Below are 115,343 nucleotides of genomic sequence, written 5' to 3' on the forward strand. Positions count from 1 at the left end.
CAATACGCCCACTGCGGCCACTGACAACGCCAGCGGGTCGAACGGGCTTATACCGAAGAGAAGCGACTGCAGCAACTTTGAAGCCGCCACTGCACCGGCCAGTCCGATGACGCAGCCGATGACCGCGAGTTTGGCGCCTGAGCTCAGAACCAGCCGCACGATGGATCCGCGCTGCGAGCCAAGAGCCATCCGGATGGCCATCTCCTGCACGCGCGACGCCACGGAAAACGAGATCACGCTGTAGATGCCCAGCACCGCCAGCAAGACTGCCGCAAAAGCAAAGCTCCCGATCAGCACGGTGTTAAAGCGCCGCGGAGCCTCGCTCACCGATACTGCCTGCTCCATGGTCTGTACCTGCGTGAGAGGCAGCAGCGGATCGATCGACCGCACCGCGGAGCGCAGCGAGTTTTCCATCTGCTCCGGCGGCAGAGACGACCTGAGCACGATGAAGCCTCCATTGCCATTGGTGTCAGTCGCGGGATTACCTAGTGATCCGATGTCGTCCTCGATCTGGTCCACGGGCGTGTAGTACTGCATGTTCGCGGGCTGGTCCGGCGACGCCAGCTTCACGTCGGCCACTTCACCCACGACTGTCATCCACGGCGTCTGCATCTCCTGCGTACCGATGCGCAGATGCTTGCCGATGGAGTCCTGCCCGGGCCAGAAATGCTGGGCCAGTCCGTGATTGACAATGAGCACCAGTTGCGCGCCGTGCCGGTCAGAGTCCGTGAAGAACCGCCCACGCAATAGCGGAATTCCCATTGCCGGGAAAAAGTTCCCGATGGTCTGCGTGGTTGTGGCCAGGTTCAGGGCTGCGCCCTTGGGAGGCGTATACCCTTCCACAACAAAAGTCTGATTATTATTGTTGCCTTCGGACGGCAGCAGGCTGGTAAAGCCCGTTGCGGTAACGCCCGGCAGCGCGTTTAAACGCCTTAGTAACTCACGGTTGAATTCATCGATCTGCGACTGCTTCTCGTACTGCTTCTGCGGGAGCGAATACGAAGCTGTGGTGACGTGGTCCGGTTTGTAGCCGAGATCCACTGACCGCATCTTGTCAAAACTACGCAGCAACAGGAATGACGCTGCCAGCAGCACCAGCGCAATGGCAATCTCCGCAACTACCAGCGTGGACCGCAGACGCGCGTGGCCTCCGCCCTCCGAGCCGGCTCTGCCGCCTTCTTTCAGGTTTGCGTTCATATTGGTGCGCATGGCGGCAAACGCCGGAGCCAGCCCGCACACCAGGCCGGTGACTACGCCGACCACCAGCGCGAATCCCACTACATTCCAGTTCAGCCCGATCTCGCTGATGCGTGGCAGGCTTTCAGGAAGCATGCTCTTACCCACTCGCAGCGCCACAGCGGCCAGAGCCAATCCCAACACTCCGCCGCTCACGCTGAGTACAAGACTTTCCAGAATTGCCTGGCGCAGCAATACGGATGTGCTCGCTCCCAGTGCCAGACGCAACGCCACTTCTCTCTGCTGCCGGATGGCCCGCACCAGCATGAGGCCTGCGAGGTTGACGCATGCGATCAGCAGTACCACCGCTACGGCGAGAAACAGCGTTCTCAGCAGCGGGCCGGCCTGCTCTGTGGTGTTCAGTTGCAGCGGCCGCACCACGGCGCTGATGTGCAGGTTCGCCATCATCGGTGGATAGTTACGCATGGTCTCCTGAGCCACGGTTTCCGCGTCGCTCTCGGCCTGCTGGGCACTCACGCCCGGCTTCAGCCGCCCGACCATCTGGTAGCTCCAGTTTGCTCCGGCCGTGGGCGTTAGCTCGTCCACTCGAAAGCTCATTGGCACCCATAGCTCCGAGCGGTTCAACTGGCCGGGGTTCAATGGGAACTCGAAGTTCCGTGGCATTACGCCAATGACGACATATGGCTTGCGGTCGAGCAGGATCTTTGTCCCCAGAATTTGCGCGTCGCGATGAAATCTGCTCACCCACGCCGCGTAGCTCAGCACCACAACCTGCTGGCTGTGCTCGTCTTCGTCTGCCGTGAAAACTCTCCCCATGAGCGGGTTTACTCCAAGCGCAGAAAAGATCCCTGCCGTCAACCGCGACGCATTCACCTGTGCAGGTTCGCCTGTGCCTGAGAGCTCATACCCAGCGCCCTGGTAGCCGCCCAACGCGGAAAAGCCATGCGTCTCCCGCGTGTAGGCGCGGATGTCCGGCACCGTAACGCCCACTCCGCCGTTTCCACCAACATTCACGCCCGCCAGCTGGTCTGATAGCACCATCAACTGCTTGGAATCAGGAAACGGGAGCGGCCGCAGCATCACCGCCTCCACAACGGAGAAGATCGCCGTCGTGGCACCAATGCCGAATGCCAGCATCAGAACCGCTGTAATCGTAAAACCCGGCGACTTGGCCAGTTGACGCAGCACAAAGCGAAGATCAAAAAGCAATTTCTGCATGGGTATTCCTATCGCTGGTTGAATACAGGAGATTCGAGCAATTCTGATCAGGCAATTCTCGCGCCAAAAGATTGCTCGTTAAGTCGTATGAAATGAATAGCCTAAATGCGTATCTCAAACTGGATGCAATTCGTGGGTGTTCAATCTCAAAGAACGTGTTCGCAAATGAACAAGATCGACGGAGATCTGTTCTCCGCATGTACATACGATTTCATAGCTGATTGCGTTCCATTTCTGTGGAAATACTGCTATGCCGCTTCAGCCTTAGCGCATCCTTATTTGCAATAAATCGCCGAGTGACTCACCGAGCCAGAAAGGGATGCGCGTAAGCTATTTTCCGGCTGGAATATTGGCTGCGCGAAGGGCTAAGCCGTAGGCCACGGAAGTAAACTCGTTACCTCCGCGAATGCGGTCCGAGCCAAAGCGGCTGGCGAAGATGCGTCGCACAGCGGGCACGAAGGAACTGCCGCCGGTAAGAAAAACGCAATCCACCTGCTGCGCTGAAACGCCGCTTACGGCCAGCAGCGAGTCGACACAGTGCTCAATTGAGGCCAGGTCCTCTGCGATCCACTTCTCAAACTCGCCGCGCGTGACCGGGATGCGCAGGTCAACGGTGGACGAGTGTGGGCCTGCATCACGGAAGCGGAACTCGGTCTGCTCACTGTTCGAAAGCTCAAATTTCACTTGCTGCACGGCCTGGTGGAGCTGATAACCGAGGTCACCATCGATGACAGTCATGAGCGCGGCAATTTTCTCCGGCTCAAGGGCGCGCGCATAGGCGCTTTTCAGAATCTCGCGCACGTTATTCGTTCGCAAAAAAGAAAGATAGTGCCAGCGTTCGAGGTTGGCATAAATCCACGCGGGTACGGCAGGCAGAATTTTGTTGAGCGAGCGGGCCTCGGAGTTAGATCCAAGCGCGGGCGAAACCAGTTTGTGCACAATGCGAGCGTCGAATGCGTCTCCGGCAAGCCCCACGCCGGTGTTGCCCAGCAGGTCGGACGCGTCACGGCCGCGCCGGTTGATCCCAGGTCCCACACGGAGCAGAGAAAAATCGCTGGTTCCGCCGCCAAAGTCGCCAATGAGGATCAGTTCGTCATGGTCCAAAGTGGACTCGTATGCGTAGGCCGCGCCCAGCGGCTCCATTTCGAACTGCACATCTTCAAATCCTGCGGCAAGAAACGAGTCGCGCAGGCGGCTTACGGCAAAGTCGTCATCTTCCTCGGAGTCCGCGCCCACAAAGCGCACCGGACGACCCACCATCGCGCTGCGAATCTCTTGCCCAAACTGTTCCTCGGCATGTCTGCGCAGGTCAGAGAGGATGCGCGCCACCAACTCCTCCACGCGATGCCGCCGGCCAAAGACCTCCGTGCCGGTAAGCGTGCGGCTGGAAAGGTGCGACTTGAGCGATTGGATGAGGCGGCCTTTTTCCTCGGCGCCTAGATAGTGCTCAATAGCCTGCGGGCCAGTGTAGCCGTGGGCGCGCTTCATGCCGCTGGCGGTCTTCAGTTGCTCCAGGTACAGCACGGAGCGGAAGGATGGAATAGCCTCGCCGAGAAAAGAAAACGAAGCCAGTTGAACCCGCCCGTCGGGCCCGGCCAGCGCCACAGAGCTGTTGGTGGTGCCGAAGTCGATACCGACAGCGCCCTTTCCAATACCGGAGCCTTTGGAAGCATGAGACCGTGGTTGTGCTGCGCGAAAATGCATTTTCTCATTATGCCTTTTCGCGTCGATGGCCTAATGGCGGGTAAGGGATTCAGCTACCGCTAACGCGGTCATTCATTGCAAAGGGCCGCGTGCACTCTTATTCTGTCTGATTCGATGGCAGACCGTTATTTCGGCGATTCACTGGCCAGGAGAGCAGCGAAGTAAGGATTCAACATGCGGCCACCAGGATCCGCAGCCCGCACCGCATCGGAAAACTGCTGCCAGCGCGGCCCATAGGCGGCTGCGGCTTGCGCCGGCGTTACAAAAGGACTCTGATTCAGCAACGGGATGCCGCCGCGCTGCGCCGCGAAACCGTTGAATGCCTGGAGGAAGGCTTGCCACGCGGCAAGGTCAGTGGGCGCGTGAATTGGATCGATGGAGACGATCTCCTGATCCTGCGTATATGAAAGCAGCGAGTTCGCATCCTGGCGAATGTGATAAGAACCTAGCGGCATGTTGCACCGAAAGCCCGTGCTCTGAAAGTACTGGTCGGCGAAATCCAGGTAAGCAAGATAAGTCGTCAACCATTGCGAGCGGGGAAACGCCCAGAATGTAAACGCATATTTAGCGTTGTCCGGTGTCGCGTGGTAATCGATAATCTTGTCCGGAGCCAGAATTGTAATTCCCCCGCCGAGATGCAGCGTGGAGTAGAGGAGTTTTGCGACGTCGAAATCTCCCTGCTGAAGCGCATTGCGCAGCGTGGGATCTTTGACGAATCGATCGATTAGCTGCCCCGCATGGGCTCCCCCATAACTCCAGAGCAGGCGCCGAACGTCCGCCAGCAGCGAGGACAGAATCCCAGGCTCAGCAACACGAAAGCGCTGCTGGAAGATCGCCGTTCTGTTTACCGTCCAGCAGATCAGCCCCTCCGAGGTATCGAGAAGGTTGTCGACTTGCGCCTGGGTGAGCTGGTCTGCCGCGATCGGCAGATAGGTGAGGTGAAGCGCCTCGATAGGTTTTATCTGCAGAGTCACTTCGTACACAATGCCGCAGAGGCCATAACTCGACCGCATCAGGTGCAACAGGTCGGGATTATCTGTTTCTGAGGCTTCGGCAAGGTCGCCTATGGGCGTCACCCACTTCATCTGCGTGACATAGGAGCTAACCTGGCCGAATTGAATACCGTCGAGAGCGTCTTTGCTGTGGCAACAGGCCGCCGAACCGAGCGTCATGTTTCCGATCTCGATGTTGAGCATCATCTGCAGCTTTTGCGAACGCAGAGCTTTTGCTGCGTCAATGATCTGCATTCCCGCCTGCGCGGTAAACGTCAGGTTCGCGGCGTCAATCGCCACGACGCTGGCCATTTTGGTCATGTTGATGATCGTGCCGCCAGACGAAGCGCAGGGAGTCAAAGAATGATAGTTTCCCATGGCACGTACGGGGCTCGGATAAGTAACAGGGTCACGCAAAATCGCCTGAATCTCATCCACCGACTGCGGGTAAATGAGTTGTTGAGGAGAGGCCGTAATGCTGCCGTCGTAGTTCACCACCTGGTTAGCCATCATTCACCTCTTGGCTTATTGGTTCGCAAAGGAATCGTCGGACTCTGCACCCGGTCGCGGTTTCCATGCCAGGCTGTAGTATTGGCCGCGATCCCGCGCCCATGGGTCGAATGCGTTGATCACCGGGCCCAATTCGTTGGTCAGTTCCGGAATGTTTCTCAGCAAGATCCGCTTCATCGGAGAAACCGGCTGTACATGCCCGTTTGGGGCTCCCTTCTCCATCACCGCGTGACCGGGACCGTTGTTGTTTACCCAGTTGACGCCGAGAGTGGTGTAGAACTCCGGACGAAAGCTGGACGTGAAGAAACGGTCGCTGAAGAGACGCCGCGAAGCATTCAGGATGAAGACGACAAACTGAGTCTCGGAAATAGCAAATCCATGCGGGCGCCGATATTCTGCCAGGTATCCCACCGCCGTATCCACATCTTCGATGTTGTCGATGAGTGTCCCGTTGGGATAACCAAGACAGTCGTTGATCGGCGATCTATCCTCATTCACCTGTGCATCGGTAATCACCTTCGATGCGTCGCACACGTGCTGACCATAGAGCTCTCGCAGGGTCCGTACCACGTCCTGCTGTTCAATCTGCGCGGGTGACCCCGGCGCAACACCCGGATCCATGAAGTCGTCGAATCTGGTCATCTGGCGCAGCCCGTATTGCCGTCTGAATTCGTTGAAACGCGGTACCCCGTGTTCACGGTCGCGAATAATATCGAGCGCCACCACATCAATCTGCTGCGTCGGGCTATCGAGCCTGCCCAATTTCAGGTTCTGCAGAAACAGAGGTGAATTGTGCAGTGTCAACAGTCCCAGCCTCTGCCGGCCCAGCGTCAATCCCCAGTTTTCAATCCCCATCGCCTGCATGAATGGCGTTGCTTTGCCCTGAAATGTTTCAACCACGGGAACTCGTTTGGCAATTTTGTTTGGGTCGGCCTTCAAGTCGCGATACTCGAGCAGATCCGGTATGAGCGGATGTAATCGATATACGGAGACGAATTCCTCGGGGAAATTGAAGGGCGATCCGAAATGATTGACGCCTCCATTGGTGTATTTCGGATTCGTAATGTCGTATCCATGGACCTTGCTGCCCAGACCGAAAATTCCCGGTCCGGACGCAAAAACCGAATACCACTCCGTAGCTTTGGCGGCATCCTTTGACTTGCCAAAATTGCGAACCACGATATCGCTCAATGCCTTCGAAAGCAAACCGCCATTCTCGCCGAGTAGTCCGTTCCAGTTGCCATTCATACCCAGGTAGAGCGGCTCGTTATAGAGCAACTGGGGAGTCCATTCCGTCGTATGAATCTTGGCAATCTCCGCCGCCACCACCAACCGGGCAATTTCGAACAACTCGTCGGGAGTTACATCGCGATAATGAATGACCTTTTTAGGCTCTGAGGGATCACGAAGTCCGCAGTCAGCGTTGGGCGTCAGCGCTGCGAGACGCCTGAACTCGGCGACAAACGAGTTGTGTTCGCGAGCGAACAGGTTGTGGAGGAAACTGAGACCAACCGTCCAATTATCTGGAAATCCCGCCGCTTCCTGTCCAGTCCATTCAGGATTGATCGGATCGTTCGGACCGAAAATTGGTAGATAACCGGGACCCGACTGTCCCGCGGCAGGGATAATGAGCAGCTTTGCCATGTCGGCCGGATCGCGCTTCACGCGCTGGCGCGAAGTATCGTCGAAACCATAGAGCTGTGAAGCGTCCCACCATGCCGTGCTGGTGTTGGCCATGGTCTTGGGCGCACGCGCAAGATAAGTATGCCCGCCAGAATCGAAAGTACCCGGAGCAGCATCCTGCGCTACGTAACCCTTGTCTATGAGATCGTCCGGGCGACAGCCAAGTTTCGCAATATCCTCGGGTGCGAGTGGCACCTCGACATTGTTCACCAGCTTGGTCTCGCATCCAACTTTCATATACTGCGTCGCATTGTGCCCTTCTTCAAGATGCGAGAACCAGTCGTGCGTCATGAACTGGATCCAATACGCCGCCAGCACATTGAAGAAGGGCGCCTTCTGGTAATCGCAGTTAGCATCCTTTGAATCGTTGGGAAGGCCATAACCGGCCTGGCACTTGTCCGGACTGGATTGGATTCTGGTAAACAATCGCCGGCTGATGACCTGTGGATCAGGCGCCAGGAGCGAAAGACGATTCCCATGGCGATTGCGCGTGAGTTGATTCAGGCCCAGATCCGGGAATGATGTCTCGAACTCCACGTTGCGCGCAAATAACATGCCCGATGAACCCATGGCTGGATTCAGAATGTCGTTGCAGATTCCGTTGACTGTGCGCCAGCGGATCAGGTCGCCTTTGCAAACCTGAGTTCCATCGCCGCCAACGACTTGGTAGTTTGGGTCGTTCGGCTGCAGCCTCATCGCCGGCCAGACCTTGATCGCGGACCCCGGCACTCCGTTGAGACCCTGAACGTATGCAGAGAAGCTCCCCGAATTATCAAAGAGATTGAATTTGATCAGCTCAACTCTCTGAAGCTCAAGATCTTCCAAAGCCCCAACAACGCCGCGTTGGGCTGGCAGCTTATTTGAAATAAAACCCGTCGGCAAAGAGGTCATATCGCCGGTGCCCCAATAGTTGCTCCAGTCAACCCAGGGTGTTGCGCGAAACTGAAGAGCCTGGGCGCCGCCCCTGCAGAGCGCAATAGCCTCGGACACCTTGCCCTGGAATCGTGGCGCACGTGTATCCGGAATCTTAAGGAGGGCGAACTGGTCAACAATCATCTGGCCGCACGCCAACAGGGCCTTTGCCTCCTCCTGCTTGGGCGAAGTCCCACCGGAAGGACTCTGGCTTGGAGTGGGAACGGTTTGCGCATGGAGCAGAAACGACGCAGCCAGCATGAACAGCGCACAACGGTGAAACTTCATAATTCCTCCCGTTCCCGCAACAGCCAGCATTAGGCACGGCAATTTGCCAATATGGTGCATCGCCGCGACTCCTCGTTTCACAGAGCGCTGACGGTGGGTTGCAGCTCCAACCAGAAGTTCCCACCTCGCCATAACTCCAGGAGACATGGCGCACAAAACAGAAACGCTTCCAATCGCATCGCGATTGGGCGCACCCGCGAGATACCAAATCCGTTCAACTGAATGATTACCGGGCCGATGACGACTCGACAGCCATCGAGCGCATGAAAACAGGAGAGAGGAACGGCCAGGTTCCTGTAATTATGTTGCTACCGAATTACCGGAACCAAACAATAGATGTCAAGTGCTATTTTCCACGCCGGTCTTCACAACATCGAAGTCAGAGAAATCGGATAGCTAGAACGGATATATGGCCCAAAAACTCATCGCCGAGAAAGCGAGGTAGTTGATATTAGGCGGGGATTGCCCGCAGATTCGAATCAAATAGACTCTTTGGAAGATTTAAGACTTTATTGCGGAGAGAAAGAAATTGGAACTTCCCCGCGCGTAATCCGTGCGATATCGCCGACTGGCGTGAGTGAGATCGATGCGGTGCTCGATGGTGGTCTGCCGGTCGGCGCCATCACCGAGATGATCGGCCCGGAATCGAGCGGCCGAACAGCGGTTGCACTCTCCTTTCTGCGCCATCTTACTCATACAGGGAAAGTCTGCGCGTGGATCGATGTATCGGACACGCTTTCTCCTGAATCGGCGGCAGCGGCAGGCATTGATCTCGCGCGTTTGTTGTGGGTGCGGTGTGGCGTTCTCAAAGCGACGACGACGCCTTCTGACGAGTACAAGTTCTCGCTATCGGAGAAGTACCTCATCGCAGCGCCTACAAAGAATGGACTACGTGGCGGAGGCTGTGGCGCACATCCGCGCAACGAGGTTAAAGGACTTCCAAGCGCAATGAGTGGTCTGCTTCGAACAGAGGCCATTGCGCCGCGATGCGCGGAACCGCTGCGCAAAGTGCAAGCACCGCGAGAAACTTTCGTCGCGCCATCTCAGCCCAACCCACCACGCACAGGCTCGCGCATCAATCTCAGCAAACCGTGGTCGCGTATCGAGCAGGCTCTGCGCGTGACAGATCTGCTTCTGCAGGCGGGAGGCTTCAGTGCCGTCGTACTCACGCGCAGCAAGTTTCTGTTGGTCGAAGGGCCGCTCCAGAACCAGGACAATGTCATCCACGTCAAGGCGATCCGTCTGACCGCCTTATCTGATCGCGCTCTCGAGGTGCAGTCGCATGATTTTCATTGAGTGATTTCGCATCCTTGGGCGGACTGAATTTGCGGGAGGGGAGCAGTATCCCTGCCAGGTGCTAGCAAGCCCACAAGATGAAGGAGATGCAAAACAGCTATGTGCCTACCTAGATATACCTTTGCAGTTCGGAACAAAGTATAACCATAAGGATTGGAGGGCTTAAGCATGGCTAAGAAAACGACGTTGGAAAAGGCTGGCGAGGCGGTTGGCTTCGGACTTGCGATGGCAGAAGATGTCGCCGACGCTGTCAAAACTGCAGTCGTGGCAGCCGCGACTACCGTGACAGAGGTTCTGAAAACAGCTCCGGCCAAGAAGGCCACAAAAAAGACAACGAGGAAAATTGTGATTAAGAAATCTGCAAAGAAGGCCACGTCTAAGAAAGCCGTGAAGAAAACCCCTGCAAAGAAAGCTGTTAAAAAGGCACCCGTCAAGAAGGCAGCAAAGAAGACAGCAGCCAAGAAGACATCCGTCAAGAAAGCTGTAAAGAAGGTTGTTAAGAAAGTTCTGGTCAAGAAGGCTGCTAAGAAGGCCGCAAAGGCAGTAAAGAAGGCCATCCGCGGACGGCGATGAGTTAACGAAGTCTTTGGAGTCGCTACAGCTTACATACAACGGGCCGGGCTGTTTCTAAAAGATATAGCGGACGCCAAAGCGTGCCACTCTTTGAGAGCTTCTGGACATGCGGCTTACCCTCGCGAGCTCCTAGACGCCCGCTCAATTTGAAGGACATCGTCGCTGGGATGCAATGCCCATTTGTCGCACGCAAAGTGCAGTCGAATGGGTGAAGAGAGAGCGGGCGACTAACTGCACCGCGCCGACTTGTAATGGCCTCGCCTCAATCGTTTGGTCGTCCGCCACCAGTCGATGGCGACGGAGCTAGCCGTCTTAGAAGCGGCAATGGGCCTCATTATGAGCTAATGTGCGCGCTCCTGAAGAAGATGAGTTGCAGCACGTCATTTTCTCTCACGGCGATTCGTCGCAGAAGGACTGCATCCATTGTGCCTAAAATCGGCACAATGGATGCAGCTGGGCGGCTCTATTCGAAGCTCAAGGAGTTTCAGTATCGGTCGATCGACATAGACCGGATACAGCAGCTATGGGCGGAAGGCCTTAGTCGTCGCTCATCAGAGCTCGGCATTTTCAAATATGTGCAGGCCGGGTAGCGTCCGAATCTCCATCTCGCGCAACCGTCCGTAGCCTCTACCAGGACTGGGCACTTCCTTTTACCGTCACTGAGACGGCAAAAGTGTAGGCCAGGCCGATGGCGGTTGCGACGATCGCGACTGTAATGTCAGTACCGCCTGCGACTCTCTCCAGATCGGCATCCGAGAGTTCCGCGAGGTCGGCCGGTGCGGGCGGGATGGAGAAGTGGACTGTATTCGCGTCCTCCTGGTAGATGAAGATATTCACCTCCGGCGGCAGCTTCTTTCCCAGGTGCTGTTCGAGCGTGCCTTTAGGGTCGCTCACGACCTGATCTCGGAATTGCGGATCCTTCCAGCACTTTTCAATTAGCGCCGTTTCCAGTTCGCGGCGATTTGCGAATTGCTTCTCCATGTTGGCTCTCCTTGCGGTTTCGTTGCCGGTACACCCGGCAGTTTTACCGGCCCCTTACCGGCTCTGCGCGCTACCAGCCTTGCTTCGCTGTGACCACGCCGCTGGCGATGGTTCCAGCGACTGTCCATGCGGCCGTAAGGCAAATAGCGAGCGTGGTAAATACGTCGGTTCCCCCGGCCACAGATTCCAGTTCCGCGTCGGAAAGTTCGGTTAAATCCGCGGGCGCGGGAGGAATCGAGAAGTGGACGGTGTTGGTGTCTTCCTGATGAATGAAAATCTTCACCTGAGGCGGCAGCTTCTGCCCGATGTGTTGCTCAAGCATTCCCTTGGGGTCGCTCACGACTTTCTGCCGGAAATCGGCATCTCTCCAACACTTTGTGATCAGCGCGGCTTCAACCTGTCGCCGTGTTCCCTGTTCATTCTCCAAAGTGACCTCCTGCCGTCCGTTCACCAGATGTCGGCGCCTTTTGTAACGCCACCGATTGTCCCTGCCGCTGAGGCAACGATGCTGACAGTGATAGAAATCATGAATCCAATATCAGTGCCGCCGGCCACCTTTTCCAGGTCGGCGTCTGAGAGCTGGGTGACATTCACAGGCGCGTGTGGAATTGAGAAATGAATATGGCTCGCATCCTCTTCGTGAATGAAAATCTTCACTTGCTCCGGCAGCTTCTGTCCGAGATGCTGCTCGAGCATTGCCTTGGGATTGGCCACTACTTGTTTTTTGAATTCGGGGTCTTTCCAGCATTTCTCGATCAGCTGCGTCTCGATGTCTCGTCTCGAATTGGTCTGCGTCTCTGCCATGTGCTCTTCCCTCCCTGTTTCGCGTTAATCAGCGTTTACCAGATGCTGTCGTTTCCTACCGCTGTGCCAATCAGCGACCCTGCCGCCGCGCCCACGGTCGCGCCCACGGTCGCGCCCATCGCCAGAGTGATCCCGATCTGTGCCGCGACGATCAGCGTTGCGAAGATGTCTGTTCCACCTGCAACTTTTTCGAGGTCTTCGTCCGACAGTTCGTTCAGGTTCGAAGGCGCTGGCGGAATGGAAAAGTACAGTGTGTTCGCATCTTCCTCGTGAATGAAGATTTTCAGCTTTTCAGGTAGCTTCTGTCCGAGGTGTTTCTCGAACATGCCTTTGGGGTCGCTTACTACCTGTCGTTTGAACTCCGGGTCTTTCCAGGACTTTTCAATGAGGTGAGCTTCGAGATCGCGCCGCGTGATCTGAGTTGCTGCTGACATGTGGGTCTCCTTATCCGGTTAGCTAGCGGTTGTTATGTAGGTGCGGAGCCTACCAGCCCTGCACAGGTGCCGTTACCGCACCGGCAGTGCCAATCGCGGTTGCCGCGCTTACGCCGGCCACGGTTGCGGCAAACAAGAGCGTCATGGCGATATCGGTGCCACCGGCCACTTTCTCGAGGTCTTCATCGGAGAGCTCGGCGATATTCGATGGAGCTGGCGGAAGGGTGAAGTGCACCGTATTGGCGTCTTCTTCGTGAATGATGATCTTCAGGCCGTCAGGCAGCTTTTGGCCGAAATGTTTCTCGAACATTCCCTTGGGATCGCTCACAACCTGTTTTCTGAAGTCCGGATCCTTCCAGGCCTTTTCAATGAGGTGTGTTTCTAAATCGAGCCGTGTAAAGGATGCCGATCCTGTTGCCGTCATAGTCTGTTCCTTCCGCCTTGACCCGTATCATGCGTGTGCTGCGCGTACCAGGCAAACGGCACGTTGCGGCATTTGCTCGAGCGACGTACGACATCGTGATTTGTCGTGATATTTCGGACCGCGCGGCGCTGCATATTCGCCATTGCTATCAATTTCTAGTGAATGACTCTCATCAGCTCGAGCGCTGCCGCGCTCGTGATCGCACCAGTCAGGGCCGAGATCAGCGCAACTGGCCAGGGGAAAGAATTCTGAATGCGAACCTCGTCGGCGCCTGCCGCCGCCAAACTCACCGTTTCGCCAGGTTTTGGCGGTGTGAGTTCCTGGTTGTGATCGGGTATAACCTGCACCGCGCGCCTTTGCCGCCATGCGTCCAGTTCTCTCTTGTATGCGAAGACCGAACCCGAGCGGGAATCCTGAAGGCGATAGATGGGGAGCTCGTGTAATTTTTCCCAGCGCTGCACGGTTCGAATATCACGACGCATGTACGCCGCGATATCTTTCCACGCCTCGAGAAGTTGATCCTGAGACCGGTCAGCCTGCTGGACGTCTGGATATGACAGCAGTTGGATGCTCGCGGACGAAGCGGTGTCTCCGTGCATCACGGCCGAAGTTGTTGACTTTCTCTCTCGATCCACTTGCGCTGCAATATTCATGTGCTTTTGACCCTCTCTGCTGAGTTCTAGAATTCGATTCGCTTCACCAGCCGCCGATTCATCAACGCGCGGCACCGAGCGAACCATCGAATCGAGAAAGATCGCCGCATCATAGGCGCGCTTTCCGAAGTGCTGCTACACAAATTTTGGACAAATACCGGGAAGCGGGACTGATACCCGGATACCACTGCTCTCAGATCAGAAACAGCACTAGACGATCACACTCGGGGCGCTCATTTCTCCCAGAAGTGCTACCGATCTGACAGAACAAATCGTAGAGCGGGCATCGAATCATGAACATCGCCACAAATACGCAATCTTGCTGGAGGAACCACGTAATTTTGTACGTGGTTCTGCGTATATGCCGAAGGATGATTACAGGTCGGACTTGTGAGCGAGAGAAAACTTCATCAGGGCGTGGCTGCCGTGAATATCCAGCTTGGTGTTGATGTTGGAGCGATGCGTTTCCACGGTGCGGTAGCTGATGCACAGCTCATCGGCGATCTCTTTGCTGGTCTTGTACTCCGCGATCAGTTTCAGAATCTGCCGCTCCGTCCGGGTGAGATCGCCGATGCTGGGAGTTTGCTCTCTCAATGCCACGGTGCGACGGTGGCTATTAATCAGAGCGCTGGTCATCGCCGGGCTCGTATAGCTTTGTCCGGCAGCCACGGCACAGATGCTCGCGACAATATCCGCGGTGGCGCTGTCTTTCAATACATAGCCCTGCGCATGGAGTTTCAGAGCCTCGTTCAAGAAATCCTCTTCCCGGTGAATCGTCAGGAAGATGATGCTGGGAGCCGTCAGTCCCTGCGCATGCATCAGGCGAGCCACTGCGAGCCCGTCGGTGCCGGGCATATCGATGTCGAGCACCACGACGTCGGGCTTGTAAGTCCTTATGTGCGCCAGAGCCGCCTCGCCATTGTCTGCTTCGCCAACCACCCGCAAACGCGGATGAGCTTCAATCACCTGACGAAGTCCTTGCCGGACGATCGGATGATCGTCGGCGAGAACGATGCGAATTTCGCGGTCCGGTTCCATCATGAAAAAATCTCGGCGGTAATCGGTATCCCGGCTGTTGGCGTCGGGGAGCGGCTACTAAGCAGCATACACGGCGGCGTTTTCCGTCGAAGCCGGGGATCGCGAGGGAAAGGCCTACGCTGTGCCGGCATGGCTATCATCCTTCAGCGCAATCACTAAGGTCACGACGGTTCCTAAGCCAGAAGCCGAATGCAGTGTGTACTTGCCGCCGATGAGGCTGGCCCTCTCTTCCATCCCGATCTGGCCAAATCCATGCCGGCCTACCCCATCACCTTCCCTGGGGACGAAACCCACTCCGTTATCGCCAATCGTGATGCGTACCTGCTGAGGCGTTCTTTTGATGGTGATCATCGCTTCCGTCGCGTGCGAGTGCTTGACGATATTGTTCATGCCTTCCTGGATGATTCGAAATATATTGATCTCGACGTCCGAAGAAAAAATGGAGTCGATTGAATCGATATCGACTTTGAATGTCAGATCGTGACTATCCTTGGTATTCCGGATCATCGATTCGATCGCGCGTGTCAACCCCAGCCGATCAAGCTGGTAGGGGCGAAGGTTGTGTGCGATCTCCTTCATCTCTTCAATGATTTCGGCGGAAGCATTCGAGATTTCGTGCAGCTGGGCGAAGGCTCGCTTGTGATCGCTCGGGGTGCTAAGGCTGATCATCGCTCGATTCCTGATAATCGCCAGACCCTGTCCCAGGCTGTCATGCAGCTCGGCGGCAATGCGCTTGCGCTCCGCCTCCTGAGAGGCGATCAACTGACGCGAAAATGCGCGTTGCGTCGCCTGCTGCTGCTTCAAAGTAGAGATGTGCTGAAACCAGCCAAAGCAGATTGCTCCGAGCACCAGCGCGATAACCGCCGTCCTGAACCACCATGTCTGATCGATGCGAGGAAGAACGGTGACGGCCAGGCTTCTCCCGTTCGTGTTCCACACGCCATCGCTGTTGGCTGCAATCACCCGGAACGTGTAGTTACCAGGCGGCAAATGCGAATAATAGGCAGTTCGACGCCCGCCTGCTTCGACCCAGTCGTGGTCCAGGTTCTCGAGCTTGTACTTGAACTTGATCTGGCTTGAGTTCGTCAGGCTGGGAGCGGTATAGGATATTTCGAGGTTCTCGCGGCCCGGCTGAATTCGGACTGCGTCATTGAGGTTGACCGGCTCGCGGTTGACTGCAGCGGACTCAATCACCACTGTGGGTGGCGTTGTGTTCACGGCAACGTGATCAGGATTGATGATGGCCACTCCATCCAGAGTCGGAAACCAGAGCTCACCCCGCCGGGTTTTGATTCCGGCCGGCGACTCCCCTCCATTGCATTCAGGATTACGCATGCCATCGCTCTTTCCGTAGGCGACAGAGGAAATTGTGCGCGCCGCACCTCGCGCGAACGCGTCAAGATCGGCCTTAGCGACCCGGTAGATGCCGCGATTGCAGGACATCCACAGATACCCGCGGGAATCTTCCAATATCTGAAAGACACCGCTGTCGAAGAGGCCGTCTGATGTTGTAAATCGCGTAAGGTGGCCCTCTGCGAGGCGGGCCAGTCCGCCGTCGTACGTGCCAATCCACAACGTGCTATCGCGATCCTCGTACAAGGAGCGGATGCTATTGCTCGGCAGACCGTCATCCTCAGTCCATCGCTTGAATTTTCCGTGAGACAGGCTGGTAAGTCCACCGTAGCCGGCCATCCAGAGATTCCCCGCACGCCCGTCGATCATCACTCGCACATCATCGCTTGCGAGTCCGTCTTTGGTGGTGAGCACGCTCCATTTCTCGTCCTTGTAGCGAAACAGTCCCCGGCTCGTCCCGAGAAACATGGCGCCATTTTCGTCCTGGTGGATCGCGCGCACATCGTCGGGAAGTTGAAGATTCCCGGTCTTGACGCGCTCGACTTTGCCATCGCGGATCGTCTGCATACCGGGGCTGGTCGAAACCCACAGGGCTCCATCGCGATCTTCGCCGATCGAATTTACCCGATTGGAGCTAAGGCCATCTGCAGTCGTAAAGACCTTGAGTGTTCCGTCACTGAAGCGCACCAGGCCGCCGTTCCAGGTCCCGATCCAGATGGCCCCGGCGTGATCCTGAAATATGGGATAGATGTTCCTGTCCGGCAACCCCTCTTCTTTTGAGAAGGAGGTGATGAGGGCGTGCCGGATGCGGAACAGTCCCTGGCCATCGGTGGGCAACCAGACATTGCCTTCCCGATCTTCAAAGAATGAGTTGAAAACGATGCGTTGTGTTTGTCCGTGCGACGGGAGGCTCAGGTACGAGATGAAGCTGGCTCCGGCTCCGGCATGGATTCCAATCTGAAAAACGTCTCCGCGTGAATCCCGATAAGACGACGTCAGGGCGTTTGTCCCCGTTTGCTTCGCATCCGGGCGAAAAATTGGAGTCCAGTGCCCATTGCGCAGTTTCGCAAATCGGCCATCTGCGGACGCCAGCCACACGATGCCGTTGAGGTCCTGTCCCACACGCACTACGCCATTCAACGGCCATCCATGCGGAAGCGGATAGTCAGTCTCCTTCCCACGAGAGAAGAGATGCACACCCTCCTGATCGACGGAGACAAAACCGAACGAGCCATCGGGCAAAAACGGGGTCTCGCTGTGAGGAGGCACCGGGACGAACTTCGACTGACCTTCGTTCCATTGCAGAATTGCGCCATTCGACAATGCCCAGATTCCGCCGTGCTTGTCGCCGGTCACTTGCTGGACTACGTTCGAGGGCAGGCCCTGTTGACGGGTATAGGTGACGAAGCGGCCCTGGCGGTAACGCGTGACTCCGTTGGTTTCGGTTCCCGCCCAGAATTCGCCCGTATCCGAACAGTAGAGTGAATTGAAACGGTTCCCGAGGATTCCCGGCGTATTACTCCGGTCGAAGACAGTGAAATGCACGCCGTCGAAGCGAACCAGACCACCCATGGTCGCCAGCCACAGGTAGCCATCCGGCATCTGGCACACATCACGGACGACTTGCTGCGGCAGGCCGTTTTCCAGCGTCCAGTTATCAACCTGGTATTGCGCGAAGGCCGCGGGGGCTAAGGCGAAAAGTGCCGCCAGCCACCACAGGAAACGTGCTTTGCGGCAGCGGAGACGGGCGGCCCATCGGGAATTGTAAATCTGCATCGGTTTGAGCACGAATCGGGCATGAGCAGCCCCACGCTGTTTGGCAATTCTAATTGCGAATCAGTCGTACTGATAGATTACTTTTCCGAACCGATCACGGGCGTTGTAGGTCCGGTCGAGAAAGGCGCCCACATCGCGTCCTGAGTAAACGGAATCGACGGCCACTTTCAGCGTTCCTCTGTCATAGTCATCCAGCGCCGCCCGCAGATCGCTGGTCAAGCCGATGCAGTTGCCGATGATGTGGAGGTTCTTGAGCATTACGCTGATCAGCTCACGATTGGTGCGGTAAGAACGAGGCCGTTGCTGGTGAATCATCTCAAGATACTGATCGTAGAGACCGCAGGTGATGTATTTGGCGCCCACGGCCATCACATCGATCGACCGCGACAGATGGAGATCGAAGTAGGGGTCGATCACAAAGTCGAATCCACCGATGCGCGTGACCAGCGGACCGATGACCGGATGAGCTGCAAAGGTTTCGCACTCCGGATCAACCACGATCAACTCCTTGACCCCCATGCGCTCCAACTCGGCCGAAAAACTGTTCGAGGTGCTGATGGCAAAAACATTCACGTTGCGCTGACGCAAGGCCTGGATCGCGAAGAGAGACGTGTTCGATTTGGCAGCCGTCACCAGTACATTCGCTCCATCGAAAATCTCCAGCCGTCTGACCATGCTGTAGGTCGTCTGCGCTCCGATGCTGAATGCGGCGGCCGTCGCGTCCGGTATCGAAGGAGGAATCTTGATAAGTTTTGACTCGTGCAGAATCTGGATTTCCTTCGAAGCATGATTGGTTGGCACACCCGGACTGACTCCCTCGAAATCGGCTTTCGGATAGTTGTTATTGCCAATAACCCTATCGCCCACGGCAAGGCTTGAAACCGCCGGCCCGATGGCAAGCACCTCTGCCACGAACTCCGAACCAACGACGTAGAAGCCAGTATCAACGCCCTTGATAGTCATGGAGAAGATGCGGTTCTTGTCTCGGTAGTTGAGCGAAAAAGCCTTCACCCGGATGAGCACATCGTGTTCGCTGCCGGGTTTCTCTTGGCTAAACGCGGGCTCGGGAGTTTCGACAATCCCGCAGGTGACCGGAACATCGTTCATCACAATCGTGTCGATCATCGCGTCCTGGGGGAGCATCATCTTCGTCTTCGCGCCTAGAATTGCAAAATTTCTCAACTTCGCCTCCGTGATTTCAACCGCACTTGATTTAAACCTCTCTTGCTACCTGAATATCGCCGTCTCCAACCGTCATGCCATCGTCGTTCGAACTAGACCAGTTGCCTCCTTGCCAGTGAAGCGAAGAGGCCATCCTGTTCCAACAGTTCTCCATATGTTCCGCTCTGCACTACTCGGCCCTGATCGATGACGAGAATCCTGCTGGCGTTCACTACGGTGCTCAAGCGATGAGCAATTACGATGCGAGTCGCGCGCAGACCTTCGAGACTGCGACTCACAATCGCCTGCGTCTGGTTGTCGAGCGCGCTTGTGGCTTCGTCGAATAGCAGGATCCTGGGTTTGCTCACGATGGCGCGCGCAATCATGAGGCGTTGGCGCTGGCCGCCAGAAAGGCCGCCTGTTTCGCTGATTACGGTGTGCATGCCCATGGGCATTTGCCGGATGTCCTCATCGAGCCCAGCCAGCCGCGCCGCCTCCCACGCGTCGTCGAGCGTCAGCGGCTTCGAACCGATGATGTTGGCGAAGATGTCTCCGCGAAAAGGAAAGCTGTTCTGCAGCACTACCCCCATCTGGCGGCGCACCGATTGCACATCGAGGCCGCGCAGATCTTTTCCGTCATATGACACCACGCCTGTCTCCGGGCTTTCAAATCCAAGAAGGAGCCGGAAGATTGTCGACTTGCCGCAGCCTGAAGGCCCCACCACGGCGATAAATTCGCCTGCCTCTACGCGAAAGCCAACATCCTGCAAGACCGGCGGCTTGTCGGCCTGGTAGCGAAACGCAGCGTGGCTCACCTCGATCTGCCCGCTTAGCTCTCCCGGTGCTGCCTTGGCGTTGTCAACCTCCGGCATCGTTTCGAGTATCGGTTTTGCGCGCTCAAAATACGGCACCAGGCCCATCACCTGCGGCACCGCGCTCGCCAGCGTCATGCTTGCCAAAAACATCTGGCCGAATGCAGAGTTGAAAGCCAGAAACTCACCCGCGCTGAGCGGAGCGGCCCATTCCTTGACGGCATAGAAAATTGCCATCGGGCCCAGAACCATGTAGGTGGTGTTAAAGATCGCAAACCGGTTTGTGAGTTCGCGGCTGCGCCGGGCAAACATTCGCTGCTTCGAGTACCCTTTAGCCCATTCTCCGAACGCTCTGCTTTCCGCGCCCGAGACACGCAGCTTGGCAACGCCGCTCATCAGTTGGAACACGCTGCCGGAAAGCTTACCCAGGACCTTTGTCAATTCACGCATGACGCGTAGTTGCCGCTTGCCGAGCGCGAGGGTCGCGATCACCGCGATCAACACCAACCCCAGGGCTACGAGGGCGAGCTTCCAACTGTAATAGAACATCAACGCGAGATTGAAGAGCGAGAAGATGCCGGAGACAATCGAGTTGGCGAGCGTGCCGGTCAGCGCCTTGCGTATGCCGTCAATGCCATTTGCCCGGTCTGAAAGATCGCCGGCCGAGTAGTTGCGGAAGAATGAAACCGGCAGGCTCAGGAGCCTGTCCCACACGGCTGCCTGCAACGATGCGCCCATCTTGCCTTCCACGCGAAGCAGAGCGAGGCTGCGTGTGATGTCGAACATTACGGTGCCGATCGCGCCCACCAGCAGCAGACCGGATAGTTCAAGCAGAGTTCTGCGCTGCGCTGCGGGAATGATCGTGTCGAAAATCATCCCTGTGAAGATCGGCGTCAGCAGGCCAAGCAGACCGCCTGCGGTGCCAGTCAGCAGCACGGTAACGATTTCGCCAGTGCAATGCTTGCGGGCAAAGTCGAAGAGATCACGCGCGTCGAGTTCTTTGACAGGGAACGGCCGATAGAAGGTGAAGGCTAACGGCTCCAGTGTCAACGACAACTCTGCGTCGACCGCCTTGCGCGAGTTGTCCCTTGGATCATGCAGCTCGTAGTGGCGTTTAACGAGCACCAGAGCGACGGGTTGCTTGTCCAGTGTGTAGCCCAGCAATGGGCCGTGATCATCGTTCCACCACGGCCCGCGCAGCAGAACGCGGCGCATGCGAACGTTGGAGGCTCGTGCAATCTCGCGCAGCGGATCTTCTCCGACTGTTCCTTTTGAGGATGGCGCCGGACCGCGTATCGCAATCCCGAACGGAGCGGCCGCCATCTGGCAGGCGATAACCAGCAAATCCAGCTCGCGCCCTTCTCCGGCAAAATCGTCTTTCTGTTTTCCCATCAGCGGAGCGGCCAGACGCGAAAGTGCCGCGCGAATCTGGCTGCGGTCAGAGCGGTACTTACCGCTCAGCCGCTTTTGTTCGAGCCGATCGGACTCCGCGAAGTGCACGGCCAGCGCCGAGAGCATGAGGGTATTAAGGAAGTCCAGAGCCTGAAGCTGATGGCCCAGTGCTTGCAGCTCGCGAGTGTCGACGCATTCGAATGTAGAGCCCTTCGGAGCGTCGATCCATGTCTCGGGCGTCAACGGAAAAAAAATATCCTGTGGAATCGCCAGCGACGAATCACTAAGAAGTCGCGAGGAGCCGGTTTGCTGCCTCACCCATACAACGCCGCGTGCGCTCACCTGGTCCCCGTCTGAGACTGTCTTGAACGGCTTGCCCGGCTCCGCGAGGCTCAATGTCCTGGGCATTTTTTCCGGAGCGACAGAACCCGACAGCGACGTAACCCAGCGATTCAACAATGCCGTTGCTGATGCGGCCGGTTCACCATTCGGGTCCGCAGTAAAGACGTCCGTTACGTTCACCTTCACCAATGCGGCGTTCGCCGATCCTACGGCCAGCATCTTTGAATGTGGGTGATCGCCGCCGGCTCCGAATCCGAAAATTGCATCGCCGCTGGTGGCGCGCAGTACGTGACGCCTGGGCCCGGCGTCACCTTCGTTGTGGTCCTGCACGAGAAATACATCGACTGTCCCGGCTTCAATCAACCACGCAGAGTCCCGATCATCCAGAAGAATGGGCCTGTGCGCAGGCATTTCAATTCTCGAAGTTGCACCATTGCCGGATGTGAACCCGTTTTCATTTGACATAGTGGACTCTCGGCTCTCAACCTGCGTGGATCAGCCGGGCATACGGACCCGCCGTGTTCATCATTTCTTCGTGCGTACCCCGCTGCACGACTTTGCCTCGTTCGAGGACAACAATTTCGTCGCAATCGCGGATGGTGCTCAGCCGGTGCGCGATGATGACTGCTGTGCATCCGCGCCTCCGCAGTGAATCGTCAATCAGTTGTTCGGTCTTCACGTCGAGTGCTGCGGTCGCTTCATCCAGCACGAGGATGCGTGGATTGTTGGCGAGGGCGCGGGCGATTTCCATCCGCTGGCGTTGGCCACCGCTGAAATTTCTGCCTGCCTCCTCGAGTACTGAGTCGTAGCCTCCGCTGCGCCGCACCACGTCATCGTGAATCTGTGCATCTCTGGCCGCCTGCATCAGGACTGGCTCGCTCACGCTGCTGTCCCACATGGTCAGGTTGTCGCGGATGGTGCCTTCGAAAAGCAGAATGTCCTGGTCTACGACCGACAGTGAGTTCAACAAGACCGGGCGCGGGATGTCGCGCTTCAGCATGCCATCAAAGAGAATCTCACCGGTCCAGGGCTGATAGAGACCCGTGATCAGCTTCGCTATGGTAGATTTGCCGCTGCCGCTCGCGCCCACAATGGCGACGCGGCTGCCCGGCTTCAACGTGAGATCGAAGTCCTGGATGAGGGCTGGCTCGAGACGGCTGTATCCAAACGAGATTTTGCGCAGTTCTATGGAGCCCCTCAGCCGTTCACCTGCATCCTCGTCAGCGGCCGGCGCATTGATGCTGGCCAGTTGTGGCTCCGTAGGATAGCGAAGCACGTCGTCCAGCCTATACATTTCGCCTTCCGTGGTCTGCAGCTTTCCGCCGAGTTCGGTAAGCTTTTTCACCGGGTCGGTAAAGCTCCGCATCAGAGTTTGAAATGCCACGAGCATACCGATCGTCAACAGGCCATCCATGATGCGATAGCCGCCGATCGCCAGCACCAGTGCGCCGGTAATCCCGGACAGGAGCGGTGGAACTGTGGACAGGATTTGCGACGACACGCCGAGGCGCTGTTGCGCGTTCACGACCTTGGCATGTCCGCCGGACCAGCGAGCGAAGAAATCGGTTTCCGCCCCCGTAGACTTTAACGTCTCGATCATGAGCAGGCCGCCCATCGTTACGCCCCACAGCCTGCCCTGATCCTGCAGAAGGCGGCGATTGTGGTCGAGCCGTTTACGGGAGACATACTGCAGCGCAGCCAGGTTAAGCAACGCGGCTACGACACCGACAATCGTCAAGGGCACGTCGTAATGCACCATCAACAACGCATAGAAGACGATCACGATCATGTTTACTGCGTTGGTTGCGAGGTCGCCCGAGAGCAGCGTAGCCACGCGGTCATTGATCTCAATGCGGGCGACAATCTCTCCTGGCTGACGCTGGGCGAAAAACTGCATCGGTAGACGCAAAATGTGCCAGAAGAACTTTGCCGTCGTACTCACGGCGAGCTTGATCTCCATGCGCAGCAGCGACGATAGCTGGAACTGTGTCAGCACAGCCTGCACGATGGCGGTAAGAAACATCAGCAGCAACAGCGGCTTGAGCCAGTTCTCCATTCCTTTGATCAGGTAGTTATCTACGAAGACCTTGGTAAAGGTCGGAATCACCAGCCCCGGAATCACAAGCGCCAGGCTCGCCAAAAACACGTAGCCAAACTCCAGCTTGCTGCCTGCCAGCCGGCTCGCCAATGCGCGAAGCAAGGACGGATTGTTACCGCCGCGTTTGAATTCCGGACCTTTTTCAAATGTCAGCACAATGCCCGTGAACGACTGATCGAATTCCTCTGCCGTTACCGAGCGCGGGCCAGTCGCAGGATCGCTTAGAAAATAGCGGCCTGGTGTAACGCCCTCGACCACCAGGAAATGGTTGAAGTTCCAGAAGACGATAAAAGGCAGCGCAAGTTCGTTCAGTTTTTCCAGCTCGGCTTTCAGGCCCTTCGCCACCAGGCCGTATTGCCGGGCCGCCTTCAACATGTTGCTTGCTTTTGAACCATCGCGCGAAACTCCGCAGGCTTCGCGAAGTTCCTCGAGTGGAACAATCCGTCCGTGGTACCCAAGAATGATCTTGAGGGCCGCCGCTCCGCATTCCACCGCTTCCATCTGGATCACTGTCGGCGTCTTCACGCGCCGATACGGCCGGCGAAATCGAGAGACGATTCGTGCGAGCAGGCTTTTCCCCGGGTTGTCCGCCATATTCCACATGGTCTAAAGGCCCAGCTTCTTCTTGATGTACGGCATTACAAGCTCGATCGGCCGCTGCTTGCGAGTGACGATCTCCACGGTGGAGACAGACCCGCTGGTGATCTCTTCGGAAGGCCCGTTGCGCGATGACCATGCATATCCGCTCCGCGTTTCTGTGCTTTTGCGTAACGTCACATGCACTTCAGTCACCGGGCCTTGTGCCGTCATGCTTCGCGCCAGCGTCTCATTTTCAAATGCGTGCGTGATTGCTTCCATCGTTGCCGGATACGCCGCAACCGAGTCCACCGTACCGAGCATGTATCCGTACTCTTCCTGCTGAAATCCTGAGGGCGAAACATGTGCTTCCATTCCCGGCTTGATCTGTTTCACGTCGCTGGAAAGCACGTAGGCGTAGACGCCGAGATCCTGACTGTTTTGGGCATCGCCTCTTCGCTTGGCGGCCTCAATGCTCAGAATCGGCTGGCCAGCCGCCACAAGCGCACCCTCGTATGAAGCTACTTCCACCACGCGCCCGGCATAGGGTGTCACCACAGTTGAAGTTCGATGCAGATCCTGTTCCATCATCTGGATCTCATGAACCGTGCCGCTGATCTTGTTGTCGTAATCGAGGGTCACCTGTGCCGTGTCGTTATCCATCGCGACTCTCTGCGACTGTATCTGCGCGATCTGTGTTTCGAGCTTCTGCACGTCTGACTCGAGTGAGGCCACCTTCTGCCTGGTGGTCAGAGCCGCCTGCTTGGTGATTAAGCCCTTCGCGACCAGCTGTTCGTCTTCCGGAATCTGCTCTTTGGCCCACTTGATTTGATCCTGCGTGTCAGCAATCTCCGATTCCGTGCTGGCCGTCTGCTTTTTGAGCGCAATGAGTCTGGCAGCGTCGCTTTCTTCGCGCTCTGCAATGGCGCTGTTTCGCGCCTGCTTCGCTTCTACAAGCTGCTCTTGCGCGTGCTTCAGTTTGTCCTCAAGAGCCGGCTGCTCGATCTGCGCCACCACCTGGCCCGCACGCACCGAATCTCCGACCTGCGCGTGCATGTTCAGAATGTTGCCCGTCCCTTGCGCCACCACCACATTCACGCCGCCGGTGCGGGAGATCACGCCACGACCCGCAACCGTGTCGTCGCTCGATCCCGTCACGCTCCAGACAATCCCCGCTATCAGCGTGCAGCACAGCGCGGTCAACGCGATCCAGGTGCGCGCCGTGGTCACTTCCAGCAGCTGGTCAATCTGCTCGGGAGACGACAGGCGATCTAACGAGACCTTGCGAAACAGTGCGGTATCCATTCCTCGCGCCCAGCCTCTCTATTCGTTGCCCCATTCAAAGGGCGGCTGAAGAAAAATAGTCTTGTCCACGCTTTGTACCGGTACACTCGCATCCACGACGGTTCCCGTTGCAAAGCGCAGGTTGGCGAGCGCGACAGCATAACCCAGGTGTGCTGAAACTTCAGCGAGCAGCGCGGAGTTCAGATAGTCCTCCATGGTCGTCACATTGACCAGCGTGTTTCTTCCCAAGTGAAACTTCTCCACTTCGTTGTTCAAAGCCAAGCGGTAGTACCCCACCGCTTCCCGCGCCTGGCGAAGTGCGCTCACGCTGAAACTGAGGCCAGTTGTCGCTGTCACTACGCTGGAGGCGGCGGTGCGCGCCACTCGGTCACGATTCAACACTGCCGCCTGAAACGCTGCGCGCGCCTGAGTCCATTGACCGGCAGCTGTATCGTTGCGAGGCGGAAAGGAATAGGTAATCGAGCCCGTCACGTTGGCTCCTCGTACGTTGTCGAACAGCGCGCCAAACGGCTTGCCATATGGCGTGCCAGTGGCTATGCCGTTGTACCCGGTGCTCAGGCTCGCGTTTAGCTGCGGTAACAGCTGATTCTGTGCGGCAGGCAGCAATTGCTTCGCCGCCGTCACCTGAAAGTCGGCTGCAATCACATCGGCGCGGAGTTTCAGCGCTGAACTCACAAACCGGTTGGTCAGAGCCGGCGTCACGCGGGGATCGCCTTCGATTGCCCAGTCCGGTAAATTGTCGAGCGTCTCCGGCAGTTCCACCAATTGGCTCGCACTCAACCCCATCGCCAGTGCCAGGTTTTGCCGCGCGGTAGCCAGCTGCTGCTCCGCGGCAATACCAGTTGCCTTGCGATTGGCCAGGTTGGCGACCAGCTGATTAATTTCGCCTCGCGCTACACGATCCTTGTCGATCAACATCTGCACATCCTGCAGGTATTTCTCGCCTCGCGTCTCGGAGTCTTTCGCAATTTCCAGATTCTGCGCTGCCGCCACGGCGTTCCAGTATTGAATTGCCGTCGTGGCCAGCAATAGCGCCACTTCCTGGTTCACATCGCGCACATTGGCCTGTACAGTGCTTCCCGCCGATTTCTCCTGCGCATCGACTGCATCGCGTCCACGCCCGCGCAATAAGGGAATATTGATCTGGAAGGCAACCTGCGATTGATTCAGGCCTTGCCGCGTCGAGATGTTGTCCGTGGTCCTGGTCAATGTGGCCGTTGGGTCAATGGAAACGCCGTTCCGAAAAAGCTTCGGTGTCTCGATCGTGTAGGTGGTGTTGTTCTGCGCCTGCGCATCTACGATGAGTCCCGCCAGAGCGTATTGGGCTGCCTGTGCTGCCGTCAGCGGATTGGTCAGATGGTTTTGCAGGTAAGCTGCATTGATTGACAGGTCAAACGCTCCCGCTGAGGCCCGCAAAACCCCTTTGCTGGATTCCAGTTGCTGCACCTGCAGCTGGAGATCGGGGTTCTGTTCCAGCGTGGTTTTCAACGCGTCCAGGAGGGTGATCCCAGGATGAGGAAGTTCAACCGCTTCCTGGCTCAGACAAGTAACGCAGCGAGCCATGGGAGCCCACAACACGAGCAGACGCAACCACCATGGGCAACTCAATGCGTCCTCCCGTGATCGCGCGGCTCGCTGGTAGCACGGCTGAGCATCTGTTTCAGGTCACCGGGGGCAATCCATTGATGATGCACGGCGAGGTAAGCCTTCGCTGCAGGCGGATGGTCCGGCACATGGACAACCTTCACGTGATGCAGCCAGCGAAAGAATGCGCTTTCAACGCGGCCGCCGAGAAAGGACGACAGCGCCAGCAGTTCCCGCGGCCACATCTGCGGGGTGACTCGTTCGTGCGCCAGACCGGCCCACCGCACCAGCCCATCCGCTTTTGGCTCCACGCAAAGACCGCAGGACATCAGGTAATTCATGAATGCGCGAAGCTTCGTCAGATCCTGCGCCGGGTAGCACTCAAGCCCAATCTTCGGCATCACGCTATCACCGACATCAATGTCAAGATCGATTCGCTCAACGAGCGGCGCCAGCTTGTCGACTGTCGCTTCGACTTCCCCGCGCGCGCCCTCCCAACCAATGGCTTCGAGATATTCCGGGATCTGCACACTCGCGAGGCCACGGACACAGAGCCGAGTTACCGCCGTGGCGCGCGACAGCATCAGGCCCACCTGGAAGATTCGCGCTCCTGCAGGCAGGAGGTTCACGCAGCATGCAACCTGGCGGCAAATGGATCGATCCAGCGGGCGGCCGAGCAGCAGAGGCAGTGCCTGGTCCGTCAGCCACGCACAGTGCTCCGGCATGCGCTTCAATCTGCGCGCCGGTTCACGCCGCGCCAGCAGATTCGATCCAAGGAAAAGGCTCGGCACCGGGATGGAAGCGGGCTTTCCGTCCATATCAAATTCCATCCAGATGTTGTGCACTGCTTCAAAGAGAGGAGACGTGGGATCGTCCCACGCCCTGGAGAACGCAAACACTTGCTGCCACACCGGGTGCTGGTTGAAGTTCGCCGGCAGACTCCGTCCCGGGCTCCGGTCCGTCAGTACCTCGCGACCGCCCTGGCTTGCTCTCGAACAGACCAGAAAATCGGCAGTCGGCGCAAGGACGCCCAATGGACACTCGAAACCGAAGAAATCTGTCACGGCGCCGGGCAGCAAATTCGCGACGTGGCCAATCTCTGCGAGCGAATCTCGCGATATGAGGTCCGGGGAGACGTATGGGGCCGCAGCTGCTTCGATGTAATCGGCAACGGTGCTGTGCTGATCGCCGGGTACCTCGTCTCCGAATATTCGCGATAAGGCGTCTTGGCCGGCCGATTCCCAGCGCGCTGCACTCGGCGCAGTGGCAACGCCTCGCGGGAGACTCTGGATTGGATCGAATGTAGCGCTCATCTCCATCTCCATGCGGTTGGGAATCAGTTCCACAGAAACACCGAAGGAAATCTGTCAGGAGTGGCCGCGCGCAGAAATTCGTAGCCAATGCCCGAAACACCCTCGAATAAGCCGGGGAGAAATGTTTGCGCTGGAAGATGTGGATGGAGGCGGTATCCGCCGTCATTCGCGGCCTGACGCATCATACACGCTGCCTGACGCCGCGCCGTCTCTAGCGACGCAGTGCATTTCGAACGGCGGGCTTCTTCGAGCAGCGCATCGAAACGCTCCACTCGTCCGGGCAGCTCCTGGCCATCGAATTGACTGGGCACATCCTCGGCCACAATCGGAGCTGCCTCTCTTACCGCTTCAGCGCCATGCAGAAATCGCGTTTCTCCAGTAGCCTCGAATAGCCGCTCGAATGCATACGCAACGCCCTGTCTTCCTGAGGCAAATCCGCTACCCATCTTGCGGTGCATCGCGTGCTGCCCGGCGCCTTCACCGGCGCTGCCTGACAAAATCAGATCGCCGCATTGCAGGGCTATCTGTTTGTTGATCTCGGCCTGCAATGACAGAAGACCCAGAATCGCGCCAGCCAGCCCACCGAAAATGTCGATTGGCGTCTCGTGATTCAAGAACTGCGGTCTGATGAGCGAAGCCGCACGGTGCGCCACCTGCAATGGAGTCTCGTCGTCGAGGAGTTTCGCGGCCCGCGCGCAGCCGTAGACAATGGATCCCAGGCCTGTCAGGCCGAGCGGCAAATCGTGAGCAGCGTTCTTCCTGCCGGATCGCAACCTCAACTCGTACGCAGCAATCAAGCGTTCGATGGGCTTGATCGCGGCCAAAGCGGTTTCGCGATATTTATCAATTCCTGTTGCCGCATGAATTGACGCCAGGAACAGCATGATGCCGCTGACACCGTCGAACATTCCCGGCCCGAGCGGGCCAAAGTTGTAGCACCCGGAATTCGGCCGCCGCGAAATGCTGATCCACGTCGCACTGCCATCATCTCCGCGCACCGCTTCAGCCAAAATTCGATCAGCGATGCGGACAGCTTCATCCACCAGTTCGCTTTCTGACGCCGGCTGCATCCTGCAGGGCTGAGTGGCGGCCACGTTTCCGTTCGCGGGAGATGTTTGATGGCTCGCAATCTTCGCCGAAAACGATCCGCGAATAATCTGAATCTGCCGCTCCAGGTCATCGGCTCCAAGCCGCCGGAACCGGTCGAGAACACGCTCATAGCCCGATTGCACAAAACAGTTCTCGATCATGCCGGCAGGGCCCAGATCGAGGTTCCTCCTGCGCGGAGACACCGTAAAAAATGGAATATCGAGATCGCTCAGCGAGCGCTTCTCTGCCTTGAGGAACGGAGAGAATCTGCCGTGCGTTTCAGCGGCACCAAGCACGCGGGTCAATACTTCAAGCCCCACCGAGCGATCGGCGCCATCGCGCAACATCCCAGCATCCATCGAGTTCTTGAGGATAGAGAAGTACGTGGCTGTATCACGAAAGACGAGGCGCATGGGAGCATCAGCAAGTGCTTCGAGTGGTCCTCCCGCACTGAGGAGAGCTTCGCGCTGCGCCGTGAGCAGCGCGTACATTTCGCGAAACCCGGACACGATATCTTCGACAAAGCGTCCGGGATCGGCCTGATCGCCGCTGGCGAATGGAACGTTCCCGTTTCGCGTCGCGCGCACTTTGACTGCCTGCCGCGTCAGGTCGTCAGTCGCGACCCCCTGCCACACCATCGCCTGTACTTCTTCACCGCCAACGCCACCGAGCGCGCTTGGATCATGGAGCTGTCCGCCGTGCGGTCGCCACCAAGGCAGCATACCCACGCGCAGGACTGAAGCATTCATCCATGACAAGGCTCGCGACTCTGCCCACGAGTCGCTTTCCTGCTCGACGCCGCTTTCGAGCGAGGGCACGATCAATGTCTCTGCATCAATCAGCATCGGGTGCTCGCCGGCCGCGATCAGATTTTCAGAATGAACATCGTTGCTCTCGAGCAAGTAGAAGAGGCAAAGCAGCATGCCGCTCCGCTTGTAGAACCGCGCTCGCGCAAGATCATCGGCCGGCGCACCATGCTCCACAAATTCAACCCAGCCGTATCCGGGGCGCACCAACACGTTCAGTCCCCTTAAAGGCAGGGTTGTTCCCGCTGCGTTCAACCACTCAAGCAGCTGGCTATACGCTTCTTCCGTCTCCAGGCTCTTCGGCTTGTAGACAATATTCAGCCCTGAAGTGAATGTGACGATCGTGACCGTGCGGCCGCCGTGATGAGGATCAGAGAGACCAGCCGCGAGACGTTCAACCTTACCTAACGCTCCCTCCGGCTGAAAGCTTGCTCTCAAGGCATCGAGATCGCTGGCGAGCCGTGTCAGAAATTCGGCACCGGCGTCGATCCAGTTGCTCATCAGTTTCGCTACTGCCCGCGCAAGCACGCAGTACTCCTCAAAAAACGGCACCAGGCCGCCCGTCTGCATCTGGGCAATGAACAACTCATGGATCCGATTTGCGGGCTCGGCCGTCGCCTGCGGCAGCCGTCCTCGAAAAAGAGCCGGCTGGTACTTCATCCGGAAGAGCGAAAACTCCAGAATCAACGCAGAACTACACGAGTTCACAAGCCAGGAGAGAAGTTTGCGCTCCATGCCGGCGTGAGCGCCATCACTCAGCAGCTGGTAAGCCGAACCCGTCATTTGCCGCAGCCGGCAACTGGCTGCCTGCACAAACGGCTCCACGATTTGCTCAAACGGCCACGGATCTTCGGCGACACGAAAGCGCGAGCGCTCAGCCGGAGGCGCGGCTGCTGCGGCCAGCCCTTCGTTCAGCAACTCAATCCAGCCGGGAATTGCCACCTCTGGCTGGATCGGCCCCAGCGCCCTGCGCGCCTGCTCTTCGCTAATTCCTTGCAGCGCGAGCAGCTTTGCAAATCGGTCGCCGTCGCCCTGTGCCGCAACCTGTTTCCACCGTTCGATGCGTTGCTCGATCTTTTCCGGGTCCACAGCATCGTGCGGTGCAAACGCACCTGTTGCCAGACGCTCTTCCAGCGTGCTGGCTCGAGCCGCGATGTCTCTTGAAACCTCTGCGCTCAGCCTCATTGGACCAGGCTCCCGCACACTGGCTCGTCCGCATAGGCCGGCAGGGCAAACGCAGCGATGTAGTCTTCCTGTTGCCTGCATTGATAGCGCGGATGGACCTTGGTCGCCGGACTGGCGTCAACGCGTTCCGCATCGGCAGGTGCACTGAGCGCAGAAACGGCGACTGCCGTGGCAATCGTCTGGTACGTATCGCTATACAGCCACAGCTCGTGGCGGCAACCGTTGACGTCCAGCATCTGCGGCGCGTTTGCAGCGTCGTCGTTTTCCGCATTGCTCGCAGCGCGAAAGGTTGAATAGAACGGCGTACACGCCGGCCACGCACCACTGCGCCGCTCGATCATCTCGGCCAGACGCAGCTGGCACATCTTCAGTTCGCGGCCGCTATAACCAAGGTTCGAGAGAGCAAGAATAGCGAAGCTCGTCGAAAGCGCTACATCGAACGGGCCGAATGAATGGTCCGGGTTCATACCGGCAAGAATCTCCTCAAGCAGCCTTTGCCGCAATCCTTTGGCGTAAGGATCGAGCCGAATGGCGCGCGCCAGCGCCCAATCCACGAGGTAGGGATTGGCAAAATACAATCCCGACCGCGTCTCGAATCGCTCTTCGAGATAGTTAAGCGAAGTCACGGCCGGCAGATCCGCTTCCGCGCGCAGCGCTCTCACCAGACACGTCGTCGCAAAATCTGGCTGGCACCAATGCCGGTTCGCATCGACGATCTTCATCCGCCCGGGCTCGGCCGTCTGCGCCCACAGCTGTGGATAGTAGCCGCCTTCTCCGTCAGCAAATTGCTCGAGCGCTTCTATCGCCTCTGCATCCGGAACGGCCTGCAGCATCAGCACTGAATCCGTGGATGTAACCAGCCGCCCGGTATGAAAAGACCACAGCTTGCCCTGCCGGCCGGCCATAACCTTGGCCCGTAGTTTCGCAGTGGCCTCAGCACCCACATCGCCACGCTCATCGCCGGGATTTTGCTCAAGCGCGTGCAAAAGAAACCCCAGCGGCACCAGGTCGCCATAACCAAAGGCGCGCAGCGGGAACGGAGGATGGCACGTCATCGGCAGGCACACCTCGGTGGAACGCAGCGCCAGCTCCGCGGCGGCGGCGAGGCCTCGTTTTTTTGCGTGCTCAATTCTGGACTCTGCCGCCTTGATCAACCCGGCCTCGAGCCCTGCATCGATCTCCCCATGATTCAGAAAAAACTCATTGCAGTTGCCCGTTCGCGAATACCCAGCGAGCGCACCCGCATGAGCGTGAACCGGGATGCGATTTTGGAACAAAGCGACGTAGCAACCGTCCTCTATGTAGCCGCCCTCGTACTTTACGCCCACAGCTTGCAGTAGCTCGTAATGCTCTTCACTTGGCTTGCGATGAAAGATCGCGCGACCCTGCGCGTAGTGTTCCTGCGCCGTCAGGTGCAGCAGAACTGGCGGCAGCCCGGGTTTCTGCCCAAGGCCCAGGCAGTCCGCCTCATCCGGTGGAAGCATCTTCAGGTAACGCGCATAGCCTTCGAAGAGCGAGGTCTCCGGCGGCACAACCGCCCGGAGCGAGCCATCCTTGAACAGGTAGAGCGACGCATCGTTCTCCAGTGCGAAGAAGCGCCCCAACGGGCTCAGGATTACGTGGCTCACTCCACTCAGATCCAGCTGCTCCGGCAGAAAGTACATCGCGCGGAACTGAGCGTCATCGATCCATCGACGAAAGGCCTGCAGCCTAAACCACACCATCCAGTCCATAGAACCGGGCAGCGCTTTCAGGATTTCAATCATGTTCACGGTAACTCTCCTCGCTCCGTCGACGACGGCAGTTCACTCGGCCCGGCTCGCGCCTACGCCTGTATCCGCACCCGGCCCCTTGATTCGCCTACCAGCCAATCTTCTCTGCATTCAGCAGCGTTACTCCGGCTCCCGCAGCGGTTGCCGCCGAAAGAACGACCGATGCTATGAAGAACGCAACTTCCGTTCCGCCAGCAACACGCTCCATCTCGCTCCTCCATTGCTCTAAATTCGTTACAACTTCGTCCGGTTCTGTTGAGCCCGTCTTTACAAGGGGCCGGCCTTCACCAGGGATCGTTACGGGCCTGCATCATCCCCGTGCCAAACGTCAACACGCCGACGGTAATGGCCAGCGTGAAGATCGCGATGAGATCTGATCCGCCCGCCACTTTTTCCAGCTCCTCATCCGACAACTCGTTCAAATTCGTGGGAGGCAGCGGAATGGTGAAGTGCAGCGTGTTCGCATCTTCCTGGTTGACCACGATCTTCAAACCGGCCGGCAGCTTCTGGCCTATGTGCTGCTCGAGCATCCCTTTGGGATCACTCACCACCAGCTTCATGAACTCCGGGTCTTTCCAGCACTTCTCAATCAGCTTCGTTTCCAGGTCGCGGCGATTCGTCGTTGGCGTTTCCATTTTTCTATTTCTCCTCTTCCGCTGTGGGTAAAGTTGTGCAACCGCAGTTCATTCCGTGCCGGCCCGGCTCGCGCCTACGCTTGGATCCGCACCCGGGCCGTTGGTTCACCTACCAGGCGGGATCCGAACCAAAAAGCGCGCCAATACCTGTTCCGCCCGCCACGTTTTCCAACTGCGCGTCTGACAACTCGCTCATTTTCGTTGGAGGCAACGGAATGGTGAAATGCAGCGTGCTCGCATCTTCCTCATGGACCACGATCTTCAGACCGGCCGGCAGTTTCTGGCCCGTATGCTGCTCCAGCATCCCTTTCGGATCACTCAACACCCGCTTCTTGAACCCCGGGTCTTTCCAGCACTTCTCAATCAGCTGCGTCTCTACGGCGCGGCGATTCGTCGTTGGCATTTCCATTCCTCTATCCCTCCTTTTCCGTTGTTAGTAAAGTCGTGCGACTGCAGTTCATTCCGTGCCGCCGGCAACGCGCTCCAACTCCTCATCCGGCAGCTCGTTCAGGTTGGCCGGAGCGGGCAGCATTTACCAAAATTCGGGGCCGGAGTAGGCAAGAGTGGCACCCAATCCGCCCGCGCTCGCCGCCACAGTGACGACGCCGATGAGCAGAGAGATACCCAGGCTGATATCTGTTCCGCCTGCCACTTTTTCCAGTTCCTCATCCGACAACTCGTTTAAATTCGTTGGCGCCTGCGGAATGGTGAAATGCAGCGTGTTCGCATCTTCCTCGTGGACCACGATCGTTAGACCGGCCGGCAGTTTCTGCCCCGTATGCTGCTCCAGCATCCCTTTCGGATCACTCACCACCCGCTTCTTGAACTCCGGGTCTTTCCAGCACTTCTCAATCAGCTTCGTTTCCAGGTCGCGGCGATTAGTCGTTGGCGTTTCCATATCGCTCCTCCATTGCTCTAAATTCGTTACAACTCCGTCCAGTTTCTGTTGAGCCCGTCTTTACCAGACGTCGAGCTTGGTAACCACAGTCGCTATGCTCGCGCCCCCCACTGCAGAGGTAACAGCAATCGACGCGACGAGTAGGGTTATGGCGATATCAGTTCCGCCGGCCACTTTTTCCAGCTCCTCATCCGACAACTCGCTCAAATTCGTCGGAGGCGACGGGATGGTGAAATGCAGCGTGTTCGCATCTTCCTCGTGGATCACGATCCTCACACCGGCCGGCAGTTTCTGCCCCGTATGCTGCTCCAGCATCCCTTTCGGATCACTCACCACCCGCTTCTTGAACTCCGGGTCTTTCCAGCACTTCTCAATCAGCTGCGTCTCAATGGCGCGGCGATTCGTCGTTGGCATTTCCATTCCTCTGTTCCTCCTTTTCCGATGTGGATAAGGTTGTGCAACCGCCGTTCATTCCGTGCCGACTTGGCGCCCGGTGGCCTTCATGGCCTGCGGGGCAATGCAAGCACTGCGTAAATCCAATCTCCCGAATGCTACGGCGGCGCGCAAGCGTTATATTGCGACAAACAAAGGGCCGCCGGTCACGCCGCGACACAATTGCCCGCATGTCGTTTTACGCCGTGCCCTTCCAGGCGGCCGCCGGACATTGGCGCTACCTGGCCTGCGCTCGCCGCGCCGATTGCGCCCGCAGCCACAGGTCAAACAGGCTCTCCGGAGTGAATGACCCGAGCGAATCCTGCAGAATGGCGAGAGCCGCGGCAAAGTCCGCGCGCAGGTCCTCGGGCAATCCGCTCTCGATCGAGGGAGCCCAATAGCCGGGGACCCGGCTCCTCAACTCGATGCGGCCCAACGAGGGACCCAGGGCAAGCTGCAGTAGATCCAGCGGGGTGACACTCTCCATCGCCAGCGTCAGGCCCAGCGAACCGCCCACCGCCTCCGCCTGGTGCCACGTGCCCATGGGCAGGTACAACACATCACCCGGCGTCAGCACCACCTCGCACAGGCTCTCCTGTGCCGGTCGATGCACGGTCGTCCAGGGCAACTGCAAAACATCCAGGTCGCGTGGAAACGACACATTGGTCATAACCTTACGTAAGCCGGGCTCCGGAGAATACCACCACCGCTTGCTGCCCTCGATCTGCAGGATCATCACCGGATGGTGGTCCAGATGCAGCCCGAACCCGGCGCCGTCCGGCGACAGATAAGAATTGAAGAAGAACCGGCCCAGCAGCGCAAACTGCTCTCCCACCCGGTTTACAAACGCTGTGAGCCTGGAGTTCTTGTTGTCTATTGCTGAAGCGCAAACGGTCTTGCCGCTCGCCAGCATCTCCGGCACCTGGCCCGGCTTGATATTGAAATGCGCAGGCCAGCCCCTATCATCCGTATATCCAACTTTTAGATCCGCACAGTGCTCCAGGCCGGCAAAGAACGCCGCCTCGTCAAACAGGCCGGCAAACTTTCCCGCATCGCCCGGCAGATAGAGAGCTTTACGGTTCCAGTACTCGTCGAAGAAGGTATCGAGCTCCATCGGGTGCAGCAGGGAGCTCAGATCGCCGTTTACACCACTCGGAGCCACCAAACTCTGCTCTGCTTCCTCAATCCCAGCTTCCAGCATTGCCATCTCATCCTCCCTGCGGTCCGTTCCGGCTGTGCAAACCCGTCTGCGCCATACGCGAATCCGGGCAGCGTCGGTTCACGCCACCATGAGCGCATCGTGCAGACGGCCCGATCTGTCTCATCATTTGGCATGTATCAAGCCACCGCAAGCGGCGAATCGCGACACATCACGGCCTTGCGGTCGAAGTCGCGCGCCGTAGCTGTCTGCCGTGGCCATGCCGTGCTGCGCCGCGATTTACCGTGACCACAAAATGACCGTTTCAACGCAACCGCAGATTTCGCACTCGGAAAAATGAAACGAGCCCGCGATCGTCTTCCATAACTTCATAACGTGGAGTCCTGCGACGAACGAAATTACTCGCAGCTTCTAGGGTGACAAACCCATTGCCGTCTTCTTGTCACTTGTCGGTGCGCCAACAAACCCAAGGCTGTTGCGCACGGTAGCCTCCGCTATTGGGTCGTCGAACAGCAAATGACGTGAAGAAAGATTCAGTTCTTTCCTGCCTTGAACCTATGGAATATTGCGCTCGGTGAGAGCATTGGCAGTTTCTCACTAGTCAAGAATGGCAGTCGGCGGCAAGAGCTTAATTCGTGTCAGTTAATCAAGTCGCCTCGTGATAACGTCCTTTATCATGCACTACTTGGACTTGCAAGCCCGCGACGGGTTTGGGGTTATTTGCCCGAAATGGTGACTATTTCCTTGAATCGGTTACCGCCGCGAAATGCGTCTAATGGCATTCGTGGACCTTGGCGCATCTGTCGGGCCTCGCGTCCTCAATATGTATCCGTCGGGTCTCCGCCGCTAGACTTGCTTTGCCTCGCCGCTTCCATGCCCTCGATATCGCTTCGATTCCATCTTTCCGGAATCTTAGCGCGCCTGCTCAGGGCAGACCGGCGTGAGGAACTTCAACCCTCGTCATGAGGATAGAGGAGCGGTGATGTGCGGCGGCTTCGGTTTCGTCAAATGTGGGCGCGACGCAGGCGAAGAGCGTGCGTCCGTCGTCGCCACCCAGCATGCAGGCAAATGCGCACAGCCCGCCGGTCTCGAACTCCTGGACGATTGCGCCATCTTCGGTAACTCGGATAACGCGCCGGTTGAGAACGTCGGCGACCCAGACGGCTCCCTCTGCGTCCAGGCAAATGCCGTCGGGTACAACGGCCGCCTCCTCAAGGATCTTGCCTACATCCGTTGTTGCAGGCGGATCGCCGAAGGCAGCCCAGGTGCGGCGCTCGCTCAACGCGCCATTGGAGACGGTGAAAGCGGTCAGGCGGTTGGCCATCGTCTCGGCGATGATGAGCGTGCGGCGGTCCGGCGTAAGTACAGTGCCATTGGGGAAGGCGAGATCACACGCGGCAATGGCGGGCGCGCCATCGGGAGCGACACAGATAAGTACGGTGGGCAGGCTGGCTCGCCGCCGAACAAATCGAATCCAAAGTTGCCCACCCAGGCGCGGCCCTCGTCATCGACGAGCATGTCGTTCAGCTGGCCGGTCGCGAGCGCTGACAGATCAGCGTGCTCAACAATGGTCCCGTCATGCTCGCGGCGCAGTACCCTGCGATCGCACATGGAAGTGATGAGGAGGCGGCCGTCGGGAAGGAAGCCGATACCAGCCGGTAGGCCATCTGTGCGGGCATAAGTTTCGACGGAGCCGTCTATCGAAACCGCAAGGATACGCCGGGTGTAGCGATCAGAGAAGTAGAGACGGCCGTCGCGCCAGCGTGGGCACTCGGTGAACGAAAGGCCGTCGAGGAGAGTAGTAAACATCGACATAGTGAAGCGCATCAGAAAGGAAGCATCGGGCATAGATCCCGCGAATAGTGCACCCGGCACCCCGTCCATCGTTCTACTTCCTCCTGAGTGATACCTTCGGCAATTTCCTTCATCTCGAGTCCTTCACCGGAGACATGAAACCAGCCGAGCTCGGTAACAATGTCATGGACCACGCCTCTTCCTGTGAGCGGCAGGGAGCACTCCTCGACGATTTTGAAGGCTCCATCCTTCGCGTTGTGTTCCATGGCGACGATAACGCGAGCCCCACTGGCGACTAAATCCATCGCGCCTCCCATGCCTTTGACCATCTTTCCGGGAATAGTCCAATTCGCCAGATCGCCTCGGCTGGATACCTGCATCGCCCCCAATATGCTCACGTCCATGTGCCCGCCGCGGATCATGGCAAAAGCCTGGTCGCTGCCGAAAAAACTTGAACCGGGAAGGATTGTCACCGGTTGTTTTCCGGCGTTGATAAGATCGGGATCTTCGTGATCCGAAGAAGGCGGAGGCCCGATCCCCAGCAGGCCATTCTCCGACTGTAGAATCACTTCGATCCCGTCCGGCACGTAGGCAGCGACGGTGGTGGGAAGGCCGATACCAAGATTGACATAGAACCCGTCTCGAAGTTCCCGGGCAACACGTCTTGCGATAAGCTCTTTGCCGTTCACATTCAAAATCCTTCACTCAGGTGTTGTTCCGCCGGCCGAAGTTACACGCGTCTTTACGCTCTATGTCAGAAGTGGAAGCCACCGCTGCAGATGAGTACTTCCCCGGTAACGTAATCCGATAAAGGAGAGCAGAAGAAGAGCACAGCACCGGCCGCCTCTTCAGGGGTTCCGATGCGCCCCAGGGGACATTCCGCTGCGATCGACTCGAGCATCGCGGGCTGGACACCGATGGGAATGTCTTTACCGCCCAGGTTGATTTTTCCATCCGGCGAGAGTGGTTGCGTCATGCGAGTCTGGATGAGGCCAAAGCCCACCGCATTGACATTGACATTGTAGCGGCCCCACTCTTTCGCGAGAGTTTTCGTGAGCCCGATGACTCCGGCCTTGCCTGCAGCGTACCCTGCCTGACCGGGATTCCCATCCGTTCCAGAGATGGAAGTGATGTTCACAACCTTGCGCATAACGCACTGCCCCGCCGCTATCTCCTGTTTAGCGGTCTCACGAAGATAATCCGAGGCCGCCCGCAGCAACCGGAACGGCGCTACCACATGGATGTCTAACATCGCGAGAAACTGTTCGTCCGATGTCTTCTGGATCACGCTATCCCAGGTGAAACATCGCCAGCGTATGCCCGAATCCTGTTTTGCTCACTTGACCCGAAACGCCATCCAGACCGCCGCGACGAGGCTCAGGCACCAGAATCAGAACGCCGATCGCTGCGAATAGACCCACGGAACCGAGCAACACAAATGCATAGCGCCAACTGAAAGCAGAAGCGATGGAAGCGCCGAAGGCGATTCCCAACGCTGAACCAATCGGTGGTCCAATGTTATAGAGGCCCAGTGCTCTACCGCGACGACCGGAGGGAAAATAGTCGGAGATGATCGAGTACGAGGGTGGAACGCCGCCCGCTTCGCCGAAGCCGACCGCCATGTATGCGACGGAAAATTGCAAATAGCTGCCTGCGCCGCCGCACCACATGGTCGCCGCACTCCAGATTGCACATGCGACTGCCAAAACTTTCGACCTGTTCGTCTTATCCGCGAACCACCCCACCGGAATAGAAATGCAGCAGTAAAAGAGCGCGAAATAGAGGCCGCCAATTCGTCCAAGCTGACCATCCGAGATGTGCAGGCTATCCTGGATCGGCTTCGCAAGAATGCCCGGCAACTGGCGGGACAGAAAGTTCAGGACATACACCGCGCACAGCATGCCAAGCGCAATCCAGGCCCACGGTCCGGGTGAAGCAGGTTGCAGTTGTGACGGCTCACTGCCCTGCCCATGCGGTCCGACAGATGACCCAGATGTTTGCGTGGCTATGCTCATTTGCCCTTCATCAAAGAACCTCAAATAGGCCAGCCGCGCCCAGGTCTTCACGTCTTAAACTTAGGTCCCGACCTACAGATACTCAATATTGCCGTCTACGCCGATTGCCTGCCCCGTAATATTTCGACCCGCCGGCGAACACAGAAAGAGACACGTGAGAGCTACATCGTCCGCAGTCACCATGCGGCGCAGAGAAATCCTCTTGAGGTACTCCTCCCGCATAACTGTCTCTTCCACGCCTTCCAATTTGGCGCGAGCACTGATGACGCCATCCATCCTTGGTCCTTCCACAATGCCAGGCAGCACCGCGTTCACCCGGATATTGTCCGGACCGAGTTCGCTGGCAAGCGATTTAGCGATTCCAACGATGGCCCATTTCGTCGCCACATACGGGGTACGCCAAGGAATGCCCGAGCGACCGGCAACGGACGAAATGCAGATGATGTTGGCAGCCTTGGACGCACGCAGCATCGGCACAGCATGATGCAGACAGCGATACTGTCCATTCAGGTTGACTTCAATCGTGCGCTTCCACTCTTGTTCCGTGATCTTATCCACTCCAGCTGTCGGGCCCGCGATGCCCGCGCCATTAATCAAGACATCGAGGCCGTCAAATCTGGCGCGCTGAGTCTCAAATAATGCTGCAACCTGGCCCTCGTCGGCCACATCGGCATGGGTTGCCTGACAACTTGGAAAGGACTTCTGGAATACAGCCAGAGCAGCGTCATCAATATCGCAAACGTGAATCTCGGCACCCGTTTCAGCAAAAGCGGATGCGATGACGGCTCCAATGCCCGATGCGCCCGCAGTCTCCAGCACCCGCAATCCTCGTGGCGGATAGAGTCGATCCTGGAAGGTCATTCCTGATTCACCTCTCATTGAACTTCTTTCCGATGCGGGGATACCAGCGATCAGACGAAATGGACATTCTCCGCGCCTTTCAGGTGCAAGATCTCCCTTACGTCCGAGGGTGTGGCGATTTCAAAGGAGAGTTCTTCAAGAATACGGCGGATCTTCCTGACCTGCTCGGCGTTACTCGTCGCCTTGATGCCAGGGCCCAGATAGAGATTGTCTTCCAACCCCACTCGCACATTTGCGCCCATGATGGCTCCCATAGTTAGAAGGGACATCTGATGGCGTCCTGCGCCCAGTACCGAAAGCTCGTAGGCATCTCGTCCGAATAAGCGGTCGGCCGTTGATCGCATTAGGAAGAGATTTTCCGGGTCTGGGCCGAGCCCACCGAGGATTCCAAAAACAGCCTGAATAAAGATCGGCGACTTGATTATGTTGCGATCGACGAAGTATGCGAGATTGTAAAGGTGCCCGACGTCGTAGCACTCGAGTTCGAATCGAGTGCCGCCTTCTCCGAGATTGCCAACAATGTATTCAATGTCAGCGAATGTATTCCTGAAGACACCGGCTTTCATGCCCTCGATCTTCGGTTTCTCCCAGTCATAACGCCAGTTCGTGATCCGCTCGGCTACCGGATGAATAGAGAAATTCATTGATCCCATATTTAACGAACACATCTCGGGTTTGGCCTGCAGAGGATAAGCGAGTCGTTCCTCGATCGTCATATTGGAACTGCCGCCAGTCGTGATATTGATGATCGCGCTTGTACGTCCTGCCAGAACAGAACAAATCTCCCGGAAGTGTGCCGGATCTCCTGAGGGCCTGCCATCCTCAGGGCTTCTGGCGTGGAGATGGATAATCGCCGCCCCAGCCTCGGCAGCCTCAACAGCACTCTCAACAATCTGGGACGGAGTGATGGGAAGGTACTCTGACATGGTCGGAGTGTGAACAGAACCGGTAATAGCGCAGCTAACGATGATTTTGCGATTGGTTTTGGCCATCTTCAGTCTCGGACAGGATCAATAACCGAATGATAATAAGAAGTGGAAGACAAGACACGACAGGTTCACAGCGGACATTCTCATGTCGTTTTCCGACATCGCGGAAGGGGTATTGTGCGGACGGATAAAAGTCTACGCTCACGGCCGATAACAGACCTGCATGCTGTCCGTCCATCCGCGGAATGCGTGACGAAAGTTCGTAGCTTCGCTGAATCTCACAAGCTCTGCCGTCAGAATTTATGCATGATAAAGGACGTTCACATCAACAACTACAATGCGCATTCCTGAACGCCAGAAAATTAGCGCAATCGCTGCTCCTCGCTGCTGAGCTTACACGAGGATGAAACATAGGAGGCGGCCAGAAGGAGCCGCCTCCTATGGTCCAACAAAATCAGCTCGGTTCCGTCAGTGTTTCTGCGACCTCTACCATCCCTGAACTGCAGCAATCCAAGACAGCAGTGCTCAATACACTCGCTTCTCGGCACTCGCGGCGGAGCTATGAGTACGCCATCGACAGATTCATCGCCTGGTATTGTAGCGAACCACGATTGGAGTTCAACCGCTCCGTCGTTGTGAAATACCGCTCATTCTTGGAGAGCCTCTCCCTGTCCGCAGCTACGATCAACCTGCGTCTATCAGCAATCCGGAGGCTCGCAGATGAATCAGCTGAGAGCGGTTGGCTGAGCCCGGAACTGGCGATTGGAATTCGACGGGTTAAGGGAGTTAGGCGGCTCAGACGGAAGATGGGCAACTGGCTCACCCGCAATGAGGCTCAAGAGCTCGTAAACGCTGCTTAGAAGACCAATCTGCGCGGCTGGAGAGATGGACGGACTGCTGTTGGGGTGCGGGTTACGACGCTCGGAAGTCGTGAGCTTGAACCTCGATCAGCTGCAATCGAGAGAGGGCCACTGGGTCATTGTCAATCTGGTCGGTAAGGGAGCAAGAATACGAACCGTACCAGTGCCATGGTGGGCCAAGGAACTTGTCGATGCTTGGCTCAAACATCGGGTGTGAGCGACGGTAAAGTATTCAGACAGGTCTTGAAGGGAGGGATGCGACAACCCCCTCTGGCGTGACAGCAAATGTGGTCTGGTACGCCGTGAAACGGTGCGCTGAACAGGCCGGAATAAACAATCTGGCACCTCAGGGCCTGCGCCACTCACCTGCTAATTCGTAAAACCGCCTCACCACCGGAATATCGGTGTCCTTAGCTGTGACCATACCAATCTCGGAGGCTGGAATTTTGTCGAGGATGGGACAGGTCACTACGCGAGCGATCCGGTGTTTTGTGGCCGACATCGGTGCCACTGTAACACCCATTCCTGAGTCAACCAGTGACACGATGGTCGACATCTCGCTCGCCGTTTGAGTCACTTCAGGAATGACACCTGCCCGACTCAGAATCCCAATGACAAGATCGTGATATCCAGGGGCAAAGAACCGCTCGTACATCACAAACTTTTCTCCCCGAAGATCTCGAAGGTGAATACCTGCTTTAGACGCCAGAGGATGTCCCAAAGGGAAGATCACAACGAAGGGCTCACGATGAACCGGGGTAATATCGATGCTGTCGGGAACGTCAATCGGCAACCGCAGAAAACCGACATCCAACATCCCGTTCTTAATGAGATCGGGTTGTTCACTTGTGAGAATGTTCCGCAACGAGAACTCGACCTGAGGATATCGTTTACGAAAGCGGCGTATCAGCGATGGAACTATTTCTTGCCCTGCTGTTGAAATGAAACCAAGTCGAATTAACCCGAGTTTTCCAGCTGCGGTCCACTGAGTCTGGCGGCAGGCCACCTCTAAATCTTCTATTATTTTTGAAGCCGCGACCTTGAAGACCAATCCAGCCTGAGTGATCTTGGTTCTTTGCCTATTGCGATCCAACAACTTCACGCCCAACTCCACTTCCAACGCCTTGATCTGAAGGCTGAGAGCGGGCTGGCTCAGGTGAAGAATCTGCGAACTCCTTCCGAAATGAAGGGTTTCGGCGACTGTGAGAAAGGATTTGATTTGTCGTATTTCCATAGCTTTGTTGATTGTCCTAACTAATCACACTGATAAAAACATACAACTATCCTAATCACAAGAACAAGGCTCTAATAGTTATGTGCTGGAAAGGAGAAGTTGAATGAGTGACCAGGCACCGATACGGCAGCGGACTTCATGGACAACCAGACGGGACGAAAAGCGACGCCGTCTGGAGAGTATAAATCCATGGATGAAAGGTCCCGTTTTGACTCAAAACAAGATCGTCGAAACTCTCGAAACTGTGGTCCAGAGCGGCGACCGGATTGTCATGGAGGGCGACAATCAGAAACAGGCGGATTTTCTTTCACGTTCTCTCGCTAAGGTAGATGCGAAGAAGATTCACGATCTCCATCTCATCATTTCAAGCATCAGCCGCCCCGAACATCTAACACTCTTTGAGCTGGGCATCGCGAAAAAGGTGGATTTCGCATTTGCTGGTCCACAGAGCCTGCGGGTCGCGCAACTTCTAGAAGATGGAGTTCTTGAAATCGGCGCCATTCATACATACGTCGAACTGTATGCTCGTTTACTGGTAGACCTTATCCCGAACGTGGTGCTGGTTTGCGCAGAGCAGGCGGATCAGGAAGGCAATCTGTTTACAGGGCCCAACACCGAGGATACCCCGGTAATTGTCGAGGCCGCCGCTTTCCACGACGCAATTGTAATCGTGCAGGTCAACAAGATCGTTGACACATTGCCTAGGGTCGACATCCCCGGTTCCTGGGTCGATATCATTGTCGAGGCCGATAAGCCCTACGCGGTGGAACCCCTTTTCACCCGTGATCCTCGCCATATCACCGATCTTCAGATCCTGACCGGGATGATGGTCATCCGTGGCATCTATGAGAGGCATCAGGTCCAGTCGCTCAATCATGGAATTGGTTTTGACACGGCTGCCATTGAACTTCTTCTCCCGACATATGGAGAGTCCCTCGGGCTTCGTGGAAAGATCTGCAAGCATTTTGCCCTGAATCCGCATCCCACTCTAATTCCTGCTATCGAGAGCGGATGGGTTGAGAGCGTTCATTCGTTCGGAAGCGAAGTCGGAATGGATGAATACATCCGTGCTCGGCCCGACATCTTCTTCACTGGCCGCGATGGCAGCCTGCGGTCTAACCGTGTTCTCTGTCAGCTTGCTGGACAGTATGCCGTGGATGCGTTCATTGGAGCAACGCTTCAGATGGACGGGGACGCCAATTCCTCTACAGTGACGACTGGACGCCTTGCAGGCTTCGGAGGCGCGCCGAATATGGGGCATGACCCGCATGGACGCCGCCATTCGTCACCTGCCTGGCTCGACCTCAAGACTAATGCGGACCCGACGCTCCCGGGCCGCAAGCTCGTGGTTCAGACGCTTGAAACCTTTTCCAAAGGTGGCGAGCCGGCCTTCGTCGAAACTTTGGATGCAGTTGAAGTTGGTAAGAAGGCTGGTATGCCGATCGCCCCCATCATGATCTATGGCCAGGACGTTAGCCATGTTGTGACGGAAGAAGGGATTGCTTATCTGTACAAAACGGAAGGCGTTGAAGAGCGCCGCCGGGCTTTGGCCGCAGTAGCAGGTATCAGCCCTGTCGGCCTTAAGGCAAAGGCTAACGAGACAGCCGATCTTCGTCATCGCGGCATCGTCGCTTTTCCTGAGGATATTGGAGTCCAGCGTCTCCAAGCCAACAGGTCCTTGCTTGCGGCCAGGAGCATGGAAGACCTGGTCGCATGGTCTGATGGCCTTTATCAGCCGCCGGCCAAGTTCAGGAGTTGGTAATGGCACAGCTAAGACCAATCACAATATCGTCTGAGCAACTCGACGCTTTGGCCCGGTCTGCGCGGCTTTCAGAACTCGCTCGGCAAGCGTTAGTTGCTGAGGCAGAACTCACGCCGAAACCGGGTCTGGTTGACGGTCGAGGGTCAGGATCGCATTCGGATCTATCTCTCAACTTGATGAGAAGATCTGCGAACGCGATCGCTCCATACTTTACCCGGATGGCTGTGGCATCCGCTGAAGTTGAGATGGATGCCAGCCTGCGTGCCGTGGCTGCCGGCATTGGTAGAGAAGCCGAAGCGGCTATGCTTCGCGCTACTTCAGGCAGCAATGCACACAAAGGTGCAATCTGGGTTCTGGGACTATTGCTTTGTGCTGCAAGCCTGAGTGAGGATTCCCGTCCGGAACTTGTAGCCGAGTCTGCAGGCTATCTCGCGCGTCTGCCTGATCGTGCAAGACCGCAGGCCGTATCTCACGGCGATGTTGTCCGTGAACGCTATGGCGCTGCCGGCGCTCGCGGCGAAGCCTATGTGAACTTTCCGCACGTCATCAAAATTGGGCTTCCTGCACTGAAGGCAGCTCGTACTAGCGGACGAACAGAGCGGGACAGCCGGCTCACCGCTCTGCTTGCGATCATGTCGCAACTCGATGACACCTGTGTTCTCTATCGGGGCGGATCTGAGGCACAAAGGATCGTGCACGAGGGTGCTGCTCGTGTCATCCAGGTTGGCGGGCCGGGAAGCCCGAAAGGAAATTCAGCATTGATCGCACTTGGGCAAGAGCTTGTTAGTCAGCGCATCTCTCCCGGCGGCTGCGCGGATCTTCTCGCGGCCACACTCTTTCTGGACGCTCTCGAACGCGGTCTCGAACGAGTGGAAAAAGACAACAGTCTAGTGGAGGAAAACGATGGAGAAAATTGAGTTCAACTATCCTGAGGCGAAACGCCTCATCACCAAGAGAGCGCACGTCGGTGTAGTAGGCTCAGGCGACATGGAGGTCCTTCTCGAACCGAATAGTGAGGAGGGAGCCCATGTCTTCATCACGACCAGCGTCAACGGCTTCGGCGATGCGTGGCGGTCCGTCTTCGACCGCTTCTTCTCGAAGTTCGATGGAGCGGTCCGTATCTATATTAACGATGCCGGTGCAACGCCGGGTAGTGTGTTGCTGCGTCTAGAACAGGCAGTGGAGGTGATTGAGCAATGAGCGCGTCAATTCTCATTCCCGATTTCGTTAACCGTAAGAGCTTTATTGAACTGGACGCTCGTGCCCGCGCTCAGAGCCTCTTCGATGAAGGTACCTGGAAGGAGCTCGTCGGTCCCTTCGATCGCATCGAGTCTCCATGGCTTGCCAAGCAAGGCATCGCTCCGCAATTTGATGATGGCTGCGTCGTGATCAAGGGAAAAATCGGCGGATCTCCGGCTGTCACCATTGCGTTCGAAGGAGCCTTCCAGGGTGGCAGCGTCGGCGAGGTATCTGGCGCCAAGATGACCGCTGCCCTGGATCTCGCAACGAAGGATTCCAAGGCAGGAAAACCTACAGCTGCAATTCTTTTGCTCGAAACTGGGGGCGTGCGCCTCCAGGAAGCGAATCTAGGTTTGGCAGCGGTTGCCGAGATCATCTCTTCAGTTCTCGCCCTTCGTCAACATGCCCCCGTGATCACAATCGTTGCCGGCACTGTCGGCTGTTTCGGAGGCATGTCTCTTGTAGCTGGCGTATCCAGCTACACAATCATGACCCGCGAAGCCCGGCTTGGATTGAACGGTCCGGAGGTGATTGAACAGGAGTCCGGTATCGATGAGTTTGATTCCTCCGATCGAGCCCTCATCTGGGCAATTCATGGTGGAGAACAACGCGTCGGCATGGGACTCGCGGATTTACTCGTCGAAGATGATGCCGGCAAGATAGCCGCGGCAGTGCTTAGTTGCGTGCGCAAAGGCGTACCGGAGAAGCATCGGACCGAGCAGGTGGAACTCTATCGCGCTCGTATTGCGGCGCTTGATACATCCAGCCAGATAGATCCGGCAACATTGCGGCAACAGCGGGCTAACACAAAAGGAGGTGTGCGATGAATGAACAAGTTGGATTGCGCGGCAGAGCATGGTTCAAAGCCCTGACCGGAAGCGACGCACCGAATAGCGGTGATCCGCACTCCGTGCTGGCTACAACAGCCGCCGTTGGAAATGAGCAAGCCTTGTTCCTCTGCGTTGTACCTGACAAGGGCAGCCGCTTTCCTTGTGTTCGCGACGGGCAGGTTGGGCTGGAAGAAGCATTCACTCTCGCAGCTCACCTTCGAGCAGTGATTGCCGAAGACCACGATAAATCTCGTGAAGCGAAGCGTTCCATCATCGCAATCGTTGACGTGAAGAGCCAGGCTTATGGGCGCCGTGAGGAGACTGCTGGCATCTTCTTCGCGGCCGCTGCGTCGGCAGATGCATATGCATCTGCAAGGATGGCGGGACATCCTGTTATTTCGCTGGTAGCCGGCCAAGCCTTCAGCGGCGGATTCCTCACTCACGGCTACCAGGCAAATCGCATTCTGGCATTCGATGATGCTGGGATTGTGATCCATGCAATGCATAAAGAAGCGGCGGCCAGAATTACGAGAAGGTCCGTTGCTGAACTCGAGAAGCTGGGACACGATATTGCTCCCATGTCCTATGACGTTCAAGACTATGCCAAGCTCGGTCTCCTGTTCAAACTGTTGCATGTCGACGATCCACAACACCCGACTTCGAATGAGGTTGCCGAAGTAAGGGAAGCAATTACGGAAGCGATTACCGATGCACGTAAAGGCAAGCTCGATCTGAGTAACAGGTGGGAGTCAGACACTGCAAGAACGATGCGGAAAGGCACCCTTGCAGTGCGAGCGGCTCTTGAAGAACAGTGGTTCAACGGTTAAGAGGCCGAAATGACTCTGATACTTCTCAATGCGTTACTCCCGATCTTCGTCGGCCTGCTTTTGGGATATGTAGCAGGCCGGCGCGGAGTCATGGACAACCTGAATGTTCGAAATTTAATCGTGCTCGTAATGGACTTCGCCATCCCATGTGCGCTCTTTTCCACGATCAGCAGCACATCCTGGCCTGTGCTCCGGGAACAATGGGAATCGGCAGTGATGATCGCTGTGGTATTTGTGGCCACGTATGCCGTCAGCTATATCTGGGCAAGAAAAAGTCTCAAAATGTCCATTTCCGATGCTTCTGTACTTGCACTGACAGTGGGCTTCCCAAATTGCGCAGCCGTGGCTTTGCCATTGCTGACCTCCGCATATGGTCCCAGTGCAAGGGTTACAGCAGCCCTCTCCATCGCAGTTGGAGCTATCACGATCTCCCCTTTGACCATTGCTCTGCTCGAGTCCGACAAACTGTCCGATGGAAAGAGCGTCTCTATTCAAGCGGTTGCAATCAAATTTTTTCGAGCATTCACTCGCCCTGTGGTGTGGGCTCCTATGTTGGCTTTGGTGAGTGCTTACTTCGGTTTACATTTACCATCCTATGTTGATAGGTCATTAACGATTCTTGGGAGCGCAGCATCAGGATCAGCTTTGATTCTTACGGGGGTCGTCGTTTCTTCCCAGACATTTCGCTTTGACGGGAAGGTCGCCTGGACAACTGCTGCAATCGTCCTTATTCAGCCCTTGTTTGCTCTCGGCATTACTGAGCTCTTTCATATGAGTCACGATGCAATCCGTGACATCACGCTGATCAGTGCGATACCGGGTGGATTCTTCGGCCTCGTTTTTGGAAAAAGCTTCGATGCAACTCCTGAAACCGCCAGCTCGGGGCTGATTGCTTCCTATGTGGTAGAGGCATTTTCCCTGGCCGGCTGGATGCTCGTACTCACGAAGTATTTTTGAGGGAACCTGATGGTTAGCACGCTGCATGTCCACGACCTCATTCTCCTGAGAACAGAGTCGGCGGTGATCTCAACTCAAAGCGATTCAGCGTGCCCATGCCTCAATCCCAATCAGCGCCCCTGGGTGGTTGTGCGGAGAGGCCGCATCTCAGGTGGATTGATCCCGGTGGGGGTGCGTGGGGCGCAAAGGCATGAACGCTGCGCAGGATTCACAAGATTGAGTGATGTTGCGGAGGCTCTGCGCCCAGATCAGTTGCGGCTGCGGCTCGCGGAGGATTCGCGCCGCTTACTACCGGCGTTCCGAACCTTGTCTTATCTCGAAAGCCGTCTTGTCGGATTGGATATGAGCTGGGGCCCGGGCGGGAGTTTGGGTTATGAACTGGCCTCGGGAATACCGGCTGTCCACGCTGACAGCGATTTAGACCTAATACTTTTCGCGCCCAAACAACTTGACATTACAGAAGCACAAAATTTGTGGCGCATGATCAGCAGTGCTCCGGGAAAGGTTGATGCATTGGCAGAGACACCGTGTTGCGGATTTTCTTTAGAAGAATTTGCGACAACCTCGCATCGTAAGATTCTGCTTCGCACGAGTGAGGGCCGCGTTCTCGGCTCCAATCCCTGGAGTCTGTCGAACGGCGAGGATAACTAACGTGAATACTGCATTCTTATTTCCGGGACAAGGAGCACAAAAGCCTGGAATGCTTCATGAGCTCGTTGATGATCCAGCTATCGACCTGACGCTCGAAGAGATCAGCGACGTGTTGAAATCTGATATCCGTCTGTTGGACTCGCCTGAGGCATTGGGCTCTACAGTGTCGGCTCAACTGGCTCTTCTGGCTTCCGGAGTCGCTACAGCCAGAGCTTTGCAGAGACATGGTGTTACTTGTTGTGCAGTAGCAGGTTTATCTGTCGGCGCATTTGCAGCAGCCGTCGTTGCCGAGACGATCACATTAAAGGATGCCGTAATTCTGGTTCGTTCCCGCGCAGAGAAAATGGCACAGCTATATCCAGTCGGATACGGATTGGCTGCCATCGTCGGTCTGAACGAGCGACAGGTTACGGCTATTGTCAATTCTGTAAATACGGCCGCAACTCCTGTATTCGTAGGAAATATCAACGCACCGCGGCAGATCGTAATTGCAGGCTCCATAGAAGGGATGCAGAAAGCTTTAGAAGAGGCGAGCCGGCAAGGTGCCAGGAAAGCTGAGCTCCTGCACGTTTCAGTGCCGTCCCATTGTCCTCTACTTTCATCCGTTTCTGACTCGCTTCGGCTCCAGCTAAATTCTATGCCGCTAAAGGCTCCGAAATGTCCCTATATCGCGAATGTGAATGCCCGAGCGGTGCGCTCCGCTTCGGCAGTAGCAACGGATCTGGCGGACAATATCGCCTATGGAGTTCGCTGGCATGATGCGACGATAGTCGCGGAGGAATTGGGTTGCAACCTCTTCCTTGAAATGCCGCCAGGCCACACTTTGACAGACCTCGTGGAAGAAAACGTTCCCGGCGTTACTGCTTCTGTCATCACAACGGATCTTTTCAGACACGTGCTGCGACTCGCTGCCGTGTAAAGTCCAATGTGCAGGGCCTTGCTATCGCCCATCCTGGATGATTAGTGCGGGAATGTCGACTTGGAATGCCCAGCCATTTATGTGCCAGTTTCAATGAGAGAAACTGGAGCAAAGAAGCTCGAAATGATACGAAGAAAGAAGCATACCCCTGAGCAGATTGTGAGCTTGCTGAGGCAGACGGAGGTTGCTGTAGCGAACAGTAAGACGACTCCAGTGCATGCCGGGACAGTGGTATCACCGAGATGACGTATTACCGCTGGCGGAAAGAATGATAAGCTTCGGTATTCCTGTACCAGTTGAAATGTTAGTCTTCGACAGGTTTAGGTTGCAGTGAGAGCGCTGCTAGCGCGCTCTCACTGGCGAACTCGCTAGGCGCCCTGTCACCGAGAGATTGGTGACGGGGCTGGTACTGGCGTGCAGGCGACTCGTTTTCTTGCAGAGGCGCAAGCTGGTAAATCAGTGCCGGAGCGCTGTGCCGGTCTGGATCATGCCGATGTCGCGGGTGGTGGATAGCGTCGACCCGGCAAAGATCCCCTTCGATGTCGTCATCATCGACGAGGCAAGCCAATGTGATTTGGGAAGTCTCGTCGCAATCTGGATGACGAAAGAAGTGATCGTGGTGGGCTACCACGATCAGGTCAGTCTTGATGCGGTCGGCCAGCAAGTGGCACGGATTGCCGCGTTGCAGGAGACCTATCTACAGAACATACCCAACAAATATCTTTACGATGGGCAGCTTTCGCTCTACGATCTTGCACGCCAATCCTTCTGCAGCAAGGTCTGTCTTCGTGAGCACTTCCACTGCGCTCCGGAGATCATTCAATTTAGCAATGTTCTCTCCTACGATCGGAAGATCAAGCCGCTGCGGGATACGTTCTGGCTCGAGGGAATGCAATCCTCAGTCGTTGCTTCTTACGAATCCTTCAAGGCCTCGTCGGGGACGGATTTCACGGAAGATCTCAAGAAGATCGAGGTGCCTACGCTGATTATTCATGCCAGCAACCAGACAGGAACTCGTCCGTAGTTCTGTTTGAGTACGTTATCGCTTATACACAGATCAAACCGCCCTGCGCGCGGAACATTATTCTACAGCTATGGTTTTAGTATCTCGGCGACCTGATACAACATGAAACTATCGAGTTCACTCCTCCCGTTTCGAGCGATACGGCTTTAGGGCAGAAACTAATCGGAGTAGGGCGAGCCAAGTGGCGGTACGAAGATGTTGATGTGGAAATATTCAGCTCTCATGCTATGGAATCGGACTGCCGACCCTATCAGAGTGCGCCACGTTAATACCGTTTAAAGCGGTCATTTTGAGATTTGAGCGGGATCAGGTCAATCACTGCTCTCATTCCATTTTGCATCCGCTGTATCCAACGCGACGCGAACAGCACCCATTAGTTGTGCATCTGCCCCGAGGGCGCTGCTGACCACATGAAGACGTCCGTGGCGCTTCCATTGCCCCAGGATCTTTTGAGTTGCATCGCATAATGCCGGGTGCTTACCCACGCCCCCCCCCAACACAAAAAGTGGACAGTCCAGAACCAGAGAGATGTTGTAGATTATCTGCGCCAGCAGGGTTGCCGAATTTTGCAGGATCGTTTCTGCCAATGGATTTCCAAGCAGCGCGAGATCGAATATCTCCGTCGCATTCAGATTTTCTGGGAGTGCCGCGCCTCTAAGCTTTTCCCATTGCAATTTGATGCCTTCTCCACCGATCACATTTTCAAGAGCGCCGGGCTCGCCATCCTGTTTGGGGCCGCAAGTGATGCCGGGAACAAGCAGGTACCCTATTTCGCCAGCGGACCAATGGTGGCCACGATATGGGCGACCGTTGAGCACGATGCCGGCTCCAAGGCCGGTTCCGATGGCGAGAAAAACAAAATCCTGCACGTTTGTTGCAGCGCCCGTCCAACTCTCTCCAATCGCGGCCAGATTAACGTCATTGTCGATAGCGGCGGGTATCTTCAATGCCTCTTCGACGAGGGCACGTAAAGGCACATTCCTCCAACCCATGAGGTAAGAAGTGGCAATCACAGTGCCATCATCGCTATTTGTAACGCCCGGCACACCGATGGCAATGGACTTAAGCGAGTCTGCAGAAGCTGCAATCTGCAGGAGCATCTGTTTAACGCCTTCGTAGATTCGCTGAATCACAAATTCGGGATCGTGCACGCCAACGGTAGTAGAAGACCATTTTGCCAGGATGTTGCCTGACATATCCGTGAGCGCCATGCGCAGGCTGGTGCCGCCGATGTCGACTCCCACCACATACCCGTCAGGCTCCGGCCGCAGTTCTGCCTTTGTTTGCGGCGGAACCGCGGTGCTGCATACCTGTTGCAATGTTTCTGACGTTGTTGCGTTGTTGTTCTTACGCATGATTGAGTGTTCTCGGTTCTTTTGTTCCGGGTGGTGCTGCGTTTGTCTCGGCGCTGATGGTTTCCAATTCACGCCCTTTGGTCTCTGGAACGATGAAGCGCACGAATAACAGAGTGATAATGCAGAACACCCCGTAAAGCAAAAAGGTGAAAGCAGTGCTTGTCGCCTTGATGAGGGAAAGAAAAGTAAGGGAGATCAGAAAATTGGATGCGCCAGATCCGAGTGAAGCTGCCGCTACTCCGCGGCCCCGAACTCGCAGAGGAAAGACCTCCGATACGAGGATCCATGCGATGGGGCCCATGCTGAATGCGAAGCAGGTGATGTACACCATGAGACAGATGGTTGCCAGGACTCCGGGGGCGGTGCCGAAGGCAGCAAGCGTCTGAAATGAATACGCTAGCAGAACGAGGGAGAGGGTCATGCCGGTAAGGCCGGCATAGAGAAGCGGCTTGCGACCGACGCGGTCAACCAGCACAAGCGCGATGACCGTGGCGAGCATGTTGGTGATGGCGACCAGCAATGTGGAGAAAATGGCATTTTTGCTGGAGCTGATGCCAGCGAGCGCAAAAATCTGCGGACCGTAATAGATGATGGTGTTGATGCCGGTGACTTGTTGCAGGACTGTGAAACCCACTGCGATGAGGAGCGATGTGCGGACGGCGGGACTCCACAGTTCACTCCATCGCTGCTCGATTGGCACGGCAAGGGCGGTGCGAATTTCTTCCAGCAGGGATTGAGCGCCGGCTTCATTGGTGTAGCTGCGCAGCACACTGCGCATTTCATCCATGCGGTTCTGTGCGAAGAGCCACCGCGGGCTTTCCGGCAGGGTGAGTATGAGTATCAGGAACAGCGCTGCCGGGGCTGCTCCCAGGCCGATCATCGTTCGCCATGCGTGCTGTCCCACGAGCCAGTATCCGACCAGGTCTGCGAGCACGATGCCGACTGTCAGCGCGAATTGATAGAAGCCGATGAGCAGACCACGCGAGCGCGGCGGTGCGAGTTCCGAGACGTAAACCGGCGCGGTTACGGAGGTGAAGCCGACGGCGATTCCAAGCAGACCGCGGGCTACGATGAGCGTGGCCAGGTTGGGAGACCAGAAGGCAAGCAAGGAACCAACGAGAAAGATGATGCCGCCCCATACCAGCGTGGCTCGCCGGCCGATACGGTCTGCGATGCTGCCGCCAACGAGTGCTCCGGACATGGCGCCGACGAGCACGATACTAACCACAACCTCTTGCATGTGTGTGGAGAGAGCGAAGGATTCACGGACGAGATCAAGCATGGCGGCGATGATTCCCATATCGAAGCCGTAGAGGATGCCGCCCAGGCCTGCGATGAACGAAACGCGCCAGAGAAATCCGCGGCGTACACGTGATTCCGGGGTAAGTGTTGTGCTGGGTTCGAGATTCACTCAGCTCTCCATGTGCCGGTTATTGTTCCATCTTTCCATACTGGAAGCGAGGGGGTAGACGGCATCCGTTTCGTTCAATCCATGCCAATGTCAATGCCTGCGCTACTAACTGTGTAGTGATGCCTTCCCATGGTTCGGGCACTGCTTCGAGATATACCGGCAGGAGATTTTCCGTGCGCTGGCCGTCCTCCGAGGAGACGAGAACGACCTTACCTCCGCGGCGGAGGCATTCATCGGAGAGTTTGAATCCGAGCTCGGCTGCGCGACCTACGGCATAGATGATGGCTACGTGGGTGTTGTCCACGTCGAGGTTGGGGCCGTGTTTGAAGCCCGCGCCGGTGTGGCCTGCGGCTCTGAAGCCGCTCATCTCGCGAATGCAGAGAGCGCTCATTACGGCACTTCCATAGGCTGCGCCGCGACCAATGATCTCGATGTTGGCTGCGCCGCGGCAGAAGGTTTCTAATTCGTTGCGCTGGCTGAAGAGGCGGTCCAAAGTCCCGGCATAGGTTTCGAGCACGCGTTCTGCCTGCTGCTGCCAAGGAAGGCCAAGTATCTCGGATGCGAGAATGATGGACGCGGCTGCGGTGTTGGTATATGTCTTGGTGGCATTTCCATATTCTGGGCCAGCGAGAACGGGCAGGCGGTTATCAGCCAGGGTCCAGCAGGTGCTGCTTGTGTTATTGCAGATTAATCCGAGGGGTTGCTCTTTGCCGATCTTAAAGAGCTCAACTAGTTCCGCGCTCTCTCCGGAGGCGGTGAGAAGTACGGAAAGAGCTGCCTGTTTCCATGTGGACTGCGCGTAGTGCAGCCATTCGCCGGCGTCCACGGAGAACGACATTCTGCCATGAGACTGGAGAAGGACTGAGCCGCCGAACGAGGCGCAGAAAGATGCCCCCATTCCGAGAAACAGGACCGGGCCACTCTTTCGAAGGAGCTGGCGGAGCGCCTGAAGTTGAGAGCGGATTTCGGGATCGCCTTTGTAGGCGTGGATCAGATCATGCAGGAGCCGCGGCTGCTCGCGGCATTCATACTCCAGTACCTCAGTACCGGTCGCGTTCAACAGGATAGAGGGAGGTTCAACGCCTCCTATCCAGCGTGGCTTCTCTTGCTTTTCTTCCTGCATAATCCAGTTTCCGGAGTTTTTATCCAGTTGCATTGTTTGTTACGGCGCTACCAGCCCGATACATTTGCCCATTCACTCAATGCGGCGCATTCCGGGTGTTGAAAAATACCATAAATGTCCGACAATTTGCTCATCATCGGATCGATAGGCATAACTTCGTAACGTTTATTTAGTATCATTCGTGCGGTGTCTAGAAAGCAAGCACTTCTTGTGCAAAATGGTTTGGTAGTGTGATGGCTGCACCGGATGCAGTAAGATGCGGGCTACTACAGCCTGTGGGCAAATATACTGTCAGGGAACGAAGTGAAGAAAAAGCCCATTCCAATTGGCAGGCCCTCAGTTCTCCGTCACACCAATGCGCACAGCATTCTGAAACTGTTGCGTGAGGTAGGTTCGTGTTCGAGGGCGGATCTTGTGCGCGCCTCGGGGCTCAGCGCTCCTACGGTTACGAATGTCGTTAAGGATCTGCTTGCCGCAGATTTGATTGAGCCGCTTGGCGAGGGACGTTCAAGTGGTGGGCGGCCGCCAGACATGATTCGCTTCAAGGCAGAGCGCGGCTGCCTGCTTGCTGTCCAGATTACTGCGAGAGACATCTTCTTTCTATTTACCGACCTGAACGGCAGTGAATTGGACCGGCTGGAGGTTTCGCTTGCAGAGCGCAAAACTACTCCGGAGGAGATTTGCAGTCTGATTGGGAGCGAGCTGAAAGCCTTCCTGCGCAGTCATAAGAAGACGCGAGAGAAGCTGCTGGCGCTGGTGGTTGGCGTGCCAGCGATTACCAATGTAGATGAGGGCAGTGTGCTCTCGATCAGCAATCTTGAGGGGTGGCGTGCGGTGCCTTTGCGCGCTATGCTGAGCAAGATTGCCGGCTGCCTGGTGATTGTCGAGAATGACACGAATCTGGGCGCCCAGGGAGAGCATTATCGCGGTTCAGCGCAGAGTGAGAAGGATTTCGTTTTTATCAACATCGGCACCAATGTCGGCGCTGGCATATTTCTCGATGGCAAGATTCATCATGGGACGGGTTGGTCGGCTGGAGAGATTGCCTATCTTCGTCTGCCTTCTATTTCCCGCAGGCAGCCAACGATTTATGAGTTTGGCGAACTGGAAGCTGTGCTGACCAGCTCCGGAATTCTAAAGAGCTGGCGTGAGGCATGCGGTAAGTCTGCGCACAGTACAGGGAAGGTTGAGCCGGATGCGATGGACATTCTGGATAAGGCCAGGGCCGGGGATCCATGCGCCGTTAAAATTCTTCGCCAACATTCGGAGATTGTTACGGACATCATTGTGAATCTTTCGCTGATTCTGAATCCGGGGCTGATTTTGTTGGGTGGCGAGATTGGCAGCCATCCCGCGCTGATTGATTTTGTGCAGAAGCAGCTGGAGGGCGGTGAGTTCGCTGTGACCAGGATCACCTCCAGCGTGCCGAATCAGCGCGCCGTGCTTTGGGGCTGCATCTCTCTGGCTTTGCAGGCGCTTCCGTCGGTCTTGCTTCCTCAGCCTGAGCTCTGATCCTAATGCGCGGAGGCGCTTACCGCTTGCTGGCTTGTCAGCTTTGTTATAAACGTTTATAAAGTATTTGGCCGCTCGTTTTTGGCTCTCGTTACCTTGAAACTTAAGTGTTTTGAGCTGGCCATCATCCGGATTTCAGCGGAGGAACTCCATGCGGAAACTTTTCATCGCGTTGCTGATGGCTGTGCTGGCTGTGCCTGTTGTCGCGGAGCCGCACCCGATTCTTTCGCTGGGGTCGGCTGCGCCTGATTTCGACTTGCCGGGCGTGGACGGAAAGACGCACAAGCTGAGCGACTATGCAGGGAGCCCTGTGCTGGCAGTGGTTTTTACCTGCAATCACTGCCCGATTGCGCAGATGTATGAGCAGCGGATTGAAAAACTCTATGAGGATTACGGAAACCGCGGAGTAGCAATTGTGGCGATTCAGGGCAACGATCCGAAAGCGCTGACAATTGATGAACTGGATTCGTCGGACATGAGCGATACGCTCGACGAGATGAAGGCCCGTGTCGCGTGGAAGCATCTGAAGTATCCCTATCTCTACGATGGCGAGACGCAGGGGATGACACGCGCTTACGGTCCGCAGGCTACGCCGCATGTTTTCATTTTTGATAAGGAACGGCGGCTACGCTACGAAGGGCGCTTTGATGACAACTACCGCATTGAAAAGGTGACCATGCAGGACGCACGAAATGCGATTGATGCACTGATAGCCGGGAAGGCTGTCGCGGTTGCACATACGGGTGTTTTTGGCTGCTCGACGAAGTGGCAGGAGAAAGAGGCGCTGCGCGCTGCGGCAGAGCAGAAGCTGAATGTACAAACGATCTCTATTGATATGGCAAACACGGATGCGCTAAAGAAGCTACGCGCCAATGCAGGCGACGACTATACACTGGTCAGCTTCTGGGCTACATGGTGCGGTTCGTGCGTGGCGGAGTTTGCCGATATACAAGATTTGTTCCGTATGTACAGCGATCGCGGTTTTAACCTGGTGACGGTCTCTGCGAATGCGCCGGAAGAGAAGGCTGGAGTGCTGAAGTTTCTGCAACGTAAGCATGCGACCAGTCGCAATTTATTATTTGCTTCAGATGATACGGCTGCGATGCAGAAGGCGTTTGATCCTGAGTGGCAATCCGCCGTACCTTACACTGTGCTGCTCGCTCCGGGCGGCAAAGTGCTCTACAGCACGATTGGCTCTGTGGATCAGATTGAGCTGCGCAGGAAGATCCTGGCCTCTGTGCCGGCGGAGTATGAGGGATTTCAGAAGTACTGGCGGGAAGGCAATTAAGAAACAATACAAATAAAGCGGGTCCGCTATCTGATAGCAGATCCGCTTTTCGTTGCACGAAGGATGATGGGTTAATGCAGGGGCTGCTGTTTCGCGGCCCAGAAAATGGAATTGCGGAAGATGGTGGTGAATGCCTGGTTCTCGAAGAGATCGGCATGATGGCCCATGAAGATGTAGATGTTGCGTGCCTTCATGTGATCATTGGTCCAGATAACGGGGTGATCGCTGCCCATCTTGATATCCGTGCTTGGCTTGTAGGTGTTTTCGTCTACGGTGGCCAGGACATGCACGTTAGGACGCGGTGACTTGTCCCACGTATACCACTCTTCATGGAGAACAGGAAACGGACTGGAGACGTCTTTCATGACGGGATGCGTTTTGTCCTCCACTGTTACGGTCCCGTCTACAAACGATGCGATGTAATTCTTCCAGCGAATACCACCCATGAACTGCGAAAACCACGGCCACATCTGGAAACCGTCGAATTCCCCGAGCAGGGACGCGTGGTGGAAGCCGATCCACCCGCCGCGACCTTCCTCGATGTACTTGATGAAGGCGGCCTGCGCTGTGGGCGTCCAGTTGTATGGCGGATAGTTCAGCTGAATGAAAAGCTGATAGTGAGAAAGAAAATCGTCATTGATTTTGTCTGTGTTCTGGATGTAGTCGATGGCGAAGTTCTCATTTGCTGCCTGTTGATTCAGCCATATCATTGCGGCATCGACGAATGGACTATGAATTCCTACTGGCTCAGCGATGGCAACCACACGAAATCGAGGGCCTGCTGACGTGGAAACCGCCCATGCAATTTTTACCGCACTCAACAGCAGCGCGGGGATGCACAAGTAAATCATTGCGTGGTACAGCGCTCTGCGTGTCAAACGCATTCTGTCTCCATTCTTTTGTCAACGCTCTACATGCGGCGATAACAGTGATTATCTCGCCCGTGCAGGCGTCATTTCCAGAGCCCAGATCGCCATGGGTCGCATGTACATTCCGGCGCGGAAACTACCTTCGACATCCCATGCTTCCGGGGTGCGAAACCAATAACCTTTGGTCTCGTAGATGACGTGATAGAGACCGTGGACGGTCTTCCATGATTCGTCTTTCAGGCCTTCACTTTGCAGCAGAGCCGCGTAGCTGAGTGTTGTGCCTACCCAGACTTCGCGAGCCTCAGGGTTGTCGATGATTTTGCCATCCGCGGTCATCCCGTTGGCTGCACCCATTTGGCCGTCTCCGTACTTGAGCACGCAGAAGTTATAAATCTTCTTCAACGTGGAAGTCTGCATTTCATGTGGGACTATGTCGCCGAGTCCTGTCAAGGTTGCATACCACTGGCCGGCAAGCTGGTCGGTCTGGATATCGTCCTTCGATTCGCTGCTTGTGTCGTAGCGGAAGTATTCGCCGTTCCATAGCTGCGAAATGTACGTCTTTTGCCCCTTCAGGAAAAGTGCGTGATATTCTTCCGCAGTTTTGGTATCGCCTACAATGCGCGCGGATTCTTCCGCGGCTCGCAGGGCGGCAAGCCAGAGGCCGCCGGAGTACGCGCTGACGCCGCTTACAACCCAGTCGTCGTAGGTTTGGTCAGGATAGCCGCTGTTTTCTGGCACGCCGCCTCCGTGGTCGAATTGGCGCAGGTACTCAATGGCATCTTTTACGGCCGGCCACGTTTCACGCAGAAATGCTTTATCGGTTTTGCCGGTCAGCACGTAGTCACGATAGACCATCAGCACGAATTTTGAGTTCAGATCCTTCCAATCATTTGTGTCCTGCCAGCCAGGTTCGTTCACAGCGACAAAGGGATCGCCTTCAGGAACACCGAGATCGTGCGGCACAGCACCAATCTTCTTGCGCTTATGCGTCACAGGCTCGCCCGTCAACTGCGACTTCCAAACCCACATTCCCTGCTCCGGCCATTCTTTTGGCACTGTGTCTGCAAACTCGCGCAGCACCTGCTTGTCGATCCTTGGCCAGAACTTGAGGAGTGGCAGCGACCCATAGAAACGAACGTCCAGGGTGCCATAGTATGCGTAATCGAAGCACTCCAGCAGCGCAAATTTCGGTTCTAGCCTCGCATCGCTTCCGGCCTGGCGCCCCCAGAAGGTTCCGCCGTCTGAGAGCACATACAGCTCATTAAAAAGCATTCCGCGATACCAGAGTGGTTTGCTTTCGTCGTTTACGTAAGGGGCCTGCCAGCGATCAATCGCTTCGCTCCACTCGGCGGCGTGCAGCAAGCCGTCCCGGGCTATTTTCCATGCATTTTCACCGGAAGTGCCATAGAAATCCGTGTAGCGGCGATTCCATTTGCGCCCTTCGCCGAACTGAATGACAGGGAAATCCCACGCAAGGGCCATTGGGATAACTTTCTTTTCTCCAGGCTTCAGCGTGAAGCGCAACGCGATTGCGCCGGCGAGTTTCTCCTTGTCGCTGACCCACGATTTTGTGTCGTTGGCGAGGCGGCCATCCTTGGAGAAAGGCGTCCACACTTCCCTGCCGTCGCCCGATGCCTGCCATGTGGTTTGATAGGAGACTTCTACGCCGGGAGAATCGAGCGCGGCAATCGCGAACTGACCATCCCAGTCATTCGTGCCTACATGGTTACGGCCGAGCACGATGCCCTTCATGGTTCCAGAGCTGGGGATTACTTCGCTTTTGTAGTCGTTATGATTGCCCTGATTTGGAGTACCTGCGAAATCATTTGTGAAGGTGCGGAACCAGCCGGATATATTTGTCCACGTCAGCATGACGGAGACGGTTACCGTTTTGTTCGTTGGATTTTCTGCGTGCCAGCGGTAGACCGCTACCGGGTAGCTTGATTCACGATAGTTGTCAGGAAGGATGGGCGAGAACTGCTCAAGTGTTACGTGGACGGGAAACTTGTCGGAGCGGTAGTCGAACCAAGCCTTTGGGTAGAGAGCATAGTAGTCTCCACCACCGACGGGGTAATCCCATTTCCAGGCGGACAGTTCGCCATTTTGCGGGTGACCGTTCATGAGGACCTGCGCTACGCCTTGCGCGTCCCCTTCGGATCTCTGATACATGGCAAATTGATTGGCGTAGACGGGCTCATATTTATGCACAGCGGCTTTGATGTGCCAGCGGGCGAAGTCGCCGCGATAGCTGCGCGAAAATGTTCCTGCACCAAGGCCACCTACGGGCACGCCCTGCCAGTACCCGTCATCAATGAGGCCGCCTTTCATGGCCTTGCCGGGGTTTTCTAGTGGTTCTCCGAGAGGGCGTTTCCAGGCCGCAGCGGGAATTCCCTCTTGATTCTGCGCGGCGCAGATGACCGTTATGAAGAACACCAGCAATATGGCGGAATTCAGTTTGAGGAACCGAATAAATGCGTGCTTCAGGATACCCTCCTGCAACTCAGCCCCTGAATGCGGGCGTGTCATCAAAATTCTACGGACAGCATATGCACCGCGTCGCGTTCGCTGATGAATGACCTTGGCCTCTTGACGGCCCGGAGAAATGATTTTTGAAACTTTAGAAAAAAGTCTTGTCAATCACACTCAAGTGAGAGTACATAGTAACTAATCGTTACGAAGGAAGTCTACGAGTTTCTTTCGCGCGAGGTTCCGGGCTTCTGTGAGGATTGCAATCTTTCAATGAACCGGACAGAAAAAGAGGCCAACTATGGAATTCATTCAGAGAGGACGAGTACGCATGCGCCGTATATTTTGGGCCTGTTCGGCAGTTTGCTGTTTGGCGTTATACATGGGGACGTTGGGGCGTGCGCAAAGCTCGGCAACAGGGGAGATTCGCGGCACCGTCATGGATCCTTCGGGCGCAGTGATTCCGAACGCCAAAATCACGGTTGCTAATGTCGCCACTGGCGAGGAGAAGCATTTCGCCACAAATAAGAGCGGCCTTTATGATACCGTTTCCACACCTCACGGAAACTATACGATCACCATCACAGCGCCGGGCTTCGAAACTCTGGTGCTGGGGCCCATCACTCTCGATGTCGGAGCCATTACTCTCAATGGCAAACTGCACGTTGGCAGCGCGAAGCAAGAAGTTACAGTCACGGCAGATGAGGCTGCGCTGATCCACACAGAGAGCGGCGAGCAGTCCACGACGTTTGACGAGAAGACTATGGAGGAGTTGCCGCAGGTTGGTCAGGACTGGGCGAATTTCACTATTCTGCTGCCGGGCAGCGCGGGAGCGTCTTCAGCCAACGGTGTCACCAATCCGGGCGCCGCTGTTTCCTTGAATGGCGGTCAGCCTTATAGCGGCAACTTCCTTTCGGATGGGGGCTCGGTTACAAACCCACATAGCGCGGATGTGGAAACCGACACCTTTGATACTGTTGCCGAAGTGCAAATTCAGGATTCTAACTTCTCAGCCCAATATGGCATTGGTGGAGCGGTATTCAATCAGATCACCAAGGGCGGGACGAATCAGTTTCATGGCTCGCTCTATGAACACTTTCAAAATGATGCACTCGACGCCAGAAGCTATTTTCAGGACCCTACCCAACCTGTGCCACCGTTAAAGTTCAACCAGTTTGGCGGTTCCGTTGGCGGGCCCATTTTACGCAAACACCTGTTCTTCTACTTCAATTACGACAAGTCTATAGACAATCAGAACTATACCGGTTTCGCATCGATGCCTACCGATCAGCTTAAAGGGGTCAACACATCCAACGGTCAGTTTGATCTCACGCAATTGATGCCGCTCGACCAAAATGGTACCCCCCTGCCCGTGACCGATTCAAATGGCAACAACATTACGAATCCTTGCACCGGCAACGTCGTTTACCAGGGACAGATCTTTGACCCGGCCACTCAAACAACAGTGGATGGACAGATGTGTCGTTTTCCCTTCGCGCAGAATAATGTCATTCCCGCAAACAGGGTTGACTCCGTTGCCAAGAATATTCTGCAGTATTTTCAGACGCCCAACCAGCCCACTATTAATGGGGTCAATGGCGATTATTACTATGTTGTTCCCACTCCCTATCCGTCCACGCGTATTTATGGCCGCATTGACTATGACTTCAACAGCAATAATCGTCTGACCTCGTCCATTGCAGTACGAGACGCCAATTCGCCGGTATATTCGGAGTGGAACTGCCCGGTAGCCTGTTATCACGACGACACCTCGGACTACTCAAGCCAGACCTCCGATGTTTGGTCGTTCAGCTCCACGTTCGTCAATGAATTCCGTTTCAGCTTCAACCGCCAGGGAAGCTTTCTCACTCCGTACTCTCTTGGATTGAACATTCCAGCAAATCTTGGAATGCAGTATGCCAAGGCGAATATCTTCCCAAACATCAACATTACGGGTAATATCTGCTGCGATTCTCCCTATGCGGGCACCAATACAATCTACGCGCAGAACGTATATCAGCCTTCCGATGTAGTTACATTGATCCGTGGCAAACACGTTCTCCACTTTGGCGGCGAGCTGATCATGCTTGAGGACAACTCGACATCATGGGGCAACGTGGATGCGGGTGACTATAGCTTCTCCGGCGTTTACACTCAGGCAAGTCTGGCGGCGAGCGGGTCGGGCGCGGGATGGGCAGACTTCCTGCTCGGCGATGTCCAGAGCTGGGGCGCCAATAACTCTCAGCTCTTTGGAGGCCGTCAGAAGAGCCCGCAGGTCTTCATCCAGGACGACTACAAAGTGACTCCCACGTTAACTGTGAATTTGGGGCTTCGCTATCAGATTCAAGAAGGCTGGAAGGAAGTTCAGAACCGCATGGGCGACTTCGATCCGACCATCTATAACACTCTTTCCGATAGCTATGGCGCGATGTGGTTTGCTCCGGCGAATCATCGTTCGCAAGCTCAAGCGAATGTCTACACCGGCATCCTGCCGCGTTTTGGCTTTGCCTACACGGTGCATCAGAACACAGTTCTTCGTGGCGGAGTGGGCGTTTACACCAGTCCTTGGAGCGTGGACCAGTATGGCAATGCCAAGGGTATTGGATATGGACAATCCGGCAACGCAACGGATGAAACAAACGGCATCACTCCGATCACCACACTCTCAGGTCCAGGAGTCCTTTATGGAACGAGTACACCGCTGCCGTATGTGAATGCTTCGCAGGATCCAACCGCATACAACGGCCAGAACACCCCGAACTACGATCCATACCACACCCCGCTTACCCGGCTCTACTCATGGTCGCTCAGCGTGGAGCATGAGTTCCGATATGGCATCACTTCGGAAGTTGCCTACGTCGGCAAGTATGGAACCAACCTGCAGTTCAAGGGTGACATTAATCAGGTGCCCGTTGGGGAGCTTTCGCCTAATGACAATCCAACCGGCCGTCCATATCCGCAGTATCAATCTATTGGGGGCAGCACGTTCAATGCCCTCTCCAACTATCATTCACTCCAGGCGCAGCTGAAGAAGCGCCTTACCAGCGGCATCGCTTTCTCGGCTGCCTTTACCTGGTCGAAATTCATGAATGATATGGACGTTTCTCCTTTCAACGGGCAGGGAGGGAATGTTAACTTCCAGAATTTCCACGATCCGGGGAGCAGCTACGCACCTTCCAACTTCGATATTAAAGATTCACTGAAGACCAGTGTTGTCTATCAACTTCCTTTTGGTATCGGGAGAAGGTGGGCAAACAAGAATCGCCTGCTTGACGCCGCCATTGGGGGCTGGCAGGTCTCGGCGATTCTGATCGACCAGACAGGTAACGCATTTACTGCCACCTACAACGGGCCAAACAACTCTTATTCGCAAGCAGGCAGTTGGTATCCGAATGTTCTGCGGTCTCCGCAAAGTGGCTTTTCAAAGAGCATGAATGAGTGGTTTGACCCGACCGCTTATGTCATTGCTGCCAATGGAACATTCGGAGACTCGCAGCGGAACTCTCTTCGTGAGCCTGCTGTTAATACACAAAACATGTCGATGGGCAAAGAATTCCATCTGTTCGAAAAGTCTGTCCTGCAGTTACGCGCGGACGCAAATAATGTATTCAACCACACTTCCCTCGGAACACCCGATGGCAACTTCAACGATCCGGTGAATCTGTCCACACCGCTACGTCCGCAGGGGGCCGGTACTATCAACAACACTGTGGTTGGCGGCCGCTCCATGCAGATAAGCGCTCACATTAGCTTCTAACCTCACATCCTCGGGGAGGGCGGCGATCCTTGCTGCCCTTTCTTTTTCCTGCTTCAAGTTACCTTTGGTGCGCGATACGATCTCTACATGATTTGCAAATGCATCTCCGTTGTGTTGCTGGGTCTATTGTCATTTTCCTCTGTGCCTTCTGGTTTCTGCCAATTGGCTCCCGATACGCAGAGCCAGATTCAAACTCACTTAAGTGAAGCACATAAGTTTTTGAACGAGAACAGGCCTGACGCAGCAATCCCGGAATTCCGCGCCATTCTCGCGCTCGACCCATCGAATATCGATGCTCTAGGCAACCTGGGCGTCCTGCTTTTCTTTCACGGAGACTACGCCGGCGCTATACCAAACCTTCATAGTGCACTTCAGCGCAAGCCCGATCTCTGGAAACTTCAGGCTCTATTAGGTATGGCTGAGCGGCGCACTGGGAAGCCTCAGACAGCTCGCACAGATCTGGAAGCTTCCTTTACACAACTGCAGGATCAGAAGATCCGCATCGAAGCCGGCCTCGAATTAGTTGAGTTGTATACAAGCGCAGAAGAAATGGACAAGGCCTCCGCTATTGTCAGCACTCTGCGCGCTCTTGATCCGGAAAACCAGCAGATTATCTATACGGCCTATCGTGTTCATTCTGACATGGCCCGTGAGGATGCGATGAACCTAGCACTCATTGCTCCTCATTCTGCTTTGATGTATCAGTTGATGTCCCACGAAGCGGCCCGTCGCGGCGATACCCCTGCAGCTATTCGCGATGAGCGGGAAGCGTTACGGCTTGATCCGAATATACAGGGTGTTCATTTTGAACTGGCTGAATTGTTGAATGCTTCTATGTCAGAAAATGACGCAGAAATAAAATCGCAGTACGAGCTGGCGCTTAAGCAAAATCCCTTGGACGAAAAGACCCAATTGCGCCTTGGCGCTATTGCTGAGCGCAATCACGACCAGAAAACCGCATTGGCTCTTTACACGCAGGCCGTCGCACTGCAGCCAGATGACCCCGAGGCGTGTTACGACCTTGGCAAGCTTTTATTTTCAGTAAATGAAATTGAGATGTCCGAAAAGCTGCTAACGCACGCGGCACAAATGGACCCAACAAATGCCAACATTCACTTTCGTCTCGCAACCGTCTATAAGCGCCTTGGCCGAGATGATGAAGCGAAGCGTGAGGTTGCGCAATATCAAAAGTATAAAGATCTGAAAGAAAAACTACGTGAGACTTTCCGAGAGCTACATGTCGATCCGAAAAGGCTGGCTCAAGAGGAAGGAGTTGATGGCAGTAAATCGTTTCCATAGCCAACATCCATTTATAATGGTCCACTAATTCAAACTGTAATGTGGGATTAGACGCAATCAATTCCGCCCGCCTAGCCATAACAAAGCATTTTCAAAGAATAGATTCTGCGTTTTATCGCTCAGTATTTTGGCTCCATGGCCCATATTTGCGTAAATCATTTTATATTTATTGTTCGTCCACGCAACCGGGACATCCCCTCCGGCCAGCGTATCCTTAAATCCCAGAGGATAGTTCGACGGCGCAAGTGTCATCAGAATTTTGATGTTCGGATTGTTGCGCGGGCTTGGCTGCCAGCTATACCACTCATTATCAGGAGATATAAAGCTCTTCGGCATCCCTCTCGTTACCGGATGGTTCTGGTCGTCGATCATTAGCGTGGCTGGCATCGGTGGCCAACTGTTGCCAGAGAACATCGTTCCTAAAAAGTCCGCAAACCACGGCCATGTTTCGCGGCTGTCCATCCAGCCTGCTACATGGAAACCCATCCATGCTCCGCCATGTTCCATATAATCCGAAAATGCTTTGCGTTCCCCCTGCGTTGCAGGAAATTCATTGAGCCACACCACCACCTGGTAGTCTTTCAGCGTTGCGGGATTCAAGTCGTTCCAGTTGGACGTCGCCACAAAAGTGAAATGATCGCGCCTCGCCATAGATTCAAAAAAGGGAATCGCCTGCGTGGCAAAATCAACATGATCCTGCTCCACGTTAGTTGAGTAAAAAGCAAGAACACGAAACGTCTTTGTCTGGCCGAAACCCGATGCTATACACAGACCAAAGAAAACAATGCCGCAGAACAATTGCATGCGCCGAATCATGAGGGCCTTTCTCATCCGGCGAGCTGCAGATTCTTCTCGACACCGGACTTTCTAATTGTTAATAATATAGTTCCATTGGGGACAGACGACAATATGATTCCGCGCATTTCACCTTTTTTCCCGAGAGTTCTTTGTGGCACCATTCTTATTGCCGCCTTGTTGTTTGTGACATCGCCGCTTTCCGCATGGTGTGATGAAGAGAGTTCTGCGTGGGGGCGCCTAATTACCAGCGCTGCTGTTGCGTGCAACCCCTCCACGCACAAGATTTACTCAGTGAATGAAGGCACAGGATCTATCACAGTGGTTGACGCCACAACGAATACTGTGCACATCGTAAAAGTTGGTAGCGAACCTATTGCCATCGCAATCAATCACATCACCAATCGAGTTTATGTTGCCAACGACGGCAGCGCTTCAGTCAGTGTCATCGATGGCACAAGCGATGTTGTAATCGCAACTGTTAAAAGCGACCCGCTTCCTTATATGCTGGCCGTAGACGAAGCAAGCAATCGAATCTACGTAACCCACACCTATAGTGGCACAGTAACTGAAATTGACGGCACATCGAATGCGGCACACCTACTTAAGGTAGGCAATGCCGATGGCGTTATTGTCGATCCAGCTACGAGCACGGTCTTTCTAACCACCTACGAAGATCCGAACATACGCATTTTGGATGAAATGGCACGCACCGTCACTAAAGTTGCCGTAGGTCCACACATCTGGGGCATGGTTTTTGACGAGTCATCTTCCACATTGTTTCTAGCGCATACGGCAACGGCCGAATTGGTAGCGCTGGATGAAAAAACGCACGTGGTCAGCAGCATTCCCGTCGGCAAACTCCCTTGCGCACTGGCCATTGATTCAGTCGCGCACAAACTTTACGTGGTCAATTATGGTGATGAGACTCTGAGCATAGTTGATCTGCGGGCAAGGAAGGTGATTGCAACTTTGCCCGTCGGACGACACCCACAGGGCATAGCGGTCGATTCGAAATCCAACCGTATCTATGTGGCGAATGTCCTCGGAAACAGCGTTACCGTCATTGACGGAGCGAGAAATAAAGTGATCGATAATTTGAATGCAGGGCGCCACCCATATGCAGTGGCGATAGACCCGGTTTTCAGCCGTGTTTACGTAGCAAATTACAGTGCGCCCTGGATAACTCCAATTGCGAATTACCAACAATATTGACTTAACGATCTGGGTTGCTCTAGCTGCGTTTCACACAGCTAGCGCAGGAGGCTACGCGGCAGGACTATCTGCACGAGGTCGAGCACATGCGCGTCTTCTCCGCCCAACCTGTAAAACGGGAGGCTTATTCAGGATGAATGGCTTGGCCAGGGAACTATAGATGGTAGATTATGGACAGATTCTCTTTATTTTCTAAGAATTAGCGAAGTCTCTGGACTCTTACAGACCTCACTGGAAAGAAACTGGCGGAGAGAGGGGGATTCGAACCCCCGGTAGAGCTTTTGACCCTACAACGGTTTAGCAAACCGCCGCCTTCAGCCACTCGGCCATCTCTCCGGCTATTCAGCTCATTATAACTGATACGGGATTCTGCCATCGAAATTGACCAATTCCGGCGTATTTTGCTGGTCACGCGGCGCAGGCCACGCGAAATTGGATTTTTTACAAATGAATTCCTCTTGTGATGATAGAGTGATTCCCTACCCAAAAAGCTGCAAACAAAAAGCCCAAAAAGGATATGAGGACTCGCCATGTTCTCCCGGCATGAGTGTCATCGATGCAGTGCCACTGGACGGTCCCCTTGCCTTCGTTGCTCTTCAAACGGCCAGCTTAAGTGCGTGCGGTGCAGCGGGAACGGAGAAGCCTCTGGGAGTCTGTGCGTGTATTGCAATGGCACCGGCCAGATTCGATGCCTTGATTGCCAGGGGCGCGGAGATCATCTCTGCCAGCTGTGCCGAGGGCGGGGTTATCGAGAGATGTTTTAGAGCGCGGAAAATTTTTCCAACAAGCCACTTTACTGCTTTGTGCGTATTGAAATTCTTGTTAGATTCACATTCATGCGCTTCACCTCTCCGCCGACTCGCCGGAAAATGCACCTGCTTCCGCTTGTTGCGGCCACCTTCTTTATGGTGTCAGGAGGGCCTTACGCCATTGAGGACATTCTGGGTGGTGCAGGCTTTTCACGAGCGATTCTGATTCTGCTGCTGCTGCCGATTGTCTGGAGTCTGCCGACTGCGCTGATGATCGGAGAACTGGCGAGTGCGATTCCAGCAGACGGCGGATTTTATATCTGGGTGCGGCGGGCGCTGGGACCGTTCTGGGGCTACCAGGAAGGATGGCTTTCCCTTTCTGCGAGCGTCTTCGACATGGCCATCTATCCGGCATTTGCGGTGGAGTACCTTGGCAAGTTCAATCCGGCGCTGACGGTGGGCTGGCGGGGTTGGGCCTGGTCGCTGACTATCGTGGCGTTGTGCTGCATCTGGAATCTATGGGGTGCGCCGGCCGTGGGCGACGGCTCGATGTGGATGTCCCTCCTGCTGCTCTCACCCTTTGTGATCTTTGTTGCGCTCGGCTTCTGGCACGGCTTTACACTGCAGCCGGCGGTGCAGTGGAGCGGACCGACGTCGAGCACGGCGCTTTCAACGGCTGTGCTGGTGGCGATGTGGAATTACATGGGCTGGGATAATGCCTCTACCGTCGCGCAGGAGGTTCACAATCCACAGCAGGTATACCCGCGGGCGATGATTGTATCCACGGTGTTGGTGACGACGACGTACATCCTGCCGCTTGCGGCGATGGCACTGGCCGGGCTTGCGGTGAGCAACTTCGAGACCGGAGACTGGATTTCAGCGGCAGCGCAGATTGGCGGACCGTGGCTAGGCTGGGCCGTGGCGGCGGGCGGAGTGATCACCGGCGTGGGCATGTTCAACGCGCTGGTCATGAGCTATTCGCGGCTGCCGATGGCAATGGCCGAGGACCGTATGCTGCCACGTATCGTGGCCTGCCGCAATCGCCGCGGCGTGCCGTGGGTGAGCGTGATTCTGTGCGGCCTGGCGTGGGCGCTTGCGCTCAAGCTGCCGTTTGAAAAACTCATCACCATCGACATTGTGCTGTATGGAACGAGTTTGCTATTGGAGTTTGTGGCGCTGGTGGTGCTGCGACTTCGCGAGCCCGGACTGGCACGACCATTCAAAGCCGGCAACCTGACCTGCGCGTGCGTGCTGGGTGTGGGGCCTGCGGCGCTGATGGTTTATGCGCTCTATGCTTCGCGAGCAGATGAGGTGAAGCTAGGCGGCAGCTCGATTTCAGCACTGCTCTTCTCGCTACTGGTGGCGCTGCTGGGGCCGTTGCTATACCGTTTTGCCACGCCGCGAGCCGGGCGGAGCAAGGAGATTCCTGCGGCGGCTACTGCAACGGAATAATTTCATACAAAAGAGAACGCCGTTCTGCGGGACCATGGTCTGGCCCACAGAACGGCTTATATTATTTGAGCCTTACTTTGTAGCCTTAGGCGGCTTGTCGGCCGATGCCCCAGCAGCGTCTTTGCGCGCGGCATTTTCTTCAAAGCGACGTGCGCATTCAATGACCTTGTCACGCGCATGAGCAGCATCCTGCCATCCCTTAATCTCGACGCGCTTGAGTTCCAGATCCTTGTAGATCGAGAAGAAATGCGTGATCTCCTTGAGCATGTGCGGATATATGTCGGTGTAATTCCACACATTGGAATAGCGCGGGTTATTTTTGCCCACCGCCAGCACCTTTTCGTCGGGAACGCCCTGGTCGAGCATTTCCAGCACGCCGATGGGGCGAACCTCCTGCACGCAGCCGGGAAAACTGGGGCCGGGCACCAGCACCACCACATCCAACGGATCGCCGTCCTCGCTCAGCGTGGACGGGATAAAGCCATAATCTCCGGGGTAGTGGACGGGCGAGTGCAGATTGCGATCGAGCTTGAAGACGTGAAGCTCCTTGTCGTACTCGAACTTCTGCGTCCCTTCCTTGGGGATCTCGATAACCGCACGAAATACCTCAGGGAAGCGGTCGCCGATCGGCAACTCGAGGTAATTAACCATATCTTCTTTCTCCTATTCTCTCTTTGAACCCGGTCCGCAGGGGCAGACATATTGAAATGTTGAAAATGGCAGTTCTGTATCCTTTTAGATGCAGATCCATAGCAATTAGAAAATTCCGAGATAAACAGCGTGCTGTTTTTTGCGGACCACCTGTAAATGCAGCTTAACTACTATAATCAGGGATGATGAAGGCGCATGTCTACGTTACGTTGAAGACTTCGGTCCTGGATCCGCAGGGCCAGACCATCCAGAATGCCCTCCGCAAGATCGGCTACGACAAGGTAGAGGGCGTCCGCCAGGGCAAATACTTTGTACTGGATCTAGAAAGCGGCCTGTCTGGCGACCAGGCGCGCGAGCAAGTGGAAAAGATTGCCCGCGACGTGCTGACGAACCCGATTATTGAAGAGTTTACCTATCGGATAGAGGAATAAGCGCGGGCGTTCCCGCGCTCACCTTGATGCGTTCATTTTTGCACTAAAACCGTCCCATACAATCGAGCCATGTGCGGAATCGTCGGCTACGTAGGCCCTCGTAAGGTTGTCCCTGTCATTGTGGAAGGCTTGCGGCGCCTGGAATATCGGGGCTATGACTCGGCAGGAATTGCCGTGGGCAGCCCTGAATCCGCGCTGCTGGAAGTCTGCCGGGCTCCCGGCAAGCTGCAGAACCTAGAGGCTGTTCTCAAAGATCATCCTCTTGATGGGACCTATGGCATTGGCCACACGCGTTGGGCCACGCATGGACGGCCTACCGAAGAGAATGCCCATCCGCATCGCGACTGCACGGGCCGCATTGTGGTTGTTCATAACGGAATTGTTGAAAATTACCTGGAGCTGAAGCGAGAGCTTACCGCGCTTGGCCACAAGTTCGTTACGGAGACGGATACCGAAATCATCGCGCACCTGATTGAGCAGATCCAGAAGGACTCGGAAGACGCGGGCGCTCCGCTGAAGCTGGAGGGCGCAGTGCAGCGCGCAGTCAAGCTACTCACTGGCGCCTTTGCTCTGGGCGTTCTTTCTGCCGCAGAGCCGGACAAGATTGTCGCAGCGCGGTCGGGCCCCCCGGTGGTGGTTGGGGTGGGCGAGGGCGAGTCGTTTATTGCATCCGACGTGCCGGGGATTCTGCATTACACGCGCAATATGGTCTTCCTGGCCGATGGCGACATGGCGATCCTTACGCGGCAAGGTGTTACGTTTACTGACTTCGATGGCAACCCGGTAAAGCGTGAGCTGACGCGCATTCATTGGGATCCAATTCAGGCGGAAAAGGGCGGCTACAAACACTTCATGCTCAAGGAAATCTGGGAGCAGCCGCGTGCCATCCGCGATACGACGCTGGGCCGCATCTCGCTTGATTCCGGCAAGGTGTTTCTCGGCGAGATGGATCTAGGGGACGAGGAGTTGGCCCGCGCTGCCAGCATCAATATTGCAGCCTGCGGGACGAGCTGGCACGCCGCACTGGCCGGCAAATACATGATTGAGCGTTTGGCACGTCTGCCGGTGGATGTGGACTACGCCAGCGAATATCGCTACCGCAATCCCATTCCCGATCCAGCCGCGCTGGGCCTGCTGATTACACAATCCGGCGAGACCGCAGACACGCTTGCAGCGCAACGCGAGATGAAGGCGATGGGATCGAAGACCATCGCTATCTGCAACGTGGTGGGTGCGATGGTGGCGCGTGAGGCTCATGGCGTTATCTACACGCATGCGGGGCCAGAGATCGGCGTCGCGTCTACAAAAGCATTTAGTTCGCAGCTTACCGCGCTCTTTTTACTGGCGCTGAAGCTTGGGCAGTTGCGTGGCCATCTCGACAAGGCGCAATCGGTTGCGCTGATGGAAGAGTTGATCAAAGTTCCCGCAAAAATTGAAGAGATCCTGCGCTCGGCGTCAGACCAATGCGAGAAGCTCGCCGTAAATTTCTCGAATGCGCGTGATTTTCTCTATCTCGGACGCGGTGTCCACTTTCCTATCGCGCTGGAAGGCGCGCTGAAGCTCAAGGAAATCTCCTACATTCACGCTGAAGGCTATCCGGCAGGTGAGATGAAGCATGGGCCGAATGCGCTGATCGATGAGACGCTGCCGGTTGTCGTGCTGGTTACGCGCGATGAGACTGATCCTGCATCGAAGCTGCGCTATGAAAAGACGCTCTCAAACATTCAGGAGGTCACGGCGCGCTCAGGCCGCGTGATTGCGATTGCCACAGAGGGCGATTCGACGATTGGCTCGCTTGTGGAGCAGACGATTTTTATTCCTCCAGCTCCGGAGTTGCTTGCGCCGATCCTCGAAGTGGTTCCGTTGCAGTTGCTGGCGTACTACATTGCTGTGCGCCGCGGCGCGGACGTGGATCAGCCGAGAAATCTGGCAAAGTCCGTCACCGTGGAATAGGCCTTACAACTTTTCGAGATTGGCGAACTTCTCCATCAGCTTCTTCATGCCGTGGCGCGCGAACATCACGGTGAGCTTGGCGTCTTCTCCTTCGCCTTCGCGCATGAGCACAGTGCCCTCGCCGTACTTAACGTGACGCACGCGTTGGCCCTTCTTCAGGCCTGCTGCGCCTGTGGGATCGGGCAGATCCATTGACGGCCGCACATAGCCGCCCGGTTTCGCCCCACCGCCTTTGCCGCCAAAGAATCGAGCGATGTTGTCCAGAGAGCCTGTATCTGGCGGTGCTCCGGCGCTTTTGCTTTTTGGACTGGCGTTGCTGCTGTTGCCATAGCTGTAGGTAAGCTTGGGCCTCTCTTGATTTTCATTCTCGTAATCGAAGTGCTGGTCGCCGAATTCATTTTCGTCATTGCGGCGGCCGGCGCCGAATCCAGATCGATAGCCCGTCGACGCTTGCCGGCGCGGGCTCATGTTCTCCATCAGCGGCGGCGGAATCTCTTCGAGGAATTGGGAAGGAATGCTCTGCTCCGGCGCGTCGTTGCCGTAGCGGCGGCGGTAAACTGCGCGCGTCAGCACCAGCGTGTTCATGGCCCGGGTCATACCTACATAGCAGAGCCGCCGTTCTTCCTCAAGCTCCTCAGGATTATTGAGCGTGCGCGAGTGCGGGAAGAGTCCCATCTCCATACCGGCAAGAAAGACCAGCGGGAACTCCAGGCCCTTGGCCGCGTGCAGCGTCATCAGCGTCACACGCGCTTCGGGATCGAACTGATCCGCGTCCGAGGCCAGCGCGGCGTGGTCCAGAAATTCAGCCAGCGTCTCGCCGCGAACTTCGGCGTCATGTGCCGCGTTTGCGAGTTCCTTCAGGTTTTCAATCCGGCTGATGGCCTCTGGCGATCCTTCCGTCTCAAGAGCCTTGATGTATCCGGAGCGATCGATCACGAAGCGGATCAGCTCGGGCAGTGTAGCCGCATCGCCCGGCGCCCGAAACGGCTCCTGCCGTTTTGCGCTTTGATCCGCTTCTGAGGCGGTCTCAGTCTGCTTTGGAATCTTTAAAAATGCCTTCTTCGGTTCGGCCTTCTTCTCTGACGCCGCAAACGGCGAGAAGCTGGAAAAATCCAGCAGCTGCATCTGCGCGGAGTCTGCATCATCGTTATCGCCAAAGCTGAAGTCGGTGCTCTCATCGCTCGATGTTTCTGCGCCGAATGAAAAATCCGTATTGTCTTCGCCGGTTTCCGCTGCGTCTACATCAGCGGAGAGCTTGCCTGCGAAATCCGGGTCCATCATGGCCTGCGCGTCCACCATCAATTGTTGAAAGCTCTCAAGCGCCATCAACGCGCGGGTGGGGATGAGCTTGTTTTTGATTGCCGCGGAGATTGCTTCCCAGGTGGATGTGTTTGTCTCAAGCGCCAGCCGCTCCAGCGTGGCCAGCGTGGTTGCACCGATGCCGCGCGCCGGGACATTGATGACTCGCTGCAACGCCATGGAGTCATGCGGGTTCGCCACCAGACGTAGGTAGCCCATCATGTCCTTGATTTCCGCGCGATCATAAAAGCTGAAGCCGCCGACCATGGTGTAGCGCACGTTATAGCGCCGCAGTGCCTCTTCTATAAGGCGCGACTGCGAGTTGGTGCGATAGAGGACTGCGCACTTGCCTTGCTCGCCTTCGGCGCTGGTTTCGCGCAGAAACTTCTGGATGCGGTCGGCTATAAAGAGTGCTTCGTTTTCGCCGTCTGGAGCTTCGTAGTATCCGATTAACGAGCCGCCCTGGCGGTCTGTCCAGAGCTTCTTGCCTTTACGGCGGAGGTTGTTGGCTACGACTGCGCCGGCTGCTTCGAGGATCGTTTGCGTGGAGCGATAATTCTGTTCGAGGCGGACTATTTTGGCGTTGGGAAAATCCTTTTCAAACTCCAGGATGTTGCGGATGTCCGCACCGCGCCAGGAGTAGATGCTTTGATCTTCGTCGCCTACGGCGCAAACGTTCTTTGCTTCGCCGGCGAGGAGCTTCATCAGCTCATATTGCGGGCGATTGGTGTCCTGATACTCGTCGACCAGAAGATAGCGATACCTGCGCTGGTAGCGCTCGCGTGTCGCTTCGGAGACTTTGAGCAGCCGTGCGGCTTCGAGCAGGAGATCGTCGAAGTCGAGGGCGTTGTTCTTTTTTAGCTCGTCTTTGTACTGGCGGTAGATGTGGGCGATGCGCTCGGAGTTTGCGTCCTTGGATTCGAGATAAAACTCCTGCGGGTCGACCATGTGGTTCTTGGCCCAGGAGATTTTGCCGAGCACTGCGCGCGGCGTGAGCTGCTTGGTGTCGAGACCCATGCGGCGCATGACCTGCTTGACGATGTTCTGCTGGTCGTTTTCGTCATAGATGGCGAAGGTGCGCGTGAGGCCCTGGCCGTTTACCTGCAGGGCTTCGATGTCGCGGCGGAGGATGCGGACGCAGAGTGAGTGAAAGGTGGAGATGAGTGGTTTGGCCAGGCTTGCGTGGCCCATCAGCCGCTCCACGCGCTCGCCCATTTCGGAGGCGGCCTTGTTGGTGAAGGTTACGGCGAGGATTGAGTCCGGGGTGACGCCTTTTTCTTCGATCAGCCAGGCGATGCGGCTGGTGATGACACGGGTCTTGCCCGAGCCTGCGCCGGCGAGGATCAGGAGTGGACCTTCGGCGGTTTCGACAGCTTCGCGCTGCTGGGGATTCAGGTTGGCAACTAGGGAGGGCAAAGCGGCAGTCCGTTGGAAGAGTCCTTGTAACAGTTTACCTGTTGTATGGATGCCTGTTTTCTGTTGCAGAACGGCGTGCTTATTTTCTTAGTAAGTCATTTATTTTGTTTCACCTAATTGATATTTTGCATGTTTACTACTTGTATATAGTTGACGGTTACTTTTGTGCAATTTGCCTAAAAAAAGAATTTTTTCCTTTTTATTTGTGAACTGTCGCTCTGGGTAGATGCTTCGAAGCATGGCGCGGCCTGTGGAGTGAGATGTTTACTCTTTGTGCAATAGACATAGTTACCTGATCTCCAAAACCAGGGGGGAGGGGGTGCCCTTGGCCTACCGATAGTGACTACGGCCCGAATCCATGGTGGGTTCGGGCCATAGTTTTTTCTCTGCTGATTATGAGTGTGACAGAAATGGGGCTAATTGCACGCAAAGTTTCTGGAGGGGCGGCACGGTACGAAAGGACAATGGACTTTGGTAACTAAGGACGAAGGACGAGTGACGAAGGACGAAAGACAGAAGCAGGTCCTTCCCTCCGGCTGAAAAACGCCTACGGTCAGGATGACGGGCGTTTGTGGGTGTGGAAACGAGTGAAGGAGTGAGCGGGTATCCTGAGGGGGAATGACAGATCCTAAGCTCAGCCAGTTCTCTGCTCGATCCGTTCCACAGCCTGTTCGGGGTCGCGTTGCTGTTTACTGCGCTTCCGCCATGGGCCACAACCCCGCCTTTCGCGCCGAAGCTGCGGCGCTGGGTAAGGCGATTGCCGCTGCTGGTCTGGGGCTCATTTATGGAGGCGCTAACTGCGGCCTCATGGGCACGGTGGCGGATGCCGCGCTGGCCGAGGGAGCCGAGGTAATTGGCGTGCTTCCGGCGGTGCTTTCAGACCGCGAAATTGCTCACGCGGGGCTTACGCGGCTGGAGCCGGTCTCCTCAATGCATGAGCGCAAGGCTCGGATGGTGGAGCTGGCCGATGCATTTCTGATTCTGCCCGGAGGGTACGGCACGCTGGATGAGCTGATGGAAGTGATCACCTGGGCGCAGCTTGAGATTCATGCGAAACCGTGCATCCTGATCAACACGCTGGGTTATTGGGATGGACTGCTGGCTTTCCTCGATACGACCGTGCGCGAGGGCTTCCTGAAGCCGCAGAACCGGGGGTTGATGCGGGTGGCGGGGAGTGCGGAAGAGGCGGTGGGGATGGTGGTCAAGGCAGTGATACGGGAATAAGGACAGGGCTTTATGGATAAAAGCGAAGGGTAAAGCAGCCGCAACCATACACCTGGCAGATGATGCCGATATAGCCGCTGGTCCATCTGCCTGCCGGATTCGCACATCGATCCTGACTTACGTCCTGGCTTACTCCGGACCATCCTTGCTGAGCAAGGTCAGCGTCTGGTCCTGATAATTCCATACTGTCTTGAACTTACTCAGAAACTCGTATCCCAGCGTCATGATGTTGTCATTCGCGTGGCCCATCTTTTCGCTAACAGCGGCCTTCCCTTCGATGAGGTCAGTGTGCGATCTCAGCGAGATGACGTGATTGTCGATCGATACACTGGACAGCTTGCACTCATCCGTTGTGCAGTGCAGTGTGCCCGCCGCCTTCATTGTTTTGATCAGCTCCGGAGTTAGCCAAACCGTGTCGTGGCTTCCGGTATCGAGGTTTGCTATGAACGGCAAGTTGCCGAGTTTCACCGGGAACGCGAGCAGGTTGCGATGGCCGGCGAAGTCAAAGTGGATGACCTGCAGCACCTTTTCTCCCTTCAGTGCGGCCTGCTTGCCTGCGCTGGCCGCATCGTTTCTGTAGAAGGTGACGCTGGGATGCTGGTAGTCCAGCTTTATGACGTAGCCGTCAAAGAAGGCAATGCCGATCCACCCGATGAAGTCCGGCGTAATGTTATCTTCCAGCTGCTGGCCGGAGCTGCCGCGCACATTCGGTATGGCTGTATAGTCCGGCCCATCCGCAAGTTTCAGATCGTCGACGAGTGGGAAACGGGACACCGTAAACGTCTGGCCAGAACCAAAGAACCCATGGCCGATCACCTTACCATCGGGCGGCGTAACCCGATGGGTGTTCAGTGCGAAAGACTCCTCTTCGCCGACATCAAACAGCAGCTTGCCCTTGATGCCGTTGACCTCGCCTTCGAGAAATGGGTATCCCTTGACCAGCACAAGCGGCATGGTTGAACGGTCGCTTGCGAGATGAACCTTTTGATTGACACCTGACTGCTGCGGTACTGGATGTTCAATAACGGCCGGTGATGGAGCTGTCGCCTGTGCGGAAGCGAGAGAAGTACATCCGATTGCGGAAAGAAACGTGATGGCGTAAAGCCTTTGGGCAATAAAACGGGTGGTTCTATGCAGCAAGGGCATGCAAGTCTCCAAAATTGGCAGCTACGTTTCTACAATCTAATGTAGAGCTAGTGCGAAGACACATCGAGCACAATCGAGCCGACTCCGCTCCCTCGCGCATACATGCGGTGCGCTTCCTGAACGTCAGCCAGCGCAAATACCGCCTTGATGGGCACCCGGATACGTTTCTCTGCAAGCCAGTTGAAGAGCAGCGCCAGATCCGGAGCGAAGTGTTTGGAGTCCCTGCTTAAGCCAAAGAATGTCGTCCGCTTACCCGACCAGAAAGCCAGATTGCGGGCCAGCAGCTTAAGGACCATGGGCACCGGCGCAGTCCGGGGCGTGTTCGTCAGAGCAGGCAGGTTCTGGCCATAGCCCACCAGAAGGCCGCCCTTGCGCAGAATGGAGTAGCTCTCATCAAAGCTCTGATATCCGAGCGGATCGAACACAGAATCCACGCCTCCCATACGCTGCATCTCGCGAATCCATTCTTTTTGTTTGTAGTCGAACACGACGGCTCCGCTTGCGCTGAGTTCCGCATGCTTGCTGGCCGAAGCGGTTCCGAACACTACTGCGCCGCGCAACTGCGCGAGCTGGAGAAGCGCCGTGCCCACCGCACCGCTGAGCCCATGAACGAAGATGCGCTGGCCGCGCGTTACTTTGGCGCTGTGCTCCAGCATTTCGTAGGCAGTCACCCAGTCAAGAATCAGCGCTGTAGCTTGCCGAAGGTCCAGACCCTGCGGTACCGGTACGAGAAACTTCTCCGGGAGGTTCATCCGCTCTGCCTGCGCTCCATATTTGGTGAGGCAAGCGACCAGGGTCCCCGGCGCAAATTTCGTGCAGCCCGCACCGTTGTCCAGAACTTTGCCGATCATGCTGTAGCCCGGCGTCAAGGGCGCCTTCTTCTGAAACGGATATGTGCCGCGCCGCATGTTGACATCTGCACCCGCGACGACGGAATGCAGTATCTGCACCTGCACCTCACCCGCCTGCGGACTGGCGATGTTTGCCTGGGTGACCTGTAGAACACTTTCATCTCCGAAATGGGGAACGAGTACTTTTCTGATCGTGGTTTCCACTGGTTGTCTCCTCTATTGCGTATCACTTCGTTGGCATGCTGGATGCTGTCCCTGAGGTTGCGAACAAGCTAATAACTTACACCGTAAGCTTTCATTGTGGAATTGTCAAGCCTTACAATGTAAGTAATGGCTTATCCCAAACTTCTTTCGTCAGAAGAGATCCTGAAAACAGCTGTGCACCTGGTGGAACATGGAGACGCCGACGGGCTCTCGCTAAGAGCCGTTGCGGCGGCGCTGGACGTCAAGGCGCCGAGTTTGTATCGCTACTTCCCGGATAAGGAAGCGCTGGAGTTAGCGGTCGCCGCGGAGATACTGAACGTGATGCTGGTCGAGTTCCAGACTGCGTCCGCAAGCGCTGATCCGGACACCAAGTTTAGAAGAGTGGCGGATGCATATCTGCGCTTTGCGCGGGAGCGATTCCCGCTCTACGCGTTTGTCGTGCAGGACCGTCCCGAAAGATATGGGTCAAGAGCGGGCAAAGCCGTCTGGAACCTTCTGCTGGAGGCCGCAAGCGGCGTCTCCGGGCAGCCGGACGACACCTCTGCTGCTGTTGCTACCTGGGCCTTTCTGCATGGATACGCCACTCTGGAACATTCCGGCGCGTTCGGAGCATCCGGGCCCAAAGGCGGATTGGAGCGAGGTGTAGAGGCGTTCCTGAGCAACTTTCGCAGTCGCGCCAAGTCCGTTCGGAACGAACATTCGGCGCGAGCGGAAGACGTTCGACGGCGGAAGAAAAAGCCATTGAGCTAACGATCAGTCCTGAGTCCTGTTTTCTCTCAATCCAGCCGCACTCCAGTCGCCGTAAATATCCCACCCGTCGCGCAAAGAACCCGCGATGAATGGGGCACCCGGCAGAAGTGATCCTCCTTGCCCGATGAGCGGCTGACAAAATATCACTCATCGAGATTCCGCCATGACTGGAATTGTTTGTCCGTTATGCTGACGGTGTGGGTTCTCGTTCTATCTTTATCGTCCTAGCAAAACTCCAGTGACTGATCTGTGTTTGTACGGGATGCCGGAGTGCGGCGACCGCTACGATCTTCGCACCTGCATCTTTCGGGGAGAATCGAATGCACGGGATAAGCCAGCGTGGATTACTTGCCGTATTTCTGGGAACAATCTTGTTCCTGGCCGGGGTCTGTGCCTGCGCCCAGGAGATGGCCGTAGGGGTGAATGCCGTCAATCCCTTGCGTGCCAGCGTGACCAATCAGAACGCTCTGCTTGACCAGCTCAAGGCAGCCGGCGTTCACGTGATTCGCTGTGGCATCTCGAATGACGACAAGGGGATTGACTTTGCCAAACGGGCCGCGGCTCACGGCATTCGCATCCAGTTGATCATCAGCCCGGAGTACGCTACGGGTGCACCATCCCGACCTTACCAGCCTGAACAGTTTCCGCAGATGTGGGGTGGGCATCCGCTCTCGTATGCCGATCCCGCTCTCTCAAAAGCCGCCTTTCAAAAGCTCTTCGACAGTCTGGACGCCGGCAATCTGCAACTTGCGGGCGTGGAGCTTGGCAATGAGATCAACTGGGCGGCATTCAATCCTGAGTTTCCACTTCCAGGCGAAGGCAAAATCCTGAGCCTGCAGGATATGGATCACGATCCGGAGGGCAAGGAGATTGCCAAAGGTTTTCTTCAGTACATCAAGATCCTCGCCGTGCTCAAGGAGGTGCGCGATCACTCCCGGCTGAACCACACCACACCGATCATCTCCGCCGGTATGGTGGACGCGAAGGATGGCGACAAGCTCTATAACAACAAGAAGGAAGATATGGTTGGACTCGCGGCGACGATGACTTTCCTTCGCGCGCACGGGCTCGACGCCCTTGTTGACGATTATGGAATCCACAGCTATCCGTCGAGCGGGCAGCCAGGGAACCCGGCGGCGGCAGCCCAACGGCTAGCCCGTCTCACCACCATTGATCTGGCCGCGTGCCGCACCAACGGCTCATCGGATGGAAAGCCCTGCTGGATCACGGAGTGGGGCTTTCCCAATACCGATGTCTCTTGTCCGGGGAACGAAGCAGGCCGCACGCTTCTCATCGAAGAAGTGCGTCATGACTTCGACCAGTTTGCAGCCGAACACCGGCTTGCGGGCATCGACTATTTCTCGTGGGACTCTGACCCCTGGTCGAAGACGGTTGACGCCGATAGTGTGTACCGCTGCGGCAAGCTGACGGAGAGCGGTCGCCAAGCGGTTGCCCCCGCGGGCAAGGACGCGGCTCCCGATCCCACAGCGACGCTTCGCATCCGGGTGGGTGTTCCGCTGGTTGCGCGTGGACCTGCACCGGATATCGCTGACGCCGCGTTTACCGCGATCCAGCTTCCTAACGGGATTCGCGCCCATCGAATCTCGCTTTCAGAGTGAAGATATTCACGTGTGCGAGAAGGCGCTAGCGCATAATCTACTTGACTCGGCAAGATCGTATTACAGGTAGCCAACCTATTGTGATGAGGCCGCACGAGAGACGCAGTTGTTAGGTACCAAACATTGGTAGAGGAGGGCCAAAGCTTCTTCGCCACACAGTGATAAGGAGAATGCCCATGAATCGCGTACCTGACACAGAACTAATTCTGATTCCCGGTGGCACATTGATAACAGCGACAGCGAGGCAGGGCGTGCCCTTGCAATCACGTTGGCGCGTCACTCGATTCACAACATTCAGCCGGACCTGGATGTGCTGAAGGCAGGGCGACCGATCTACGCAACAAATCCGGATAGCCTGATGAGAGCAAGCCAAGTCATAGCAATAGAGTTTCAAACAATCGCCGCGGCCAACAACTATTGGCGTCCCTAATACTTTCCGCAGATGATTGCAGTTACGCCGGCGAGAACGTGCACAGCGATGTTTGCTAAGTGCGGTGCGGTGTGGCTGCTGCGGAGCGCTGCGATCAATACCCGGCAACCAGTTCCGGCTGTGGGGTGAGTTGCGGAACGCTTTTGGAGGTGGGCGGGCAGCCTCGGGCGTATTGGCGGGGGGAGCAGCCCATGGTTCTTTTAAAGGCTGTGCTGAAGGCGCTTTCGGATTCGTAGCCCAGGGAGAGCGCGATTTCTGAGATGGAGTTGCGCGTGTTGGCGAGCTTGTCTGCGGCGACGAGCATGCGCCAGCGGGCGAGGTATTCCATGGGTGAGCTGCCTACGGTCTCTTTGAAGCGCTGGGCGAAGCTGGAGCGCGACATGCCTGCTTCTTCGGCCAGGTCCTGGAGGGTCCAGTGGCGGGCTGGGCTTGAGTGCATGGCCTGGATGGCTGCGCCGATCTGCGGGTCGGCGAGAGCGGAAAGCCAGCCAACTCTGTTATCAGGACCGGATTCGGAAGCGGTGTGGGAGGCATCTGCGATGTGAAGGCGCAGGGCCTGCACAAGCATCATGTGGGCGAGATGCTGGACGACGAGGAAACTGCCGGGGCGCGGATCGCTGAGCTCCTGGCGCATGCGTTCGAGCGACCAGCGCATGGCGGATTTGTCCGACTCATGGCGGATGTGCGCGATGGTGGGAAGGACATCGAGGAGGATGCGGGCGTGACCGCCGGTGAAGGCGAAGTGGCCGCCGACGATGCAGCACTCTCCTCCGCCGTTGATGATGGCGAGACGGCCGTCGGTCAGCCTGGGTTTGCAGGCGAGCAAGGTGCGGAAGTCCGTGGGTGGCGTGGAAAGATCTGTGGCAAGGCAAAAAGGCCGGCCATGCGGGAGCAGAAAGCAGTCGCCGGCGGCGAGGCGAACTGGCTCATGGACACCTTCAACGACCAGCCAGCACTGGCCGGAGACGACGGCGTAGCACTTGATGCCGTCATGGCGGGGAAACTGGATGGAGAGTTTTCCGCCGACGTCAAAGCCGCCGGCGACGTAGGTGTGGGGCTTGAGGAGCGAGAGAACGTCGGAGAGTGGGTCGAGTACGTCCGTCAGCGGCTGCATCTATATATGACTCCTAGCGAGAGATGATTCCTATCCGGCCTGGACGATTGCGAAGGTATTACGGATTTCCAAGTATAGATCGTACGCCGTTTGAGGACTATTTTGCTGATAGTGAGGCTGCAGAAGCGGCTTTTACAGGAGATGCAATCATGCGTGTTTTTGTTACAGGTGCTGCGGGATTTATCGGCTCCGTCCTCGTTCCTGAGCTGCTCAGCGCGGGGCATAGTGTGCTTGGCCTCGCACGCAATGACGCCAATGCCAAGAAACTTACTGAGGCCGGCGTTGAGGTGCTCCGCGGAGACCTTACAGACCTGGCCAGTCTGCGGGCCGGGGCGGAAAAGTCCGATGCCGTGGTCCATCTGGCCTTCATTCATGACTTTTCGAAATTTGCGGAAAACTGCGCCATCGACAAGGCAGCTATCGAGGCGATTGGCGAAGTGCTGGCCGGTACGGAAAAGCCGCTGCTGACGACGGGCGGGTTGGCGCTGATGGCCGATGGCCGCTCTGCCACGGAAGACGATCAGCCCTCACCGCGCCTTCCGCGCGAGTCCGAGGCGGCAACGGATGCGCTGGCGCAGCGCGGCATCCGCGCCTCTACGATGCGGCTTCCCCAGGTTCATGATCCAGTGAAGCAGGGGCTTATTACCTACGTCGTTCAGATTGCCCGGGAGAAGGGTGTCTCGGCGTATGTAGGCGAAGGGCTGAATCGCTGGCCCGCGGCGCATGTTCTGGATGTTGCCCATCTCTACCGGCTTGCGCTGGAGAAAATGGAACAAGACAAGGGCGAAACGGGCCGCAAATATCATGCCGTGGCGGAAGAGGGTGTGACCATGCGGGAGATTGCCGAGGTGCTTGGCGAGGGGCTGAAGGTGCCCGTGGTGAGCATTTCGCCGGAAGAGGCACAGGCGCATTTTGGCTGGATGGCGATGTTTGCGGGGCTGGATATGCCGGCTACCAGCGAGCTGACGCGGCAGAGGCTGGGGTGGAATCCGACTGGCCCGGGGATGATTGCGGATCTGAAAGCGATGAAGTACTGAGCGGAAGAGGGTTGCGATCCCAGGTCTCAAAAGCGAGACCTGGGGCACCCATTGGCCGGTGTTGCGCTAGTTGGGCGCGCCGGTGAGTTTGGTGGCGGCTAGTTGGCACTCGCCGCAGTGGCAGTGACGGCGGAGATATTCCCATGAGTAAATGCCAGAGGAGTGGCCGTCCTGCCAGTTGAGCTGGATGGCGTAGCGGCCGACGGCCTGCGCGCTGTTAGGTTTGGCGGGCGGCGTGTACATGGGGAGCAGGTCGCCTTTTGCGGCTTTGGGCTGGCCGGCGATGCGGCCTTCTTTGGCGCGCTCGTCAATGCAGGTGGCGCAGGGGCAGGCATTACGAAGCCATTTGAAATCCCATGCGCTCTTATGGCCGTCGGCCCAGTCGATTTCGAGACCGCGGCCTTCGGTGATGAGCACGCGTACCCTTGCGGGCGTCATGGCGGTGCGGCTCAGCGGCTTCTGTGCCGCTTCGATGCGCGCCTGATCTTCGGCGCTGACGAAGCGGATTCCTTCGTGGCTCATGTACCTATTTTAAGGGACTGGAGCCTGCTATCGACTTTGCGAACGTTTTGGATGAGGTTACATTGCTCACTGTTTGGCTTGATCAGGAGCGGCCTCGTGGTCGTAACTGATGGCTCGTGTCAGCTGCCATGCGCCATCGCGATAACGCCATACAGTGATGAATTTAGCCTGGCCATCGCCTTCCGATGGTTGATTCGGATGGGTGAAGCGATGCATCCCGATTTCGACAGCGCCATAGTGCGCCAGAGGATGGACCTCTAATGTCCCGGGCGTAAGCTCGCGATGCACTTTGCCGCAGATGTTGTTTTGAATTGCCTCAAGAAAGGGGGCTTTGCCAACGGCCAGGCCTGTCTTGTCGTGATAGAACTCAAGGTCGTCGGCTACCAGCTTACTCATGGTGGCAAGATCGCAGGAGTTGTAGGCATCAAATAACTGCTTGTCGAGAGCCGCTACATTGGCAAAAAGCTGATCGGGGGCGTGCGGCACAGGCTCTGGTGTCTTCCATTCTGCGTCGGCGCGGCGCGTATCAACTACGATTTGCGTGCCGGGATCGGTGGGGATTCCTGTAACGCTGCCACTGAGATGGTCGCCTGCAAGCTTGAGGTCAAAGTGCACGGCGCTGCCTGCACTCGCGGCAACATCGAAACTCACATTCGGTCCGTCCACGTGAGCGTTCGTTATAGGCGACATCTGGTTTGGAGCACTGCCGGCGCTGCCTGAGAGCGTTCCATTCTCCAACTTGAGTTCAAGAAAGGCGCGGTCCGGATCGACGGTGCCGTCTGCGTGGACCATGTCGAAGACACCTGACCACTTTCCCGCTGGTGAAGGAATAGAAGTTTGGCTGATGGCCGGCAGTACAGCAGCCGCAAGCAGACAGGAGAAAAAGTATTTCAAAAGCATGGCAGGCGCCTCCGTTGTATGGTGCCTACGATGTCTGTGAACAGAAAGTTCCGTTTATTCGGGGCTATACATCAGCACCAGTCACTTACTTTTACTTTCCGCTGTTTTTCCAGAAGAACCATGCGGCCATGCCGAAGCCGATGATGATAACGGACGCGCGGAGCACCCTGGGTGGAACGAAGCGGGCGAGGCTGGCGGAGGAGTAGCCGCCGATGGCTGCGGCGACCATGGCGAGGAGGCAATAGCGCCACTCGACCTGACGGCCGACGACGAAGATGACGAAGGCGACGCCGTTGGCCATGGTGGTGGAGACGACCTTGAGCGCATTGATCTCATTCATGTCTTCCATGCCGAAGACTGAGAGTAGGGTGATGATGAGGAAGCCTGCGCCTGCGCCGAAGTAGCCGATGTAAAAGCAGACGATGGCGGTGAGGAGGAAAAGAAGAAGGCGCGGCGGATCGGGTTTGGCTCCTAAGGTCTTGCCTTTTCTCTTATCGAGTAAGCGCGTGACCGGGCCGCTGGCGGCGAAGATCGTAGCGGAGATGAGCAGGAGCCATGGGACGAGATGCAGGAAGGTCTGCTGCGGCGTGTTGAGCAGTACGATTGCGCCGATGGTGCCGCCGACGAGGCCGCCGATGCCCATGAGGATTGCCAGCCGCAAATGTTTGCGCACATCGTGCCGGTAAGCGGCGATAGAGGTGAGCTGGCCGGGCCATAGCGCGACAGTGTTGGTGGCGTTGGCCTGCACGGGAGGGATGCCGGTGCCGAGCAGAGCGGGAAAGAGCAGGAAGGAACCGCCGCCGGCGACTGCATTGAGGGCTCCGCCGAGAAATGCCGCGACTGCGAGCCAGATTAGGCCCCAGTTGAGGAATGCGGATGGTGAGAAGACAAAAGCGGCGAGATGGGTCATTCCGATTTGATTTTAGATGGCGGAGAGCAGTGAGCCGCCGCTGCTGAATGATGGGGATACTTCTGCATTTCATGCTTTCGCGTGCGGCAGCGGAAAGGTATGCTTGCTGACATGCTCCGGTTACTGCGCTGTTTTCTCCCTGTAATGGGATTACTCTGCCTTGGTGTGTTTGCGCACTCGGCTCCTGCAGTGCCTACTGCGTCGAGTGTGCCGTCGAGTTCTGTGCTGAGCATTGAGGCTCTGGGCAAAGGTACTGCGCCGATTGGCGGCAAGTGGCAGTTTCATATTGGCGACAACGCGGCATGGGCGCGGCCGGATGCGCCGGATGCAACGGGCGTGGACGGATGGGAGCAGTTGACCGCCGACTCCTCGTGGGGCGCGCAGGGGCATCCTGCTTACGCGGGCTACGGCTGGTACCGCAAGCATCTGCACCTGACGCCTGCTGCAGGCACAGACGGCAATTTCGCTGTGTTGATTCCACAGATCGACGATGTGTACGAGATCTACTGGAACGGGCAGCTGGTGGGCAGGAACGGAGGGTTTCCCCCGCACCCGAAATACGTCTACCTGGGGCCTCAACATACATTCGGAATTGGCGCGGCGCGCGATGGGGTGCTCGCTGTGCGGGTGTGGAAGGCTCCGCTACAGTCGTTTGACGGGGCAGAGATTGGCGGCTTTGAAGCGGTGCCGCTGGTTGGCGGGATTGAGGCGATTGCGGCGGCCAAAACAGTGGACGACTACGCGTGGCTGCGCAGCCAGCAGTTCCGGTTTGGACTCAATCTGCTGTATGGGCTCATTGCATTGCTCGGCATTTGGATGTGGCTGCGCAACCGGCGGCAATGGGTGCTGCTGGCAGTGGCAGCGTATTGCGGCGCCCATGTGGCAACTCTGCTGCTTGAGATGCTCAGGCTGGCAATCCACGAGCCCACGGAGCTGGGCGCTATCCAGCTCGTTCTCGGCGCGCAGGATGTGGGCTTATGGTACATGCTGCTGTTCCTGTTCCGACTGGACCGAGCACCGAAGCTGGCGCGCTTTACCCGCTATCTGGCGATTGTGGATTTAGCCGCGTTTGTGGTGGAGGCAGGCTTAGCGGTTCTGGATTGGAGCCACCCGATGGTGGCGCCATGGGTGCAGGGAGCGGATGGGTTCTTCACGGCCATCGTTACCATTACCGAGATTTACCCGCTCGTACTGATTTTCTTTGCGTTGAAGCGGCGGCTGGATGGGGCGCGGTGGTTCCTCGCCATTGCTGTCACTATTGATGCGCTGCTGAGCGAGCTGCGCATCGCCTTTGAACAGGGCAGCCGGTTTACCAACTGGCATTTCGGCGAGAAGCTAAGTGACCCCTTGTTTACGCTGAATGGCAACAGCTTTACGCCTTCAGTACTGGCCGGCACGTTGCTGCTCGCGGCCATTGTGAATGCCTTGTATCAGGCAGTCCGCGAGACGGCACAGAAACAGAGCGCCTTGGAACGCGAGTTCCAGAGCGCACGCGAGTTGCAGCAGGTGCTGATTCCGGAAACTCTGCCGATGCTGCGCGGCTATGGCGTGACAAGCGCGTATCGCCCGGCGGAAGAGGTGGGCGGCGACTTCTTCCAGATGATTCCGCTGGAGGGCCACTTTGCGGGCTCCATGCTGGTGATGATTGGCGATGTGAGCGGCAAGGGACTGAAGGCCGCGATGACGGTATCGCTGATTGTGGGCGCGGCGCGCGCGCTGGCCAAGACCAGTTACAAGCCCGGCGAGATTCTTGCCGCTCTGAACGCGCAACTGCATGGGCGAATGAACGGCGGCTTTGCGACGTGCGTGATCATGCGGCTTTCCGCAAGCGGACGCTGCACTGTGGCGAGCGCGGGACACATGGCTCCGATGCTGAATGGCAGCGAGATTGAGATGAACGGCTCACTACCGCTCGGGATTCTGGCGGAGACGCAGTATGAAGAAGCGGCAGTCGACCTGCGTGAAGGCGATCACCTGGCGCTCTACACGGACGGATTGCTGGAGGCGCGCACGCACAAGGGTGAGTTGTTCGGCTTTGAGCGATTGAAGGAGATGTTTGCCGTGAAGACGGATGCGGCGCAGGCGACCGAGATGGCTGTGGAATTTGGCCAGGAAGACGATATTACGGTGCTGACGGTGCGGAGGCTTGCCGCAACTGAGGAATCGACTACGAAGATTCATACACGCGTGATGCCAGTGGTGGGCGCGCGCTGAGTTTTCTCTAAAAACAAAAACCTGTATATGGCTGTGCGGCGCGCGCTTCCCGTTGGGATATGATGGCTCGTGTTTTGCGCTGCTTGATTTTTGGCGGCTTAAATGAGCTTGCGAGGAAACCGGGCTATGAGTGATTTGGGGAGTGATCTGCGCAACACGCCGACACGGCGCAGGTTGTTAGGCACGATGGCAGCCGCCGGCGCGATGCTTGGTTTGAATGCCGCACCTGGTATGGCTGAGGGCGCGGCTGAGGGTACGGCTGCGAGCGAGAAGAATGAAGCTGCCGAAGATATGCTCTCGCTTTCAAGGTTGCGGAGTTACAAGACGCGGCGCTCGTCGAGTTGGGATCGCAGCGGCGGCAATGGAGACGCGAGGCGTATAGAGCCGGGGCAGTCGTTGACGCTGCTCGATGTGACGGGCGCGGGCGTGGTCACACACATATGGTTCACGATCGATTCCAAGGATCCGAATCATCTGAAGAACCTGGTTCTGCGCGCGTGGTGGGATGGCGAGACCACGCCGTCCATCGAGGTACCTGTCGGCGATTTCTTCGGATTGGGGCTGGGCGAGTATTTCACCTATCAATCCGAGCTGCTGACCGTGGCTCCGATGAAGGCGCTGAATGCGTACTTCGAGATGCCGTTTGCGAGCGCGGCGAAGATCACAGTGACGAACGAGGGCTCACCCCGTACGGACAACTTCTACTTTGCGATGGACTATGTGACGCTTGCTTCCCTGCCGCACGACGTGGGCCGCTTCCACGCGCAGTACCGGCAGGAAGCGCCATGCAAAGGCTGGACGAACGATTGGGTGAATAACGGAACCCCTTTGGTGAACGACAAGAAAAATCTGAACGGCGAGGGGAACTACGTGTTTCTGGAGGCCACGGGCCGTGGACACTTTGTGGGCGTGACGCATGCCGTTATCCAGAACCAGAATGGATGGTTTGGTGAAGGCGACGACATGATTTTTATTGATGGTGACGCGCTGCCTACGATTAACGGCACCGGCACGGAGGATTACTACAACGGCGCATGGGATTTTTGGGGAAAGGAATTTGCGTATCCTCACAATGGGGCGCCATATATGAAAGACGCGGAGAAGGTTGGCGGCCACTATTGCCTGTATCGCTGGCACACGGAAAGCCCTATCACGTTTGAAAAATCGATTCGGGTGACGATAGAGCATGGGCATGCCAATCATCGCTCAGACAACTTTTACACCGTAGCGTACTGGTACCAGACGGAACCGCACGCGCCGTTTCCAGCGCTGCCTAAGCCCGAAGATCGTGTTCCGCGACTGATTGCGGTAGGCGGCCCCACGACGAACCCGCCTAAGAAGTAGGCGCGACTGCGCTTGCTGAATGCCGATTTCGTCATTGCGATACAGTCATCGCTGATTCCGGTATATGGGATATGGGCCAACTCATTCCAGATAGAAGTCATCAGAGCTTTCAAGGACAGAATGGGTCACTCCTGGATCACGCAACGGGGATTTTCATGTCCTTTGGAAGGTAAGACCAGTGACTCCATCTGCGCCAATGCCCGCAAAGAGCGATCCGCCCAAGAGTGCCGGAAACACGATTGCCACTTATATAAAAGATCTCGGGCCCGGCTTAATTACCGGCGCAGCAGATGATGACCCATCTGGAATATCCACTTACTCAGTTGCCGGCGCGCAGTTTGGTTATTCAACCCTCTGGACGGCACTGCTCACCTTTCCGCTGATGGCGGCGGTTCAATTGATGTGCGCGCGGCTGGGGATGGTGACGGGCCGCGGCCTGGGGAGCGTTGTCCGCACTCGATATGCCGCGTGGGTTTCATGGGTTATATGCATTTTGCTGGTGATTGCGAACGTCTTTAACATCAGCGCGGACCTGGCCGGCATGGCTGACAGCATGCAAATGATCACCGGCATTCATGCTTATATCTGGACTCCTATATTTGCTGTCTTTATTGTGGCCTTGCTGCTCTTTGCTTCTTATCGAACAACTGCGAACATCTTCAAATGGCTGACCGTGGTGCTGTTTGCGTATTTCATTACGGCATTTCTTGCGCACCCAAACTGGTCTGCAGTTTTCAAGTCGACATTCATTCCGCGGATTGAATTTTCAAAACAGTATCTTGCCGTTCTGGTCGGATTGCTTGGCACAACCATTTCTCCGTACCTGTTTTACTGGCAGGCTGCGCAGGAGGTGGAGGAAGATCGCGCACTGGGGAAAACAACGGTTTCAGCAAGAAAGGGAGCAACTACACACGAACTGCGGACGGCGAGAACCGACGTCATCTCAGGAATGCTGCTTTCCAACCTGGTGATGTATTTCATCATTCTTACGGCTGCCGCCACACTGAATGCGCATGGCATAACGCAGATTGAAACGGCCAAACAGGCGGCTGAAGCCCTGCGCCCGCTTGCCGGCAAGGGCGCTTATCTTCTGTTTGCTTTTGGCATAGTTGGAACAGGAATCCTGGCCATTCCTGTTCTGGCGGGTTCCTGCGCTTACGCAGTCGCGGACGCGATGGATCTGCGTTCGGCTTCGCTGAATGCCAAACCACATAAGGCTCCTGTCTTCTACGCCATCATTTCCGTGGCCGTTCTTGTGGGCATCGGGGTTGATTTTGCCGGAGTGAATGCGGTGAAGATGCTTTTCTGGTCCGCGATTTTGAATGGACTGCTCGCTCCGCCGCTGGTGGTGATTGTGGTACTGCTGACAAGCGACCGAAAAGTGATGGGAAGCAAGGTGAATTCCAGGGGGATGAAGATCCTTGGATGGGCCTGCGCGCTGATCATGACGGTGGCGGCAATGGGACTCTTGATTTCCCTGTGAATTGAACTCTTCAGCCCCGTTTGGCGTGTTGCAGCGGACACCCGCCCGCCATCGTAAAACGTGCTCATTTTGCGGAATGACTGTGCTAAAACCGGCCTACATCGACAAAACTGCGCGGCCGTAGACATCTTGCTGCGATGCAGTATAGTAGGCTCTGCAGTGCAACAGGGGCGAATATCAATGAGTTCATTCCATGAAGTGATCCGAAAGAACGAAAGCAGCATCCTTGCCGGCTGGCTGGCTGAGATGGCTTCCAGCAACCGGCGCAGCGATTTGATGAGCGATGCGGAATTGCGGCAGCAAGCAACTGAGTTGCTGCGCCTGGTTACCAATGCGGCGGAAACAAGCACTGACCCCATGTCCGAGGCGTTTTCCAGCACCCGCGATTATCTGAAAGATATTGCCAAGTCCAGAATGGAGCAGGGCTTTTCTCCGGCGGAGACTGCGCTCTTCATTCTCTCCTTGAAACAACCTGTTTTCAATGCATTGCGCGACACGGCAGGCATCAGTCCCACGAAGCTTGTGACCGAAATATTGACGGCCGGCACCGTGCTTGATCGGCTGGCTGTAGAGACTGTCAACAACGCCGTTGAATTCCGCGATCTGGTCATCTCTCGCCAGCAAGAGGAGATGCTTGAGTTGTCGACTCCGGTGGTCAAGCTCTGGGAAGGCGTCCTTGCGCTACCGCTGATTGGAACGCTGGACAGCGCCAGGACCCAGGTGGTGATGGAGTCCCTGCTTTCGGCCATCGTTGAAACCAACAGTCAGATCGCCATTATCGACATTACGGGCGTTCCCACAGTGGATACGCTGGTGGCGCAACATCTCATCAAGACGATTACGGCGGCCCGCCTGATGGGTGCGGATTGCTATCTGAGCGGTATTCGGCCTGCGATCGCACAAACTATTGTTCATCTGGGCATTGATCTGGTGGATGTTCAGACCAAAGCCAAGCTGGCAGATGCATTTGCGTTGGCCTTGACTCGACTGGGCAAGACTGTTGTGAATGCCAAGCAGGTTGCTAAATCCACAAATAAGCGCGAGGAAGCATAGACGATGGACAGGATACCCATCCTCAAAATGGGAGATTGCCTGCTGGTGACCATTCAGGTTGACATGCATGACCAGCTGGCGGTTTCTCTGCAGGAAGATTTGACGGATCAGATCGCCAAACACGCTGCGCGAGGAGTGCTCATCGATATTTCCTCCCTGGAAATTGTCGATTCTTTCATAGGACGCATGTTGGCCAATATCGCGGCCATGTCGCGCGTGCTGGACGCGCAGACTGTGCTTACCGGCATGCAGCCCGCAGTAGCCATCACGCTGGTGGAGCTGGGTATGACACTTCCCGGCATCAGAACGGCGCTCAATGTGGAGCGGGGCATGGAACTTTTGCGGGGATATATCCAGAAGGATGACGAACTCCAGGAGAACGATGGTTCTGAAGAGTGACGTACACCCTATCGTTGGCTCCGATGATGTCGTACGCGTACGCCAGGTAGCGCGGCAGTGGGCAGCGGAGCTGAAATTCAGCCTGGTGGATCAGACCAAGCTTGTGACCGCAACCAGCGAGTTGGCGCGCAATACCCTTGAGCACGGCAAGGGGGGCAGGATGAGGGTGGAGCTGGTAGAAAATGGCGCCCGCAGGGGAATCCGGCTCACTTTTGAAGACGAGGGCCCCGGAATCGCGAATATAGAACTGGCGCTCCGCGATGGATACACTACTGGTAGCGGGCTTGGGCTGGGCTTAAGCGGCAGCAAACGGCTTATGAACGAGTTCGACATCAAGAGCGAGACGGGGCGGGGTACCACCGTAACGGTCACTCGCTGGAAGTAGCGGCCTCTTTTGCGCCATACACATAGATCCATCGCGATGACCGATCGCAGCTCTGTTGGAGAAGCCCGGCGCGCAGCGCTGGCAGCTGCGCAATCGCTGGGTTTCTCTGAATCACGGCGCAACGACGTCGGCATTGCAGTCACTGAAGCCGCTACCAACATCGTGCTGCACGCGAATACCGGGGAGTTCCTGATCTGCGCTGCGTACGGCGAAAATAGTTCGTATCTGGATTTGCTGGCCCTTGACAGCGGCGCCGGCATCTACAATGTTCCGCAGGCGTTTGAAGACGGTTATTCGACCGTCGGGACCGCGGGGCAGGGATTGGGCGCGGTCCAGCGGCTCTCGGATGTATCGTCTCTGTATTCTCTACCGAATCGTGGCACAATTTTCTGGAGCCGCTTTCAGACGGGAACGACTGTCGCGCCTCTGCTCTACGGGGCTGTCAGCATTCCAATGAAAGGCGAAGCTGTTTGCGGCGATGGATTTCTTGCTCTTCCGGGCAAATCGAGGTCACTTTATATGATGGTGGACGGATTGGGACACGGAGCACATGCCGCGGAAGCGGCAAAAGAGGCCGTCCAGACCGTTGGTGCACATGCGGGCGAGAGCGCAACGGAGATTATCGCCATAACTCATGACGCTTTGAAAAAGACACGCGGCGCGGCTATGAGCGTGGTTTTAGTTGACCACGAACGTCACACCCTGACCTCTTCCGGCATAGGCAATATCAGTACAGTCATCGTCCAGGGGGCAACAACGCGAAACGTGGTTTCGCAGAACGGTACCCTGGGCGCTGTATTGCCGCGCATTCAGGAGTTTACCTATCCATTCGACCCTCGCTCCATGCTGCTGATGCATTCAGACGGAGTGGGCACAAAATGGTCTCTCGCCTCCTATCCGGGTTTGCAGGCTCGCCATCCGCAACTAATTGCGGGACTGCTGTATCGGGATTTCAGCCGACATCGGGATGATGCGAGTGTGCTGCTTGCATCGCTGGGCGGAGAAGCCGCATGAGACACAAACTCCATTCCATAGCACTGGCAAACGAGCAGGACGTGGTGAGCGCCCGTCAGAGGGCCCGATCCATTGCTGAAGCGCTTGGATTCGATCATCACGACCAGATTCGGATTGCCACTGCCACCTCAGAGATTGCGCGCAATGCCTTTCGCTATGCGCGCGGCGGCGATGTTTCTTATGAGGTTGATCCGGAAACGAGCATCTTTCGAATTATTGTCACCGATAAAGGTGGAGGCATTCCTCATCTGGACAAGGTCATGGGCGGCTCTTACCGTTCCACGACCGGCATGGGCATGGGCATTCTTGGCACCAAGCGCCTGATGGATGAGTTCTCCATTGATTCCAGCTCGTCAGGCACTCGCGTGCTCTTCGGTAAGCAGCTTTCGGCGCAAAGCCGCCCGATCGATTCGGGAGTTCTGCAAAGCGTCTCCACGGTGCTGGCGCGCCGTCATCCGGCCACGCCGCTGGATGAGTTGCAGGTCCAGAATCGAGAGCTGATGAAGACGCTGGATGAGCTCCGGGAGCGGAAAGAGGAGCTGGCGCGCATCAACGCGGAGTTGCAGGATACCAACCGCGGCGTCGTGGCTCTGTATGCAGAGCTCGATGAGCGTGCAGATTATCTGCGACGCGCCTCTGAGCTCAAGACCAGCTTTCTCTCCAACATGTCACATGAGTTTCGCACGCCGCTCAATTCCATGCTGGCGCTTACGCGCATGTTGCTTGACCGCATGGATGGCGACCTGACACCCGAACAGGACCAGCAGCTTCGGTTCATTCAGCAATCTGCGAAAGAACTCTCAGAGATGGTCAACGACCTGCTTGACCTGGCCAAGGTAGAAGCCGGCCGTCTGGAGGTGAAGCCAAACACCTTTGAAGTGGCAGAGCTTTTTGGAGCCTTGCGCGGAATGCTCAAGCCGCTTCTGGCCGACAACTCTCTCAATCTGGTTTTTGAGACCGCGGACAATTTGCCGCCACTGTTCACCGACGAGCAAAAGGTCTCCCAGATTCTCCGCAACTTCATCTCCAACGCCATCAAGTTCACGCCTCGTGGTGAAGTCCGGGTCCGCGCTCGTCAATGCGATGACCGGATCGAGTTCTCTGTGACAGACACCGGTATCGGCATCTCCGAAAGCGATCAACACATTATCTTTGAGGAGTTTGCGCAGATCGAAAGTGCTTTGCAAAAGCGGGTGAAAGGTACGGGATTGGGCTTGCCGCTCTCGCGCAAGCTGGCGCAATTGCTCGGTGGATCGGTTGACGTCGAAAGCACCGTGGGTGTGGGATCTTCCTTCCGGCTTATCGTACCCGTTGTCTTTCCTGGAGCGGCGCGAACTGAAGAGCTCGCGCTCCCGCAGATCGACCCGGACCGAAAGCTGATCCTGATCGTCGAAGACAACCCTGAGACGGCATTTGTTTATTCCCGCTACTTGAACAACGCCGGATTTCAAACGCACGCAGTGGCTGCTCTGGAAGACGCCAGATCAGTGCTGGCCAAGGTCACTCCTGCCGCAATTATTCTCGACGTGCTGCTTCGCTCAGACACCTCGTGGACTTTTCTGCGCGAGCTTAAGGCCAATCCGCGATCGCTGCCCGTACTGGTGATGAGCGTGGTGAACGATGAGCACCGCGTTTATGGACTCGGCGCTGACGCTTTTTTGACCAAGCCATTTGTCCCGGAACAGATGATCAGCGAAATCGTGCGACTTACCTCCGTTTCCGGCAGATTGCGCATCCTAATGATCGATGACAATGAAGTGTCGCGCTATTTACTGCGCGAGAACATTGCGGAGGGCCAGTATGAGATGTTCGAAGCACGAGACGGACGCGAAGGGCTGCGCCTTGCAAATGAGATCAAGCCGTCACTTATATTTTTGGACTACTATATGCCGGATTTGAATGGAGCACAGGTACTTCGTGATCTGCGAAGCACGCCGGAACTGGCGCATGTTCCCGTCGTGGTGCATTCTACGAAGGTATTTGACGAGGCGGAGCTGCGCTTCTTCCGCGACCAATCCGTCACTATCTTTCCGAAGCAGGCTCTTACCCCTCCTGACTCGGCAATCCGGCTTAGGGAGTTGATGCACGCTCTTACTGCACATGCCGAAGCCGAGAAGAGGAGTAATGTCTGAGCGGCTCCATGGTGGACGTGTCCTGGTCATTGACGACCAGGAAACAACCCGTTATGTCTTCCGCCGTATTCTCTCCGGCGCAGGCTACAAGGTTACAGAGGCAAAAACGGGGGCCGAGGGCCTAGCTAAAGCGCTTGAAGACCCCGACGTCATCATTGCGGACGTGAATCTGCCTGACATGCTGGGGTACGATCTCAGCCGACGCCTTAAATCCAACCCTGCGACATCTGCAATTCCCGTGCTTCAGATTTCCGCATCCTTCATCAGCGATGAGAGCAAGGCGCAGGCACTTGAAGGCGGCGCTGATTCGTACCTGGTGCAACCGGTTGTTCCTGCGATCCTCATTGCCCAGGTTCATGCATTGAGCCGCCTGCGAAAAGCCGAAGTATCGTCGCGACTTTCAGCGCGACACTGGCAAACGACGTTTGACGCACTGAGCGATGGGCTAGCGCTCGTCAACCCCGAAGGTGTAGTAATTCGCGTCAATCAATCGCTCCTGCGGCTTCTGGACGTCAACCATTCAGAAGCTGAGGGAAAAACCGTAGCGGAAGTTTTTGAACTTAGGTTTGACATCCCTTTTGCAGATTTCATTGCGAATAGGACGCTTGGCCAACCAATGGAGCTTGCTTACGGCAGCCGCTGGTTTCGCGTGCGCTATGACAAGGTGAGTGCTGATCCACGGCAGGAGGATGGCTCTATTCTTCTGCTAACCGAAGTTACTCACCAGAGAAAGCTGCAGGAAACGTTGAAGATGACCGAGCGTCTTGCGGCTACGGGACGCCTGGCTCATGTCATCGCGCATGAAATTAATAACCCTCTGGAAGCCCTTGCGAATTTACTGTATCTGATTCACGGCAGCCCGTCTCTGGATGAGATGAATCGCGAATTTGCAGCGAAGTCGTTAACGGAGCTTGAGCGAATCAGCCAGATCACAAAACAGATCCTCGTCTATCACCGTGAATCGAAGCAGCCTATGCTGACGGATGGCACAGATCTTCTACAAGGCGTGCTTTCCATGTTTCGTCCCCAAATGATCGTCAATCACATCGAGCTCCGTGCGCACTTCAAATCTTCCCGTCCGGTTTGGGTTCACCCTGGCGAAATGCGACAGGCATTCAGCAATCTGGTTTCGAATGCATTGGACGCAATTGGAGACAGTGGCGGGACATTGCGCGTTCGATGCATTGACACGACAGACTCCGAAACATTGCGCAAAGGCGTGCGCTTTATCTTCAGTGACTCCGGTTGCGGCGTTTCACAGGACGCACTGCCACACATCTTCGACGCCTTTTACACCACCAAGGGTCTGAAGGGCTCAGGAATCGGGCTATGGCTGACCTCGGAGGTCATCTCCAAACATCGCGGGCGAGTTCGCGCACGATCTCGAACAGATGGTTCTTACAGAGGCACGTTATTCGACGTGTTTCTGCCCCAGCGTGGGCCAGACGACTTAATCTGACTCGGATAACTCAGCCTCCCTGGCTCGGATAGTTCTGCCTCAAAGAAGCTATGACTGACATGAATTCAGAGTGAGAATGATAGTCGGCGCGTGTTTTGCGCAGAGCAGCGCTTACGCAACTTATTCGAGTTAGTGCGCATCTGAGGTCCAGCATATTAACTATCAGCCACCAGCACATAGTCCTGTGCAATCCAAAAAGAGAGCCAACTAAAAAGAGCGCTGGATCATCGGAATTAACGATAGAGCGATCAAATATGATCAGGCTCGATCGAAAAACACGTAACTTACAAGGAGCCAACCATGACGATACTTTTGATTATTCTGATCCTCTTGCTCATTGGAGTAGTTCCCGCGTGGCCGTACAGCCGCAGTTGGGGACCTTATCCAAGCGGAGGTATTGGCCTGATCGTGTTGATCCTCGTGATCCTTATGTTGCTCAGGGTCTTCTAAACGTTCGCCGAGCCCGCGCTCGACTCTTAAATGAAAAGTCCGGTTTCTCCATTACCGTCCGGGCTTGTAAGTGATTACATCGCTCGACGAACGAAGATGATCACAACATTAACCTGCCTCTCTGAGAGCGTTGAATGCGCTCAGAGAGGCAAAAACATTTGAGGAGCAGAAGAGATATGATTCGCAAACTCAAAACGGGGCAATATCGTCTGTATTCGCGCAAGAAAGATGAGGCAACAGGCAAGCGCCGTAACCTGGGCACCTTTTCAACGCTGGAGGGAGCGCGGCAGCACGAGCGCGAGGTTGCAGTACTTCAAACGACACTAACCATTTTACCGAGGTAGTTATGGCACATACTGCGAACAAATGGTCAGGTAAGGTTAAAACGGATTCCACGCATCCCCCTGAGGGATTGTTCAACAAAGATCCCGAAACAATAGCCCGCACTCTGGCGTCAAAAAAGGTCTCGCCTAAGGGGCCAGGCTCGGGAATGCGCATGCTGACATTTTTTATCAACCGGGCTGGCAAAACTTTGAGCGCTTCCAGAAAATCTGCTCTCAAAAGGGCTAAGAAGCTTCTTTCAGAGCGAGTGAACGCTGCACATGCGCGCGCGAGTTGAGAATGTTTCGTCAAGCAACAGAATGTCAGGGTCCACCATCCTAGCCGCTCAGGAAGAATACCTCCGATGAACGTAACGACGTGGGTCTGGTAGATAACAAACCGCATGGCCGCATTTCCTTAGGGTGTCTTGCTCCGCAAAGAAGCAGGCGCGCACTGGGAAGTGCAGCCAGGTTTTCAGGGAGATAGCTATGAACATGAAACTGGTCGTCGAAAAACTTCCGGATCTTTCTGCACTCTACATCCGGCAATTGCGCCTGCTGCTTTCCGGCGAAGAAATGATTGCAATCAAGCTCCCTTTCTTTCGCGAGAGCGCAACGGATCCCGAGCTGATCCAATTTTTTCAAGCAGCGATCCATGCAAGTGAGTCGCACTCGGGGGAACTCAGAGGATTGCTCAGTGACTCAGTTGAAGGGTCCAGCCCATTGAAAAGCAAGGTTGTCTACGCATTGTGCGATGAAGCGGAAGACCTGGTTGAAGCGGCCGGGCATCCTTCCGTTCGCGACGCAGTTCTGGTTGTAGCGGCGCAGCGAATCAAGCATTTCCAGATTGCGACGCATGGCGCTGTACGCCAATACGCGCAGGATCTGGGACACGAGCAGGAAGTCCAGATGTTCGACGAGATTTTACGCGTAGAAGGCCGTCTTAGCCGGCAGTTGTCTGCGATTGCCGCGAGAGTGAATTCGAAAGCCGTAAAGCCGGATATGGAGCCTCAGATCCACGATTTTCCTGGTGGACCTGTAGATACATCTGAAGTGCATGTAAAGAAACTTCTCAACTGATCGCCTAATTTACGCGCCGCTCGCAAACCTCATTGGCTGTATAGCATCCAATGAAGCTATGACAGGTACGATTGCGTCTTGTTACCGGCTGCAGCTTCATACCGGCTTTACATTTGCGGACGCCGCTCAGGTTGCCGGCTATCTTAAAGAACTGGGGCTTTCACACGTCTACTGCTCTCCATACCTCCAATCTGCCAAAGGCAGCCAGCATGGCTATGATGTTGTCGATCAGCAGAAGGTAAACGTCGAGATTGGAGGGGAGGAGGGACATGCGCATTTTTGTGCATCCCTGAAAGAACTTGGCCTGGGACAGATTCTCGACATTGTACCCAATCACATGGCCACCGGCCCTGGAAATAAATACTGGTGCGACGTGCTGGAAAATGGCGCATCAAGCCGATTTGCAAGCTGGTTTGATATTGATTGGAATTCGGCCGAAGTAAAGCTGCAAAACAAAGTACTGATTCCCGTATTAGGGGATCAGTATGGACGCGAGTTGAGCGCGGGCCGCATCGCCATCCACTATGACGGCGAATCATTTCAAGTGCGCTACATGGGTCATGCTTTCCCGCTGTCACCTATCTCTCTTGCAGCTCCCTTATCAATGGCAGCAGAAGCGATCAATGCGCCTATGCTCGGTTTCATTGCCGATACTCTTGGGCGGCTTCCTTCACCTGGAACGGATGAGCATGAGTTGCGCGTCGCGCGCCACCGCGACAAAACAGTTCTCTGCGAGCTGCTTCATCGCTACCTACAGGAGAATCCTGGCGGATCGGAAGCGATTGAAAATGCTGTAGGCGTCCTCAATAAAGATTATGACGCGCTGGACGCCATCTTAAACCTCCAACATTACCGGTTAGCTTATTGGCGAACTGCCGATCAGGAGCTTGGATACCGACGTTTTTTCGACGTCAACACTCTCATTGGTGTCCGGGCTGAGCGCCAACATGTCTTCAACGCAACCCATCGCCGAATTCTTGAGTGGCTTCGCAGTGGCGTTCTCGATGGGGTTCGCGTGGATCATCCCGATGGCTTGCGCGATCCGGAGGAATATTTTGCGCGATTGCGTGCCAGCGCCCCAGAGGCGTGGATAGTGGCCGAAAAGATTTTGCAGCCAGGAGAATTTCTGCGCGCCAGCTGGCCCATTGACGGCACCACTGGATACGACTTTCTAAATGTTTGCAATGGAGTCCTGATCCATAGTGAAGGGCTTAAAGAGATCACCGACATATACCAGAAATTTATAGGCGAATTGCAGGATTTTGAAGCGCTTGCCCACACAAAAAAGCTCGCGGTACAACAGGAAGCCTTAGGCAGCGACGTGAATCGCCTGACTCAAGAGTTCGTAGAGATTTGCGAAAATAATCGCGACCGGAGGGACTACACTCGAGCCGAAATCAGGCGAGCCATCCGTGAGGTTGCGGCATGCTTTGCGGTGTACAGAACCTATGTGATCCCGCAGAGAAATCAAATTACCGATGAAGATAGAAGTGAAATCAGCAATGCTGTCTCGATCGCGAAAATCCGCAGAACGGACGTGGACCCGGGCTTGTTCGATTTCATCGGCGACGTTCTCTCACTGCAGTCGCGCGGAGAGAAGGAGACAGAATTCCTGCTTCGCTTCCAGCAATTCACTTCGCCTGTCATGGCGAAGGGCGTGGAAGACACGGTCTTTTATTGTTTTAACCGGATGATTGGCTTGAATGAAGTGGGCGCCGCGCCGGGCCGCAATGGCGTAGCCCTGGACGAGTTTCATGCGTATTGCGCCAAAATGCATGTCGAGCATCCGCAAACAATGAATACCCTTTCAACACACGATACGAAGCGGTCGGACGACGTGCGCGCACGGTTGGCAGTATTAACGGAGATGCCGGGCCAATGGCGCGGATTGCTCCGCCGATGGTCGCGAATGAACCGTCAGTTCAAAACAGGCCAATTTCCCGACTCCAACACCGAATATTTTCTATATCAAACGCTCATTGGTTCGTGGCCCATTTCGAAAGAGCGAATTACGGCATACATGGAGAAAGCTGTACGCGAAGCAAAACAAAATACCAGTTGGACGCAGCAAAACAAGGAGTTTGAAGATGCCCTGCGGCACTTTATCGAGCAGATATTGGATTATCCGCAATTCATTACAGAGCTTGAGAACTTTGTAGCCCAGATTCTTCTGCCGGGCAGAATCAACGGTCTCGCGCAAACCTTGATCAAGTTCACTGCGCCTGGTGTTCCGGATACATACCAGGGGAGCGAATTATGGGATCTCCGGCTGGTCGATCCTGACAATCGCGGCCCGGTTGACTACGAAGTCAGACGATCGATGCTGGCTGAACTTCAGGCGGGAATGCCAGTGGAAGAAATTCTGAAAAGAATCGATAGTGGAATGCCAAAGCTATGGGTGATCTACAAGGCATTACACCTTCGGAGAGAGAGACCAGACTGTTTCAATAGGAATTCATCTTATAGTCCGCTAACGGTGGAAGGATCAAAAAAGGAGCATCTTATCGCCTATCTCCGCGGAGAGTCGGTGGCTGTAGTCGTGAGCCGATGGAACGCCAGACTCGCTGGGAATTTCGCATCGACGGTAGTACAGATCCCAGGAGGACGGTGGAATCATCTTCTGACCGGCGAGAGTTTCGATGGTGGCTCTCTACGAGCCCAGAACCTATTGCGTAGATTTCCAGTGGCGCTTCTGGTTAGGAGTGAAGAGTAAATATGCATACATTTGCAATCTGGGCGCCTTTTGCGAAGCGTGTGTCTATCAGCGTGAATGGGGTTACGCAGGTCATGGAAGGACCCGATCCGCATCAGTGGTGGCGATGGCGCTCTGACACCGGATCAGGTATTAATTATGGTTTTCTGATCGATGACGATTCAAAGGTCTATCCCGATCCGCGCTCAGCATGGCAGCCAAATGGAGTGCATACACTTTCGCGTCTTTATGACCACGATGCCTTTGCCTGGACCGACAAGAAGTTTCAGGCACTTCCTCTTGCCAGCAGCATTGTCTACGAGCTGCACATTGGCACATTCACTCCGGAGGGGACATTCGATGCGGCAATTCAACACCTGGACCACTTAGTTCGCCTTGGCGTGACTCACGTTGAGTTGATGCCCGTGGCGTCTTTTGAAGGGCAGCACGGATGGGGATATGATGGCGTCGCTCTTTACTCCGTGCATGAGCCGTATGGCGGTCCGGATGGATTGAAGCGCTTTGTAAATGCGACTCATGCAAAGGGCCTGGCCGTTCTGCTGGATGTTGTTTATAACCACTTTGGGCCAGCAGGAAATTACACGGGAATATTTGGTCCGTATGTTACAGAAGCGCACCATACTCCCTGGGGCGGTGCAGTCAATCTCGAAGACGCTGAGTCGGACGAGGTGCGACGCTTTTTTTGCGACAATGCTCTGATGTGGCTGCGCGATTTTCACATTGACGGACTTCGCCTGGATGCTGTCCACGCATTTGTCGATCGTTCAGCAATCCATTTTCTGGAACAGCTCGCTACTGAAGTGAAGGCGCTGGAGGCCGCTCTTGCGCGGCGCCTTGTACTTGTTGCAGAAAGCGACCTCAACGATCCACGTGTGGTGACGCCGCGTGAAGCTGGGGGATTAGGGCTCGATGCGCAATGGAGTGACGACTTCCATCATGCATTGTTTGCCGTCCTTAATCCGAATGAGAAACTTGGCTACTATGAAGATTTCGGGACGCTGGCACAGTTGGCCAAAGCACTGAAACATACCTTTGTGTATGACGGAATTTATTCAGACTATCGCAAGCGTATGCATGGCCGGTCGATAGGCGCACTCTCGCAACATTGCTTTCTCGGCTACATTCAGAACCACGACCAAGTAGGCAATCGTGCGGTGGGTGACCGCATCAGCCACACCGCCGGTATGGATCGTGCGAAGATTGCCGCCGCAATGTTTCTCCTGGGCCCCTTTGTGCCCATGTTGTTTCAGGGTGAGGAATGGGCTGCATCGTCTCCGTTCCAATATTTCGCAGACCACGACGATCCTGAACTGGCTCGCCTGGTTTCTGATGGCAGAAAAAAAGAGTTTTCAGCATTTGGATGGGGTCCTCAATCGATTCCCGATCCAGAGAACCCTTCTACATTCGAAGCCTCAAAGCTCAAGTGGGACGAAGTAAATAATGGCGAGCACGCTGAAATGCTGGAATGGTACCAGGCGTTAATTCATCTCAGGCGGAGCACACCGTGCCTCAATAATGGGTCTCCGGGCAACACGCGAGTAATATACGACGAAGCAGCACAATGGATACGCATACAGCGTGGAACCATAATGGTGATTTGCAATCTGAGCCAGCGGGAACAATTGTTCACAGCTACGCAGCCAGCCAGTATAGTGCTTTCTTCAAGAAGCGGAACCAAAATCGATAGACATACTGTCAACCTGCTTCCTGACACGATCGTCGTGTTGAAAGATAATTCTGCTAGAAGTGCCTGATCGTCCTACTCGCAGTGGTGGCATCGTCGGGGATATTAGTACGCTCGCCGGCATGTTCCACGCGACTCTCCAGTGAACGGCTTACGAGATCACGCGATCCCAGGCCCACGGCAAGAGCCAGCGTAAGAACGATTCCCCCGAAGAGAATGCCAAAGGCCAACTCCACAACATTTCCGCCCACCTGAAGATGGTCGAGCACCATTGCCGCAGTTAGAACGAGCACCAGCCACTTTACGCCGAGCGAAAGAATTCTTGCATATTGCAACTGCGCGTTGATGGCGCTGATCAGAACCGAGCGTGCAAGGAATCGCGCAATTAGAATTCCTGCAATCAGCAGCAGAACAGCCCCTACTGCATGAGTCAGATATGGAAGCAATGAAATTGGCAGAGCAGCGCCTGTTGCGTAGGACGTATCGAAGGCTGATACACCAATGATGAGGCCTAGCAGAACGCATCCCCAAAACAAAACGCGAGAGATAATCTCGGACGGAGAACTGGATGGCGCCCAGTCGCTTTTGATTGTGTGCGTTACTCGAGAATCAAACTTCACCCAGCCAAGTAGCTGGCGTGACAGCCAGGAAAGCAATGCACCTGCCAAAGAAAAAATCGCCAACGCCACAAAAAACGCAAGAAGCCCCGGGAGCACGGCGATGAGTTGCGTGAGCACACGATCGAGCGATTGATGCAACGCCGCAGACATGTGCTGCCAGATGGAAGCATTGTCGAAACTTCCCGGAGGGGCCGGCGTATTTACGTCTGCCTGCTGTAGTGCACTATCGATCCTATGTAGCATCGATTTCGCTCCTTTCACCGTTGCGCTGAATCTACTACTCACTTTTAGCGCAAAGGCGATCACGAATCATGAATTAAATCGGTCGGGCCAGCGCCAGCGCGCGACCAAGTAAGGTTTGTCCGCTTCAAACGCAGCAGCAACAGCTTCAATATGGCGCTCTGCTGGAATTCCGGATGCCGTTACATTGATATGGCCCGCAACCCATGCAAGATACAGCGGGATAAGTGCGCCCAATAAGTGGCCGCGGTTAATGGTGCGAAGTCTGTAGGCAATCACAAAGTCATAAATAACGCGCACCCAAAGATTGTCAGGCATGCGAAAAGATGCTGCATCCAGAACGGAACACCGCTTCAGCAAAAGCAGCGAATTCGGCGGAAGAACAAGTGACCATATCTCCTGAAGGTTAGCGTAAGCCAGTTGAAACGCCGACACCATGCGCGCGACATCCGCGGTGCCGTCATCTCCGGGAACATCATTGGCCATTCGGCGAGCCGGAGAGGGCCGCCGTGGCCTCTGCCACAGTGCTGCCTTTGCCTCAATATCTCCGAACAAAGAACCCGTGATCAGCGAAAGAATGGAGTTGATATCGGGATCAGATGGCTGCGGCATCGTGCGTGTACCAACATCGACTTCATCGATGGTGAACCCCGCGGCAACTGCTTCATTGATCGGCCATATCAGTGCTTCGACCTGATTCGCCGCGGAAATGCTCTGCGCCACATTGGCAAGCTGCTCTGCCATCCGAAGCGATAAGCCAAGATCAATTGCAAGCGGGAATCGCGCACGCGATGCAAAGACCGCACGCGTGAGCGGATAAAGAATGGCTGAGTTGATCAGGCCGGCATGCGGCGGCAGTGAGTAATGCGGAATTGCAAGGTCGATAGATGCCTTCAAAACTGCATCCGCAAGGCCGCGCAATGCAACCGGGCTGAGAGAATCCGCACCAGGGCCAAGAAGCAGAATCGCGCGCGCTTCATGTTCGCGCCCATATTGAGCTGCGTTGACAAAATCGGTTGGCGCCAATGCCCATCCCGAGCTGGATTGCTGCGTTGAGATCATTCGCAACCTGCGGGGTTCACCCGTCAGCTCATTCGGCGTTGCGACAATTACACTCTCGGAAGCAAAAGCAGCTTCCAAATTCGTTAATGCTCTAGCGAGCTGCTCAGATGGCATGGCACTGACCAGAACCAACAGATCGGCTGTCGATCGCTCAGCAATCGAAGTGTCTTCAGGTACTGGGCTCGTCGTCGCCATCGTTCTCCGGAAAGACCTAATGCATCGGGGGCAAAAGCAAACAAAACAGCTTAGTGTGAATAGTTCCTATAAGGTTAGGATGCTATTTATTGGGATGTGGACCCAGGCAGGCCTATTATTCAGTTCATACAGTACTTCATAAAGCGCTTTTTCAAGCAGATACCCATCGAGCAGTATCTGAGCCTCCGCAGGCGGCGGCAACAGGACCGGATTTACCGCCATGACATCGCGATAAGACGAAAGAAATTCGGCGGTCGCAGTGTGCTGCCATAACCTGGCCCAGTCTGCCAGAGCGTTTGGATCGGCTGCAAGCCCCTCACCTCGTGCAGTAACCGCGCGATCGATTGATGCAAACGCAGCATAAGAGAACGAGCGCATCATGCCGACAACGTCCTTTAGAGGCGATTGCTTCCTGCGCCGCTCCTCGATGGGACGAGCAGGTTCACCCTCAAAATCGATCAGCATGAAATCGCTCTGGCCCACCGACGATGCATCCTTGCCGGCATCGAGGCCGGTTACGCGTAAGGTCTGGCCTAGATGATAGTCGCCGTGGATGCGAATACGCTGCCCGGAGGTTTTTGCTGTTGCCATTTGACGCACACGCTGAATGAGCTCAGGCCTGCGAGAAAGCAGCAGCGCCGCACGATCGCAAACGGCATCGTCCAGCTTGGGAAGCCTGGCTTTAAGAGCGTCAAAGACGGACTTGATCTGTGCTTCAATGCGTTCGACATCGCGGGCAAGATCTTCTTTCAGAAGCGGTTCAGGAGCGAAAGAAGGGAGATCAGTGCCTTTTGCCAGTGCGAGATGTAACTCAGCGGTACGTCTGCCAAGTAATGCTGCTGCTTCGAGTGTCGCTCGCACAGGCTCCAGTGATTTCGGAATGGGTTTGTGTTCGCTAAGCCAAGTGGGAACGGGTGAAAGCTCGGGAGCGGGCTTTTCCGAAACGCTTGAAAGCCCTTTGGAAAGCTCATTGAGGAACCACTCCCAACCATCGCCCTCGTTCTGCACCATTCCCTGCAGGATGGCCAGGGTTGTTTTCACTCCATCGCCTGAGCTGATCGAAATTTCGCCCAGAAAAGGCGGTATTGCCGGATAATGCGCGACCTCTGTGAGAAAACGCCCGATTTCTACATCCGGATTCTCTTCCGGCTGCAGCCGCCGGTAAATCTTCAGGAATAGCTGTTTTCCATACAAGACAGACGTGTTCGACTGTTCTGCTGAGCCGACGCGTGAAGAGAGCTGCGCACTCCGGAGAGGAAACGCGCTCGATGCACGCGCGGCAAACTGATTCCCTTCATGAGGCGCATCGCCCGCGAAAGGAGATTCGCGTGATTGCAGTCGCTGAGCATCAGACGATTCTTTTACCGGAGTAGCTGTGCGCGGAGGCGCAGCGGCTTCTCCAGGCTGTGCGCTGAGCGGCGCCGGCGAAACCGCAGGGATGATCTCAGCAGGCATCTCCGATGCGCCAATCGCCGGTGTCTTCGGCGTCGCGGCAGCTATCTGCGTCGCGGTTCCGATCTCCAAAACAGGAAGTGTTGCATTGCTCACGATCAATTTCAGTAATTCGTCGCGGCAATCCGCGCGAACAAGCGCATCGTGAAGAACAGCCAAGCCGCTGGCAGTCGTCAATTTTGCAACAATGCTTTCCGGATGATTCACAGTAATCTCATCCAGGTCCGCACCTGTACTGATCGCAAGCGGCATCTGATAAACGTCGGGCTTGCCTTCAAAGTACGAGACGTCAAAGAAGACCAGCGCGGGAGGAATCGCCGCCGATTTGTTTGTGCCGTTCTCAGCAAAGCCATCTGATTTGGGCCCCATCGGCAGCTCCGTCCAGTTGCGAACCCGGACCGACTCAATCGTGCGTGTCTTTGCGCCAAACCAGCGTTTCTTTGGCAACCAATCTCGAAGAGCCGGCTCAAGCATTGCTGCACCGGCACTTGCAAAAAATTCCGCCCAGCCACCTGCGAAGCCCGCGGGTGCAGAAAAACCTTCCGATGCGAGCGACGCCGATGTTTCGATGTTTAAATCCAACGGCAATTCCTCCGCGCTCGGGGTGACAGCCTGCAACTCAAGCCATAGAAATGAATATGGCGCCAGCGTGATGGAATAGGGCTCCTGCGTGATCGCGGGAAACGGTACGTAACCAAGCATCTCCACTGGCCCATAACCGGCGTACTCCGATAGATCAAGCGATACTGGTTGTGCGAAGCGGCTGAGGTTCGCAACACAAAGCACAGTCTCACGAAATCCATCATCCAGATCGAGGTTGCGAAGGTAAGCGAGAACTTTACGATTCGTGGGATTGAGAAATGTAAGCGTGCCGCGACCAAACACCTTGAACAGCTTTCGCAGCGCAATCATGTTGCGGGTCCAGTGCAGCAGGCTTGACTGGTCGCTGAGTTGCGCTTCCACGTTCACTACCTGATAGCCATAAATCGGATCCATCACGACTGGGAAATAGAGACGCGCCGGATCGCATTTGGAAAACCCTGCATTGCGATCCGATGTCCATTGCATCGGCGTACGCACTCCATTGCGGTCGCCAAGATAGATGTTGTCGCCCATGCCGATCTCGTCGCCGTAGTAAAGAATCGGCGTTCCCGGAAAACTGAGCAGCAGTGAGTTCAGCAATTCAATGCGGCGACGATTGTTATCCACCAGCGGAGCCAGACGCCGCCGAATGCCCACGTTGACACGCATGCGCGGGTCCGCAGAATAAGCGAAATACATGTAGTCGCGCTCGTCGTCTGTCACCATTTCGAGCGTCAATTCATCATGATTGCGCAGGAACAGTCCCCACTGGCAGTTATCAGGAATCGGTGGGGTCTGCGCCATGATGTCGCTGATCGGCAAGCGGTCTTCCTGCCGAAGCGCCATATAGATGCGCGGCATGAGCGGAAAATGAAATGCCATGTGGCACTCATCACCATCGCCGAAGTATGGACGCACATCTGCAGGCCACTGGTTTGCTTCAGCCAGAATGAGCCGGTTGGCATACTCTGCGTCAATCACAGCGCGCAATTTCTTGATGACCACATGAGTTTCAGGCAGGTTTTCGCATGTCGTTCCATCCCGCTCGCAAAGATACGGGATCGCATCCATGCGCAGCGCATCCACGCCCATATCGAGCCAGAAGCGCATTGCCGTGAGCACCTCTTCCATCACCTGCGGGTTGTCATAATTCAAATCAGGCTGATGCGAAAAGAAGCGATGCCAATAATATGCCTTCGCGGTCTCATCCCAGGTCCAATTGGATTTTTCCGTATCCGTGAAAATGATGCGTGCGTCTTTGTATTTCTGGTCGGTGTCTGACCAGACATACATCTCGCGCTCTGGCGAACCGGGAGCAGCCAGCTTGGCTGCTTTGAACCATGGATGCTGATCGCTCGTATGGTTGATGACAAGCTCAATCATCACTTGCATGCCGCGCTGATGAGCAGCATCCAGAAACGCCTTGAAGTCACTCAGCGTGCCATAAGACGGATTCACATCTGTGTAGTTCGCAATGTCATAGCCATCATCACGCAGCGGCGATGGAAAGAACGGCAAGATCCAGATACAGGTAACGCCTAACTCCTTGAGATAGTCGAGACGCGTCAGCAGCCCTTGGAAATCGCCGATCCCATCATTGTTTGAATCGGCAAATGCCCGAATGTGCAGTTCATAAATAACCGCATCTTTGTACCAGAGTGGATCTGTCGTACTGGCAATCTTTTTCACGCATCTATCTCCGGACAGTTCGTGCAATACAGCATTAGGACAAACGCTTCACGCGAAATATATGCGCCGGCTTGGTGCCCGGCTGAAGCGCGACATAATTGTGATTCCCCCACGTGTACTGAGCACCATTCAGCAGATCATCTACCAGAAAGCTTTCATTGGGCGAACAACCGATTTTATCGAGATCAAGGCTTGCCCAGCCGATCTGCTCGTTGGTCGAATCAAGATTGACCACCACCAGAATCGTATTTTCAAAGTCAGGCGTGGTCTTCGAATAGCAAATCATTTGCGGATTATCAACGGTATGAAAATGCAATGACGTGTTCGACTGCAGTGCGCGATTTTCATGGCGAATCTGGTTAAGTTTCGAAATCAGCGGAACCAGTGAATCCGGGGCGTTGCGATCACGCTGCCGAATCTCATACTTCTCGCTATCAAGATACTCTTCCGATTCGGTTTTACCTGGTGCCGGCCTGGCGGGGGCGCTTTCCGCCAGCTCATATGCCGGGCCGTAAATGCCGTAATTCGCCGTCAAGGTTGCGGCCAGAATCACGCGATGCATAAACGCCGAACGCCCCCCCTCCTGCAAAGTTTTATGCAGAATGTCCGGAGTATTCGGCCAGAAATTTGGACCAAAGAAATCGCTGATCGGCGGCTGCGTAATCTCTTCGAGATAACTCTCGAGCTCTGGCTTTGTGTTGCGCCACGTGAAGTACGTGTACGACTGCGTAAAGCCCCGCTTCGCCAGGCTATACATTACATGCGGCCGCGTAAATGCCTCTGCGAGAAAGATCGTCTCTGGATATTTGCTCCGCAATTTATCCAGGCACCACTCCCAGAAGAGCAGTGACTTGGTATGCGGGTTATCTACGCGAAAGACGTGCACGCTGCGCTGAATCCAGAATTCAAAGACCGAATACAGCTCGTCCCATAAGGCGCGCCAGTCGGATGACTCAAAGTTCAGCGGATAAATGTCCTGGTATTTCTTCGGCGGATTCTCGGCATATTGAATCGAGCCATCCGGCCGGATGATGAACCAATCCGGATGCGCCATCACCCAGGGATGATCTGGCGAGCATTGGAACGCAATGTCCAATGCGATCTCCATTCCATGCTGCTTCGCAGAGTTCACAACGCTCTCAAAATCCGCGAACGTTCCAAGCTGCGGGTGAATCGATTTGTGCCCACCTTGATCTTCTGAGACCTTTTTGCCGGCCTTCTTGCTCGCGCTCGCAGGCGCGCTTACTTCCACTTCCCTATCGCCAATGGCCCACGGACTTCCCAGTGCTTCAGGCGGTGCTTCCGTTGCGTTGTTTGGGCCTTTGCGAAATGCGCGTCCGATGGGATGGATGGGCGGCATGTAGAGAATGTCGAAGCCCATCGCAGCAATTTCGGGCAGCTGCTTCTCCACGTCGCGAAAGGTTCCATGCTGGCCGGGAACGGGAGATGCCGACCGCGGAAATAGCTCATACCAGGTAGAAAACTGCGCTCGCTCACGGTCAACCCAGATCCGCAGCTCCGTCTCTAACTCGGAAGCATTTGCCAGATCCGGATACCGCGCCATCAGCTCCATCAGCGCTTCATCGCAAGGATCGTCGTACGTCGATCGTTTTTCTTCCGCCAACTTTTCGAAGTTCGCTGCAATCTCTCGTAAGCGCTTGGCGTCATTTCGCCGTGCGCGGTTTGCCGCTTCATGCACAAGTTGAGCCCCGGTGCTAAGCGCAAGCGCAACGTCTTGCGCCGCGGGATTCGAGCCGATCTCGATTCCCGAACCTGAATCTGCCGCAGCGGTTGAAGCTGCATCAGCAGGCGCGGAGGTGGGGTCGGGAGCGTTCTGGGCGGCAAGGCGCTTTTTGAAATCCTTAGCCCAGGTTGCGAAGTGGTCTACCCATCCCTGAAGGGTGAAGCGCCAGGCACCGAGCTTGTCCACCTGAAATGTGCTGCTCCAGAGGTCATTACCATTTGCCAGCATGGGAGCTAACCGCCAGCGGGAGTCGCTTGAATGGCGATAAAGCAAGCGAGCGGCCAACTCATCTTTGCCGTCTGCAAAAATGGCCGCTGTCACGTTGACTACATCGCCCAGAATCCGCCGCACGGGGTACAAACCAGCATCTATCTGAGGATCCACGTCTTCAATCACGACGCGCTTGCGACCATGTACTGCCTTCATTCCCACCCATCCCTCAAGGACGAAAGTTACGTCTGCAGCTTGGCAACTCAGGAGAGCAAAGATCGCCATGGATTCCTGAAATGGATGCAAGAGCAGCAGTAGTTAGAGATGCAATGCAGGAAATCCGGGTTGTTGTTCGGGTGTGGCGTAGTTGCCTGAAGATGGATGAAGATTGGAGGCGCGGGTCGGGATCGAACCGACGCATAAAGGTTTTGCAGACCTCTCCCTTACCACTTGGGTACCGCGCCCCGGCAAGGCTGCCAATCTGATGAGGTGTAACGCTCCCAATCCACCGTAGCCTTTCCAGCCTGGCGGCCGGAGGGCGGATTGGAGCGGGAGACGAGATTTGAACTCGCGACCCTCGCCTTGGCAAGGCGATGCTCTACCACTGAGCTACTCCCGCTTGTTGCAATATTAAGTATACAAATCGACCCGGCCTGGGTCAAACCCGGGCGTCATGCCGAGCCCGTGAATTTTCGACTGCCTGGAAGCGAAAATCGCGCGCCGCACTACCGAAAAAGAGACAGGTTGATTGCATCCGCCATCGCCTGATAGCCGGCATCATTCGGATGAAGGTGATCCGCTGATGCAAATCGCTGCAGCAGCCTGCCTGGGTGATCCGGATCGCGCACAACGGCGTCGAAATCCACCACGCCGTCAAACGCTCCACTCGTCCGAATCCACTGGTTCACAGCCTGCCGTATTTGCTCCTTGGCTTCTGTGTGGTAACCCGTTATTGGCACTCCTTCACAAGACATGATCGTCGATCCAATGACTCGGATATTGCGGGCATGTGCGCGGGCAATCAGCTTCTTGTATGCGCCGGTGATGTCTTCCACCGTCGGCGCGCCATTCGCAGGAGCAAGATGCAGATCGCCAAATGAAGCCCCGGGGAAGCCAATGTCGTTTGTGCCTTCTAACAGCACGATGTAGGCAATTCCCGGCACAGACAGCGCATCCCGATCAAAACGAGCTATACCTGAAGCGCCAAAGCTGGCGACAGGACCTTCGTGGAGCAGACGATTTCCAGCCAGACCTTCATTGACCACTGCAAACTGAGTGCCGCCGTGCGTCTCTTCCAGGCGTCGAAATAAATCGCTCGGCCACATGCGGTCGGCCTCCGGCGTGCTTCCATCGCCATCTACAGTGGAGTCTCCGAACGCCACAATGACGCGCTGGTTTGGCTGGGCCGGAACCAGCACGGTGCTTAGAAACACTGAGCTGTCGGACTCTTTTCCGCTTTGTATCGCTGCATCGTGCGTATGGTCGCCGCTGGCCGAAATCACCGCGCGCCTTAATGCCAGCCCATGCCCCGTCACGGAAGTGACAGGCTTGGGGAGGTATAGGCTTACGCTGATTTCTGCGCCATTCTTTACCGGAAAATCCACCGGATCACTCAGCGTTGAGGCGCCTGGCGGAATGAGAATCGACTCCTGCCCATCGAACTTCACGGCATGAATGGAATCCGGGACCACGCCGGCCGGACCTTGCGCTATTGCTATGCTGACACGCCCTAGCTGCAGCGGCGCGGAACCGAATTCATTGGAGAGACGAATGC

Annotated in this window: 93 protein-coding genes, 3 tRNA genes and 1 pseudogene (2 of these 97 running past the window's edge); 42 read left to right on the top strand and 55 right to left on the bottom strand. The window is 55.9% G+C overall.

The window, feature by feature from the left end; translation table 11 throughout:
- The 4 genes from VO84_RS07320 to VO84_RS07335 form a co-directional block, all read right to left on the bottom strand.
- A protein-coding gene (locus tag VO84_RS07320) for an ABC transporter permease (RefSeq protein ID WP_058186914.1) crosses the window boundary here: on the bottom strand, nucleotides 1–2,415 show its 5' portion. The gene continues 81 nt to the left of window position 1, outside the view; only the first 2,415 of its 2,496 coding nucleotides appear in the window; it begins with the start codon at nucleotides 2,413–2,415; its stop codon lies beyond the left edge, outside the window.
- A 330-nt stretch (nucleotides 2,416–2,745) separates the two neighbouring features.
- Nucleotides 2,746–4,119, bottom strand: coding sequence for an Hsp70 family protein (locus VO84_RS07325; protein ID WP_082661811.1), 1,374 nt, complete (start codon nucleotides 4,117–4,119; stop codon nucleotides 2,746–2,748).
- 125 nt (nucleotides 4,120–4,244) lie between these two features.
- Complete coding sequence (locus tag VO84_RS07330) at nucleotides 4,245–5,624, bottom strand: FAD-binding protein (RefSeq protein WP_082661812.1); 1,380 nt, start codon at nucleotides 5,622–5,624, stop codon at nucleotides 4,245–4,247.
- A gap of 12 nt (nucleotides 5,625–5,636) precedes the next feature.
- On the bottom strand, nucleotides 5,637–8,504 hold the full coding sequence (locus VO84_RS07335) for a peroxidase family protein (protein ID WP_231737830.1): 2,868 nt from the start codon (nucleotides 8,502–8,504) through the stop codon (nucleotides 5,637–5,639).
- A gap of 573 nt (nucleotides 8,505–9,077) precedes the next feature.
- Between VO84_RS07335 and VO84_RS07340 the strand changes: the two genes are divergently transcribed.
- Together VO84_RS07340 and VO84_RS07345 are read left to right on the top strand one after the other, a co-directional pair.
- Nucleotides 9,078–9,800, top strand: a complete 723-nt coding sequence (locus VO84_RS07340) for a DNA recombination/repair protein RecA (RefSeq protein WP_231737831.1) — start codon at nucleotides 9,078–9,080, stop codon at nucleotides 9,798–9,800.
- Nucleotides 9,801–9,968: 168 nt separating this feature from the next.
- On the top strand, nucleotides 9,969–10,373 hold the full coding sequence (locus VO84_RS07345; protein ID WP_058186920.1) for a hypothetical protein: 405 nt from the start codon (nucleotides 9,969–9,971) through the stop codon (nucleotides 10,371–10,373).
- A gap of 627 nt (nucleotides 10,374–11,000) precedes the next feature.
- Here the strand turns inward: VO84_RS07345 and VO84_RS07355 are convergent.
- The 28 genes from VO84_RS07355 to VO84_RS07485 form a co-directional block, all read right to left on the bottom strand.
- Nucleotides 11,001–11,354: an NHLP leader peptide family RiPP precursor gene (locus tag VO84_RS07355; protein WP_058186924.1), complete on the bottom strand. Its 354-nt coding sequence runs from the start codon at nucleotides 11,352–11,354 to the stop codon at nucleotides 11,001–11,003.
- A 70-nt stretch (nucleotides 11,355–11,424) separates the two neighbouring features.
- Entirely contained in the window at nucleotides 11,425–11,781 is a 357-nt protein-coding gene (locus VO84_RS07360) for an NHLP leader peptide family RiPP precursor (protein WP_058186926.1), read from the bottom strand.
- A 20-nt stretch (nucleotides 11,782–11,801) separates the two neighbouring features.
- Nucleotides 11,802–12,158, bottom strand: a complete 357-nt coding sequence (locus VO84_RS07365) for an NHLP leader peptide family RiPP precursor (protein ID WP_058186928.1) — start codon at nucleotides 12,156–12,158, stop codon at nucleotides 11,802–11,804.
- Between the two features lie 35 nt (nucleotides 12,159–12,193).
- Nucleotides 12,194–12,592, bottom strand: coding sequence for a Blp family class II bacteriocin (locus tag VO84_RS07370; RefSeq protein ID WP_058186930.1), 399 nt, complete (start codon nucleotides 12,590–12,592; stop codon nucleotides 12,194–12,196).
- 49 nt (nucleotides 12,593–12,641) lie between these two features.
- A complete protein-coding gene (locus tag VO84_RS07375; protein ID WP_058186932.1) occupies nucleotides 12,642–13,016 on the bottom strand; it encodes an NHLP leader peptide family RiPP precursor in 375 nt (124 codons plus the stop codon).
- Between the two features lie 155 nt (nucleotides 13,017–13,171).
- Nucleotides 13,172–13,756, bottom strand: a complete 585-nt coding sequence (locus VO84_RS07380) for a hypothetical protein (RefSeq protein ID WP_058186934.1) — start codon at nucleotides 13,754–13,756, stop codon at nucleotides 13,172–13,174.
- Nucleotides 13,757–14,044: 288 nt separating this feature from the next.
- Nucleotides 14,045–14,710, bottom strand: coding sequence for a response regulator (locus tag VO84_RS07385; protein WP_058186936.1), 666 nt, complete (start codon nucleotides 14,708–14,710; stop codon nucleotides 14,045–14,047).
- A 111-nt stretch (nucleotides 14,711–14,821) separates the two neighbouring features.
- Nucleotides 14,822–17,836: a ligand-binding sensor domain-containing protein gene (locus tag VO84_RS07390; RefSeq protein ID WP_058186938.1), complete on the bottom strand. Its 3,015-nt coding sequence runs from the start codon at nucleotides 17,834–17,836 to the stop codon at nucleotides 14,822–14,824.
- A gap of 60 nt (nucleotides 17,837–17,896) precedes the next feature.
- Entirely contained in the window at nucleotides 17,897–19,018 is a 1,122-nt protein-coding gene (locus VO84_RS07395) for a quinone oxidoreductase family protein (RefSeq protein ID WP_197413941.1), read from the bottom strand.
- Nucleotides 19,019–19,110: 92 nt separating this feature from the next.
- Nucleotides 19,111–21,954 carry an NHLP bacteriocin export ABC transporter permease/ATPase subunit gene (locus VO84_RS07400; RefSeq protein WP_197413942.1) on the bottom strand — a complete coding sequence of 948 codons (2,844 nt, stop codon included), beginning with the start codon at nucleotides 21,952–21,954 and terminating at the stop codon, nucleotides 19,111–19,113.
- A gap of 70 nt (nucleotides 21,955–22,024) precedes the next feature.
- Complete coding sequence (locus VO84_RS07405) at nucleotides 22,025–24,235, bottom strand: NHLP family bacteriocin export ABC transporter peptidase/permease/ATPase subunit (protein WP_082662039.1); 2,211 nt, start codon at nucleotides 24,233–24,235, stop codon at nucleotides 22,025–22,027.
- 12 nt (nucleotides 24,236–24,247) lie between these two features.
- Nucleotides 24,248–25,522: an NHLP bacteriocin system secretion protein gene (locus VO84_RS07410; RefSeq protein ID WP_058186943.1), complete on the bottom strand. Its 1,275-nt coding sequence runs from the start codon at nucleotides 25,520–25,522 to the stop codon at nucleotides 24,248–24,250.
- 18 nt (nucleotides 25,523–25,540) lie between these two features.
- Complete coding sequence (locus tag VO84_RS07415; RefSeq protein WP_157439783.1) at nucleotides 25,541–27,130, bottom strand: TolC family protein; 1,590 nt, start codon at nucleotides 27,128–27,130, stop codon at nucleotides 25,541–25,543.
- Nucleotides 27,127–28,419 carry a hypothetical protein gene (locus VO84_RS07420; protein ID WP_058186948.1) on the bottom strand — a complete coding sequence of 431 codons (1,293 nt, stop codon included), beginning with the start codon at nucleotides 28,417–28,419 and terminating at the stop codon, nucleotides 27,127–27,129. The genes VO84_RS07415 and VO84_RS07420 overlap by 4 nt, the downstream gene beginning before the upstream one ends.
- Before the next feature lie 23 nt (nucleotides 28,420–28,442).
- Complete coding sequence (locus tag VO84_RS07425) at nucleotides 28,443–31,499, bottom strand: type 2 lanthipeptide synthetase LanM family protein (RefSeq protein WP_058186950.1); 3,057 nt, start codon at nucleotides 31,497–31,499, stop codon at nucleotides 28,443–28,445.
- On the bottom strand, nucleotides 31,496–33,271 hold the full coding sequence (locus VO84_RS07430; protein WP_082661816.1) for a hypothetical protein: 1,776 nt from the start codon (nucleotides 33,269–33,271) through the stop codon (nucleotides 31,496–31,498). Before VO84_RS07430 ends, VO84_RS07425 begins: the two co-directional genes overlap by 4 nt.
- Before the next feature lie 284 nt (nucleotides 33,272–33,555).
- Complete coding sequence (locus tag VO84_RS07435; RefSeq protein WP_058186955.1) at nucleotides 33,556–33,906, bottom strand: NHLP leader peptide family RiPP precursor; 351 nt, start codon at nucleotides 33,904–33,906, stop codon at nucleotides 33,556–33,558.
- A 109-nt stretch (nucleotides 33,907–34,015) separates the two neighbouring features.
- Nucleotides 34,016–34,315: an NHLP leader peptide family RiPP precursor gene (locus VO84_RS07440; RefSeq protein ID WP_058186957.1), complete on the bottom strand. Its 300-nt coding sequence runs from the start codon at nucleotides 34,313–34,315 to the stop codon at nucleotides 34,016–34,018.
- A gap of 123 nt (nucleotides 34,316–34,438) precedes the next feature.
- Nucleotides 34,439–34,804, bottom strand: coding sequence for an NHLP leader peptide family RiPP precursor (locus tag VO84_RS07445; RefSeq protein WP_058186959.1), 366 nt, complete (start codon nucleotides 34,802–34,804; stop codon nucleotides 34,439–34,441).
- Between the two features lie 60 nt (nucleotides 34,805–34,864).
- Nucleotides 34,865–35,224: an NHLP leader peptide family RiPP precursor gene (locus tag VO84_RS07450; RefSeq protein ID WP_058186960.1), complete on the bottom strand. Its 360-nt coding sequence runs from the start codon at nucleotides 35,222–35,224 to the stop codon at nucleotides 34,865–34,867.
- Between the two features lie 250 nt (nucleotides 35,225–35,474).
- Nucleotides 35,475–36,443 carry a JmjC domain-containing protein gene (locus tag VO84_RS07455; RefSeq protein ID WP_058186962.1) on the bottom strand — a complete coding sequence of 323 codons (969 nt, stop codon included), beginning with the start codon at nucleotides 36,441–36,443 and terminating at the stop codon, nucleotides 35,475–35,477.
- A gap of 877 nt (nucleotides 36,444–37,320) precedes the next feature.
- Nucleotides 37,321–37,797 carry an SMP-30/gluconolactonase/LRE family protein gene (locus VO84_RS23140; protein WP_269431418.1) on the bottom strand — a complete coding sequence of 159 codons (477 nt, stop codon included), beginning with the start codon at nucleotides 37,795–37,797 and terminating at the stop codon, nucleotides 37,321–37,323.
- Nucleotides 37,704–38,204, bottom strand: coding sequence for an SMP-30/gluconolactonase/LRE family protein (locus VO84_RS23145; RefSeq protein ID WP_197413944.1), 501 nt, complete (start codon nucleotides 38,202–38,204; stop codon nucleotides 37,704–37,706). Before VO84_RS23145 ends, VO84_RS23140 begins: the two co-directional genes overlap by 94 nt.
- 17 nt (nucleotides 38,205–38,221) lie before the next feature.
- Nucleotides 38,222–38,878: a 3-oxoacid CoA-transferase subunit B gene (locus VO84_RS07465; protein WP_197413945.1), complete on the bottom strand. Its 657-nt coding sequence runs from the start codon at nucleotides 38,876–38,878 to the stop codon at nucleotides 38,222–38,224.
- A gap of 65 nt (nucleotides 38,879–38,943) precedes the next feature.
- Nucleotides 38,944–39,477: an SDR family NAD(P)-dependent oxidoreductase gene (locus VO84_RS07470; protein WP_058186964.1), complete on the bottom strand. Its 534-nt coding sequence runs from the start codon at nucleotides 39,475–39,477 to the stop codon at nucleotides 38,944–38,946.
- A gap of 1 nt (nucleotide 39,478) precedes the next feature.
- Entirely contained in the window at nucleotides 39,479–40,204 is a 726-nt protein-coding gene (locus tag VO84_RS07475) for an MFS transporter (RefSeq protein ID WP_082662040.1), read from the bottom strand.
- Nucleotides 40,205–40,276: 72 nt separating this feature from the next.
- Nucleotides 40,277–41,083, bottom strand: a complete 807-nt coding sequence (locus tag VO84_RS07480) for an SDR family oxidoreductase (RefSeq protein ID WP_197413947.1) — start codon at nucleotides 41,081–41,083, stop codon at nucleotides 40,277–40,279.
- A 32-nt stretch (nucleotides 41,084–41,115) separates the two neighbouring features.
- Nucleotides 41,116–42,057, bottom strand: coding sequence for a BKACE family enzyme (locus VO84_RS07485; RefSeq protein WP_058186971.1), 942 nt, complete (start codon nucleotides 42,055–42,057; stop codon nucleotides 41,116–41,118).
- A 377-nt stretch (nucleotides 42,058–42,434) separates the two neighbouring features.
- Between VO84_RS07485 and VO84_RS23290 the strand changes: the two genes are divergently transcribed.
- Both VO84_RS23290 and VO84_RS23295 read left to right on the top strand, forming a co-directional pair.
- On the top strand, nucleotides 42,435–42,854 hold the full coding sequence (locus tag VO84_RS23290) for a site-specific integrase (protein WP_058186972.1): 420 nt from the start codon (nucleotides 42,435–42,437) through the stop codon (nucleotides 42,852–42,854).
- A 25-nt stretch (nucleotides 42,855–42,879) separates the two neighbouring features.
- On the top strand, nucleotides 42,880–43,071 hold the full coding sequence (locus VO84_RS23295) for a tyrosine-type recombinase/integrase (RefSeq protein ID WP_082661818.1): 192 nt from the start codon (nucleotides 42,880–42,882) through the stop codon (nucleotides 43,069–43,071).
- A gap of 129 nt (nucleotides 43,072–43,200) precedes the next feature.
- Here the strand turns inward: VO84_RS23295 and VO84_RS07495 are convergent, their stop codons facing one another.
- On the bottom strand, nucleotides 43,201–44,088 hold the full coding sequence (locus VO84_RS07495; protein ID WP_058186973.1) for a LysR family transcriptional regulator: 888 nt from the start codon (nucleotides 44,086–44,088) through the stop codon (nucleotides 43,201–43,203).
- A gap of 103 nt (nucleotides 44,089–44,191) precedes the next feature.
- Here VO84_RS07495 and mdcA point away from each other — a divergent pair, with 103 nt between their 5' ends.
- From mdcA to VO84_RS07540, 10 genes and pseudogenes are all read left to right on the top strand, one after another.
- Nucleotides 44,192–45,850, top strand: a complete 1,659-nt coding sequence (gene mdcA, locus VO84_RS07500) for a malonate decarboxylase subunit alpha (protein ID WP_058186975.1) — start codon at nucleotides 44,192–44,194, stop codon at nucleotides 45,848–45,850.
- Entirely contained in the window at nucleotides 45,850–46,767 is a 918-nt protein-coding gene (locus VO84_RS07505; RefSeq protein ID WP_058186977.1) for a triphosphoribosyl-dephospho-CoA synthase, read from the top strand. The genes mdcA and VO84_RS07505 overlap by 1 nt, the downstream gene beginning before the upstream one ends.
- Nucleotides 46,754–47,050: a malonate decarboxylase subunit delta gene (locus tag VO84_RS07510; protein ID WP_058186978.1), complete on the top strand. Its 297-nt coding sequence runs from the start codon at nucleotides 46,754–46,756 to the stop codon at nucleotides 47,048–47,050. Before VO84_RS07505 ends, VO84_RS07510 begins: the two co-directional genes overlap by 14 nt.
- A complete protein-coding gene (locus tag VO84_RS07515; protein ID WP_058186980.1) occupies nucleotides 47,047–47,916 on the top strand; it encodes a biotin-independent malonate decarboxylase subunit beta in 870 nt (289 codons plus the stop codon). The genes VO84_RS07510 and VO84_RS07515 overlap by 4 nt, the downstream gene beginning before the upstream one ends.
- On the top strand, nucleotides 47,913–48,746 hold the full coding sequence (gene mdcE / locus VO84_RS07520) for a biotin-independent malonate decarboxylase subunit gamma (protein ID WP_058186982.1): 834 nt from the start codon (nucleotides 47,913–47,915) through the stop codon (nucleotides 48,744–48,746). The genes VO84_RS07515 and mdcE overlap by 4 nt, the downstream gene beginning before the upstream one ends.
- Nucleotides 48,747–48,755: 9 nt before the next feature.
- Nucleotides 48,756–49,703 (top strand): AEC family transporter, encoded by a 948-nt coding sequence (locus VO84_RS07525; protein WP_058186984.1) that lies wholly within the window; start codon nucleotides 48,756–48,758, stop codon nucleotides 49,701–49,703.
- A gap of 9 nt (nucleotides 49,704–49,712) precedes the next feature.
- Nucleotides 49,713–50,354: a malonate decarboxylase holo-ACP synthase gene (locus tag VO84_RS07530; RefSeq protein WP_058186986.1), complete on the top strand. Its 642-nt coding sequence runs from the start codon at nucleotides 49,713–49,715 to the stop codon at nucleotides 50,352–50,354.
- A gap of 1 nt (nucleotide 50,355) precedes the next feature.
- Nucleotides 50,356–51,273 carry a malonate decarboxylase subunit epsilon gene (gene mdcH / locus VO84_RS07535; protein WP_157439784.1) on the top strand — a complete coding sequence of 306 codons (918 nt, stop codon included), beginning with the start codon at nucleotides 50,356–50,358 and terminating at the stop codon, nucleotides 51,271–51,273.
- A 123-nt stretch (nucleotides 51,274–51,396) separates the two neighbouring features.
- Nucleotides 51,397–51,542, top strand: a pseudogene (locus VO84_RS22775) (transposase); the annotation flags it as partial.
- A gap of 203 nt (nucleotides 51,543–51,745) precedes the next feature.
- Nucleotides 51,746–52,297 (top strand): alpha/beta fold hydrolase, encoded by a 552-nt coding sequence (locus VO84_RS07540; protein WP_157439785.1) that lies wholly within the window; start codon nucleotides 51,746–51,748, stop codon nucleotides 52,295–52,297.
- Nucleotides 52,298–52,608: 311 nt separating this feature from the next.
- Here VO84_RS07540 and VO84_RS07545 read toward each other — a convergent pair whose 3' ends face one another.
- From VO84_RS07545 to VO84_RS07555, 3 genes are all read right to left on the bottom strand, one after another.
- Nucleotides 52,609–53,544 carry an ROK family protein gene (locus tag VO84_RS07545; RefSeq protein WP_269431419.1) on the bottom strand — a complete coding sequence of 312 codons (936 nt, stop codon included), beginning with the start codon at nucleotides 53,542–53,544 and terminating at the stop codon, nucleotides 52,609–52,611.
- A 100-nt stretch (nucleotides 53,545–53,644) separates the two neighbouring features.
- Nucleotides 53,645–55,063: a sugar porter family MFS transporter gene (locus tag VO84_RS07550; RefSeq protein WP_058186992.1), complete on the bottom strand. Its 1,419-nt coding sequence runs from the start codon at nucleotides 55,061–55,063 to the stop codon at nucleotides 53,645–53,647.
- A gap of 19 nt (nucleotides 55,064–55,082) precedes the next feature.
- Nucleotides 55,083–56,186, bottom strand: coding sequence for an SIS domain-containing protein (locus VO84_RS07555; RefSeq protein ID WP_058188643.1), 1,104 nt, complete (start codon nucleotides 56,184–56,186; stop codon nucleotides 55,083–55,085).
- A gap of 303 nt (nucleotides 56,187–56,489) precedes the next feature.
- Here VO84_RS07555 and VO84_RS07560 point away from each other — a divergent pair, with 303 nt between their 5' ends.
- Nucleotides 56,490–57,698 (top strand): ROK family transcriptional regulator, encoded by a 1,209-nt coding sequence (locus VO84_RS07560; RefSeq protein WP_058186994.1) that lies wholly within the window; start codon nucleotides 56,490–56,492, stop codon nucleotides 57,696–57,698.
- A gap of 151 nt (nucleotides 57,699–57,849) precedes the next feature.
- Nucleotides 57,850–58,986, top strand: coding sequence for a redoxin family protein (locus tag VO84_RS07565; protein WP_058186997.1), 1,137 nt, complete (start codon nucleotides 57,850–57,852; stop codon nucleotides 58,984–58,986).
- A 71-nt stretch (nucleotides 58,987–59,057) separates the two neighbouring features.
- Here VO84_RS07565 and VO84_RS07570 read toward each other — a convergent pair whose 3' ends face one another.
- Both VO84_RS07570 and VO84_RS07575 read right to left on the bottom strand, forming a co-directional pair.
- A complete protein-coding gene (locus VO84_RS07570; RefSeq protein WP_157439786.1) occupies nucleotides 59,058–59,870 on the bottom strand; it encodes a ThuA domain-containing protein in 813 nt (270 codons plus the stop codon).
- Between the two features lie 48 nt (nucleotides 59,871–59,918).
- On the bottom strand, nucleotides 59,919–62,381 hold the full coding sequence (locus VO84_RS07575) for a GH116 family glycosyl hydrolase (protein WP_082661820.1): 2,463 nt from the start codon (nucleotides 62,379–62,381) through the stop codon (nucleotides 59,919–59,921).
- 322 nt (nucleotides 62,382–62,703) lie between these two features.
- Between VO84_RS07575 and VO84_RS07580 the strand changes: the two genes are divergently transcribed.
- Together VO84_RS07580 and VO84_RS07585 are read left to right on the top strand one after the other, a co-directional pair.
- Nucleotides 62,704–66,078, top strand: a complete 3,375-nt coding sequence (locus VO84_RS07580; RefSeq protein ID WP_197413948.1) for a TonB-dependent receptor — start codon at nucleotides 62,704–62,706, stop codon at nucleotides 66,076–66,078.
- An 87-nt stretch (nucleotides 66,079–66,165) separates the two neighbouring features.
- On the top strand, nucleotides 66,166–67,377 hold the full coding sequence (locus VO84_RS07585; RefSeq protein WP_082661822.1) for a tetratricopeptide repeat protein: 1,212 nt from the start codon (nucleotides 66,166–66,168) through the stop codon (nucleotides 67,375–67,377).
- Between the two features lie 57 nt (nucleotides 67,378–67,434).
- Here the strand turns inward: VO84_RS07585 and VO84_RS07590 are convergent, their stop codons facing one another.
- Entirely contained in the window at nucleotides 67,435–68,193 is a 759-nt protein-coding gene (locus VO84_RS07590) for a ThuA domain-containing protein (protein ID WP_058187004.1), read from the bottom strand.
- 93 nt (nucleotides 68,194–68,286) lie between these two features.
- Between VO84_RS07590 and VO84_RS07595 the strand changes: the two genes are divergently transcribed.
- Complete coding sequence (locus VO84_RS07595) at nucleotides 68,287–69,387, top strand: YncE family protein (RefSeq protein ID WP_058187006.1); 1,101 nt, start codon at nucleotides 68,287–68,289, stop codon at nucleotides 69,385–69,387.
- Between the two features lie 243 nt (nucleotides 69,388–69,630).
- On the opposite strand, the gene VO84_RS07600 is transcribed toward VO84_RS07595, so the two are convergent.
- Nucleotides 69,631–69,723, bottom strand: a tRNA-Ser gene (locus tag VO84_RS07600).
- Between the two features lie 533 nt (nucleotides 69,724–70,256).
- Between VO84_RS07600 and VO84_RS07605 the strand changes: the two genes are divergently transcribed.
- Nucleotides 70,257–71,588, top strand: coding sequence for an APC family permease (locus tag VO84_RS07605; RefSeq protein ID WP_157439787.1), 1,332 nt, complete (start codon nucleotides 70,257–70,259; stop codon nucleotides 71,586–71,588).
- Between the two features lie 72 nt (nucleotides 71,589–71,660).
- Here VO84_RS07605 and VO84_RS07610 read toward each other — a convergent pair whose 3' ends face one another.
- Complete coding sequence (locus tag VO84_RS07610; protein ID WP_058187010.1) at nucleotides 71,661–72,239, bottom strand: inorganic diphosphatase; 579 nt, start codon at nucleotides 72,237–72,239, stop codon at nucleotides 71,661–71,663.
- A 182-nt stretch (nucleotides 72,240–72,421) separates the two neighbouring features.
- On the opposite strand from VO84_RS07610, the gene purS reads away from it, so the two are divergent.
- Both purS and glmS read left to right on the top strand, forming a co-directional pair.
- Entirely contained in the window at nucleotides 72,422–72,670 is a 249-nt protein-coding gene (gene purS / locus VO84_RS07615; RefSeq protein ID WP_331458398.1) for a phosphoribosylformylglycinamidine synthase subunit PurS, read from the top strand.
- Between the two features lie 69 nt (nucleotides 72,671–72,739).
- Nucleotides 72,740–74,623, top strand: a complete 1,884-nt coding sequence (gene glmS / locus VO84_RS07620) for a glutamine--fructose-6-phosphate transaminase (isomerizing) (RefSeq protein WP_058187014.1) — start codon at nucleotides 72,740–72,742, stop codon at nucleotides 74,621–74,623.
- Between the two features lie 3 nt (nucleotides 74,624–74,626).
- Here glmS and VO84_RS07625 read toward each other — a convergent pair whose 3' ends face one another.
- The gene (locus VO84_RS07625) at nucleotides 74,627–77,338 is read right to left on the bottom strand and encodes an ATP-dependent helicase (RefSeq protein ID WP_157439788.1); all 2,712 of its coding nucleotides are present in this window, start codon (nucleotides 77,336–77,338) and stop codon (nucleotides 74,627–74,629) included.
- A gap of 618 nt (nucleotides 77,339–77,956) precedes the next feature.
- On the opposite strand from VO84_RS07625, the gene VO84_RS07630 reads away from it, so the two are divergent.
- Complete coding sequence (locus tag VO84_RS07630) at nucleotides 77,957–78,562, top strand: LOG family protein (RefSeq protein ID WP_058187016.1); 606 nt, start codon at nucleotides 77,957–77,959, stop codon at nucleotides 78,560–78,562.
- 129 nt (nucleotides 78,563–78,691) lie between these two features.
- Here the strand turns inward: VO84_RS07630 and VO84_RS07635 are convergent, their stop codons facing one another.
- Together VO84_RS07635 and VO84_RS07640 are read right to left on the bottom strand one after the other, a co-directional pair.
- On the bottom strand, nucleotides 78,692–79,708 hold the full coding sequence (locus tag VO84_RS07635) for a hypothetical protein (protein WP_058187017.1): 1,017 nt from the start codon (nucleotides 79,706–79,708) through the stop codon (nucleotides 78,692–78,694).
- 47 nt (nucleotides 79,709–79,755) lie between these two features.
- Complete coding sequence (locus VO84_RS07640; RefSeq protein WP_058187019.1) at nucleotides 79,756–80,763, bottom strand: medium chain dehydrogenase/reductase family protein; 1,008 nt, start codon at nucleotides 80,761–80,763, stop codon at nucleotides 79,756–79,758.
- 126 nt (nucleotides 80,764–80,889) lie between these two features.
- Here VO84_RS07640 and VO84_RS07645 point away from each other — a divergent pair, with 126 nt between their 5' ends.
- From VO84_RS07645 to VO84_RS23300, 3 genes are all read left to right on the top strand, one after another.
- Nucleotides 80,890–81,513 (top strand): TetR/AcrR family transcriptional regulator, encoded by a 624-nt coding sequence (locus tag VO84_RS07645; RefSeq protein ID WP_058187021.1) that lies wholly within the window; start codon nucleotides 80,890–80,892, stop codon nucleotides 81,511–81,513.
- Nucleotides 81,514–81,833: 320 nt separating this feature from the next.
- Nucleotides 81,834–83,132, top strand: coding sequence for a hypothetical protein (locus VO84_RS07650; protein ID WP_058187023.1), 1,299 nt, complete (start codon nucleotides 81,834–81,836; stop codon nucleotides 83,130–83,132).
- A 223-nt stretch (nucleotides 83,133–83,355) separates the two neighbouring features.
- Complete coding sequence (locus VO84_RS23300; protein WP_408033310.1) at nucleotides 83,356–83,562, top strand: hexameric tyrosine-coordinated heme protein; 207 nt, start codon at nucleotides 83,356–83,358, stop codon at nucleotides 83,560–83,562.
- Nucleotides 83,563–83,656: 94 nt separating this feature from the next.
- Here the strand turns inward: VO84_RS23300 and VO84_RS07655 are convergent, their stop codons facing one another.
- The gene (locus tag VO84_RS07655) at nucleotides 83,657–84,676 is read right to left on the bottom strand and encodes an AraC family transcriptional regulator (protein ID WP_058187025.1); all 1,020 of its coding nucleotides are present in this window, start codon (nucleotides 84,674–84,676) and stop codon (nucleotides 83,657–83,659) included.
- Nucleotides 84,677–84,825: 149 nt separating this feature from the next.
- On the opposite strand from VO84_RS07655, the gene VO84_RS07660 reads away from it, so the two are divergent.
- Nucleotides 84,826–85,713 carry an SDR family oxidoreductase gene (locus tag VO84_RS07660; RefSeq protein WP_058187027.1) on the top strand — a complete coding sequence of 296 codons (888 nt, stop codon included), beginning with the start codon at nucleotides 84,826–84,828 and terminating at the stop codon, nucleotides 85,711–85,713.
- 66 nt (nucleotides 85,714–85,779) lie between these two features.
- Here the strand turns inward: VO84_RS07660 and VO84_RS07665 are convergent, their stop codons facing one another.
- The 3 genes from VO84_RS07665 to VO84_RS07675 form a co-directional block, all read right to left on the bottom strand.
- Nucleotides 85,780–86,235, bottom strand: coding sequence for a gamma-butyrobetaine hydroxylase-like domain-containing protein (locus VO84_RS07665; protein WP_058187029.1), 456 nt, complete (start codon nucleotides 86,233–86,235; stop codon nucleotides 85,780–85,782).
- 66 nt (nucleotides 86,236–86,301) lie between these two features.
- Nucleotides 86,302–87,135: a nuclear transport factor 2 family protein gene (locus VO84_RS07670; RefSeq protein ID WP_058187031.1), complete on the bottom strand. Its 834-nt coding sequence runs from the start codon at nucleotides 87,133–87,135 to the stop codon at nucleotides 86,302–86,304.
- Between the two features lie 91 nt (nucleotides 87,136–87,226).
- Nucleotides 87,227–88,045, bottom strand: a complete 819-nt coding sequence (locus VO84_RS07675) for a sulfite exporter TauE/SafE family protein (protein WP_058187033.1) — start codon at nucleotides 88,043–88,045, stop codon at nucleotides 87,227–87,229.
- 144 nt (nucleotides 88,046–88,189) lie between these two features.
- Between VO84_RS07675 and VO84_RS07680 the strand changes: the two genes are divergently transcribed.
- From VO84_RS07680 to treZ, 15 genes are all read left to right on the top strand, one after another.
- Nucleotides 88,190–90,259 carry a PP2C family protein-serine/threonine phosphatase gene (locus tag VO84_RS07680; protein WP_197413950.1) on the top strand — a complete coding sequence of 690 codons (2,070 nt, stop codon included), beginning with the start codon at nucleotides 88,190–88,192 and terminating at the stop codon, nucleotides 90,257–90,259.
- Nucleotides 90,260–90,385: 126 nt separating this feature from the next.
- The gene (locus VO84_RS07685) at nucleotides 90,386–91,603 is read left to right on the top strand and encodes a glycoside hydrolase family 172 protein (protein ID WP_197413951.1); all 1,218 of its coding nucleotides are present in this window, start codon (nucleotides 90,386–90,388) and stop codon (nucleotides 91,601–91,603) included.
- A gap of 196 nt (nucleotides 91,604–91,799) precedes the next feature.
- A complete protein-coding gene (locus VO84_RS07690) occupies nucleotides 91,800–93,086 on the top strand; it encodes an Nramp family divalent metal transporter (protein WP_082661823.1) in 1,287 nt (428 codons plus the stop codon).
- A gap of 180 nt (nucleotides 93,087–93,266) precedes the next feature.
- On the top strand, nucleotides 93,267–94,139 hold the full coding sequence (locus tag VO84_RS07695; protein ID WP_058187039.1) for an STAS domain-containing protein: 873 nt from the start codon (nucleotides 93,267–93,269) through the stop codon (nucleotides 94,137–94,139).
- 3 nt (nucleotides 94,140–94,142) lie between these two features.
- Nucleotides 94,143–94,538 (top strand): STAS domain-containing protein, encoded by a 396-nt coding sequence (locus VO84_RS07700; RefSeq protein ID WP_058187041.1) that lies wholly within the window; start codon nucleotides 94,143–94,145, stop codon nucleotides 94,536–94,538.
- Nucleotides 94,522–94,923, top strand: coding sequence for an anti-sigma regulatory factor (locus tag VO84_RS07705; protein ID WP_058187043.1), 402 nt, complete (start codon nucleotides 94,522–94,524; stop codon nucleotides 94,921–94,923). The genes VO84_RS07700 and VO84_RS07705 overlap by 17 nt, the downstream gene beginning before the upstream one ends.
- Nucleotides 94,924–94,959: 36 nt before the next feature.
- A complete protein-coding gene (locus VO84_RS07710; RefSeq protein ID WP_058187045.1) occupies nucleotides 94,960–95,937 on the top strand; it encodes an ATP-binding protein in 978 nt (325 codons plus the stop codon).
- Nucleotides 95,934–98,069 carry an ATP-binding protein gene (locus VO84_RS07715; protein WP_058187047.1) on the top strand — a complete coding sequence of 712 codons (2,136 nt, stop codon included), beginning with the start codon at nucleotides 95,934–95,936 and terminating at the stop codon, nucleotides 98,067–98,069. Before VO84_RS07710 ends, VO84_RS07715 begins: the two co-directional genes overlap by 4 nt.
- Nucleotides 98,062–99,528: an ATP-binding response regulator gene (locus VO84_RS07720; RefSeq protein WP_058187049.1), complete on the top strand. Its 1,467-nt coding sequence runs from the start codon at nucleotides 98,062–98,064 to the stop codon at nucleotides 99,526–99,528. The genes VO84_RS07715 and VO84_RS07720 overlap by 8 nt, the downstream gene beginning before the upstream one ends.
- A 300-nt stretch (nucleotides 99,529–99,828) precedes the next feature.
- Complete coding sequence (locus VO84_RS22100; protein ID WP_082661825.1) at nucleotides 99,829–99,978, top strand: DUF3309 family protein; 150 nt, start codon at nucleotides 99,829–99,831, stop codon at nucleotides 99,976–99,978.
- Between the two features lie 176 nt (nucleotides 99,979–100,154).
- Nucleotides 100,155–100,322, top strand: coding sequence for a hypothetical protein (locus VO84_RS22785; RefSeq protein ID WP_197414082.1), 168 nt, complete (start codon nucleotides 100,155–100,157; stop codon nucleotides 100,320–100,322).
- 2 nt (nucleotides 100,323–100,324) lie between these two features.
- Entirely contained in the window at nucleotides 100,325–100,597 is a 273-nt protein-coding gene (locus VO84_RS22105) for a DUF3175 domain-containing protein (protein WP_082661826.1), read from the top strand.
- A gap of 190 nt (nucleotides 100,598–100,787) precedes the next feature.
- Nucleotides 100,788–101,378, top strand: coding sequence for a DUF892 family protein (locus VO84_RS07725; protein WP_058187051.1), 591 nt, complete (start codon nucleotides 100,788–100,790; stop codon nucleotides 101,376–101,378).
- Nucleotides 101,379–101,436: 58 nt separating this feature from the next.
- The gene (treY, locus tag VO84_RS07730) at nucleotides 101,437–104,091 is read left to right on the top strand and encodes a malto-oligosyltrehalose synthase (RefSeq protein ID WP_058187054.1); all 2,655 of its coding nucleotides are present in this window, start codon (nucleotides 101,437–101,439) and stop codon (nucleotides 104,089–104,091) included.
- Between the two features lie 2 nt (nucleotides 104,092–104,093).
- Entirely contained in the window at nucleotides 104,094–105,845 is a 1,752-nt protein-coding gene (gene treZ / locus VO84_RS07735) for a malto-oligosyltrehalose trehalohydrolase (RefSeq protein WP_058187056.1), read from the top strand.
- On the opposite strand, the gene VO84_RS07740 is transcribed toward treZ, so the two are convergent.
- The 7 genes from VO84_RS07740 to VO84_RS07770 all read right to left on the bottom strand — a co-directional run.
- Nucleotides 105,832–106,638 (bottom strand): hypothetical protein, encoded by an 807-nt coding sequence (locus VO84_RS07740; protein WP_197413952.1) that lies wholly within the window; start codon nucleotides 106,636–106,638, stop codon nucleotides 105,832–105,834. The genes treZ and VO84_RS07740 overlap by 14 nt on opposite strands.
- Nucleotides 106,639–106,704: 66 nt before the next feature.
- Nucleotides 106,705–107,892 (bottom strand): hypothetical protein, encoded by a 1,188-nt coding sequence (locus tag VO84_RS07745; protein WP_058187058.1) that lies wholly within the window; start codon nucleotides 107,890–107,892, stop codon nucleotides 106,705–106,707.
- A gap of 66 nt (nucleotides 107,893–107,958) precedes the next feature.
- The gene (gene treS / locus VO84_RS07750; RefSeq protein WP_058187060.1) at nucleotides 107,959–111,615 is read right to left on the bottom strand and encodes a maltose alpha-D-glucosyltransferase; all 3,657 of its coding nucleotides are present in this window, start codon (nucleotides 111,613–111,615) and stop codon (nucleotides 107,959–107,961) included.
- 34 nt (nucleotides 111,616–111,649) lie between these two features.
- Complete coding sequence (locus tag VO84_RS07755) at nucleotides 111,650–113,785, bottom strand: alpha-1,4-glucan--maltose-1-phosphate maltosyltransferase (protein WP_058188648.1); 2,136 nt, start codon at nucleotides 113,783–113,785, stop codon at nucleotides 111,650–111,652.
- A gap of 173 nt (nucleotides 113,786–113,958) precedes the next feature.
- A tRNA-Cys gene (locus VO84_RS07760) sits at nucleotides 113,959–114,033 on the bottom strand.
- An 80-nt stretch (nucleotides 114,034–114,113) separates the two neighbouring features.
- Nucleotides 114,114–114,188, bottom strand: a tRNA-Gly gene (locus VO84_RS07765).
- 106 nt (nucleotides 114,189–114,294) lie between these two features.
- On the bottom strand, nucleotides 114,295–115,343 hold the 3' portion of the coding sequence (locus VO84_RS07770; protein WP_197413953.1) for an SGNH/GDSL hydrolase family protein. Its footprint extends 172 nt past the window's final position; only the last 1,049 of its 1,221 coding nucleotides appear in the window; the start codon falls outside the window, past its right edge — the gene reads right to left on this strand; its stop codon occupies nucleotides 114,295–114,297.

The organism is Occallatibacter gabretensis, from assembly GCF_001449115.1.
GTDB lineage: Bacteria > Acidobacteriota > Terriglobia > Terriglobales > Acidobacteriaceae > Telmatobacter > Telmatobacter gabretensis.

Coding starts and splice junctions, on each gene's coding strand:
- VO84_RS07410 (WP_058186943.1), bottom strand. CDS start 25,522: ATGGATACCGCACTGTTTCGCAAGGTCTCGTTAGATCGCCTGTCGTCT.
- VO84_RS07495 (WP_058186973.1), bottom strand. CDS start 44,088: ATGGAAATACGACAAATCAAATCCTTTCTCACAGTCGCCGAAACCCTT.
- VO84_RS22785 (WP_197414082.1), top strand. CDS start 100,155: ATGATTCGCAAACTCAAAACGGGGCAATATCGTCTGTATTCGCGCAAG.
- VO84_RS07440 (WP_058186957.1), bottom strand. CDS start 34,315: ATGGAAATGCCAACGACGAATCGCCGCGCCGTAGAGACGCAGCTGATT.
- VO84_RS23295 (WP_082661818.1), top strand. CDS start 42,880: ATGGACGGACTGCTGTTGGGGTGCGGGTTACGACGCTCGGAAGTCGTG.
- VO84_RS23145 (WP_197413944.1), bottom strand. CDS start 38,204: ATGTTTACTACTCTCCTCGACGGCCTTTCGTTCACCGAGTGCCCACGC.
- VO84_RS07330 (WP_082661812.1), bottom strand. CDS start 5,624: ATGATGGCTAACCAGGTGGTGAACTACGACGGCAGCATTACGGCCTCT.
- VO84_RS07530 (WP_058186986.1), top strand. CDS start 49,713: ATGGTTAGCACGCTGCATGTCCACGACCTCATTCTCCTGAGAACAGAG.
- VO84_RS07425 (WP_058186950.1), bottom strand. CDS start 31,499: ATGAGGCTGAGCGCAGAGGTTTCAAGAGACATCGCGGCTCGAGCCAGC.
- VO84_RS07455 (WP_058186962.1), bottom strand. CDS start 36,443: ATGGCAATGCTGGAAGCTGGGATTGAGGAAGCAGAGCAGAGTTTGGTG.
- VO84_RS07595 (WP_058187006.1), top strand. CDS start 68,287: ATGATTCCGCGCATTTCACCTTTTTTCCCGAGAGTTCTTTGTGGCACC.
- glmS (WP_058187014.1), top strand. CDS start 72,740: ATGTGCGGAATCGTCGGCTACGTAGGCCCTCGTAAGGTTGTCCCTGTC.
- VO84_RS07380 (WP_058186934.1), bottom strand. CDS start 13,756: ATGGTTCGCTCGGTGCCGCGCGTTGATGAATCGGCGGCTGGTGAAGCG.
- VO84_RS07715 (WP_058187047.1), top strand. CDS start 95,934: ATGAGACACAAACTCCATTCCATAGCACTGGCAAACGAGCAGGACGTG.
- VO84_RS07570 (WP_157439786.1), bottom strand. CDS start 59,870: ATGCGTTTGACACGCAGAGCGCTGTACCACGCAATGATTTACTTGTGC.
- VO84_RS07665 (WP_058187029.1), bottom strand. CDS start 86,235: ATGAGCCACGAAGGAATCCGCTTCGTCAGCGCCGAAGATCAGGCGCGC.
- VO84_RS07690 (WP_082661823.1), top strand. CDS start 91,800: ATGCCCGCAAAGAGCGATCCGCCCAAGAGTGCCGGAAACACGATTGCC.
- VO84_RS07345 (WP_058186920.1), top strand. CDS start 9,969: ATGGCTAAGAAAACGACGTTGGAAAAGGCTGGCGAGGCGGTTGGCTTC.
- VO84_RS07685 (WP_197413951.1), top strand. CDS start 90,386: ATGAGTGATTTGGGGAGTGATCTGCGCAACACGCCGACACGGCGCAGG.
- VO84_RS07725 (WP_058187051.1), top strand. CDS start 100,788: ATGAACATGAAACTGGTCGTCGAAAAACTTCCGGATCTTTCTGCACTC.
- VO84_RS07510 (WP_058186978.1), top strand. CDS start 46,754: ATGGAGAAAATTGAGTTCAACTATCCTGAGGCGAAACGCCTCATCACC.
- VO84_RS07390 (WP_058186938.1), bottom strand. CDS start 17,836: ATGCAGATTTACAATTCCCGATGGGCCGCCCGTCTCCGCTGCCGCAAA.
- VO84_RS07675 (WP_058187033.1), bottom strand. CDS start 88,045: ATGACCCATCTCGCCGCTTTTGTCTTCTCACCATCCGCATTCCTCAAC.
- VO84_RS07630 (WP_058187016.1), top strand. CDS start 77,957: ATGACAGATCCTAAGCTCAGCCAGTTCTCTGCTCGATCCGTTCCACAG.
- VO84_RS07400 (WP_197413942.1), bottom strand. CDS start 21,954: ATGCCTGCGCACAGGCCCATTCTTCTGGATGATCGGGACTCTGCGTGG.
- VO84_RS07700 (WP_058187041.1), top strand. CDS start 94,143: ATGGACAGGATACCCATCCTCAAAATGGGAGATTGCCTGCTGGTGACC.
- VO84_RS07450 (WP_058186960.1), bottom strand. CDS start 35,224: ATGGAAATGCCAACGACGAATCGCCGCGCCATTGAGACGCAGCTGATT.
- VO84_RS07370 (WP_058186930.1), bottom strand. CDS start 12,592: ATGTCAGCAGCAACTCAGATCACGCGGCGCGATCTCGAAGCTCACCTC.
- VO84_RS07585 (WP_082661822.1), top strand. CDS start 66,166: ATGATTTGCAAATGCATCTCCGTTGTGTTGCTGGGTCTATTGTCATTT.
- VO84_RS07325 (WP_082661811.1), bottom strand. CDS start 4,119: ATGCATTTTCGCGCAGCACAACCACGGTCTCATGCTTCCAAAGGCTCC.
- VO84_RS23290 (WP_058186972.1), top strand. CDS start 42,435: ATGGTCCAACAAAATCAGCTCGGTTCCGTCAGTGTTTCTGCGACCTCT.
- VO84_RS07420 (WP_058186948.1), bottom strand. CDS start 28,419: ATGAGCGCTACATTCGATCCAATCCAGAGTCTCCCGCGAGGCGTTGCC.
- VO84_RS07635 (WP_058187017.1), bottom strand. CDS start 79,708: ATGCCCTTGCTGCATAGAACCACCCGTTTTATTGCCCAAAGGCTTTAC.
- VO84_RS07680 (WP_197413950.1), top strand. CDS start 88,190: ATGGGATTACTCTGCCTTGGTGTGTTTGCGCACTCGGCTCCTGCAGTG.
- VO84_RS07525 (WP_058186984.1), top strand. CDS start 48,756: ATGACTCTGATACTTCTCAATGCGTTACTCCCGATCTTCGTCGGCCTG.
- VO84_RS07480 (WP_197413947.1), bottom strand. CDS start 41,083: ATGAGAGGTGAATCAGGAATGACCTTCCAGGATCGACTCTATCCGCCA.
- VO84_RS07485 (WP_058186971.1), bottom strand. CDS start 42,057: ATGGCCAAAACCAATCGCAAAATCATCGTTAGCTGCGCTATTACCGGT.
- VO84_RS07505 (WP_058186977.1), top strand. CDS start 45,850: ATGGCACAGCTAAGACCAATCACAATATCGTCTGAGCAACTCGACGCT.
- purS (WP_331458398.1), top strand. CDS start 72,422: ATGATGAAGGCGCATGTCTACGTTACGTTGAAGACTTCGGTCCTGGAT.
- treZ (WP_058187056.1), top strand. CDS start 104,094: ATGCATACATTTGCAATCTGGGCGCCTTTTGCGAAGCGTGTGTCTATC.
- VO84_RS07605 (WP_157439787.1), top strand. CDS start 70,257: ATGCACCTGCTTCCGCTTGTTGCGGCCACCTTCTTTATGGTGTCAGGA.
- VO84_RS07670 (WP_058187031.1), bottom strand. CDS start 87,135: ATGCTTTTGAAATACTTTTTCTCCTGTCTGCTTGCGGCTGCTGTACTG.
- VO84_RS07405 (WP_082662039.1), bottom strand. CDS start 24,235: ATGGCGGACAACCCGGGGAAAAGCCTGCTCGCACGAATCGTCTCTCGA.
- VO84_RS07610 (WP_058187010.1), bottom strand. CDS start 72,239: ATGGTTAATTACCTCGAGTTGCCGATCGGCGACCGCTTCCCTGAGGTA.
- VO84_RS07580 (WP_197413948.1), top strand. CDS start 62,704: ATGGGGACGTTGGGGCGTGCGCAAAGCTCGGCAACAGGGGAGATTCGC.
- VO84_RS07740 (WP_197413952.1), bottom strand. CDS start 106,638: ATGCTACATAGGATCGATAGTGCACTACAGCAGGCAGACGTAAATACG.
- VO84_RS07365 (WP_058186928.1), bottom strand. CDS start 12,158: ATGGCAGAGACGCAGACCAATTCGAGACGAGACATCGAGACGCAGCTG.
- VO84_RS07475 (WP_082662040.1), bottom strand. CDS start 40,204: ATGAGCATAGCCACGCAAACATCTGGGTCATCTGTCGGACCGCATGGG.
- VO84_RS07575 (WP_082661820.1), bottom strand. CDS start 62,381: ATGACACGCCCGCATTCAGGGGCTGAGTTGCAGGAGGGTATCCTGAAG.
- VO84_RS07435 (WP_058186955.1), bottom strand. CDS start 33,906: ATGGAAACGCCAACGACGAATCGCCGCGACCTGGAAACGAAGCTGATT.
- VO84_RS07555 (WP_058188643.1), bottom strand. CDS start 56,186: ATGCAGGAAGAAAAGCAAGAGAAGCCACGCTGGATAGGAGGCGTTGAA.
- mdcA (WP_058186975.1), top strand. CDS start 44,192: ATGAGTGACCAGGCACCGATACGGCAGCGGACTTCATGGACAACCAGA.
- VO84_RS07755 (WP_058188648.1), bottom strand. CDS start 113,785: ATGAAGGCAGTACATGGTCGCAAGCGCGTCGTGATTGAAGACGTGGAT.
- VO84_RS07650 (WP_058187023.1), top strand. CDS start 81,834: ATGCACGGGATAAGCCAGCGTGGATTACTTGCCGTATTTCTGGGAACA.
- VO84_RS07655 (WP_058187025.1), bottom strand. CDS start 84,676: ATGCAGCCGCTGACGGACGTACTCGACCCACTCTCCGACGTTCTCTCG.
- VO84_RS07565 (WP_058186997.1), top strand. CDS start 57,850: ATGCGGAAACTTTTCATCGCGTTGCTGATGGCTGTGCTGGCTGTGCCT.
- VO84_RS07745 (WP_058187058.1), bottom strand. CDS start 107,892: ATGGCGACGACGAGCCCAGTACCTGAAGACACTTCGATTGCTGAGCGA.
- VO84_RS07710 (WP_058187045.1), top strand. CDS start 94,960: ATGACCGATCGCAGCTCTGTTGGAGAAGCCCGGCGCGCAGCGCTGGCA.
- VO84_RS07385 (WP_058186936.1), bottom strand. CDS start 14,710: ATGATGGAACCGGACCGCGAAATTCGCATCGTTCTCGCCGACGATCAT.
- VO84_RS22105 (WP_082661826.1), top strand. CDS start 100,325: ATGGCACATACTGCGAACAAATGGTCAGGTAAGGTTAAAACGGATTCC.
- VO84_RS07705 (WP_058187043.1), top strand. CDS start 94,522: ATGGTTCTGAAGAGTGACGTACACCCTATCGTTGGCTCCGATGATGTC.
- VO84_RS07660 (WP_058187027.1), top strand. CDS start 84,826: ATGCGTGTTTTTGTTACAGGTGCTGCGGGATTTATCGGCTCCGTCCTC.
- VO84_RS22100 (WP_082661825.1), top strand. CDS start 99,829: ATGACGATACTTTTGATTATTCTGATCCTCTTGCTCATTGGAGTAGTT.
- treY (WP_058187054.1), top strand. CDS start 101,437: ATGACAGGTACGATTGCGTCTTGTTACCGGCTGCAGCTTCATACCGGC.
- mdcE (WP_058186982.1), top strand. CDS start 47,913: ATGAATGAACAAGTTGGATTGCGCGGCAGAGCATGGTTCAAAGCCCTG.
- VO84_RS07335 (WP_231737830.1), bottom strand. CDS start 8,504: ATGAAGTTTCACCGTTGTGCGCTGTTCATGCTGGCTGCGTCGTTTCTG.
- VO84_RS07720 (WP_058187049.1), top strand. CDS start 98,062: ATGTCTGAGCGGCTCCATGGTGGACGTGTCCTGGTCATTGACGACCAG.
- VO84_RS07645 (WP_058187021.1), top strand. CDS start 80,890: ATGGCTTATCCCAAACTTCTTTCGTCAGAAGAGATCCTGAAAACAGCT.
- VO84_RS07590 (WP_058187004.1), bottom strand. CDS start 68,193: ATGATTCGGCGCATGCAATTGTTCTGCGGCATTGTTTTCTTTGGTCTG.
- VO84_RS07375 (WP_058186932.1), bottom strand. CDS start 13,016: ATGACGGCAACAGGATCGGCATCCTTTACACGGCTCGATTTAGAAACA.
- VO84_RS07445 (WP_058186959.1), bottom strand. CDS start 34,804: ATGGAAACGCCAACGACTAATCGCCGCGACCTGGAAACGAAGCTGATT.
- VO84_RS07355 (WP_058186924.1), bottom strand. CDS start 11,354: ATGGAGAAGCAATTCGCAAATCGCCGCGAACTGGAAACGGCGCTAATT.
- VO84_RS07515 (WP_058186980.1), top strand. CDS start 47,047: ATGAGCGCGTCAATTCTCATTCCCGATTTCGTTAACCGTAAGAGCTTT.
- VO84_RS07695 (WP_058187039.1), top strand. CDS start 93,267: ATGAGTTCATTCCATGAAGTGATCCGAAAGAACGAAAGCAGCATCCTT.